This is a genomic window from Pseudomonas sp. G5001, from assembly GCF_013385475.1.
Classification (GTDB): Bacteria; Pseudomonadota; Gammaproteobacteria; order Pseudomonadales; family Pseudomonadaceae; genus Aquipseudomonas.
On the sequence record NZ_JACAPZ010000009.1, the window covers coordinates 241,434 to 344,278 of the forward strand.

General features: G+C 61.1%; 99 protein-coding genes, 4 tRNA genes, 1 pseudogene and 1 riboswitch. Of the genes and pseudogenes, 28 read left to right on the forward strand and 76 right to left on the reverse strand.

Annotation, left to right across the window (positions count from 1 at the left end):
• Positions 1 to 14: 14 nt before the first annotated feature.
• From HX805_RS09365 to HX805_RS09465, 21 genes are all read right to left on the reverse strand, one after another.
• Positions 15 to 743: a class I SAM-dependent methyltransferase gene (locus HX805_RS09365; RefSeq protein ID WP_177116814.1), complete on the reverse strand. Its 729-nt coding sequence runs from the start codon at positions 741 to 743 to the stop codon at positions 15 to 17.
• Between the two features lie 38 nt (positions 744 to 781).
• On the reverse strand, positions 782 to 1,702 hold the full coding sequence (locus tag HX805_RS09370; protein ID WP_177035141.1) for a PfkB family carbohydrate kinase: 921 nt from the start codon (positions 1,700 to 1,702) through the stop codon (positions 782 to 784).
• Positions 1,695 to 3,161, reverse strand: a complete 1,467-nt coding sequence (locus HX805_RS09375) for a cytosine permease (protein WP_008434943.1) — start codon at positions 3,159 to 3,161, stop codon at positions 1,695 to 1,697. The genes HX805_RS09370 and HX805_RS09375 overlap by 8 nt, the downstream gene beginning before the upstream one ends.
• 198 nt (positions 3,162 to 3,359) lie before the next feature.
• Positions 3,360 to 4,361, reverse strand: a complete 1,002-nt coding sequence (locus HX805_RS09380; RefSeq protein WP_177116815.1) for an ADP-ribosylglycohydrolase family protein — start codon at positions 4,359 to 4,361, stop codon at positions 3,360 to 3,362.
• Complete coding sequence (locus tag HX805_RS09385) at positions 4,358 to 5,071, reverse strand: GntR family transcriptional regulator (RefSeq protein ID WP_080673275.1); 714 nt, start codon at positions 5,069 to 5,071, stop codon at positions 4,358 to 4,360. The genes HX805_RS09380 and HX805_RS09385 overlap by 4 nt, the downstream gene beginning before the upstream one ends.
• Before the next feature lie 70 nt (positions 5,072 to 5,141).
• Positions 5,142 to 5,702 carry a DUF1285 domain-containing protein gene (locus HX805_RS09390; RefSeq protein WP_177116816.1) on the reverse strand — a complete coding sequence of 187 codons (561 nt, stop codon included), beginning with the start codon at positions 5,700 to 5,702 and terminating at the stop codon, positions 5,142 to 5,144.
• Positions 5,703 to 5,719: 17 nt separating this feature from the next.
• Positions 5,720 to 6,325 carry a DUF4823 domain-containing protein gene (locus HX805_RS09395; RefSeq protein WP_063027950.1) on the reverse strand — a complete coding sequence of 202 codons (606 nt, stop codon included), beginning with the start codon at positions 6,323 to 6,325 and terminating at the stop codon, positions 5,720 to 5,722.
• Between the two features lie 75 nt (positions 6,326 to 6,400).
• A complete protein-coding gene (locus HX805_RS09400) occupies positions 6,401 to 7,369 on the reverse strand; it encodes a GTP 3',8-cyclase MoaA (RefSeq protein WP_004371275.1) in 969 nt (322 codons plus the stop codon).
• Positions 7,370 to 7,508: 139 nt separating this feature from the next.
• Positions 7,509 to 8,162, reverse strand: coding sequence for a TetR/AcrR family transcriptional regulator (locus tag HX805_RS09405; RefSeq protein WP_004371278.1), 654 nt, complete (start codon positions 8,160 to 8,162; stop codon positions 7,509 to 7,511).
• Between the two features lie 438 nt (positions 8,163 to 8,600).
• Positions 8,601 to 9,386, reverse strand: coding sequence for a TatD family hydrolase (locus HX805_RS09410; protein ID WP_087692771.1), 786 nt, complete (start codon positions 9,384 to 9,386; stop codon positions 8,601 to 8,603).
• A gap of 63 nt (positions 9,387 to 9,449) precedes the next feature.
• Positions 9,450 to 10,439 (reverse strand): DNA polymerase III subunit delta', encoded by a 990-nt coding sequence (locus tag HX805_RS09415; RefSeq protein WP_004371282.1) that lies wholly within the window; start codon positions 10,437 to 10,439, stop codon positions 9,450 to 9,452.
• Positions 10,432 to 11,064, reverse strand: coding sequence for a dTMP kinase (gene tmk / locus HX805_RS09420; protein ID WP_008434959.1), 633 nt, complete (start codon positions 11,062 to 11,064; stop codon positions 10,432 to 10,434). Before tmk ends, HX805_RS09415 begins: the two co-directional genes overlap by 8 nt.
• 19 nt (positions 11,065 to 11,083) lie before the next feature.
• A complete protein-coding gene (gene mltG, locus HX805_RS09425; protein ID WP_177027693.1) occupies positions 11,084 to 12,202 on the reverse strand; it encodes an endolytic transglycosylase MltG in 1,119 nt (372 codons plus the stop codon).
• A gap of 1 nt (position 12,203) precedes the next feature.
• Complete coding sequence (gene pabC / locus HX805_RS09430; RefSeq protein WP_177116817.1) at positions 12,204 to 13,019, reverse strand: aminodeoxychorismate lyase; 816 nt, start codon at positions 13,017 to 13,019, stop codon at positions 12,204 to 12,206.
• A complete protein-coding gene (gene fabF, locus HX805_RS09435; protein WP_177116818.1) occupies positions 13,019 to 14,263 on the reverse strand; it encodes a beta-ketoacyl-ACP synthase II in 1,245 nt (414 codons plus the stop codon). Before fabF ends, pabC begins: the two co-directional genes overlap by 1 nt.
• 110 nt (positions 14,264 to 14,373) lie before the next feature.
• Positions 14,374 to 14,610 carry an acyl carrier protein gene (gene acpP / locus HX805_RS09440; RefSeq protein WP_004371293.1) on the reverse strand — a complete coding sequence of 79 codons (237 nt, stop codon included), beginning with the start codon at positions 14,608 to 14,610 and terminating at the stop codon, positions 14,374 to 14,376.
• Between the two features lie 192 nt (positions 14,611 to 14,802).
• On the reverse strand, positions 14,803 to 15,546 hold the full coding sequence (gene fabG, locus HX805_RS09445) for a 3-oxoacyl-ACP reductase FabG (RefSeq protein WP_004371297.1): 744 nt from the start codon (positions 15,544 to 15,546) through the stop codon (positions 14,803 to 14,805).
• Between the two features lie 30 nt (positions 15,547 to 15,576).
• Positions 15,577 to 16,515 carry an ACP S-malonyltransferase gene (gene fabD, locus HX805_RS09450; protein WP_023659248.1) on the reverse strand — a complete coding sequence of 313 codons (939 nt, stop codon included), beginning with the start codon at positions 16,513 to 16,515 and terminating at the stop codon, positions 15,577 to 15,579.
• 126 nt (positions 16,516 to 16,641) lie between these two features.
• Entirely contained in the window at positions 16,642 to 17,652 is a 1,011-nt protein-coding gene (gene plsX / locus HX805_RS09455) for a phosphate acyltransferase PlsX (protein ID WP_177116819.1), read from the reverse strand.
• A 4-nt stretch (positions 17,653 to 17,656) separates the two neighbouring features.
• Complete coding sequence (gene rpmF / locus HX805_RS09460) at positions 17,657 to 17,839, reverse strand: 50S ribosomal protein L32 (protein ID WP_004371305.1); 183 nt, start codon at positions 17,837 to 17,839, stop codon at positions 17,657 to 17,659.
• Positions 17,840 to 17,852: 13 nt separating this feature from the next.
• Positions 17,853 to 18,380: a YceD family protein gene (locus HX805_RS09465; protein ID WP_004371317.1), complete on the reverse strand. Its 528-nt coding sequence runs from the start codon at positions 18,378 to 18,380 to the stop codon at positions 17,853 to 17,855.
• Between the two features lie 105 nt (positions 18,381 to 18,485).
• Between HX805_RS09465 and HX805_RS09470 the strand changes: the two genes are divergently transcribed.
• The gene (locus HX805_RS09470) at positions 18,486 to 19,064 is read left to right on the forward strand and encodes a nucleoside triphosphate pyrophosphatase (protein WP_177116820.1); all 579 of its coding nucleotides are present in this window, start codon (positions 18,486 to 18,488) and stop codon (positions 19,062 to 19,064) included.
• 129 nt (positions 19,065 to 19,193) lie between these two features.
• Here HX805_RS09470 and HX805_RS09475 read toward each other — a convergent pair whose 3' ends face one another.
• From HX805_RS09475 to rluC, 3 genes are read right to left on the reverse strand one after another with little or no spacing between them, the layout of a single operon-like run.
• A complete protein-coding gene (locus HX805_RS09475) occupies positions 19,194 to 20,186 on the reverse strand; it encodes a S49 family peptidase (protein ID WP_177116821.1) in 993 nt (330 codons plus the stop codon).
• 21 nt (positions 20,187 to 20,207) lie between these two features.
• Entirely contained in the window at positions 20,208 to 20,870 is a 663-nt protein-coding gene (locus HX805_RS09480; protein WP_004371323.1) for an HAD-IA family hydrolase, read from the reverse strand.
• Positions 20,857 to 21,816, reverse strand: coding sequence for a 23S rRNA pseudouridine(955/2504/2580) synthase RluC (gene rluC / locus HX805_RS09485; protein WP_004371325.1), 960 nt, complete (start codon positions 21,814 to 21,816; stop codon positions 20,857 to 20,859). The genes HX805_RS09480 and rluC overlap by 14 nt, the downstream gene beginning before the upstream one ends.
• A 738-nt stretch (positions 21,817 to 22,554) precedes the next feature.
• On the opposite strand from rluC, the gene rne reads away from it, so the two are divergent.
• Positions 22,555 to 25,827, forward strand: coding sequence for a ribonuclease E (gene rne, locus HX805_RS09490; RefSeq protein WP_177116822.1), 3,273 nt, complete (start codon positions 22,555 to 22,557; stop codon positions 25,825 to 25,827).
• Positions 25,828 to 25,894: 67 nt separating this feature from the next.
• Here rne and HX805_RS09495 read toward each other — a convergent pair whose 3' ends face one another.
• The 10 genes from HX805_RS09495 to HX805_RS09540 all read right to left on the reverse strand — a co-directional run bounded on the left by HX805_RS09495 (position 25,895) and on the right by HX805_RS09540 (position 34,460).
• Positions 25,895 to 26,482 (reverse strand): nucleotidyltransferase family protein, encoded by a 588-nt coding sequence (locus HX805_RS09495; protein WP_177116823.1) that lies wholly within the window; start codon positions 26,480 to 26,482, stop codon positions 25,895 to 25,897.
• Positions 26,479 to 27,465 (reverse strand): XdhC family protein, encoded by a 987-nt coding sequence (locus tag HX805_RS09500; RefSeq protein WP_008434978.1) that lies wholly within the window; start codon positions 27,463 to 27,465, stop codon positions 26,479 to 26,481. Before HX805_RS09500 ends, HX805_RS09495 begins: the two co-directional genes overlap by 4 nt.
• A gap of 150 nt (positions 27,466 to 27,615) precedes the next feature.
• A complete protein-coding gene (gene murB, locus HX805_RS09505; RefSeq protein WP_004371335.1) occupies positions 27,616 to 28,635 on the reverse strand; it encodes a UDP-N-acetylmuramate dehydrogenase in 1,020 nt (339 codons plus the stop codon).
• Positions 28,632 to 29,096: a low molecular weight protein-tyrosine-phosphatase gene (locus HX805_RS09510; protein ID WP_004371338.1), complete on the reverse strand. Its 465-nt coding sequence runs from the start codon at positions 29,094 to 29,096 to the stop codon at positions 28,632 to 28,634. The genes murB and HX805_RS09510 overlap by 4 nt, the downstream gene beginning before the upstream one ends.
• Positions 29,096 to 29,860: a 3-deoxy-manno-octulosonate cytidylyltransferase gene (gene kdsB, locus HX805_RS09515; RefSeq protein WP_008434982.1), complete on the reverse strand. Its 765-nt coding sequence runs from the start codon at positions 29,858 to 29,860 to the stop codon at positions 29,096 to 29,098. Before kdsB ends, HX805_RS09510 begins: the two co-directional genes overlap by 1 nt.
• Positions 29,857 to 30,042: a Trm112 family protein gene (locus tag HX805_RS09520; protein ID WP_003174668.1), complete on the reverse strand. Its 186-nt coding sequence runs from the start codon at positions 30,040 to 30,042 to the stop codon at positions 29,857 to 29,859. The genes kdsB and HX805_RS09520 overlap by 4 nt, the downstream gene beginning before the upstream one ends.
• 24 nt (positions 30,043 to 30,066) lie before the next feature.
• A complete protein-coding gene (gene lpxK, locus HX805_RS09525) occupies positions 30,067 to 31,077 on the reverse strand; it encodes a tetraacyldisaccharide 4'-kinase (RefSeq protein ID WP_004371358.1) in 1,011 nt (336 codons plus the stop codon).
• Positions 31,077 to 31,505, reverse strand: a complete 429-nt coding sequence (locus tag HX805_RS09530) for a biopolymer transporter ExbD (protein ID WP_004371361.1) — start codon at positions 31,503 to 31,505, stop codon at positions 31,077 to 31,079. Before HX805_RS09530 ends, lpxK begins: the two co-directional genes overlap by 1 nt.
• Positions 31,502 to 32,137 (reverse strand): MotA/TolQ/ExbB proton channel family protein, encoded by a 636-nt coding sequence (locus tag HX805_RS09535; protein ID WP_004371363.1) that lies wholly within the window; start codon positions 32,135 to 32,137, stop codon positions 31,502 to 31,504. Before HX805_RS09535 ends, HX805_RS09530 begins: the two co-directional genes overlap by 4 nt.
• Before the next feature lie 31 nt (positions 32,138 to 32,168).
• Positions 32,169 to 34,460, reverse strand: a complete 2,292-nt coding sequence (locus HX805_RS09540) for a DNA internalization-related competence protein ComEC/Rec2 (RefSeq protein WP_177116830.1) — start codon at positions 34,458 to 34,460, stop codon at positions 32,169 to 32,171.
• Between the two features lie 147 nt (positions 34,461 to 34,607).
• On the opposite strand from HX805_RS09540, the gene HX805_RS09545 reads away from it, so the two are divergent.
• On the forward strand, positions 34,608 to 35,123 hold the full coding sequence (locus HX805_RS09545) for a DUF2062 domain-containing protein (protein ID WP_177116824.1): 516 nt from the start codon (positions 34,608 to 34,610) through the stop codon (positions 35,121 to 35,123).
• Positions 35,124 to 35,126: 3 nt separating this feature from the next.
• On the opposite strand, the gene HX805_RS09550 is transcribed toward HX805_RS09545, so the two are convergent.
• Together HX805_RS09550 and HX805_RS09555 are read right to left on the reverse strand one after the other, a co-directional pair.
• Positions 35,127 to 36,497, reverse strand: coding sequence for a sensor histidine kinase (locus HX805_RS09550; RefSeq protein WP_008434990.1), 1,371 nt, complete (start codon positions 36,495 to 36,497; stop codon positions 35,127 to 35,129).
• Complete coding sequence (locus HX805_RS09555; protein WP_004371371.1) at positions 36,484 to 37,212, reverse strand: response regulator transcription factor; 729 nt, start codon at positions 37,210 to 37,212, stop codon at positions 36,484 to 36,486. The genes HX805_RS09550 and HX805_RS09555 overlap by 14 nt, the downstream gene beginning before the upstream one ends.
• 205 nt (positions 37,213 to 37,417) lie before the next feature.
• On the opposite strand from HX805_RS09555, the gene HX805_RS09560 reads away from it, so the two are divergent.
• The 4 genes from HX805_RS09560 (at position 37,418) to HX805_RS09575 (ending at position 42,289) form a co-directional block, all read left to right on the forward strand.
• Entirely contained in the window at positions 37,418 to 40,171 is a 2,754-nt protein-coding gene (locus HX805_RS09560; RefSeq protein ID WP_008434994.1) for a response regulator, read from the forward strand.
• 215 nt (positions 40,172 to 40,386) lie between these two features.
• A complete protein-coding gene (locus HX805_RS09565; protein ID WP_008434996.1) occupies positions 40,387 to 41,376 on the forward strand; it encodes a 2-hydroxyacid dehydrogenase in 990 nt (329 codons plus the stop codon).
• Between the two features lie 71 nt (positions 41,377 to 41,447).
• A complete protein-coding gene (locus tag HX805_RS09570) occupies positions 41,448 to 41,888 on the forward strand; it encodes a hypothetical protein (protein ID WP_004371378.1) in 441 nt (146 codons plus the stop codon).
• Positions 41,885 to 42,289 (forward strand): META domain-containing protein, encoded by a 405-nt coding sequence (locus HX805_RS09575; protein ID WP_004371380.1) that lies wholly within the window; start codon positions 41,885 to 41,887, stop codon positions 42,287 to 42,289. The genes HX805_RS09570 and HX805_RS09575 overlap by 4 nt, the downstream gene beginning before the upstream one ends.
• Before the next feature lie 118 nt (positions 42,290 to 42,407).
• On the opposite strand, the gene HX805_RS09580 is transcribed toward HX805_RS09575, so the two are convergent.
• Positions 42,408 to 42,869, reverse strand: coding sequence for a TlpA disulfide reductase family protein (locus HX805_RS09580; RefSeq protein WP_177081051.1), 462 nt, complete (start codon positions 42,867 to 42,869; stop codon positions 42,408 to 42,410).
• A gap of 115 nt (positions 42,870 to 42,984) precedes the next feature.
• On the opposite strand from HX805_RS09580, the gene arsC reads away from it, so the two are divergent.
• The 3 genes from arsC to HX805_RS09595 are packed head-to-tail and all read left to right on the forward strand — an operon-like array spanning position 42,985 to position 44,352.
• Positions 42,985 to 43,338, forward strand: coding sequence for an arsenate reductase (glutaredoxin) (gene arsC / locus HX805_RS09585; protein ID WP_008435325.1), 354 nt, complete (start codon positions 42,985 to 42,987; stop codon positions 43,336 to 43,338).
• Positions 43,335 to 43,949, forward strand: coding sequence for an NAD(P)H:quinone oxidoreductase (wrbA, locus tag HX805_RS09590; protein ID WP_004371390.1), 615 nt, complete (start codon positions 43,335 to 43,337; stop codon positions 43,947 to 43,949). The genes arsC and wrbA overlap by 4 nt, the downstream gene beginning before the upstream one ends.
• Entirely contained in the window at positions 43,933 to 44,352 is a 420-nt protein-coding gene (locus tag HX805_RS09595) for a DUF2069 domain-containing protein (protein WP_177019556.1), read from the forward strand. The genes wrbA and HX805_RS09595 overlap by 17 nt, the downstream gene beginning before the upstream one ends.
• A 107-nt stretch (positions 44,353 to 44,459) precedes the next feature.
• On the opposite strand, the gene HX805_RS09600 is transcribed toward HX805_RS09595, so the two are convergent.
• Positions 44,460 to 45,131, reverse strand: coding sequence for a DNA-3-methyladenine glycosylase I (locus tag HX805_RS09600; protein ID WP_004371396.1), 672 nt, complete (start codon positions 45,129 to 45,131; stop codon positions 44,460 to 44,462).
• A 67-nt stretch (positions 45,132 to 45,198) separates the two neighbouring features.
• Positions 45,199 to 46,023 carry a tRNA 2-thiocytidine(32) synthetase TtcA gene (gene ttcA, locus HX805_RS09605; RefSeq protein WP_008435321.1) on the reverse strand — a complete coding sequence of 275 codons (825 nt, stop codon included), beginning with the start codon at positions 46,021 to 46,023 and terminating at the stop codon, positions 45,199 to 45,201.
• 362 nt (positions 46,024 to 46,385) lie between these two features.
• On the opposite strand from ttcA, the gene HX805_RS09610 reads away from it, so the two are divergent.
• The gene (locus tag HX805_RS09610; protein ID WP_004371402.1) at positions 46,386 to 46,988 is read left to right on the forward strand and encodes a Yip1 family protein; all 603 of its coding nucleotides are present in this window, start codon (positions 46,386 to 46,388) and stop codon (positions 46,986 to 46,988) included.
• 128 nt (positions 46,989 to 47,116) lie between these two features.
• The gene (locus HX805_RS09615; protein WP_004371405.1) at positions 47,117 to 47,611 is read left to right on the forward strand and encodes a SprT family zinc-dependent metalloprotease; all 495 of its coding nucleotides are present in this window, start codon (positions 47,117 to 47,119) and stop codon (positions 47,609 to 47,611) included.
• A 123-nt stretch (positions 47,612 to 47,734) separates the two neighbouring features.
• On the opposite strand, the gene HX805_RS09620 is transcribed toward HX805_RS09615, so the two are convergent.
• Entirely contained in the window at positions 47,735 to 48,916 is a 1,182-nt protein-coding gene (locus HX805_RS09620) for a CaiB/BaiF CoA-transferase family protein (protein ID WP_177116825.1), read from the reverse strand.
• Positions 48,917 to 49,065: 149 nt separating this feature from the next.
• Entirely contained in the window at positions 49,066 to 50,400 is a 1,335-nt protein-coding gene (locus HX805_RS09625) for a dicarboxylate/amino acid:cation symporter (RefSeq protein WP_008435307.1), read from the reverse strand.
• Positions 50,401 to 50,737: 337 nt separating this feature from the next.
• Between HX805_RS09625 and HX805_RS09630 the strand changes: the two genes are divergently transcribed.
• Complete coding sequence (locus HX805_RS09630; protein WP_003214223.1) at positions 50,738 to 51,736, forward strand: AraC family transcriptional regulator; 999 nt, start codon at positions 50,738 to 50,740, stop codon at positions 51,734 to 51,736.
• Between the two features lie 129 nt (positions 51,737 to 51,865).
• Here HX805_RS09630 and HX805_RS09635 read toward each other — a convergent pair whose 3' ends face one another.
• The 3 genes from HX805_RS09635 to HX805_RS09645 are packed head-to-tail and all read right to left on the reverse strand — an operon-like array spanning position 51,866 to position 54,213.
• Complete coding sequence (locus HX805_RS09635; protein WP_023659245.1) at positions 51,866 to 53,212, reverse strand: ATP-binding protein; 1,347 nt, start codon at positions 53,210 to 53,212, stop codon at positions 51,866 to 51,868.
• Positions 53,209 to 53,886 carry a response regulator transcription factor gene (locus HX805_RS09640; RefSeq protein WP_003214228.1) on the reverse strand — a complete coding sequence of 226 codons (678 nt, stop codon included), beginning with the start codon at positions 53,884 to 53,886 and terminating at the stop codon, positions 53,209 to 53,211. The genes HX805_RS09635 and HX805_RS09640 overlap by 4 nt, the downstream gene beginning before the upstream one ends.
• An 18-nt stretch (positions 53,887 to 53,904) precedes the next feature.
• A complete protein-coding gene (locus HX805_RS09645) occupies positions 53,905 to 54,213 on the reverse strand; it encodes a hypothetical protein (RefSeq protein ID WP_003214230.1) in 309 nt (102 codons plus the stop codon).
• Between the two features lie 180 nt (positions 54,214 to 54,393).
• On the opposite strand from HX805_RS09645, the gene HX805_RS09650 reads away from it, so the two are divergent.
• A complete protein-coding gene (locus HX805_RS09650; RefSeq protein WP_102369713.1) occupies positions 54,394 to 55,110 on the forward strand; it encodes a 4'-phosphopantetheinyl transferase in 717 nt (238 codons plus the stop codon).
• Here HX805_RS09650 and HX805_RS09655 read toward each other — a convergent pair.
• Together HX805_RS09655 and HX805_RS09660 are read right to left on the reverse strand one after the other, a co-directional pair.
• Positions 55,107 to 56,717, reverse strand: a complete 1,611-nt coding sequence (locus tag HX805_RS09655) for an ATP-binding protein (RefSeq protein ID WP_177081055.1) — start codon at positions 56,715 to 56,717, stop codon at positions 55,107 to 55,109. The two genes, HX805_RS09650 and HX805_RS09655, sit on opposite strands and share 4 nt — an antisense overlap.
• Positions 56,714 to 57,439 carry a response regulator gene (locus HX805_RS09660; protein WP_177022205.1) on the reverse strand — a complete coding sequence of 242 codons (726 nt, stop codon included), beginning with the start codon at positions 57,437 to 57,439 and terminating at the stop codon, positions 56,714 to 56,716. The genes HX805_RS09655 and HX805_RS09660 overlap by 4 nt, the downstream gene beginning before the upstream one ends.
• Before the next feature lie 804 nt (positions 57,440 to 58,243).
• On the opposite strand from HX805_RS09660, the gene HX805_RS09665 reads away from it, so the two are divergent.
• Positions 58,244 to 61,141, forward strand: coding sequence for a ribonucleoside-diphosphate reductase subunit alpha (locus tag HX805_RS09665; RefSeq protein WP_008435294.1), 2,898 nt, complete (start codon positions 58,244 to 58,246; stop codon positions 61,139 to 61,141).
• A 364-nt stretch (positions 61,142 to 61,505) separates the two neighbouring features.
• Here HX805_RS09665 and flgE read toward each other — a convergent pair whose 3' ends face one another.
• From flgE to HX805_RS09695, 6 genes are all read right to left on the reverse strand, one after another.
• Positions 61,506 to 62,828, reverse strand: coding sequence for a flagellar hook protein FlgE (gene flgE / locus HX805_RS09670; protein WP_177081056.1), 1,323 nt, complete (start codon positions 62,826 to 62,828; stop codon positions 61,506 to 61,508).
• 31 nt (positions 62,829 to 62,859) lie between these two features.
• Entirely contained in the window at positions 62,860 to 63,588 is a 729-nt protein-coding gene (gene flgD, locus HX805_RS09675; RefSeq protein WP_003214242.1) for a flagellar hook assembly protein FlgD, read from the reverse strand.
• A gap of 16 nt (positions 63,589 to 63,604) precedes the next feature.
• Positions 63,605 to 64,057, reverse strand: a complete 453-nt coding sequence (flgC, locus tag HX805_RS09680) for a flagellar basal body rod protein FlgC (protein WP_003214244.1) — start codon at positions 64,055 to 64,057, stop codon at positions 63,605 to 63,607.
• Positions 64,058 to 64,060: 3 nt separating this feature from the next.
• Complete coding sequence (gene flgB / locus HX805_RS09685; RefSeq protein ID WP_003214246.1) at positions 64,061 to 64,468, reverse strand: flagellar basal body rod protein FlgB; 408 nt, start codon at positions 64,466 to 64,468, stop codon at positions 64,061 to 64,063.
• Positions 64,469 to 64,702: 234 nt separating this feature from the next.
• Positions 64,703 to 65,530: a protein-glutamate O-methyltransferase CheR gene (cheR, locus tag HX805_RS09690; RefSeq protein ID WP_003214248.1), complete on the reverse strand. Its 828-nt coding sequence runs from the start codon at positions 65,528 to 65,530 to the stop codon at positions 64,703 to 64,705.
• 43 nt (positions 65,531 to 65,573) lie between these two features.
• On the reverse strand, positions 65,574 to 66,506 hold the full coding sequence (locus tag HX805_RS09695) for a chemotaxis protein CheV (protein ID WP_003214250.1): 933 nt from the start codon (positions 66,504 to 66,506) through the stop codon (positions 65,574 to 65,576).
• 80 nt (positions 66,507 to 66,586) lie between these two features.
• On the opposite strand from HX805_RS09695, the gene flgA reads away from it, so the two are divergent.
• The 4 genes from flgA to HX805_RS09715 all read left to right on the forward strand — a co-directional run bounded on the left by flgA (position 66,587) and on the right by HX805_RS09715 (position 69,178).
• Positions 66,587 to 67,351 (forward strand): flagellar basal body P-ring formation chaperone FlgA, encoded by a 765-nt coding sequence (gene flgA, locus HX805_RS09700; protein ID WP_032899382.1) that lies wholly within the window; start codon positions 66,587 to 66,589, stop codon positions 67,349 to 67,351.
• Between the two features lie 142 nt (positions 67,352 to 67,493).
• Entirely contained in the window at positions 67,494 to 67,817 is a 324-nt protein-coding gene (gene flgM / locus HX805_RS09705) for a flagellar biosynthesis anti-sigma factor FlgM (protein WP_003214254.1), read from the forward strand.
• A gap of 48 nt (positions 67,818 to 67,865) precedes the next feature.
• Positions 67,866 to 68,333: a flagellar protein FlgN gene (gene flgN / locus HX805_RS09710; protein ID WP_003214256.1), complete on the forward strand. Its 468-nt coding sequence runs from the start codon at positions 67,866 to 67,868 to the stop codon at positions 68,331 to 68,333.
• Between the two features lie 95 nt (positions 68,334 to 68,428).
• Positions 68,429 to 69,178, forward strand: coding sequence for a flagellar brake protein (locus HX805_RS09715; protein WP_003214258.1), 750 nt, complete (start codon positions 68,429 to 68,431; stop codon positions 69,176 to 69,178).
• Between the two features lie 60 nt (positions 69,179 to 69,238).
• On the opposite strand, the gene HX805_RS09720 is transcribed toward HX805_RS09715, so the two are convergent.
• Entirely contained in the window at positions 69,239 to 70,621 is a 1,383-nt protein-coding gene (locus HX805_RS09720; RefSeq protein ID WP_102369716.1) for an MFS transporter, read from the reverse strand.
• Between the two features lie 342 nt (positions 70,622 to 70,963).
• Positions 70,964 to 71,040 (reverse strand) — tRNA-Arg (locus HX805_RS09725).
• A 336-nt stretch (positions 71,041 to 71,376) separates the two neighbouring features.
• Between HX805_RS09725 and HX805_RS09730 the strand changes: the two genes are divergently transcribed.
• The 3 genes from HX805_RS09730 (at position 71,377) to HX805_RS09740 (ending at position 72,566) form a co-directional block, all read left to right on the forward strand.
• Positions 71,377 to 71,604, forward strand: coding sequence for a hypothetical protein (locus HX805_RS09730; RefSeq protein WP_102604982.1), 228 nt, complete (start codon positions 71,377 to 71,379; stop codon positions 71,602 to 71,604).
• 20 nt (positions 71,605 to 71,624) lie between these two features.
• Positions 71,625 to 71,804, forward strand: coding sequence for a PA3371 family protein (locus HX805_RS09735; protein ID WP_003214263.1), 180 nt, complete (start codon positions 71,625 to 71,627; stop codon positions 71,802 to 71,804).
• 435 nt (positions 71,805 to 72,239) lie between these two features.
• The gene (locus tag HX805_RS09740) at positions 72,240 to 72,566 is read left to right on the forward strand and encodes an Arc family DNA-binding protein (RefSeq protein ID WP_003175643.1); all 327 of its coding nucleotides are present in this window, start codon (positions 72,240 to 72,242) and stop codon (positions 72,564 to 72,566) included.
• Between the two features lie 103 nt (positions 72,567 to 72,669).
• Here HX805_RS09740 and mgtE read toward each other — a convergent pair whose 3' ends face one another.
• The 8 genes from mgtE to ltaE form a co-directional block, all read right to left on the reverse strand.
• Positions 72,670 to 74,112 carry a magnesium transporter gene (mgtE, locus tag HX805_RS09745; protein WP_003214265.1) on the reverse strand — a complete coding sequence of 481 codons (1,443 nt, stop codon included), beginning with the start codon at positions 74,110 to 74,112 and terminating at the stop codon, positions 72,670 to 72,672.
• Between the two features lie 339 nt (positions 74,113 to 74,451).
• A tRNA-Arg gene (locus tag HX805_RS09750) sits at positions 74,452 to 74,528 on the reverse strand.
• Between the two features lie 72 nt (positions 74,529 to 74,600).
• Positions 74,601 to 74,677: transfer RNA gene (locus HX805_RS09755), tRNA-Arg, on the reverse strand.
• A 108-nt stretch (positions 74,678 to 74,785) separates the two neighbouring features.
• Positions 74,786 to 74,876 (reverse strand) — tRNA-Ser (locus tag HX805_RS09760).
• Between the two features lie 62 nt (positions 74,877 to 74,938).
• Positions 74,939 to 75,127: a carbon storage regulator CsrA gene (gene csrA / locus HX805_RS09765; protein WP_002554426.1), complete on the reverse strand. Its 189-nt coding sequence runs from the start codon at positions 75,125 to 75,127 to the stop codon at positions 74,939 to 74,941.
• Between the two features lie 186 nt (positions 75,128 to 75,313).
• Positions 75,314 to 76,555, reverse strand: coding sequence for an aspartate kinase (locus tag HX805_RS09770; protein ID WP_003214308.1), 1,242 nt, complete (start codon positions 76,553 to 76,555; stop codon positions 75,314 to 75,316).
• 95 nt (positions 76,556 to 76,650) lie between these two features.
• Complete coding sequence (gene alaS / locus HX805_RS09775) at positions 76,651 to 79,269, reverse strand: alanine--tRNA ligase (RefSeq protein WP_177081058.1); 2,619 nt, start codon at positions 79,267 to 79,269, stop codon at positions 76,651 to 76,653.
• A 146-nt stretch (positions 79,270 to 79,415) separates the two neighbouring features.
• The gene (gene ltaE, locus HX805_RS09780) at positions 79,416 to 80,420 is read right to left on the reverse strand and encodes a low-specificity L-threonine aldolase (protein WP_032899380.1); all 1,005 of its coding nucleotides are present in this window, start codon (positions 80,418 to 80,420) and stop codon (positions 79,416 to 79,418) included.
• 190 nt (positions 80,421 to 80,610) lie between these two features.
• Positions 80,611 to 80,780: riboswitch (FMN riboswitch) on the forward strand.
• A 111-nt stretch (positions 80,781 to 80,891) separates the two neighbouring features.
• On the opposite strand from ltaE, the gene HX805_RS09785 reads away from it, so the two are divergent.
• Entirely contained in the window at positions 80,892 to 81,401 is a 510-nt protein-coding gene (locus tag HX805_RS09785) for a 6,7-dimethyl-8-ribityllumazine synthase (RefSeq protein ID WP_003214313.1), read from the forward strand.
• A 130-nt stretch (positions 81,402 to 81,531) separates the two neighbouring features.
• Here HX805_RS09785 and astE read toward each other — a convergent pair whose 3' ends face one another.
• From astE to acs, 14 genes are all read right to left on the reverse strand, one after another.
• Positions 81,532 to 82,536: a succinylglutamate desuccinylase gene (astE, locus tag HX805_RS09790; RefSeq protein WP_003214315.1), complete on the reverse strand. Its 1,005-nt coding sequence runs from the start codon at positions 82,534 to 82,536 to the stop codon at positions 81,532 to 81,534.
• A gap of 11 nt (positions 82,537 to 82,547) precedes the next feature.
• Positions 82,548 to 82,838 (reverse strand): hypothetical protein, encoded by a 291-nt coding sequence (locus HX805_RS09795; RefSeq protein ID WP_003214319.1) that lies wholly within the window; start codon positions 82,836 to 82,838, stop codon positions 82,548 to 82,550.
• A gap of 23 nt (positions 82,839 to 82,861) precedes the next feature.
• The gene (gene astB / locus HX805_RS09800) at positions 82,862 to 84,208 is read right to left on the reverse strand and encodes an N-succinylarginine dihydrolase (protein WP_102369720.1); all 1,347 of its coding nucleotides are present in this window, start codon (positions 84,206 to 84,208) and stop codon (positions 82,862 to 82,864) included.
• Positions 84,209 to 84,366: 158 nt separating this feature from the next.
• A complete protein-coding gene (astD, locus tag HX805_RS09805) occupies positions 84,367 to 85,836 on the reverse strand; it encodes a succinylglutamate-semialdehyde dehydrogenase (protein WP_168197533.1) in 1,470 nt (489 codons plus the stop codon).
• On the reverse strand, positions 85,833 to 86,858 hold the full coding sequence (astA, locus tag HX805_RS09810) for an arginine N-succinyltransferase (protein ID WP_003214325.1): 1,026 nt from the start codon (positions 86,856 to 86,858) through the stop codon (positions 85,833 to 85,835). The genes astD and astA overlap by 4 nt, the downstream gene beginning before the upstream one ends.
• Before the next feature lie 49 nt (positions 86,859 to 86,907).
• Complete coding sequence (gene aruF / locus HX805_RS09815) at positions 86,908 to 87,927, reverse strand: arginine/ornithine succinyltransferase subunit alpha (protein WP_003214328.1); 1,020 nt, start codon at positions 87,925 to 87,927, stop codon at positions 86,908 to 86,910.
• 245 nt (positions 87,928 to 88,172) lie between these two features.
• Entirely contained in the window at positions 88,173 to 89,393 is a 1,221-nt protein-coding gene (locus HX805_RS09820) for an aspartate aminotransferase family protein (protein WP_177081060.1), read from the reverse strand.
• A gap of 309 nt (positions 89,394 to 89,702) precedes the next feature.
• Entirely contained in the window at positions 89,703 to 90,683 is a 981-nt protein-coding gene (locus tag HX805_RS09825; protein ID WP_003214334.1) for a GlxA family transcriptional regulator, read from the reverse strand.
• A 247-nt stretch (positions 90,684 to 90,930) separates the two neighbouring features.
• Positions 90,931 to 91,695, reverse strand: coding sequence for an ABC transporter ATP-binding protein (locus tag HX805_RS09830; protein WP_003214336.1), 765 nt, complete (start codon positions 91,693 to 91,695; stop codon positions 90,931 to 90,933).
• Between the two features lie 27 nt (positions 91,696 to 91,722).
• Positions 91,723 to 92,835, reverse strand: a complete 1,113-nt coding sequence (locus HX805_RS09835; protein WP_177081061.1) for a succinylglutamate desuccinylase/aspartoacylase family protein — start codon at positions 92,833 to 92,835, stop codon at positions 91,723 to 91,725.
• Between the two features lies 1 nt (position 92,836).
• Complete coding sequence (locus HX805_RS09840; RefSeq protein WP_177116826.1) at positions 92,837 to 93,535, reverse strand: ABC transporter permease; 699 nt, start codon at positions 93,533 to 93,535, stop codon at positions 92,837 to 92,839.
• Positions 93,532 to 94,221 carry an ABC transporter permease gene (locus HX805_RS09845; RefSeq protein WP_003214341.1) on the reverse strand — a complete coding sequence of 230 codons (690 nt, stop codon included), beginning with the start codon at positions 94,219 to 94,221 and terminating at the stop codon, positions 93,532 to 93,534. Before HX805_RS09845 ends, HX805_RS09840 begins: the two co-directional genes overlap by 4 nt.
• Positions 94,222 to 94,312: 91 nt before the next feature.
• Positions 94,313 to 95,098, reverse strand: coding sequence for an ABC transporter substrate-binding protein (locus HX805_RS09850; protein WP_003214343.1), 786 nt, complete (start codon positions 95,096 to 95,098; stop codon positions 94,313 to 94,315).
• A gap of 684 nt (positions 95,099 to 95,782) precedes the next feature.
• The gene (gene acs / locus HX805_RS09855; protein ID WP_003214346.1) at positions 95,783 to 97,738 is read right to left on the reverse strand and encodes an acetate--CoA ligase; all 1,956 of its coding nucleotides are present in this window, start codon (positions 97,736 to 97,738) and stop codon (positions 95,783 to 95,785) included.
• A gap of 394 nt (positions 97,739 to 98,132) precedes the next feature.
• Here acs and HX805_RS09860 point away from each other — a divergent pair, with 394 nt between their 5' ends.
• From HX805_RS09860 to HX805_RS09880, 5 genes and pseudogenes are all read left to right on the forward strand, one after another.
• Complete coding sequence (locus HX805_RS09860) at positions 98,133 to 98,402, forward strand: DUF2790 domain-containing protein (protein WP_008435250.1); 270 nt, start codon at positions 98,133 to 98,135, stop codon at positions 98,400 to 98,402.
• Positions 98,403 to 98,535: 133 nt separating this feature from the next.
• Positions 98,536 to 99,399 carry an AraC family transcriptional regulator gene (locus HX805_RS09865; protein WP_177116827.1) on the forward strand — a complete coding sequence of 288 codons (864 nt, stop codon included), beginning with the start codon at positions 98,536 to 98,538 and terminating at the stop codon, positions 99,397 to 99,399.
• 130 nt (positions 99,400 to 99,529) lie between these two features.
• A complete protein-coding gene (locus HX805_RS09870) occupies positions 99,530 to 100,786 on the forward strand; it encodes a DUF1479 domain-containing protein (protein ID WP_177116828.1) in 1,257 nt (418 codons plus the stop codon).
• A 37-nt stretch (positions 100,787 to 100,823) separates the two neighbouring features.
• Positions 100,824 to 102,107, forward strand: a complete 1,284-nt coding sequence (locus HX805_RS09875) for an ABC transporter substrate-binding protein (protein ID WP_134327172.1) — start codon at positions 100,824 to 100,826, stop codon at positions 102,105 to 102,107.
• A 470-nt stretch (positions 102,108 to 102,577) separates the two neighbouring features.
• Positions 102,578 to 102,845, forward strand: a pseudogene (locus HX805_RS09880) (ribonucleotide-diphosphate reductase subunit beta); the annotation flags it as partial.

Here is a 102,845-nt window from a genome sequence, read left to right on the forward strand (position 1 = left end):
TTGCAGCCACGGAATCAGCGGTGGGCGGCCACCAGTAGCATCATTGGGCGCTCAAGCTCTTCTGCCAGTGCCGGACGGGCCTTCAGGTCCGCTTCGCTCGGGCCCCACTCGTCGACATGAGTCAGGGTAAACCCCGCCTGGATCAACAGCGTCAGCAACGTGCCCACGGTGCGATGTTGCTTGATCACACCCTCCGCCAGCCAGTTTGTCACCCGTGGTCCTTGCAACTGGTAGCTGTCCACCGGCCAGCTCTTGCGCCCTTGCTCATCAATCAGCCAGCCCGGCTGCCGGGGCGCCATGAAGATCGGATGCTCGATGGAAAATACCAACCGCCCGCCCGGGACCAACGCTTGATGGATACGCGCGAACAGGCCCTTAAGATCGACGATGTAATGGAACGCCAATGAGCTATAGGCCAGGTCGAAAGTGGCATCCGGAAGCTCGAGTTTTTCCAGATCGGCAATGGCGTAGGTGATGGCCGAAGAGGACGTCATCTCCTTTGCCCGCGCCAGCATCTTTTGCGAGACATCCAGCCCCAGCACCTGTTCGGCGCCCTGCTCCTGCGCCCAGCGACTGAACCAGCCGTAGCCGCAACCCAGGTCCACCACTTTCAACCCTGGCATCGGCGGCAGCATGGATTGCAACGCCGGCCACTCCGGCGCGCCGGCGAGGCCTTCTACCGAGCGGCCCATTTTGCTGTAGCCCTCGAAGAAAACCTCGGTGTCGTAGATGTTCTGAGTCATGACGCTGCTCCGTGCTGAATGGCGACTATTCTGCCGAATCAGCCCTCGCTCAACAACGCATCCACTTCAGCCGTGCCCGGTGAGGTGGCCGGCCCCCAGCGCGTGACCGCCAAGGCCGCCGCCGCGTTCGCGCGACGTGCCGCGACAGCTGGCGCCAAACCATTGGCCAGGCCGGCGATAAACACCCCGGCGTGAGCATCGCCGGCACCGTTGCTGTCCACCGCCTTGACCTTGAATCCCGGCACATGCTCGCCCTGGCCATTACGGCTGATCCAGCAGCCATTCGGCCCATCGCGCACCACCAGCAAGGTGTCGGCGGGCAAGTGCTCGTTGAGCTTGAGCAATGCCCCCGCCAGATCGCTCGCGCCGGTAAAGGCCAGCGCTTCCGGACCGTTGCTGGTCCAGATATCGATACGCGGCAACAGGGCGACCATCAAGGCCGAGTCCGGTGCCTTCACCAGCGGGCCCGGATCGAACACCACCGTGATCTGGCGCGGCAATGCCAATAGCCAATCGAGCAACGCCTGGGCCTTGCCTTCCAGCAGCAGGCTGTAGCCACTGACGTACACGTAGTCGTCGTCGCGTGGTACCGCATTGGCCAGGTCTTGCGCCAGCAAGTCACCCTCAGCGCCAATATGGGAAATGAAGGTGCGCTCGGTAGTGGCTTCGGTCAGGGACACACACAGGCCTGTGTCCTTGTCGTCGCTGGCGGCCAGGGCCATTTCAATGCCTTCGGCTTGCATTGCCGCACGTGCCAGGTCGCCGAAGCGGCCGGTGCCATGGCGGCCCAGGTAGACCACCGGCAAGCCGTTGCGTCGGGCCGCGGCCATCACGTTGAAGCCACCGCCGGCTTCGAAGCTGGCGGAGTTGGCCAATACATCGCCACCGGTGGCAGGCAATGTGTCGAGGGACATGACCAGGTCAACGATGACCTGGCCGCTGTGCAGCAATCTAGACATTAGCGCTCTCTACCAAAGCCGGGCGACGATCAGCCGCGCCACCCAGTACCGCATAAATCCCGCCGGCCACCAGGAAGGTGACGATCCAGCCCAGGCCGTTGTGGCCCAGCCACGAATCGGACAGCGGACCGGCGAACCAGATGTTCTCGGCCGTGGTGCCGATGGTGGTGAAGCTGAAGCCCAGCACGATCGCAATCGCCCAGGCGCCGAACGCACGCCATTCAACTCCGCCACGGTACCAGTAGGCGCTGCTTGGCGTTACGTCCAGCAGGTCTTTGGGGCTGTAGTAGTGGCGATGAATCAGGTCGACGACAAAGATCCCGACCCAGGCGGTGATCGGTACCGCCAGCAACGAGATGAAGGTGATGAACGGGCCGTAGAAGCTGTCGGCGATCAGCATGAAGTAGATCGAACCGGCGAAGATCGCAACGATGTCGACGATCACCGCGTGCACGCGCTTGACCTTCAAACCGAGGGTCAAGGTGGTGAGCCCCGCCGAGTACACCGACAGGTTATTCGACAGCAACAGCCCGCCAAACGCGGTGATCAGGTACGGCACCGCCATCCAGGTCGGCAGCATGTCGCGAATCGCGATGATCGGGTCAGTGGCCGACGCCAGGTCGTTGTTGCCCACCGACAGCAAACCGCCGAGGGTGATCAACAGCACCAGCGGAATCCCCGCACCGAATGCCGCGGAGGCCACCAGGCGCACGGCCTTGACGCTGCGGTGCTGGTAGCGCGACATGTCGGCACCGGCGTTGGCCCAGCCGATACCCGTACCGGCGGCCATGGTGCCGACGCCGATGATCATCGCGCTCAACGGCGCAGGCGTGGCGTTGAATACCGCGCTCCAGTCGATGGTGGCGCAGAGGAAGCCGCCCACCAGGATATTCAGTGCGCCGAACACGTAGGTGGCCCACTTCTGGATCACCAGCAAGGTGGCATGGCCCAGGCCCGACACGGCGAGGGTCAGCAGCACGAAGATGCCGATGAACAGCAGGGTCAGTACCGGAGCGCTTTTGGCGGCAACCGGCGAATTGAACAGGATCGAGCACAACGACAACAGCACGAACGCAGCCGTAGTGGTGTTGACGGTTTCCCAGCCGAGGCGCGACATCAGCGACACCAGCGTCGGGCCGATATTGCCGCGTACGCCAAAGATCGCCCGGGACAGGGTCAGGCTCGGTGCACGGCCACGACGGCCGGCGATGGAGATGATGCCCACCACCGCAAACGAACCGGCAGCGCCGAGGATTGCGACGATGATCGCCTGCCAGATCGCCAGGCCGCGAAACGCCACGAGGGTCGCGCCCAGGGGCAAGCCGAGGATGCTGATGTTGGCCGCAAACCAGACCCAGAACAGTTGCAGCGGATGGCCGTTGCACTCGCCTTCCGGGACCGGCTCGATGCCGCGTGTTTCCAATTGCCCGGCGCTTTGGCCGGAAGAGGACGTACTCATGGTGGGGTGCTCCTGATGCCTGTTTTTTTGTGGTTGTGGCAGGTTGGCAAGTTGAATCTGTGTTCCGGTCTTCCTGACTCGACTGGATCAATGTGGGAGCTGGCTTGCCTGCGATAGCGTGGTGTCAGTCGATGATTCATCAACTGATCGACCGCTATCGCAGGCAAGCCAGCTCCCACATTTTTCGATCTGCGGTGCTCAGCGCAGCTCGAGCAGGCCTTGGACCAAGGGTTCCAGGTCCAAGCGGTTAACCTGCTTGACCTGTTCGATCATCGCCTCAGGCCAGCACTGCATCCCCAGGCACGCACCGAGCATCGCGCCGAGAATCGCCGCGATGGTGTCGGTGTCGCCGCCGAGGCTGGCGGCCATGCACAGGGCTTCGATGGCGTTCATTTCACCCACCGCGACTTGCTGCGCGAGGGCAAACGACACCACCACCGATTCCTGGGATGCCACGGAGGTGCCGATCAATTCGTAAAGCAGGTCGGTAATCAGCGCCTTGTCGCCGCTGTCGACACTCAAGGTGCGCGCCCAACTGATGCGGGTGGCGATGCGCCCGCCGGCAATCCAGTGGCCGTGGTTTTCCGCCTGCTGGGCGATCTGCGTGCCGATGTTCAGCGCTTCGCCCAGATCGACGCCGTTGATCCCGGCGGAAACCACCGCCGCCACCGCCGCCGCGCTGGAGATGCCCAGGTTGGTGTTATGGGTGACCTGGCACGCCTGGATCACCGCCTGGATAAACTGCGCCGGGTCGTTGACGTCCGCCGCGATGCCCACCGGGGTGATGCGCATGGCGGCGCCGTTGGTGGTGCCGTAGCGCCCGGACTCTTCCGGGGTATGGCCCGCCAGGATCATGTCGATCGCCCGTTTGGTCGAGGGGCCCAGCAAATCCTGGGAACCCTTGGCGCGCATCACCGCTTCCCAGTCGATCAAACGTTGGGCGAGTTCGGTGGGTTCAATCCTGCCCTGCCCGTCCACCAGCAACTGGCCGACGAGGATGGCCTGTTCGGTGTCATCGGTGATCGAGCCCTTGGGCATGTTCGGCGCGATCGGCTGATCGGCGTCGGCATCTTCCAGGCCGGTGATCGCGCCGAAACGCGCCTTGACCTGCTCGCGGCTCAGGGACTGGGTGGGCATGCCCAACGCATCGCCCAGGGCCAGGCCGTAGAAGGCGCCGAGGGCGCGGGTGGTGGCGGTCATGTCGGTGTTCCAAATTGAAGGTGCAAGCGGAAATGCAGAGGGTCGAGCAGGCTTTCGACGGATTCCATGAAGCGGTCCTGGCGGTCGTAGGTGGTGCGCAGGGCCTTGAGGAACACCGTGCCCACCGGGCGCCCCAGGAGCTGGGCGTCTTCTTCGTTCAGAGGCTCGGCACCGATCCATTGATTGCCGGTGGCGCCGACATAGCCATAGGCCGCCAGGGTGATGGTCAGGGAATTATCGATCAGGCCGACTTGCGGCAGGCTTTCGAGGCCACCCGAGGCCGGCATCAGCGAGCGCTCCAGGGACACGAACGTGCCGTCGGCAGCGCGACGGCGGCGGTCGAGGGCGATGAATTGGTCGCTGCCGTGACGGCTGAGCAGGTCCGGGCGGGTGACCGCTTCCAGGCGCAGGATTTCGGAGGTCACCACCGCGCCGGTGTCGGCCAGGGCTTGGGCCCAGCCGCTGCGCTGGTCGAGCACCATGCCGTCGAAGGTGACGATGGAGCCGACACCGCTTTGGGTGGCGATGTAGCTGCGGCGCTTGAGTTCGGCCAGGGCTTCACGCAGGGTGCCGCGGCTGACGGAAAACTCTTCGGCCAGTTGGTGCTCGCCCGGCAGCAGGACACCGTCAGCCATCACTCCACCCTCGATACGGCGGATCAGTTCGTCGACGACGCGTTTTTTCTTATCAAATCGGACATGTCTAATCATGTACAAATTGATAACCGAAAGCGCCCGGCTACAGCAAGCGATTTATTTCAGGGAGAGCGAGAAATCAGCCTCAGGGCTCCAGGCCGATGGGGAAAAATACCCCGCCGCTCCAGACGCCAAGCCAGTTCTTACCGTTGATCGGACGGGCCACCGCCAACTCCACCAACTGATAGAACGCATTGCGATGGACCAAGGCTTCGAGGTTGGTGCGCACCCGCAGGTACGGCGAGGGTTCCTGGGTTTCCGGGTCAATCATCACCCGCAGCGGATGTTCGATACCGGCTTCGACCTGTTCATCGACATTGGTGGTAAAGCGCAGGACTTGGCTCTCGCCCTGCCCTTCGACTTCCAGGGTCACGGCGACGAAGGGCGCGTCATCGACCTTGATCCCGACCTTTTCCACCGGGGTGATCAGGAAATAATCATCGCCATCGCGGCGGATGATATTGGAGAACAGCTTGACCATCGGCTTGCGGCCAATCGGCGTGCCCATGTAGAACCAGGTGCCGTCGCGGGCGATGCGCATGTCGATATCGCCGCAAAACGCCGGGTTCCACAGATGCACCGGTGCGGGCCCCTTGCCCTTGGGCAATTGCGCCAACAGGTCATTGGCCTTGGCCGGATCGGTCATGCTGCTCTCCTTGTGTCTTACTGATCGCTCATGCCCAACAGGCTGCGCGCGTAGTGCGCCAGGGGCTTGCCGATCAGGTCATCAGGCTTGTTGTCGTGGAACGTCAGTAAACCGCCACGGCTATGAATCCGCACAGTATCAATCAAATACTGGGTGCTGGTCTCGATCAACATGACCTGAATGGTGCCGGTGTCGATGCCCAGGCGATCCACCGCCTCCTGGTCAGACCATTCATCGGCGTTGCCGATACGGTCATCCGCCTGGGCGAAGCGGCAGTACAGCAGGTAATGCGCACCCGCCGCGCGGGCTTCCGACATCGCCTGCTCGAGGCCTTCCGGCTTGCGGGCGCGGCGGACCATCGGGAAATATTCGACAAATCCGTTGAAGGCTTCCTCGGCCACCACGTTAGGCCGTGGATAAGCACTGCCCGGCGGGGTGAAGGCGCCCTGGGCGATGAAGACGAAGGAGTCCGGCTGTATGCGGACCGAATTGACGCGGCGAGTATCGCTGTGGTCCAGCAGCCCGGCATCGCTCATCTGATAGCGCGTGCCTTCGGCCATATCACTGACGGTCATGCAGCCACCCAGCGCGAGTGACGCCAGCACCAAAACCAGACTACGCATCCTAATTCTCCAAAGGCCGGTGACGGAAAACCGGCGAATGGGCACGAGATGCAGATTTTGCGCCAGCTTGCGAGACTAGCCGCCGATGATCTTCATGATGGTGGCGCCGCCGGAGAAGGCCACTTCCTGCTTGTCACCCAAGGCCTTGACCAACAAGCGCTGCAAGGCCGGCAGGGCCTGGTGGCGGGGTTTGTCCAGCAGGTCGCCGACGTAGTGGCGGTTGCTCGACGACAGACAGCCATGCAGCCAGCCGGTGGACGACAGGCGCAAACGCGAACAGGTCCGGCAGAACGGCACGCTTTCGTTGGCAATGACACCGAAGAAACCTTTGCCGGGCACTTCGTAGCGCACGGCAGTGGCGTCCACCGGGGCGTTGGCTTGCAGGTATTCGTACTGTTCGCCGATCAGGCTGAGCAATTGCTGAAGGCTGACGAATTGCTGCAGGAACGCGTTGGAATCGTTGGCCAGGTGGCCCATGCGCATCAATTCGATAAAGCGCAACTCGTAGCCACGCTCCAGGCAGTAGTCGAGCAGCGGCATCACCTGGTCGAGGTTCTGGCCGCGCAGCGGCACCATGTTGACCTTGATCTTGATTCCGGCGGCGCTCGCCTGGTCCATGCCATCGAGCACGGTGGCCAGGTCGCCACCGCGAGCGATGCTGCGGAAGGCGTCGGCGTCCAGGGTGTCGAGGGACACGTTGATCCGGCGAATCCCGGCGTCCACCAGCAGCGGCAGTTTGCGCGCCAGCAGTTGGCCGTTGGTGGTCAGGCTGATATCACTAAGCCCCATCTGCCCCACCGCGCCCATGAAGGCTTCCAGCTTGGGGCTGACCAACGGTTCACCGCCGGTAATCCGCAGGCGCTCGATGCCGGCGGCCTCGATCAGGTACTCGACACCCCGCGCCATCGCCTCGGCCGACAGTTCGTCCTGCGCAGCCACCAGCCGCTTGCCGTTGGGCACGCAGTAGGTACAGGCGTAATTGCAGGCTGAGGTCAGGCTGATCCGCAAATTGCGGAATCGCCTGCCTTGACGATCAACGATCATGGATCACTCCGGCAGAGGATAATTCGGGCGCACTAAAACCTGACTGAAAAATCAAGTTTTAGCAAGGTCCTTGCCTGAGTATATTCCTGGGTTACTGCGCTGGGCAGGAAATCATATCGCCATCACGCTGGCGAATGATTCAAGTGGCCGGCGTTTCGGCGTTCGGCAAATCAGTGCTGTGCTTGCGCTTGTTGCCCATGCGCACGCCGATGTCCATCAGGAACTGGAAGAAACCTTCCTGGTCTTCCAGCACATTGCTCCAGAACGGCGAGTGGTACAACGCCACGGCGCCGTGCACCAACGCCCAGGCGGCGCAGTAGTGGAAATACGGTGGCACGTCTTCGAGCTTGCCTTCGCTGATACGGCCCTTGATCAGCAGGGTCAGGCGTTCGAAGTTCGAGGCACGGATCTTGTGCAGCTCCTCGACCATTTCCGGCACCTGATGGCCCTTCACCACTTTTTCTTCCAGGCGATCAAACAAGCGGTAGCGCTGCGGGTCACGCATGCGGAACTCGAAGTAGGCGCGGGACAGCGCTTCCTTGTCCTTGTCGACATCGGCCGAGTGCAGCAGCTCGTTCAGGTCGCGCTCGTAGTCGAGCATCAGGCGCAGGTAGATCTCGGCCTTGGACTTGAAGTGCTTGTAGATGGTGCCTTTGCCGATACCCACGGCATCCGCAATCATCTCGACGGTGACGCTGTCTTCACCCTGGTCGAGGAACAGCTTGAGTGCGGTGTCGAGAATTTCCTGCTCGCGGCGGCGAAACTCACGGACCTTGCGGGGTTCTTTGTGCATAAGAAAAAGGTCTGCAGAGATGGATATTGGAAGGGCGTTCGCTCCCCAAGCCGTGCTTGTCGGAACGTTTTACCCGGTGCGCGGGATTATCCCGACTGAACGGTCGTTGGGCAACGCCTATATGAACAACCTTTGCACTTAACTTACAACACGCCAACGAATGTGCCGATTCGAGTCAGAAATAAAACAGGTGATTGGCGCGTGTGCATCGCATCCAATGAGAACTCAACCGAAGCGGGCGTATTCCAAATCTGTTTAAAAAACGATCAGATGTGGCTGGACTGAATCGGATACTGATCAATACTTGAAATGTCGGCGTGGCATCTCCCCCAAGTGACGCGTCGACCTGGGTACCGACGGACTGCGTACCCTTGTTTTACTCCTAATGGTCTTAGCCCGGATTCACCCCCCAGAACCCGGGTTTTTTTTGCCTGCGATTCAGTGGCCGACGTGGGCCAGCGGGAACAGGCGCTTGAAGTTTTCGGTGGTCTGTTCGGCAAAGCGCTCGTAGGACTCGCCCCGCAGCATCGCCAGGTAATCCGCCACATCCCGTACGTATTCCGGCAGGTTGGGTTTGCCGCGATGGGGAATTGGCGCCAGGTACGGCGAATCGGTTTCCACCAGCAGGCGGTCTGCCGGGACCTGGCGCGCGACATCGCGCAGGGCATCGGCGTTGCGGAAGGTCACGATGCCCGACAAGGAAATGTAGAAACCAAGGTCCAGCGCGGCCTTGGCCATGTCCCAGTCTTCAGTGAAGCAATGCAGCACACCAGCCTGGGGCAGCGCGGCTTCGCGCAGCAGGGTCAGGGTGTCGGCACGGGCGCCACGGGTGTGGACGATCACCGGCTTGCCAGTCTGCTGGGCGGCTTGCAGGTGCAGACGGAACGACGCCTGCTGCAACTCGGCGGCTTCCGGTTCGTAGTGGTAATCCAGGCCGGTCTCACCGATGGCCACCACGCGCGGGTGATTGAGTTCACCGAGCAGCCAGTCGAGGGCCGGGGCTTCGCCGGGCTTGAGGTCCAGCGGGTGAATGCCCACCGAGCAGTCGACATCGGCATAACGATCGGCCAGGGCTTTGACGTCGGCGGCGTTTTCCGCGCTGACGCCGATGCACAGGAAGTGCCCTACCCCGCGCTGGCGCGCAGCTTCAAGGGCGGCGTCGAGGGAGCCGTTGTGCTGGGCCAGGTCGAGGCGATCAAGGTGGCAATGGGAATCTACGAGCATAGGGATCTACAACTTGAGTCACGGAAAGTGTCTGGCCAACGATACACCCGTCGGCCACTGAAATTAACGGCGGCCGAGCAAACCGACCCACTGCACCAGCAAGGCCTCAAGCAACAGCACGCGATTGAGGTTGGCCTTGCCGAGGACCTTCTGGCGTTGGGCGAGGATCCAGTCCTGGATGTTCAGCACCTTGTCCTGGGCGCTCTTCTGCGCCAGGTATTGCACGACTTTGCGCATGTCCGGCAGCCCAAGGCCGTTTTCGTCCTGGGTCAGCTGGTAGCGCAGGATCAGGCTCGACCAGTCGCAAAACCAGTCGAACAGCAGCAGCAAGGGAATGTCTTTCCAGGCGCTTTCGGCCAGTTGCGTGGCCGACACTTCCTGCTTGAGCAGTTTCTTCACCCCGTCCACCACCAGCGCACGCTGTTCACGCACGCCCTGGGCCTGGAGCTTGACCGCCGCCAGGGGCGAACCGGCCGCCAGGGTCAGCAACTCGACGCGCTCCGCCTCGCCGCAGTCCGGCAACGCCTGGGCCAGCCACTGCAAGCTCATGGCTTCGCTCGGCAACGGGCAGGCCTGCTGCACGCAGCGGCTGCGAATGGTCGGCAGCAGGCGGCTGGACTGGTGGCTGACCAGCAGCAGCACGGTATCGCCGGACGGTTCTTCCAGGCTCTTGAGCAAGGCGTTGGCGGCGTTGATGTTCATCGACTCCACCGGTTCGATCAGCACCACCTTGCGCCCGCCCATCTGCGCGGTCTGCACCACGAAGCTGACCAGATCACGCACCTGGTCGACCTTGATCGCCTTGTCGGCCTCTTCCGGTTCCAGCAGATAGTTGTCCGGGTGGCTGCCGGCCTTGAGCAGCATGCAGGATTTACATTCGCCGCAGGCTTCCAGGCCGTTGGGCCGCTGGCACAACAAGCTGGCCATCAGCCGCTCGGCCAGGGCGCGCTTGCCGATGCCCACCGGGCCGTGGAGCAGGTAGGCGTGGGCGTGCTGGGCACGGCCCGCCAGTTGCTGCCAGAGGCTGTCCTGCCACGGGTAGGCTTCAGCCACGGACACGCTCCACAAGCTTCGGCAACAGGGCGTCAATGCACTGCTGAACCTGAGTCAACGGTTGTGCGGCGTCCAACAGGTAGTAACGAGCGGGGTCGGCTTCGGCGCGCTTGAGAAACGCGCCGCGCACAGCTTCAAAAAAGACTCGGGTTTCCAGTTCGAAACGATCGAGGCGACCCCGGGCGGTGGCACGGGCCATGCCGACTTCCACCGGGAGATCGAACACCAGGGTCAGGTCGGGCCGCAAATCGCCCTGGACGAAGGTCTCCAAGGCCGCAATGCGCTCCAGGGACAAGCCACGACCGCCGCCCTGATAGGCATAGGTGGAATCGGTAAACCGGTCACAAATCACCACGGCGCCCCGGGCCAGTGCCGGGCGAATGACTTCGGCCAGGTGCTGGGCGCGGGCGGCGAACACCAGCAACAGCTCGGTGTCGGGGTTCATCTGTTCGTCGCCCGGGGTCAGCAGCACTTCACGGATACGCTCGGCCAGTGGCGTGCCGCCAGGCTCACGGGTCAGCAGCACCTCGATACCTTCGGCGCGCAGGCGCTCGGCCAGGTATTCACGGTTGGTGCTCTTGCCGGCGCCTTCCGGGCCTTCCAGGGTAATAAACAAGCCAGTCACAGGCAGTCCTTAGTCAGAGTCATTGCGGGCTTTGTGGTGCGGCGTCATCGGGTGCCGGAGCCGGCTCGGCGGGCGTATCCACCGGCGCGTCCGCAGGCTTTGCCGCCGGCGCCGGGCTGGAACGGTAATCGGCGCGGCGCTTCATCTGGAACTCACGCACTGCTGCGTTATGCGCATCCAGGTTATCCGAGAAAATATGGCTGCCATCGCCGCGGGCAACGAAATACAGGCTGCTGCCCGCCACCGGGTTCAGCGCAGCATGAATCGCCTCCCGCCCGACCATGGCGATCGGCGTCGGCGGCAGGCCGGCGATCACGTAGGTGTTGTAGGGCGTGGCTTCCTTGAGGTGTGCGCGGGTCAGCTTGCCGGTGTAGCGCTCGCCGAGGCCGTAGATCACCGTCGGGTCGGTTTGCAGCAGCATGCCGATCTGCATGCGCCGCACGAATACCCCGGCGATCTGGCCGCGCTCTTCCGGCACGCCGGTTTCTTTCTCCACCAGCGAGGCCATGATCAGCGCTTGATAGGGGTCGGTGTACGGCGCATCGGCCGCGCGCTTGCTCCACTCCTGGGCGAGGACATCGTCCAGACGGTTGTAGGATTTTTTCAGCAGTTCGACGTCGCTCATGCCGCGCACGAAGCGGTAGGTGTCCGGGAAGAAGCGCCCTTCAGGAAATACGCCCGGGTGGCCGAGTTTTTCCATCACCTCGCTGTCACTCAGGCCGGACAGGGTCTGCTCGATCTTTTCATGCTTGGCCAGGGCCGCGCGCACCTGGCGGAAGTTCCAGCCTTCCACCAGCGTAATGCTGTACTGCACCACTTCGCCACGCTGCCACAAGCCGATCAGGCCCTCGGCGGTGAGGCCCGGGGTCATGCGGTATTCGCCGCTGTGCAGCGGCTGGCCGTCGAGGTTGAAGCGCCAGTAGAGACGCAACCAGAACGCATCCTTGAGCACGCCGTCATTTTCCAGGCGATTGAAGGTGCCGGTGGGCGTCGCGCCAGCCGGTACGTCCAGCAATTGCTCCTGGGTCAGATTCAAGGGCTGCTCAAGGGCCGAGTTCAGCTTCCAGGCCGAAGCGCCCAGCAGCAAACCCGCCAGGACCAGACCGATCTCCAGCAACAATACAAATTTACGTCTCAAATCAAATATCCAATAGTGCGCGAACAATGCCCTGCAGTTTACGGGTGAGCGGCCCAACCGGCCAGCTCATCGCAGCACATCCGCGCACCGGCCAAATGCCATATACGCTGTTGCACACCAAGACTTCATCGGCCTGTTGCAGCTGCTCAAGGCTGATATCGGCCACGCTCGTCGGAATGCCCAACGCCTGCGCCTGGGCCAACACCTCGGCCCGCATGACGCCGGCGACGCCGCAGCGTTTCAGATCAGCGGTCAGCAACACGCCGTTACGCACCAGAAACAGGTTGCTGAAGACGCCTTCGATGACTCGACCGGACATATCCAGCATCAAACCTTCGGCGTGCTCGGCATCCTGCCATTCGGCGCGGGCGAACACCTGTTCCAGTCGATTGAGGTGCTTGAGGCCGGCGAGCAACGGTTGCTCGGACAAACGCGTGGTACACGCAAACAGGCGGATGCCTGACGCTGCATGTTCCGGGGGATAAGTGGCAGGTGGACTGCCTTGCAGAATGCGCCGCGCCGGAGCGCCAGCACTGATGCCATAACCGCGCTGGCTGTCGCCACGGGTCAGGATCAACTTGAGTACACCGTCATCGAGGGCGGCGGCGTAGGCCAGCAATTCGCTGCGGATCAGGGGTTGATCCGCAACAATCGCCAACCGCCTGCAACCTTCTTCAAGGCGCTGCAGGTGGCGGTCAAGCAGCACGGGCTGCCCGGCCTTGACGGCAATGGTCTCGAACAGCCCATCACCGTATGCCAGGCCACGGTCTTTCAGGGGCACTGCGCCCGCCGGCTGACCGTCGACCCAGCTCTCCATCACTCGGCGAACCGGCGGAACACCAGGGAACCGTTGGTACCACCAAAACCGAACGAGTTGGACAGCACCACGTCGATCGGCATCTTCTGCGGCTCGTGAGGCACGAAGTTCAGGTCGCAGCCCTCATCCGGTTCATCGAGGTTGATGGTCGGCGGAGCGACCTGATCGTTGATGGCCAGCACGCTGAAGATTGCCTCGACCGCGCCCGCCGCACCCAACAGGTGACCGGTCATGGACTTGGTGGAACTGACCGCCAGCTTGTAGGCATGCTCGCCGAATACCGACTTGATGGCCTCGGCTTCCGCCAGGTCGCCGGTCGGGGTCGAAGTGCCATGGGCATTGATGTACTGCACCTGGTCAACGTTGACCTTGGCATCACGCAACGCATTGGTGATGCAGCGTGCAGCACCCGCGCCGTCCGACGGAGGCGAGGTCATGTGGTACGCATCACCGCTCATGCCGAAACCAATCAGCTCGGCGTAGATGGTGGCGCCACGGGCCTTCGCGTGCTCCAGCTCTTCGAGTACCAGCGCACCGGCACCGTCGGCCAGAACAAAACCGTCGCGGCCCTTGTCCCACGGACGGCTGGCACGGGTCGGCTCGTCATTGCGGGTCGACAACGCACGGGACGCGCCGAAGCCGCCCATGCCCAAACCGCAGGCGGCCATCTCGGCACCGCCGGCGATCATCACGTCGGCCTCGTCATAGGCGATATTACGCGCCGCCATGCCGATGCAGTGAGTGCCCGTGGTGCACGCCGTGGAAATGGCGTAGTTGGGCCCCTGAGCACCCAAGTGGATGGACAGGAAACCGGAAATCATGTTGATGATCGAGCCAGGCACGAAGAACGGTGAAATTCTGCGAGGGCCGGACTCATGCAGGGTGCGGCTGGTTTCTTCGATATTGGTCAGACCGCCAATACCCGAACCCATGGCCACGCCGATGCGCTCACGGTTGGCGTCGGTGACTTCCAGGCCGGCATTATGCACCGCCTGAAAACCGGCTGCCAGGCCGTATTGAATGAACAGGTCGAGTTTGCGGGACTCTTTGACCGAGAGATATTCCTCGACATTGAAGTCCTTTACCGAGCCGCCAAAACGGGTGGAATAGGCAGAAAGGTCCGTGTGTTCGATCAGACCAATACCACTGCGGCCAGCCAGAATGCCCTGCCAACTGCTCGGCACATCCGTACCCAGTGGCGACAACATACCCATACCGGTGACTACGACGCGTCTACGCGACACAGCACTCTCCTTTTTCTAATGACGACACTTTGCATCAGGCTTAAAGGAAAAAACCGCACGCCATAGGGCAGTGCGGTTTTTCCATCACAGCAAGCGACGATTACAAACTATTACGCCTGGTGGCTAGTAACGTAGTCGATAGCAGCTTGAACGGTAGTGATTTTTTCAGCTTCTTCGTCCGGGATTTCGGTCTCGAATTCCTCTTCCAGAGCCATCACCAGCTCAACGGTGTCAAGGGAGTCGGCACCCAGGTCTTCAACGAAGGAAGCGCTGTTGGTCACTTCTTCTTCTTTAACGCCCAGTTGCTCGGCAACGATTTTCTTGACGCGCTCTTCGATGGTGCTCATACCTTGTTTTCACTCCTAATGGACAAATTCAGGCAGCTGGCCAGTGGGTAAGTGTATAGAAAGACTTTTCAGCTTTTCAACTGAAAGCTTCACCCTCGTACCCTATTGGCCATCTGCCTATAAATAGATTGCAGCTTTATAACGGATTTTAGACAGCTCGTATGACATTTTTTTGAAGCGATCCGTCACAATTTAACTCATGTACATCCCGCCGTTCACCGGGATTGTAGCCCCAGTCACGTATGCCGCACCGTCGGATGCCAGGAAAGCGACCACATTCGCGATCTCTTGAGCCTGGCCCAGACGGCCCAGCGGAATCTGCGTCAGCAACGCTTCACGCTGCGCTTCAGGCAATTCGCGGGTCATATCGGTGTCGATGAACCCTGGGGCCACCGAGTTGACCGTAATCGACCGCGAGCCTACTTCACGCGCCAATGCACGGCTGAAACCTTCCAGACCGGCCTTGGCGGCTGCGTAGTTTACTTGGCCTGCGTTGCCCATGGCACCCACAACAGAGCCAATATTGATAATTCGACCCCAACGAGCCTTGGTCATGCCGCGCAAAACACCCTTGGACAGGCGAAACAGACTGTTCAGGTTGGTATCAACGACGTCATGCCACTCGTCGTCTTTCATACGCATCATCAGGTTATCGCGGGTAATACCGGCATTGTTCACCAGAATAGCCGGTGCACCGAATTGCGCCGTGATTTCAGCCAATACGGCCGCCACGGACTCATCGCTGGTCACGTTAAGCTCAAGACCGGTGCCCTGGACGCCGTTTTCCTTCAGCGTCGCGGCAATACGTTCAGCGCCGGCGGCGGAGGTTGCGGTACCGATGACCACAGCGCCCAGACGGCCCAGCTCCAGGGCGATCGCCTGGCCAATGCCACGGCTTGCGCCGGTGACCAGTGCAACTTTACCTTGCAGACTCATGCAGGCTTCTCCTAGGTTCGGAAATTAACGTCAGGCCAGGGCTGCGCGAGCGGCAGCGAAGGCATCCGGGGTATTGAGGTTGGAAGTCGACACGCCTTCGGCGCAACGCTTGTTCAAGCCGGCGAGGACTTTGCCCGGGCCGCACTCTACCAATTGGGTGGCGCCGTTGGCGGCCAGGGTCTGCACCGACTCAACCCAGCGAACCGGCTTGTACAGCTGCTCCAGCAGATCGCGCTTGAGGGTTTCCAGGTCAGAGGCCACGGCGGCACTGACGTTCTGCACCAACGGAATCTGCGGCGCCTGCCAGTTGATCGCAGCGATCGACTCGGCGAAACGCTCGGCAGCCGGGCGCATCAGTTCGCAATGGGACGGCACGCTGACCGGCAACGGCAACGCACGCTTGGCGCCACGAGCCTTGCAGCCTTCGATGGCGCGCTCTACCGCCGCCTTGGCGCCGGCGATCACCACCTGGCCAGGGGAGTTGAAGTTCACGGCGCTGACCACTTCGCCCTGGGCCGCTTCGGCGCAGGCGGCAATCACGTCAGCATCTTCCAGGCCGAGAATGGCAGCCATGCCGCCCTGCCCGGCAGGAACCGCTTCCTGCATCAACTGGCCACGACGCTCCACCAGCTTGACCGCTTCACCGAGGGTCAGGCTGCCGGCAGCCACCAGGGCGCTGTATTCGCCCAGGCTATGACCGGCAACGTAGGCCGGACGTGCACCACCTTCAGCCAACCACAGGCGCCACAGGGCGATGGAGGCGGTGAGGATGGCGGGTTGGGTCTTGTCGGTTTGATTGAGCAGCTCTTCCGGCCCTTGCTGGGTCAGTGCCCACAGGTCGTAACCCAAGGCATCGGAGGCTTCCTTGAAAGTGTCCAGGACCAACTGATGTTCCGCGCCCAGCTCGGCCAACATGCCGAGGGACTGCGAACCCTGCCCTGGAAAGACGAATGCGAGGGATGTAGACATGTAACAAGCCCCTAATGATCTGGTCGTCGGAAATTGGCGCCCCACACGTGGGAGCGCAAGAAACTGACAGATTGGATGGTCAATTGAACTGGCCGGTCACATTTAAGCATTTCCGGCCCGATTCGCCTAAGGCAACAGATCCTCAAGGCGGCCGTGCAAGCGTTGCGGCAGGTTTTCCTGGATCTCGATCAAGGCGCGCTGGATGGCACTTTGAAAACCCTGCACCCCCGCCGAACCATGACTTTTCACCACGATGCCCTGCAACCCGAGGAAACTCGCACCATTGTGCCGCGCCGGAGCCAGGTCAGCCTGCAAGCGCCGCATCAAGGGCAGCGCCAGGGCGCCCACCAGGCGTGACGCCAGGTTGCGCTTGAACAAGGCCTCAATGCGCGCAGCAATCATCGTCGCCAGGCCCTCGCTGGACTTGAGCAGGATATTGCCGACAAAACCGTCGCATACCACCACGTCGGCTTCGCCGCGGTACAGACCGTCACCCTCGACAAAGCCGATGTAGTTCAGGCCTCGCGCGCTTTGCAACAGCGTCGCCGCCAGCTTGACCTGCTGGTTGCCCTTGATGTCTTCGGTGCCGATATTCAGCAGCGCCACCCGAGGCCGGGCCACGCCCAGCGCTTCGGCCGCCACCGAGCCCATCAGGGCAAAGTGCAGCAGATGCTCGGCACTGCAATCGACGTTCGCCCCCAGGTCCAGCAACTGGCAATAGCCCTGCTGGGTCGGAATAGCCGCAACCATCGCCGGCCGGTCAATGCCCGGCAGGGTTTTCAGCACATGCCGGGACAACGCCATCAACGCCCCGGTATTGCCGGCACTGACACAGGCCTGGGCCTTGCCGTCGCGTACCAGCTCAAGCGCCACCCGCATCGAAGAATCAGGCTTGCCGCGCAAGGCCTGCGCAGGCTTTTCATCCATGGTGATGGTTTCGCTGGCCGGTGTAATAGTCAGGCGCGCGCGATCCACCACCGGATGGCTGGCAATCAGTTCTTCAAGTAAGGAGGGTTGACCGACGAGGGTCAGGTGCAGCGAGGGCGTGGCAGACAGGCAAGCAATGCAGGCCTGAACAATGCTGCGGGGACCGAAGTCCCCGCCCATTGCGTCAATCGCGATGACTTGAGCAGACAAGTGATTACTCGTCAGCGCCCTTGTCGATCACTTTACGGCCACGGTATACGCCTTCTGGCGATACGTGGTGACGCAGGTGAACTTCACCGGTGGTTTTTTCTACAGACAGAGTGCTTGCCGTCAGGGCGTCGTGCGAACGACGCATGTCACGGGCAGAGCGGGATTTTTTGTTCTGCTGAACAGCCATAATTGATTAACTCCTAAACGTTTGGGTCACGCTTTAACTGCGCCAATACACTGAACGGGTTGGACCGCGTTACCTCGTCCTCGCTCGGTTCGGGCTCATCGAGACCCGCCGGCTGCTGGCATTCTTCCGGATGATGAGCAGGCACAATGGGCAAGGCGAGCAAAAGCTCCTCCTCGATCAGTGACTGCAGATCCAAAGGATCTTCGCCCAGTTCCAGCACGTCATAACCTTTCGGCAACGACTGGGTATTCGCACCCTCTTTCACCACAGCATAACTGCATTCGCTGTGGATCGGCAGGGTGACCAGCTCAAGACAACGCTGGCAAACCATTTTGACTTCGGTGTCGATAAAGCTGTGGATTACCACAGACTTACGTTCATCTCGTTCAAAAACGAATTTAGCCTGCACCGTACCGACAGTGTCGGAAAGCGGGTCGCAGAGTCTCTCCAAATCGGCCAGGAGCAGCTCACCTTGAAGGGTGGTGCCACGATCAGCCAATTTGCGCGGGTCAACGTGAGGTGGAATCGGGTCATTCAACATAGGCGCAGCATTATAGGGATGCACCCGGCCATGTCAAAGGAAATTCAGCCCTGTCCGTCACCGGGCCTCCCCGCTAGAATCCGCGACTGCCTTGAGGAGACGCCCATGCTGCCTTTATTACTCGCTTCCAGCTCGGTATATCGCCGGGAATTGCTGAACCGCCTGCACCTGCCGTTCATCTGCAGTTCGCCGGATATCGACGAAAGCCACCGTCCGGACGAGTCTGCCGTGGAACTGGTGAAGCGCCTCGCCGAAGAAAAGGCTCGCGCCCTCGCCGGCAGTCATCCAGGGCATCTGATTATCGGCTCGGACCAGGTCGCCGCGCTCGACGGCCAGATCATCGGCAAGCCCCACACCTTCGAGAAAGCCCGTGAGCAACTGCTGGCGGCCAGCGGCAAGCGCGTCAGCTTCCTGACCGGCCTGACTGTACTGAACAGCGCCACCGGCCATTGCCAGGTCGACTGCATCCCCTTCACCGTACACATGCGCACGCTGGACGCCGCACGCATCGAACGCTACCTGCGCATCGAGCAGCCCTACGACTGCGCTGGCAGCTTCAAGGCCGAAGGCCTGGGGGTGAGCCTGTTTCAAAGCACCGAAGGGCCAGACGCCACCAGCCTGGTCGGACTGCCGCTGATCCGACTGGTGGACATGCTACTGGCCGAAGGCGTACAGATTCCCTGAGAACATCACAAACAAATGTGGGAGCTGGCTTGCCTGCGATGCAGACACCTCGGTACATCAGTTGCACCGAGGTGATGCTATCGCAGGCAAGCAAGCTCCCACATTTCGAGCCATGTCGCGCTCAAGCTCTCAGCGCAGGGTCGGACCCTGGAAGCCCATGTATAGCGCCAGCTTCTCAGCCACGCTGGCACCCAGCTTCTTGGAGAAACGGTCAAACGGCGATTCCTGAACAGTGAAGTCCACCAGTTCTTTCTCGCCAATCACGTCCCGCGCCACCGAACTGGCACTGCCCATGCCATCGATCAAGCCCAATGGCAGCGCTTGCTCGCCAGACCAGACCAGACCGGAAAACAGCTCCGGATGTTCCTTATCCTTGAGCCGGTCACCGCGCCCCTGCTTCACACTGGCGATGAACTGCCGATGAGTGGTATCCAGCACACCCTGCCAGAACTGGGTTTCATCCGCCTTTTGCGGCTGGAACGGGTCCAGGAACGACTTATGCTCACCTGACGTGTAGGTACGACGCTCAACCCCGAGCTTCTCCATGGTGCCGACAAAGCCATAACCGGCCGCCGTCACACCAATCGAACCCACCAGACTGGCCTTGTCGGCATAGATCTGGTCGGCAGCACTGGCGATGTAGTAGGCACCCGAGGCACCCAGGTCGGAAATCACTGCATACAGCTTGATGTCCGGGTGCAAGGCGCGCAGGCGACGAATCTCGTCGTACACGTAACCCGACTGCACCGGACTGCCGCCCGGGCTGTTGATGCGCAGGATCACAGCCTTGACCTTGGAGTCCTCGAAGGCCGCCCGCAGGCTGCTGACGATGTTGTCTGCACTGGCAGACTCCTTGTCGGCAATCACTCCGCGCACTTCGATCAACGCCGTGTAATTACCGCTTCGGGTGGCGCTCTTCTCCATGTCCATCAGCGGACTGAACAGCGCCAGCATGCCCAACAGATAAATAAAGGTCAGAAGCTTGAAAAAGATCCCCCAACGCCGGGAGCGACGCTGCTCCTGGACACTGGCCAGCAGCGTCTTCTCCAGCAACTTCCAGCTTCTGTCATCGCCATTGTTATCGGCATTGGCCTTCTCAGGCGCTTTCCACTCATCGGTCATGCCATCTACCCCAGCAAAGACTTAATGGGCCCGGCTGAGCCAGGCCTGCAATTCAGAAAAACGGTCAATTGTCAGGCGCGGCTCGTAGGCCTGCAACGCCTGGGCAGATTGGGCGCCGTAGCTGACCGCCACGGAGTCCATGCCAGCATTACGCGCCATCATCAGGTCGAACGACGCATCACCCACCATCAACGCCTGCCGAGGCGACACGCCACATTGAGCGAGGATCTGCTCGAGCATCAGAGGGTGGGGCTTGCTGGCGGTTTCATCCGCCGCACGGGTGGCGTCGAAATAATCTTCCCAGCCATGGGCCTTGAGCACCCGGTCCAGGCCGCGACGGGCCTTGCCGGTCGCGACCGCAAGGTGATAACCGTCGGCGCGAAATGCTTCCATGGCCTGCGCCACGCCTTCAAACAGCGGCGAAGGCTGGGCGTCGAGCGCCATGTAGTGATCGGCGTAGTGCTGACGAAACGCTATCAGCTCGTCATCACCAATCTCCGGGTACAGGGTGCGGATCGCTTCCGGCAGGCCCAGGCCAATAATGCCCTTGACCGCCAGGTCGTCGCACAATGCATAACCGGAACGGGTCGACGCCGCGTGCATCGACTCGACAATCCGACCAATGGAATTACACAGCGTGCCATCCCAGTCAAAGATCAACAGCTTGTAGTCAGGGTGCGACACTCAGGCGCTCCACGGTCTTGGCCCACATTTCATCGACAGGCGCTTGCAGCTTCAATTCGCCACCATCGGGCAGCGGCACGGTCAGCATGTAGGCGTGCAGGAACAGGCGTTTGCCACCCAGGTCGCGGATTTCCTTGGAGAAATCTTCATCGCCGTATTTGGTATCGCCGGCAATGCAGTGCCCCGCATGCAGGGTGTGCACACGAATCTGGTGGGTACGGCCAGTGACCGGCTTGGCCTCGACCATGGTGGCAAAGTCACCAAAGCGGCGCAGCACCTTGAACAGGGTCAGCGCCTCCTTGCCCTCCTCGTCCACCTCGACCATGCGCTCACCGGAACGCAGGTTGCTCTTCTGCAACGGCGCGCGCACGCTCTTGATCGAGGTGGCCCAGTTGCCACGCACCAGCGCCATGTAGCGCTTGTCCACGCCATCACCGCGCAGGGCGGCATGCAGGTGGCGCAACATGCTGCGTTTCTTGGCGATCATCAACAGGCCGGAGGTGTCACGGTCCAGACGGTGGACCAGCTCCAGCTCCTTGGCATCCGGGCGCAACTGACGAAAGGCTTCGATCACCCCGTAGTTGAGGCCGCTGCCACCGTGAACCGCGATGCCACACGGTTTGTTGATCACGATCAGTGCCTTGTCTTCGAAGACAATCGACGCTTCAAGGCGCTGCAACAGGCCCTGGGCCAGTGGGACCGGTTCGTCACGCTCAGGCACCCGCACCGGCGGCACGCGGACGATGTCGCCCGCCTGCAGCTTGTACTCGGGCTTGATCCGGCCCTTGTTCACGCGCACTTCGCCTTTACGCAAAATGCGGTAAATCAAGGTCTTGGGCACGCCTTTGAGCCTGGCAAGAAGAAAGTTGTCGATGCGTTGGCCGGCATATTCCGGCGAGACCTCGAGCAGCTGGACGCTGGGGGTCTGGGGGGCGGTAGTCGTCATGGCGGCGATGATAACAATTTTTTATGGAATTGAAGCACTTAATCATTGCTGCTATAGTCGCGAACGCCGCCAAAAGCGGCCTGGACAGAGGACTAGCGGCAAACTGCCGGCCCTGACCATCGCAATTCATCAGGACGCGAGGCCGTCCTACGGGGCTTTCGCCACCCTGGAAGGCTCGAGATTGTAACAAGCGCAGGTGACATGAGGCCTGAAGCGAGTGCAAAAAGCAGAGTGATTACTCGCCTTTTGCGCCGATATTTACGGCCAGTTCACAAAGTGCAGTCAGTCTGGAGCCAGACCACGGCGAATGCTTCGGAAACAACGCCTGTTACGAGCTGAGTGAGAGCACAATCGCCCACACCCGGTCTTGTTTAGCCATGAGCGTGGACTCCCCATTGGAGAACACGGTAAATGCCAACCCGCTGCGGATTCTGCGCGCGGCAGCACCCGAATTATCAGGGATACGTGTAGGGTGGAGATGCACAACCGTCGGACTGTGTAGCACTAGGCTTATATTTAGACGCTTCATCTCGTCCACAGTCGCCGGTTGATTCCTCCTCCTGACTGAGTGCTTAAGTCACCACAGCAAGCAGGAAGCGTACGTCGCGATACCGCCCATTTTGGCGGGTATTGCTGGACACTGGAGTGGCCAACCACTCTTGACGCACCTGACACCGACCGTGAGAAGTCGTGTGTGCCGAACGCCGTTTCCGGCAGCCCGGAAACCGACGGTACAACATGAAAAGAATGCTGATTAACGCAACTCAACCCGAAGAGTTGCGTGTTGCACTGGTAGACGGCCAACGCCTCTACGACCTGGACATCGAGTCCGGTGCACGCGAGCAAAAGAAGGCCAACATCTATAAAGGCCGGATTACTCGCATCGAACCAAGCCTTGAGGCTGCCTTTGTCGATTTCGGCTCCGAGCGCCATGGCTTCCTGCCCCTCAAAGAAATCTCCCGCGAATACTTCAAGAAATCCCCTGAAGGCCGCGTGAACATCAAGGACGTCCTGAGCGAAGGCCAGGAAGTCATCGTTCAGGTAGAAAAAGAAGAACGTGGCAACAAGGGCGCCGCCCTGACCACCTTCATCAGCCTGGCTGGCCGCTATCTGGTCCTGATGCCGAACAACCCGCGTGCCGGCGGTATCTCCCGTCGCATCGAAGGCGAAGAGCGCAACGAACTGCGTGAAGCGCTGAACGGCTTGATCGCTCCAGCAGACATGGGCCTGATCGTGCGCACTGCCGGCCTGGGCCGCAGCAGCGAAGAAATGCAGTGGGACCTCGACTACCTGCTGCAGCTGTGGACCGCTATCAAGGAAGCGTCCCTGGATCGTTCCGCGCCGTTCCTGATCTACCAGGAAAGCAACGTGATCATCCGCGCCATCCGCGATTACCTGCGCCAGGACATCGGCGAAGTGCTGATCGACAGCGTCGAAGCCCAGGACGAAGCCCTGACCTTCATCCGCCAGGTGATGCCGCAGTACGCCAGCAAGATCAAGCTGTACGAAGACAGCGTTCCGCTGTTCAACCGTTTCCAGATCGAAAGCCAGATCGAAACCGCTTTCCAGCGCGTCGTCGAACTGCCTTCCGGCGGCTCCATCGTGATCGACCCGACCGAAGCCCTGGTGTCCATCGACATCAACTCGGCGCGTGCCACCAAGGGTAGCGACATCGAAGAAACCGCCCTGCAGACCAACCTGGAAGCGGCTGAAGAAATCGCCCGCCAGCTGCGCCTGCGTGACATCGGCGGCCTGATCGTGATCGACTTCATCGACATGACCCCGGCCAAGAACCAGCGCGCCGTGGAAGAGAAAGTCCGCGAATGCCTGGAAGCTGACCGTGCCCGCGTACAGGTCGGCCGCATCTCGCGCTTCGGCCTGCTGGAAATGTCCCGTCAGCGCCTGCGTCCATCCTTGGGTGAAAGCAGCGGCATCGTCTGCCCGCGTTGCAACGGCACCGGCATCATCCGTGACGTTGAATCGCTGTCGCTGGCGATCCTGCGCCTGATCGAAGAAGAAGCCCTGAAAGACCGCACTGCCGAAGTGCGCGCCCAGGTGCCGATCCCGGTCGCTGCGTTCCTGCTCAACGAAAAACGCAACTCGATCACCAAGATCGAACTGCGCACCCGTGCCCGTATCGTCATCCTGCCGAACGATCACCTCGAGACGCCGCACTTCGAAGTGCAGCGCCTGCGTGATGACAGCCCGGAAGCCCACGTCAACCAGTCCAGCTACGAAATCGCTGCTGCCGCTGCCGAAGTGGAAGAAGTCCAGCCAGCCGCTGCGACCCGCACCCTGGTTCGCCAGGAAGCCGCCGTGAAGACCGCGCCAGCCCGTGCCAACGCACCGGTTCCGGTCGAGGCTGCCGCGCCGGTTGCCGCACCAGCTGCCCTGCCTGAGCCAAGCCTGTTCAAAGGCCTGGTGAAGTCGCTGGTCAGCCTGTTCGCCACCAAGGAAGAGCCAGTGGCTCCAGTTGTGGTCGAGAAGCCTGTGACTGAACGCCCTGCACGCAATGAAGAGCGTCGCAACGGTCGCCAGCAGAGCCGCAATCGCAACGGTCGCCGTGACGAAGAGCGCAAGCCTCGTGAAGAACGTGCACCCCGCGAAGAACGCGCTCCACGTGAAGAACGCCAACCGCGCGAAGCCCGTGAAGAAACACCAACCGTAGCCCGTGAAGAGCGTGCACCACGCGAAGAACGTGCACCGCGTGCTCCACGCGCTCCACGTGAAGACCGCAAGCCACGTGGCGAGCGTGAAGAACGCGTGCGTGAATTGCGCGAGCCGTTGGATGCCGCTCCAGCCGTAGCCGCTGCTGCTGCCACCGCTGCCACTGCTGAAGAGCGTCCAGCTCGTCAGCCGCGTGAAGAACGTGCGCCACGCCCTCCTCGTGAAGAGCGTCAACCACGTGCCGAGCAAGCGGCTCCCGCCAGTGAAGAAGAAGAGCTGCTGTCCAACGAAGACCAGCAACAGGAAGACGGCCAGGACAACGCCGAAGGCGATCGTCCACGCCGCCGCTCCCGTGGCCAGCGTCGTCGCAGCAACCGTCGTGAGCGTCAACGTGATGCCAACGGCAACGAAATCGAAGGTTCGGAAGAGACCGGCGAAGCCAACGCAGCCGCTACCGGCGAACCGACTGGCGCCGAACTGGCTGCCGGCCTGGCCGTTACCGCGGCTGTCGCCAGCTCGGTCATCAGCGCACCTGCTGAAGCCCAGGCCAACGAGCAAGCTGAAGCAGCCACCGCTGCCATCCAGGAAAACACTGTTGTAGAGACGCCAGCCGTCGAAGCGCCAGTGGTTGAAGCAACGACCCCGGTCGAAGCCCCGGTTGTTCCGGAAGTGGAAGTAGCGCCGGCTCGTCACGTTCGTGAAGTTCGCGAAGTTCGCGAAGTTCGCGAGCCTCAGCCTGAAATCGACGTGGTTGCCGAGCCTGCCGTGGTTGTTGAACAACCGCCCGTGGTTGAAGCTGCCGTTGAAGCACCGGTAGCCGAGCCAACCCCTGAAGTGCGTGAAGTTCGCGAAGAACAGACCGCCTTCCAGTGGGCTGCCGAACCTGCCCCGGTGGTTGAAGCGGTCGAAGCTCCAGCGCCTGCGCCAGTGGTCGAAGAAGCTCCAGCGCCAGTCGCTGAAGTGGTGGTCGCTGCTGAACCTGTTGCCGTTGTTGCCGAGCCTGCGCCAGTGGTTGAAGCGCCAGTGGTTGCCGAAGTGGCAGCCCCGGTGGTTGAAGCCGCTCCGGCCAGCGCCCTGACCGAAAATGGCCGTGCGCCGAACGACCCACGCGAAGTGCGTCGTCGTCGCAAGGAAGCTGAAGCGGCCGCCGCTGCTGCCAAAGCCGCTGCCGAAGCTGCTCCAGCCGTCGCTGAAGTTGCCCACGCAACCCCTGCTCCGGTCACCGAAGCCGTGGTTGAGCACACTGCCCCTGCCATCGACGAGAACGTACGTTCCGTTGAAGAAGTGGTAGAGCACCACCCTAAGGCCCAGGAAGAAGAGCACGAGCCTAAACCCCTCGTCTGATTCCATCGGCCACTAAAAAGCCCCGCCTGAGTGATCAGGCGGGGCTTTTTTATGCCCATTACATCAGTTAGCGGTAGTCCAACAACCCTGGCACATCGACGTCCCACAACACACCGGGATCATCGACTACGACTTCCTGCACCGAAGCCTTGGCAAATAACGGTTTTGCCCCGCGGTCTCCGGTCAGCGCGATCAAGGCCGGGCCGAATGAACGGCCAAACCCCACGGGGTGCCCGTACTGACCTGCATGCACCGGGGCGCTGATACCGTCGTCCTCCAGGCCTGCCATCACTTGCTCGATACTTGCAGGCAGGATAAACGGCATATCCCCCAACACCACCAGCCAACCAGCCGACGGCCCACTGGCCGCCACCGCTGCTGCGATGCTGTCACCCATGCCCGGCGAGCGCAAAAGCAATACTTCGCAACCGTGCACCTTAGCCAACCGAATCACTTCGGTGCGATCCGGTGACGTCACCAGCCAACGTCTCGTAGCCACAGGCGGCAAATTCACCAATACCTGCTCGATCACCGGCCGCGTGATGCCATCCCGGCCCACGCAGGGCGCCAGCAACTTGTCCTGATCGGCACCCGCCTCGGCCCGAAAACGACTGCCCTGCCCCGCCGCCAGGATGATTACGGCGATGCCCGTCAACTGACCGCTGCCTGCAACGGCTTTTTCTGCAGCAGATCGATCCCGTTCTTGATGGCGACGATTTCCGCCATCAACGACAAGGCGATTTCCGCCGGCGTATGGCTGCCGATATGCAGGCCAATCGGCCCATGCAGCCGCGCAATGGCGTCCGCACTGAGCCCCAGTGCCGCGAGGTTTTCCCGGCGCTTCTGGCTGTTGACCCGCGAACCCAGCGCGCCTATGTAGAACGCCCGGGAATTGAGGGCCGTCAGCAACGCCATGTCATCCAGGCGCGGGTCATGGGTGAGCGCGACAATGGCAGTGCGTTCATCGGTCTGGATATTCAACACCGCTTCATCCGGCATACCCGGCACAAAGCGCCCGTGCTGCTCCTCCCAGCCATAAACAAACTCCTGGCGCGGGTCGCAGATCAGCACTTCGAAATCCAGCAACCGAGCCATTTCCGCCACATAACGTGACAGCTGGCCCGCGCCGATCAGCAGCAGGCGCCAGCGCGGACCGTAGATCGCGCGCAAACGCTCGCCGTTGAAGCTGACCACATCGGTCTTGCTCGCACCGCTCAACACCACCTCGCCGGTGGCCAGGTCCAACTCACGGGCGACAATCTCGTGGGCCTCACAGCGCGCCAGCAGTTCAGCTACCCAACCCGGATCACTCACCCGCTCTTCGGTGAGACGTAGGGTGCCGCCACACGGCAGGCCAAAACGCGCCGCTTCGTCCCGGGTGACACCGTAGGTGACAAGCTGCACCGGCGGCCCGTCGTCAGGCAGCCGACCGTCCTGCAACCGGGCGATCAAGTCGTCCTCGATGCAGCCGCCGGACACCGAGCCAATCACCACCCCGTCGCCGCGCAAGGCCAGCATCGCCCCCGGCGGACGCGGGGCGCTGCCCCAGGTCTGGACCACGCTGTACAGCACCACTCGCTGCCCGGCGAGGCGCCATTCCAGCACGCTGCGTAATACATTCAGATCAACACTGTCCATCAGGCTTTCGCCTCCCGCCAACCTTGCAACTGATTTTGATAAACAGCATCTATGGGTTGATCAAAAATATCGGTAGTCAGCTAAGTTAACTCACCGGCAATAAAAAAGCCCTGCAATGCAGGGCTTGGTGCGTCAAAAAACAAGCTTAGTTCAATAGCGATTCGGCTCCATTTCCAGCACCACCTTGAAGCGCTTTTCGATGTCCTGCTGGATACGCAGCGCGAGCCCGGCAATGTCCTGGCCGCTGGCCGCGCCGTAGTTCACCAATACCAGTGCCTGCAAGCGATGCACGCCGGCATCGCCATCGCGAAAGCCTTTCCAGCCGGCCTTGTCGATCAGCCAGCCGGCGGCCAGTTTCATCTGCCCGTCGGCCTGGGGGTAAGCCACCAGGTCCGGGTATTGACGCTGCAACTCGGCAGCCAGTGCCTGGGACACCAGCGGGTTCTTGAAGAAACTCCCCGCATTGCCGAGCACCGCCGGGTCGGGCAGTTTCTCGCTACGAATGCTGCAAATCGCGCGGCTGACATCGCTGGGCGTGGCCTGCGCGATGCCTTGCTCGGTCAGGCGCTGTCGCACCGGCCCGTATTCAAGTTTCAGATGCACGGCGCGGCTCAGGGCAAAACGCACCCGCAGGATCAGCCAGCGCCCCACTTCGTGCTTGAACAGGCTGTCGCGGTAGGCAAAGTTGCACTCGGCCAGGCTGAAATCCCGCAGTTCGCCGGTCTGGCGATCAAGGGCGGTCAGGCCGCTGAATACATCCTTGATCTCTACACCGTAGGCGCCGATGTTCTGCATCGGTGCGGCGCCGACCGTGCCGGGAATCAGGCTGAGGTTTTCCAGGCCGGAAAAGCCCTGGGCCAGGGTCCACAGCACAAACGGATGCCACGCTTCGCCCGCTTCGGCCTCAACCACGACCTGCACGCCATCGTCGTGCAACACCCGGATGCCCTGGCTGGCCATGCGCAGCACCAGTGCGTCAATATCCTGGGTCAACAGCAAGTTGCTGCCACCGCCAATCACCAGCAACGGCAGTTGTTGCTCGGCGGCACAGGCCAGGGCCTCACGCACGTCGGCGTCATTGTGGGCCTCGGCAAACAGCCGGGCACGCACGTCGATGCCAAAGCTGTTGAACGGCTTGAGCGAAACCTGTGCCCGTACCTGCAAAGTCATAACCGGCCCTTCAATTCAATCACCAACAGGTCACAGGCGCGCTCGATCAGGTCGAGGACAGTTTCAAAGCCCTGGTCACCTTCGTAGTACGGGTCCGGCACTTCATCCACCACCGAGTCGTAGCGGCGCAGGAACAGGTCCAGGTCCGCCTTGCCCTGAGCCGGCTGCATGGCCTTGAGGTTGCGCAGGTTGCTCTGGTCCATGGCGAGGATCAGGTCGTAGCGGGAAAAGTCGGCACGCGACACCTGTTGTGCACGCTGGGCCGACAGGTCGTAGCCGCGTTGCAGCGCGGCACGCTGGCTGCGCTTGTCCGGTGGATTGCCGACGTGCCAATCACCGGTACCGGCAGAGGCCACTTCAACCTGATCGGCCAGGCCGGCTTCGCGCAATTTGTGGCGCAGAACGCCTTCGGCCGTGGGCGAACGGCAGATGTTGCCCAGGCAGACGAACAGAACCTGCATCAGGCCCCCAGAAGGCGACGGACGCGCTCGAGGTCTTCAGGGGTGTCGACGCCCGCCGGCGGCGCTTCCAGGGCATCGCCCACATGAATGCGCACGCCGTGCCACAGGGCACGCAGTTGTTCCAGGGATTCGGTATTTTCCAGCCAGCACGGGCCCCAGCTCACGAAGTCGTGCAGGAAACCGGCGCGGTAGGCGTAGATGCCGATGTGGCGACGGTAAGGCACGCCAGCCGGCAGCACGTCAGGCTGTTTGGCGAACGCATCCCGCGCCCACGGCAAGGTGGAGCGGCTGAAGGTCAGCGCCAGGCCATTGATGTCGCTGACCACTTTCACCACGTTGGGGTTGAACAGGGTCTCGATGTCTTCAATCGGCTCGGCCAGGGTCGCCATGCGCGCTTCGCCATGGGCTGCCAGGTTGGCCGCCACCTGATCGATCACGCTGGGCGGAATCAACGGCTCGTCGCCTTGCACGTTGACCACGATGGCGTCCGCCGCCAGGCCCAGCTTGGTGGCCACTTCGGCCAGGCGGTCGGTACCGGAATTGTGGTCTTCACGGGTCAGCACCGCTTCGGCACCAAAGCCTTTGCAGGCCTCGATGATGCGCGGATCGTCGGTGGCCACCACTACCCTTTCGGCGCTGCTTTTGCAGGCCTGTTCCCACACCAGCTGGATCATCGGCTTGTTGCCGATCAGTTGCAGCGGCTTGCCGGGCAGGCGGGTGGAGGCGTAGCGGGACGGGATGACAACGGTGAAGGCGGTGGTCATTTATCCAGGCGCTCGTCGGTGGTCAGGGTGCGGGCTTCGCTTTCGAGCATTACCGGAATGCCATCACGAATCGGGTACGCCAGGCCGGCGCCCTTGCTGATCAGCTCGGTTTTGTCGGCGCTGAGCTTGAGCGGCCCCTTGCAGATCGGGCAAGCGAGGATATCGAGCAGTTTGGTGTCCATGAGTATGTCCTGGAGAGCAGCGTTTTAAGGCAAAAGGCGAGCGGGCAGCAAGCGCATCAACTGCGTGTCGAACCAGGCGATAAACGCCGGTGACGGTGCCGCGTCCACCGCAAGGTACCACCAGTCGGGCCTGGCAAAGGCGCGGCACTTCACCGCGTCCTTTTCAGTCATGACCAACGGCAGTGCCGGTGTGAAATTCAAGACCTCGGCGCTGTACGGCGCGTGGTCGGCAAAAGCATGGGGTATTGGGCGCCAGTGTAGCGTTTCAAGGGTGTTGAAGAAACGTTGCGGGTTGCCGATGCCGGCCACCGCATGTACCTGCTGCCCCACCGGGAAGTGTTCGACGGGTTTACGCTCGCCGGTATGCAGGTTGACCAGCGCGGCAGGCAACAGACGGAAGGCATAGCCGTCGTCACGGTCAGAACCTGCGCCGTTGTAAAGCAGCGCATCGACGCTCTGCAAACGCTCGACCGGCTCACGCAACGGCCCCGCCGGCAGGCAGCGACGGTTACCCAGCCCGCGGGCGGCGTCAATCAACACCAGTTCCAGGTCACGGGCCAGGCGGTAATGTTGCAGGCCGTCGTCGGAGAGGATCAGGTCGAGGGTTTCGCTGGCCAACAGCGCCTTCACGGCGCGGCTGCGGTCGGGGTCGATCATCAGCGGCACGCCGCTGCGCTGCACGATCAGCAAGGGTTCGTCCCCCGCCACCGCTGCGGTTTGATCGGCCTCTACGCGCCATGGAAACTGTGGCGGCTTGGCGCCATAACCGCGGCTGACCACACCGACGCGCAAACCACTGCGCTGGCAATGGTCGATCAGCCAGAGAATCATGGGCGTCTTGCCGGTGCCACCCACCGTGATATTGCCTACCACCACGACCGGCACCGGCGACTGATAGATCTCGCCCTCGCCCGCCAGGAACCGTGCGCGCTTGCGCTGCACCACCCGGCGATAGAGGGATTCCAGCGGCTGCAATAACGTAAGTGCAGGATGGCCTTCGTACCAGGCCTTGAGCAAACGATCAGTCATGGCCATCAGGGTTGGCTCGCCGCCTCGACGGTGGTCATGCGCAAATGGCTGAAGCCGAGCTTGCCGGCAGCGTCCATCGCCGTGATCACGGCCTGGTGCTTGGTGTTGCCATCGGCGCTGATGGACAGTGGCAAGTTAGTGTCCCCACCAGACTCTTTTTGCAGCGCTTCCATCAGGCTGGCCAGGTCGTTTTTCTCCAGCAACTGGTTGTTCACCGAGAACACGCCATCGGCGCTGATGGCGATGTCCAGCTGCTTGGCCTGCTGGTCTTCCGCCGGCGAACCGCTGACGGCTTCCGGCAGGTCGACGCGCAGCTGGGTTTCCCGGGTAAAGGTGGTGGTGACGACAAAAAACAGCAGCAGGATAAACACCACGTCGATCAACGACGCCAGGTTGATATCGACGTTTTCCCGTTGCTTGCGACGAAATTTCACGCGTTGCCCTCAACCAGGTCCACGTCACGGTCGCCCTGTACCACTTCCACCAGCTTGATGGCTTCCTGCTCCATGCCCACCACCAGTTCGTCGATGCGCCGTTGCAGGAAACGGTGGAAGAACACCGAAGGAATACCGACCATCAGGCCCGCCGCCGTGGTGATCAATGCCTTGGAAATACCACCGGCCAGCACTGCGGCGTTGGTGGTCATGCCCGACCCCATGAATGAGCTGAAAATATCGATCATGCCCAGCACCGTACCGAGCAGGCCGAGCAACGGTGCCATGGCGGCGATGGTGCCCAGGGCATTGATGTAGCGCTCCAGCTCATGGATGACCCGGGCGGCGGCCTCTTCGATGCACTCCTTCATGATCTCGCGACCGTGCTTGGAGTTGGCGAGGCCGGCGGCGAGGATTTCACCCAGGGGCGAGTTGGCGCGCAGTTCCTTGAGCTTTGTCTTGTCGAGCTGCTTGTTCTTGATCCAGCCCCAGACCTGGCCCAGCAGGTGGTCAGGCGTTACACGGCTGGCACGCAGGGTCCATAGGCGTTCGGCGATGATGCCGAGTGCGGCGATGGAACTCAAAATGATCGGCAACATCATCCAGCCGCCGGATTTGACCAATTCCCACACAGTGAATGTCCCCTCGAAAAAGTGCGCCACTTTACCATAAGGGTCCGGTGGAAGGGCTGGCCTGCCCCAGAGCATCCTGACGCAGGGGCCGGTCTTTGGTAACGCTGTTTTGCGACGGGCGCTCGCGCCAGAAACGCCGCTGGCTGCGCGCGGCCAGCGGCGGCTGGAAGGTGCCCAGTTGCAGGCGGAGTGCGCCTTGCTCGGCACTGTCATAAATCGCGCTGCCCATGGCCTGGTAACGCTCCAGCACCTGTGGATGCGGGTGGCCAAATCCATTGCTGCGCCCCCGGGAAATCAACACGGCCTTGGGTGCCAGGCGCTGTAGAAAGGCCCATGACGACGAGCTGCGGCTGCCGTGGTGCGGCGCTTGCAGCCAATCGACAGGAGCGCCCATGGGAGTGGCCAGCAATGCCCGCTCGGCGTCATGGTCAATATCCCCGGTCAGCAACAAGCGCTCGCCATTGGCCTGCACCCGTAACACGCAGGACATCTGGTTACCGTCCGTCGCATCAGGCCATTGCCATAGCTCGAACCTCACGCCATCCCACTCCCACTGCTCGCCGCTGACACACGCCTGGGTACCGAGCGAGGCCGGCAGCCGTGCCGTCTCACCGCCCACCACACGCTTGACCGGCAACCCTTGGGCGACGGCCAGCGCGCCGCCGGCATGATCGGCATCGGCATGACTGAGCAGCATCACGTCCAGCCCTGCGACCCCCAGCTTGCGCAACGCAGGCAATACGACACGCGCGCCAAGATCGAACTCACCGGAGCGCGGCCCGGCGTCATACAGCAGTACATGGTTGCGGGTACGCAGGATGATCGCCAACCCCTGGCCGACATCCAGTTGCACCACCTCGACCAGCCCATGAGGTATCGACTCCCGCGGCGGGAACACTGCCAGCAGCAACATCGGCCAGCCCAGCAGCCGAAACGGGACGCCCTTGGGCAGCAATAACAGCACCGCCCCCAGCAGGCTCACCAGCCAATAGCCAATGGGCACTTGCGCCGGTATCCAGGCCGGCAAGTACTGCGCCAGCAGCGCCAAGGCCTTGAACAGCCCGTCCAGTGTGCCGCCCGCCAGCCATAACAACCCCTCACCTATATAAGGCAGCGGCAATAACACCGTACCCAGCAAGGCCAGGGGCAGCACCACCAGACTGATCCACGGCACCGCAACCAGGTTGGCCAGCGGCCCGCTCAGGCTGATGGGCAGGCCGAGCACCAGCAGCAGCGGAAACAGGCCGATGGCAATCAACCATTGGGCGCGGGTCCAGGCTTGCCACAAGGGCCAGGGGCCCAATCGGCCACTGAACGCCAAAATCAGCACCGCAACAGCCGCAAAAGACAACCAGAACCCCGGCTGCAGGCTGGCCAGCGGTTCGAGGATCAGCACCGCGTCCAGCGCCAGCAACAGCGGCCACCAGATTCCCAGGTGACGAAACCGCAGACGCCACAGCAACACCAGGCCCACCATCACGCAGGCCCGTTGCACCGGCACCTCGAAACCTGCCAGCAGGCCGTAGCCCAGCGCTGCAGCAAACGCCAGGCCGCAGGCCCAGGGCAGCCACGGCAAAGGTTTCGGCCAACCCCCGTAGCGCGCAAGACCGGCGACCAGGCCATAGATCAACCCCGCCAGCAGGCCGATGTGCTGCCCGGATATCACCAGTAAATGCACGGTGCCAGTGACTTGCAGGACCCGCCAATCCTCGGCGGCCAACCCGGAACCATCGCCGAGCACCAGCGCCGCCAGGCCCGCCTCTCGCCCCTGGGCATCCACTGCCAGGAGCCGCTGGCGAATCCCGTCGCGCCAGGCATGTCGTGCCGGTGCCAGCAGTTGGCCGTCCTTGACCGAGCCGGTGGCGCCAATCCGCTGGGCCAGCAGCCAGGCTTCATAGTCAAAGCCATCGGCATTGAGCAATCCGGAGGGACGCTTGAGAGTCACCGCCAGTCGCCAGCGCTCACCGCTCTTAACCGGTGGGCCGCCGCGCCAGGACACGCGAATGCGCTTGGGAAGCAGGTCCTTGCGTGACCGGCTGTCGGTCAGTTCGAAGCGCACACCGTCGTTCATCTGCTGCGGTAACCCGCTGACACGCCCCTCCACCCAGCGGGTCTGGCCATCCAGATGCGGGGCCAACCGGTCATCCAGCGCCCACTGCGCGCTGAGGCATGCCCAGCCCAGGCCAAGCAGGAAAAACCCCAGCGGATAGGTACGAAAAGGCAACAACATCAGGGCCAGCACCGGCATCAGCAACAGCCAGCCGCCGGACGGCAACGCGGGTAAAAAACGCAAGGCGAGCAGCCCCAGCGCGAGTGCGAACATCCCTGTTCTCATGGATCTTTCCTTGAAAGCGACCCATTGAGTCTTAGCCGGGCCAGCGGTGTGGCCTATTATTATTTGTCACAAAGTCTGAATTTCACGTTCGTGGAATGCGGGCATACTTGCCCCTCGAACTGACCTGGACCCCTTATGCCACGGCGCTTATTCAAACGGTACATGCCCGATCCGACCAGCATTCGGGAACACAAGTCCTTACGCTTTCTCGGCAAGTTGCTGCATGACCCGAATCTCTGGCACCTCAATCGGCACTCGGTCGCGCGGGCCATGGCCGTTGGCCTGTTCGCGGCATTCATCCCCATTCCCTTGCAGATGCTGCTGGCAGCGATCCTCGCCATCAGCGTGCGCGGCAACATGCCGATTGCCGTGAGCCTGGTCTGGCTGACCAACCCGATTACCATGCCGCCGGTGTTTTTCTGCACCTACATGACCGGGGCCTGGCTGATGAATGTGCCACCCCGCAGCATGCCCGACGAGCTGACCTGGGAATGGATCAGCGGGCAGTTGTCGACGCTGTGGCAACCGTTCCTGCTGGGCTCGGTAGTACTGGGGCTGGTGATGGCGGTGCTGGGTTATTGCCTGACCATGGGCTATTGGCGCTGGTGGGTGGCCCGACAGTGGAAAAAACGCAAACAGCGCAGGTTGTAACCGTTAGCGCGCCAGCAAGCGCATGTGCACACGTAAACCCTGGCCGGTATTTTCCGCCCACAGGCTGCCGTCCTGACGCTGCACAGCGTTGCGCGCAATGCTCAAGCCCAGGCCAAAGCCGCCGTCGCCGGGCCGTGAACCGTCCAGCCGGGTGAATGGCGCAAAGATTCGCTCCAACTCCACCTCATCGATCCCGCCGCCCTGGTCTTCCAGCCACAAGTGCCAGTGATCCCCCTCACGCTGCCCGCCCAATTGCACCGTTCCGTCTTGCGCAGAGTGCCGGATGGCATTGCGCAGGATGTTCTCCAATGCCTGGGCCAGCAGGTTCAGATGACCGCGCACCCAGCAGTCGGCCCCCAGCTCGCACTGCAAGCGTGAAGCCGGCCAGCCACTTTCAAAACAGGCGTTTTCCCGGAGCATGTCCCACAGCGCCTGCACCTGGATGTCTTCCTTGGGCAACGGCGCGCGTTCGGTGTCGAGCCAGGCCAGTTGCAGGGTGTCGTCCACCAGGCGCTGCATGCCGTCGATTTCCCTCCCCAGGCGCTCGCGCAGCTGGGTCAGATCCTGCTCGCTGTCACTGGCCACGCGCAGGCGGCTCAACGGTGTGCGCAACTCATGGGACAAATCCCGCAGCAGTTGCTGTTGCAGGGCCACGGTGCCTTGCAGGCGTTCAGACATCTGGTCAAACGCGCGGCCCAACTCCCCCAGTTCATCCTGGCGGCTGGTGGTGTCGCGGGAAAGCCGGGTGCCCAGTTGATCGGCACGCCAGGCGTTGGCCTGCTCTCGCAGGTGGTTGAGGGGCATGATCAACAGCCGGTAGAGGCCGATGCACAGCAGCAGGGTGAACAGGCCGGGAATCACGCCATTGGTGACGATCCGCCAGAACAGCTGGTTTTGCCCGGGCATGAAACGCCGCGGCAATTCGATCACCAGGGAGCCCGCACCGGGGTCGAGCGGGAACGGGATTTTCAACCACGGCAGGCCCTTGGCATGCCGGCTGACGGGCCAGTCCAGGCCGCGCAGGAAGGTCAGGCGCTGGCTCTCCTTGTCCGTCAGTGGGTAGCTGCTCAGGGATTGCAGGTCGTTGCCGATGACCCCCACCCAGGTGCGCTCGCGCTGGCCCAGGGTGTGCAACCATTCGTCCACACCGGCGTTGCCGCCCTTGTTCCAGGCCAGTTCCGCGCCAGCGGCATAACCGCTCAGGGTGGCGCGGGCCTCGCTGGACAGAAAGGCATTCTGCTCTTCCATATACCGGCCCCATGACCAACTGAGCCAGATCATCAGCAAGCAGAACGCGATCAGCAGACAGGCCAGTTTCCAGAATAACGAATGCTTGCCCGGCAGCCGTTTGAACGCGGCTTTAAAGCCCGTCATCGTGACCGCTCAACACATAGCCCTTGCCCCACACCGTGCGCACTTCCCGCTCGCTGTAGCCGACAGCCTTGAGCTTGCGACGAATCTGGCTGATGTGCATGTCCAGGCTGCGGTCATGGGGCGCATAGCCGCGCTGGAACACATGCTGGTAGAGGAAGGCTTTGCTGAGGACTTCTTCGGCGTTGCGGTGCAGTGTTTCCAACAGGCGATATTCGCTGCGGGTCAGGCCGGCCCACTGCTCCCGGTGAAACACATCACACAGCTCGTCATCGAAACGCAGGCTGCGGGCATCGCCGCGCACCGCCGCCAGGGCCGGCAACGGCCGCCGGTCCAGGGCGACCCGGCGCAGGATCGCTTCGATGCGCACCCGCAACTCGGCCATGCTGAACGGCTTGGGCAGGTAATCGTCGGCCCCCAGGCGAAAACCGCTGATGCGATCGGCTTCGGCCCCCAGGGCCGACATCAGGATCACCGGCATCGAATGGCTCTGGCGCAAATGCGTGAGCACCGACAAACCGTCCATGCCCGGCAGCAGGATGTCCATCAACACCACGTCGAAGCGCTGATCGCGGGCCATTTGCAGGCCCTGCTGGCCATTCTGGCACCAGGTCACCTGGAAGCCACAGAGGCCCAATTGCTCATGGACATAGGCGCCAAGCACAGGATCGTCTTCAATCGCCAGGATACTGGGTAAGCCAAGTGCTGCGGGATTCATTAGCGTCTGCAAGTCATTCTCAATGACTGATTATTCAAGATTGCCCCCCCATGAGCAACCGCCGCCGGGCGTCCGGCGGCCCAAGGTTTGCCTCAGGTCATTAATTTTGCAAGATTCCCCGCCGCGCAAATGGCTACACTGCGCAGGTGGCGCGGGCCGGATGCCTGCGTGGAATTCGACAACAGTGTGGTAGCAGGAGAGTGGCGTGCTTAAAAGAATGGGGATAAAAGGCCGCGTACTGTTGCTGACCTTATTGCCTACCAGCCTGATGGCGTTGCTGCTGGGCGGGTACTTCACCTGGATGCAGCTTTCGGAGTTGCAGTCGCAGTTGCTGCAACGCGGCGAGATGATCGCCGAGCAACTGGCACCGCTGGTGGCTCCGGCCCTCGGCACCAGGAACACCGACCTGCTGGAACGCATCGCCACCCAGTCCCTGGAACAAACCGATGTGCGCGCCGTGTCGTTCCTCGGGCCCGACCGCACGCCCCTGGCCCACGCCGGGCCGACCATGCTCAACCAGCCGCCCATCGGCAACAGTTCGCACCTGTTGCAGCGCACCGGCAATGACGCCACCCGTTATCTGCTGCCGGTGTTCGGCCGCCATCGCAACCTCGCCGGTGAACTGATCCCGGATGAATCCGACCGCCTGCTCGGCTGGGTCGAGCTGGAACTGTCCCACAACGGCATGTTGCTGCGTGGCTACCGCAGCCTGTTCGCCAGCCTGTTGCTGATCGCCATCGGCCTGATCTGTACCGCTGCCCTCGCCTTGCGCATCAGCCGTACGATCAACTCACCGATCGGCCTGATCAAACAGGCCGTCGCGCAACTCAAGGACGGCAATCTGGAAACCCGCTTGCCACCCCTGGGTAGCCAGGAGCTGGATCACCTGGCCTCGGGCATCAACCGCATGGCCGAGACCCTGCAAAACGCCCAGGAAGAATTGCAACACAGCATCGACCAGGCCACCGAAGACGTGCGGCAAAACCTCGAAACCATCGAGATCCAGAACATCGAGTTGGACCTGGCCCGCAAGGAAGCCCTGGAAGCCAGCCGCATCAAGTCGGAGTTTCTGGCCAACATGAGCCATGAGATCCGCACGCCGTTGAACGGCATCCTTGGTTTCACCCATTTGTTGCAGAAAAGCGAACTGTCACCGCGCCAGCTGGATTACCTGGGCACCATCGAAAAATCCGCCGACAACCTGCTGGGCATCATCAACGAAATCCTCGACTTCTCGAAAATCGAGGCCGGCAAGCTGGTGCTCGACAGCATCCCGTTCAACCTGCGGGACTTGCTGCAAGACACCCTGACCATCCTCGCCCCGGCCGCCCACGCCAAACAGCTGGAGCTGGTGAGCCTGGTCTACCGCGACACGCCGCTCGCCTTGGTGGGTGACCCGCTGCGGCTCAAGCAGATCCTCACGAACCTGGTGAGCAACGCGATCAAGTTCACCCGCGAAGGCACCATCGTTGCCCGCGCCATGATTGAAGACGAACAGGAAGACAGCGTACAACTGCGCATCAGCGTGCAGGACACCGGCATCGGCCTGTCGAACCAGGATGTGCGGGCGCTGTTCCAGGCGTTCAGCCAGGCGGACAATTCGCTGTCACGCCAACCCGGCGGGACCGGCCTTGGCCTGGTGATTTCCAAGCGCCTGATCGAACAGATGGGCGGTGAGATCGGCGTCGACAGCACGCCGGGAGAAGGCTCGGAATTCTGGATCAGCCTGAACCTGCCGAAAACCCGTGACGATATCGAAGACCTGCCCTCCGCGCCGCTGCTGGGCCGGCGCGTGGCGGTGCTGGAAAACCACGAGCTGGCGCGCCAGGCCCTGCAACATCAGCTGGAAGACTGCGGCCTGGAAGTCACCCCGTTCAACAGCCTGGAAAGCCTGACCAACGGCATCACCAGCGCCCACCAGACCGAACAGGCGATTGACCTGGCCGTGCTGGGCATCACCGCCAACGACATTCCGCCGGAGCGTTTGAACCAGCACCTGTGGGACCTCGAACACCTGGGCTGCAAGGTACTGGTGCTGTGCCCGACCACCGAACAGCTGCTGTTCAACCCCTCGGTGCCCAACCCCAACAGCCAGTTGCAGGCCAAGCCCGCGTGCACCCGCAAACTGCGTCGCGCCCTGGCCGACCTGATCAGCCCGCGCCCGCTGCGCAGCGAACCCGGCGAGCCCCTGTCCAGCCGCGCGCCGCGGGTGCTGTGTGTCGACGACAACCCGGCCAACCTGCTGCTGGTGCAAACCCTGCTGGAAGATATGGGCGCCAAGGTCCAGGCGGTGGAAAGCGGTTACTCGGCCATCGAGGCAGTGAAGCAGGAAGCCTTCGACCTGGTGCTGATGGACGTGCAGATGCCGGGGATGGACGGTCGCCAGAGCACCGAGGCAATCCGCACGTGGGAAAGCGAACGCCATGGCACACCGCTGCCCATCGTCGCGCTGACGGCCCATGCGATGGCCAACGAAAAACGCGCCCTGCTGCAAAGCGGCATGGATGATTACCTGACCAAACCCATCAGCGAACGGCAACTGGCCCAGGTGGTGTTGAAATGGACCGGGCTGGCCCTGCGCAACCAGGGCCCGGACCGTGGCACCGAAAGTTTCGGGCATGCCACGCAATTGCCGGTGCTGGACCATGAAGAAGGTTTGCGCCTGGCGGCCGGCAAGGCGGATCTGGCGGCAGACATGCTCGCGATGCTGCTGGCCTCGCTGGAAGCGGACCGTGAAGCGATTCGCGTCGCCCGTGACGCCAATGACCGCAACGCCCTGATCGAACGGGTGCACCGCCTGCACGGCGCCACCCGGTATTGCGGCGTGCCGCAACTGCGTGCGGCCTGCCAACGGGCCGAGACCCTGCTCAAGCAGGACGACGCCAAGGCCATGCCGGCCCTGGATGAACTGGACATGGCGATTGCCCGGCTGGCCAGCGAGGCGCGGGTCAGCGCGTAAACTTTCGGGGCAATGTGGACAGGGAGGCTTGCTGTGGCGAGGGAGCTTGCTCCCGCTGGGCTGCGCAGCGGCCCCAAAATCCTGGGAGCGCTTCGCACTCCAGCGGGAGCAAGCTCCCTCGCCACAGTAAGCTTCCTCACCACAGCAGGCTCACTCACCACAGACAAGCCCCCTCGCCACAAAATCAGCTTTCCATCATCAAGAAGGAATATTTGATGCGCATCATCCTCTTCAGCAGCCAGACCTACGACCGCGACAGCTTTCTCGCCCAACCGCTGCCCGAAGGCATGCAGCTGCAATTCCAGCCGGCCCGGCTGAACCTCGACACCGTGGCCCTGGCCGAACACCACGAAGTGGTCTGCGCCTTTATCAACGATGACCTCAGCGCTCCGGTGCTGGAGCAGTTGGCCAGCGGCGGCACCCGCCTGATCGCCCTGCGTTCCGCCGGTTACAACCATGTCGACCTGCCCGCCGCCAAGCGCCTGGGCCTGACCATCGTGCGGGTGCCGGCCTACTCGCCCCATGCGGTGGCCGAACATGCGGTCGCGTTGATCCTGGCCCTCAATCGCCGCCTGCACCGCGCCTACAACCGTACCCGCGACGGTGACTTCAGCCTGCACGGCCTGACCGGGTTCGACCTGGTGGGCAAGACCGTCGGCGTGGTCGGCACCGGGCAGATCGGCGCCACATTCGCCAAGATCATGGCCGGGTTCGGCTGCCAGTTGCTGGCGTACGATCCCTATCCCAACCCGCAGGTCGAAGCCCTCGGCGCCCGGTATGTGAGCCTGCCGCAGTTGCTGGGCGAGTCACAGGTCATCAGCCTGCATTGCCCGCTGACGGCGGACAGCAAACACCTGATCAACGCCCAAAGCCTCGCCCATATGCAGCCCGGCGCGATGCTCATCAACACCGGGCGCGGCGGCCTGGTGGACACCCCGGCGCTGATCGACGCACTCAAGGACGGCCAGCTCGGCTATCTGGGGCTGGATGTGTATGAAGAAGAGGCCCAGCTGTTTTTCGAAGACCGCTCGGACCTGCCCCTGCAAGACGACGTATTGGCGCGCCTGCTGACCTTCCCCAATGTGATCATCACCGCGCACCAGGCCTTCCTGACCCGCGAGGCGCTGGGGGCGATTGCCGGCACCACCCTGGCCAACATCGCGGCGTGGGCTGGCGGGCAGGCGCAAAACCTCGTCGAAGGATGATCAGCGGTCACATAGCCGCGCCATGATGGGTAGCGGCGCATGATAGGATGCCGCGCCTATTTGGAGGATCCATGGCCGAACACGATTTCCGCTTCAGCTTGCTGAGCCCGCAACACACCCTGATCGAATGCCGGGCCCTGGTGCCGGGCCGTTATCAAGTCACCGGCAACGGTGGCTCGATCAAGAACGGCGACGTTCTGATCGTCACCCTGCGCGGCAGCAAAACCCTGTCGATGCGCCTGACCGTCGAAGGCGATGCGCGCTACTCCATCCGCCCGGCGGGCCAGTGGGTCGCCATGGCCCAGGGGCCGAAATTCGGCGAACTGGAGATTCACACCTGGAAGGTCAACTGCGACAGCTGCGACAACGTGCTGGAGTTTGAATTTGCGGTGGAAACCAAGCTGACCAAGGAACCGCTGCAACCGGCCGCCACTGCACGGGTTACCGAGTTGGGCTGGGCCACCCTGGGTGACAAGCACCGCTGCCCGAAATGCCAGCAGGCCGCGCAATGAAAGCCTTGCTGATGCTGGCCGTGCTGGGTGCAGGCCTTGCGGGCTGCGCCAGCGACGAGGTCAAGCTCAAGCAGGATCACAGCTACGTGGTGGAATGGATCGGTGAGCGGCCGCTGATGGATTACGCCCACCTGACCGTGACCCTCGGCGCCGATGGCCGGGCCTATGGCAATGGTGGCTGCAACCATTGGTTTGCGCCCTACACCCTGGACGGCGACAAGCTGAGCTTCGGCAAGGTCGGCAGCACCCGCAAACTCTGCGCCGAAGCGCTGATGGAGCAGGAGCACCGCTTCTTCCAGGCCCTGCAGGGCGTGCAGCGCTGGGACATTTCGCCGATCGAACAGACCCGCTTCTGGCCGGCGGATGGCAAGCCGTTGCGGTTGTGGCTGGAAGAAGGCTGATCTGTAAGGCGCAGCAGGTCTAAATGTGGGAGCGGGCTTGCTCGCGAAAGCGGTGGATCAGTCGATGTATCCGGTGACTGTCACACCGCATTCGCGAGCAAGCCCGCTCCCACATTTTTTATCCGCGCAACGCCTTGAGCTTGGCCAACACCCCTTCCGCCGTCTGCTCACCCATCAGTTGCTCGCGCACCTTGCCCTTGTCATCGATGATGTAGGTCACCGGCAGGGCTTCACTGCGGGGAATGTCGAAGATCCCGTCCGGGTTCTGCGCCAGTACGGTGAACTTGATGCCCAGCTTCTCGCTGGCGCTCTTGAGCTCTTCACCCTGGACGTTGTCGAAATTTACCCCGAACACCCCCACCGACTGGCCCTTGAGCTGTTCGGCCAAAGCGTTGAGTTCCGGGATTTCGGTACGGCACGGGCCACACCATTCGGCCCAGTAGTTAACCACCAGCCATTGCTTGTCCAGGCGTTCGGCGGCCACTTTCTGACCATATTGGTCAACGCCATAATCATTGCCACAGCCGCTGATCAGCAGTGTGCCGATGATTGCCAATGCGCCTAACAGTCGCCTCGTCATGGGGTAATCCTTCGTAAAAATGAACGTTGGCTGCGGCCTATCGCCTCTCATGGTTTAAGGACGCGGCGCAGCGCGGGTAGAATACCCGCCACCTTACGCAAGATGCGACCCGCACATGACCGATCTGACGCTTTATCACAACCCGCGCTGCTCGAAATCCCGCGGTGCGCTTGAACTGCTGGAAGCCCGTGGCCTCACACCGACGGTGGTGCGCTACCTGGAAACCCCGCTCGACGCCGCGCAATTGCAGGCCCTGCTGGGCAAGCTGAACATCAGCGCGCGGCAACTGCTGCGTACCGGCGAGGACGAATATAAAACCCTCAACCTGGGTGACACCAGCCTCAGCGAAGCACAGTTGATCGCTGCCATCGCCGCTCATCCGAAACTGATGGAGCGCCCGATCCTCGCCACCGCCGACAAGGCCGTGATCGGCCGCCCACCGGAGAACATCCTGGAGCTGGTTTCGTGAGTGCGCCGTATGTGCTGGTGTTGTATTACAGCCGCAACGGTTCAGTCAGCGAAATGGCCCGGCAGATTGCCCGGGGCATCGAGCAAGCCGGGCTTGAGGCGCGGCTGCGCACCGTGCCGGCCATCTCCAGTGAATGCGAGGCCGTGGCGCCGGACATTCCGGTCGACGGCCCGCTGTACTGCAGCCTCGACGACCTGAAGAACTGCGCAGGCCTGGCGCTGGGCAGCCCGACCCGTTTCGGCAACATGGCCGCGCCGCTCAAGTACTTTCTCGACGGCACCAGCAACCTGTGGCTGACCGGCGCCCTGGTCGGCAAGCCGGCGGGTGTGTTCACCTCCACCGCCAGCCTGCACGGCGGCCAGGAGACCACGCTGATGTCGATGCTGCTGCCGCTGCTGCACCACGGCATGCTGATCACCGGACTGCCCTACAGTGAACAGGCGCTGCTCGACACCAAGGGCGGCGGTACGCCTTATGGCGCCAGCCACCATTCCGGTGCCGACGGCAAGCGTGCGCTGGATCAACACGAGATCGCCCTGTGCCGCGCCCTCGGCCTGCGCCTGGCGAAGACCGCTGCGCTACTGGAGAACGGCCGTGGCCAGGAAGCCTAAGCTACTGCCGCCCCAGGCCTGGCTGGAGCCACGGGTCAAGGCGATGCGGGCGTTGAGCCTGCTGGCGTTCCTGGGATTGGTGGGGCTGCTGTGTGCCTACTACCTGGCGTTCGCCGATCTGCATGGCGCGCGGCCGTGGGTGATTCTGCTGATCGAGTTGGTGCCGCTGCTGTTGCTGGCGCCGGGGATGATCCTGGGCAGCGCGCGCGGGCATTCATGGATGTGCTTTGTGGTGAACCTGTATTTCATCAAGGGCGCGCTGGCGGCCTATGACCCGAACCGGCAGTGGTTTGGTGTGCTCGAGATGCTGGCGAGCCTGGCGGTGTTCTGCACGGCGTTGATGTATGTGCGGTACCGGCATCAGCTGAATCGGCGGTTGGCGGGGGAAGGATTGCCTGCCTGATGCTTTTGTAGTGCCTGACCTGCCGCTATCGCAGGCAAGCCAGCTCCCACAGAGGAATGCATTCCAAGTGTGGGAGCTGGCTTGCTTGCGATGGCATCAACCCGGTATCAATGATTCACGGTGTAAGCCAGCATCATCGACAACTGGCACATCGGCCGCCCGCTCTCGGCATGCCACTGGTTGAACGCGCCCTGCACCGTGGCCAGGTCCCGCAGGCTGGTGGGCACCTTGTCGACGATCTTCTGCGCATTCAGCGCCGCCACCACGTCATAGCTCGGCACGAACGTGTCCTTGCCCACCATCCGTAAAAAGCGTGGCGCCGACAGCCCGCCCAACTGGTGGCCGTGCTTGCTCAGGTACTTCCACAGGCCGACGATATCGGTCACCGGCCAGTCGGCAATAAACCCGCCGAAGCTGCCTTTTTCCTTCTCGATATCCAGAATCATCTGCGCATTGCGCGGCACGCTCTTGAGCTTGCCCAGGTGACGGATGATGCGCGTGTCCTGCATCAGCCGCTCCAGGTGCTCGGCGCCCATGAGTACGACTTTTTCCGGGTCAAACCCAAAGAACACCTGCTCGAAGGCCGGCCACTTGGCGTCCACCACGCTGTGCTTCAGGCCGGCACGAAACACCCGCAGCGACAGGGTCGACAGGTAGCGGTCATCGCTGATCTTGCGCAGTTTCGCCGGGGTCAGGGGCACAGGCAGGTGGGCTTCCAGCTCGGCCGCCGAACCAAACCGGTTCAGACAATATTCGTGCAGCCACTTGTAATCGCGCATGCCCTCTCCTAAGGATTGAAATGAAAACGGCGCCCAGGAGCGCCGTCTGTCAGAGCGGTGAAAACACTCAGAGGTTCACTACGTTGACGAAGCGCGACGCCGCACTTTCGTCGATACGCAGGCTGGTGAAGTCGAACAGGTTACGGTCAGCCAACTGCGACGGCTGCACGTTCTGCAAGCTGCGGAAGATGCTGTCGACGCGGCCCGGGGTCTTGCGGTCCCAATCCTGGAGCATGTCCTTGACCACCTGGCGCTGCAGGTTTTCCTGGGAGCCGCAGAGGTTGCACGGGATGATCGGGAATTGCTTGAGGTCGGAGTAGGCCTGGATGTCCTTCTCATGGCAGTACGCCAGTGGGCGGATCACCACGTTGCGCCCGTCATCGGCCCGCAGCTTGGGCGGCATGGCCTTGAGGCTGCCGTTGAAGAACATGTTGAGGAAGAAGGTTTCGACGATGTCATCGCGGTGATGACCGAGGGCCATCTTGGTCGCGCCGATTTCGTCGGCAAACGTATAGAGCGTGCCACGGCGCAGGCGCGAGCACAGCGAGCAGGTGGTCTTGCCTTCCGGGACCAGCTCCTTGACCACCGAATAGGTGTCTTTCTCGACGATGTGGTACTCGATCCCCAATTCCTTGAGGTAGGCCGGCAGTACATGCTCGGGAAAACCCGGCTGCTTCTGGTCCATGTTCACGGCAACGATGTCGAACTTGATCGGCGCGACCTTTTGCAGGTGCATCAGCACGTCGAGCATGGTGTAGCTGTCCTTGCCGCCGGACAGGCAGACCATGACCTTGTCGCCCTCTTCGATCATATTGAAATCGGCGACTGCCTCGCCGGCCAGGCGACGCAGGCGTTTTTGCAGTTTGTTCTGGTTGACCGTAAGAGTGCCCATGGCGCTTGGATCCGCGAAAGGTGTGTGACGAAAAGCCGGGTATTTTACCGGGATGGACGACCGAGTTCCAATGTGGGAGCGGGCTTGCTCGCGAACGCGAAGTGTCATTCGCCAGGTGTTTAGCTGACCCACCGCATTCGCGAGCAAGCCCGCTCCCACAGTTGACCGCATTCCAATCAACAGACCCCGCCGCGATTAAGCCCAATGTTTACAGCGCAATTTGCTCTAAAGCCCCACACTTTTTCCGGTCATCACTTCCTATACTGCGACATAAGGTCGCACATATATCCAGACCTTTCAGGCCAATTGGCCCGTGGGCGCTCCGCTGGGGGGCGATGGTAATAACGACAGGAGTGACTGGCATGATCCATCACGTCGTGGGACTTTTCACCCACCCCGATCAGGAATGGCGGGAAATTCGTGGCGATAAAGAAGAAAGCATCGGCCACATGTACCTCACCCACACGCTGATTCTCGCGGCCATCCCCGCTGTCTCAGCCTTTATCGGTACCACTCAGGTGGGTTGGGTCATCGGCAGCCGCGCCCCGGTGATGCTGACGGTGGAAAGCGCGTTGTGGATGACCCTCATGTCCTACGCGGCGATGCTCGGCGGCGTGGCGGTGATGGGCGCGTTCATTCACTGGATGGCCCGCACCTATGACGCCAACCCCAGCATGGCGCGCTGCGTGGCGTTTGCCACCTACACCGCGACACCGCTGTTTATCGGCGGGCTGGCGGCGCTGTACCCGCATATGTGGCTGGGCATGGTGGTGGGCACGGCGGCCATTTGCTACACGGTGTATCTGCTGTACGTGGGGCTGCCGACCTTTATGAACATCCACCCGGACGAGGGCTTCCTGTTTTCCAGCTCGGTACTGGCGGTAGGCCTGGTGGTGCTGGTGGCGATCATGGCCTTTACCGTGATCGTCTGGGGGCTGGGCGTAGGCCCGATCTACACCAACTGACGCGGTTTACCCGCAGGAAAAGCCACCGCAAGGTGGCTTTGTGCGTTATGCATGACCATTCGGCGCCTGACAGATTCGGATACACCCTTGTTTGCGGCATACTGGACATCTCTGGAGATATGTACAGCATGCCCGAGCAACTCAATACCCGCGTCGAAGATTGTTTCCTGCAAGCCGAATCCTTTTTCAAACGAAGCTTCAAACGCCCCCAGGTCAGCCTCAAGCTGCGGGGCCAGAAGGCCGGTGTCGCGCATTTGCACGAGAACCTGCTGCGCTTCAACCCGCAGCTGTACCGTGAAAACAGCCAACACTTCCTTAAACAGACAGTCGCCCATGAAGTGGCCCACCTGATTGCCCACCAATTGTTCGGCGAGCGCATCCAGCCCCATGGCGAGGAATGGCAGTTGATCATGCGTGGGGTTTACGAACTGCCGCCGGACCGCTGCCACACCTATGAAATCCAGCGGCGGCGCGTCACGCGGTATATCTACCGCTGTCCGTGTGCCGACAGTGACTTCCCGTTTTCGCCCCAGCGTCACGGGTTGGTGGGCCAGGGGCGGCGGTATTTGTGCCGCAGGTGCCGGCAGACTTTGGTGTTTACCGGGGAAACCCGCGTCGAGTGAGGTTTGTGGTGCTTGTAAGGCCCTCTTCGCGAGCAAGCCCGCTCCCACATTTGATCGCATTCCAACGATGGAACTCGGTTGAATGTGGGAGCGGGCTTGCTCGCGAAGGGGCCGGCCCAGGCGCTACTGAATCACCTTGGCACGCCGCAGATCATCTATCTGCTGAGCACTGAAGCCCAACTCCGCCAACACCTCATCGCTGTGAGCGCCCACCGCCGCGCCTATGTGCCTGGCCGCCGGCAAGCCCTCGGAAAACTTCATCGGGCAGGCGATTTGCGCCTGGCTGGAACCATCGCCCCGCGGCACCTGGCTGACCAGCTCCCGGGCTTTCAACTGCGGGTGTTCAACGGCCTCGCTCAGATTCAGCACCGGCTCGACACACGCATCAATCCCGGCAAACAGCTCACACAGCTCATCAAAGCTACGTTTCTCGAACTCGACCTGCAGCGCCAGCTTGAGGGCTTTCTGCTGCTCGGGTTTGGGCGATAGGCCCATTGCCGCCAATTCAGGGCGGCCAAGGGCCGTACACAACTGCTGCATAAACGCCGGCTCCAGACTGCCCACCGACAACCAGCGTCCTTCCCGCGATCGGTAATAGTCATAGAAACTGCCGCCATTGAGCACCTGGTTCTCCCATGCCGGCTCCACGCCGCACGCCAGGTAACCGGCACCGGCCATGGCATTCAGGCTGAAGGCGCAATCGGTCATGCTCACGTCCAGGTATTGCCCCACCCCACTGTGCTGCCGGGCAATCACCGCCGCCAGCAAACCGATCACCGCGTGCAACGAGCCGCCCCCCACATCCGCCAACTGCACACCCAAGGGCAACGGCCCGCTGTCCTGGCGCCCGGTGTAACTGGCAATGCCTGCCAGGGCCAGATAATTGATGTCATGGCCGGCGCGATCCTTGTAGGGGCCGGTCTGGCCGTAGCCGGTGATGGAGACGTAGATCAGCTTTGGGTTGATCGCCTTCAACGCCTCGTAACCCAGGCCCAGGCGCTCCATGACCCCGGGGCGGAACTGCTCGAGGACGATGTCGTAGTCCGCCACCAGTTGCCGCACGATCGCCACCGCCTCGGCCTGCTTGAGGTCCAGGGCCAGGCTGCGTTTGTTGCGGTTCAGATAGGCATGGCTGGCCGACACGCCCTGGTCATGGGGCGGCAGTACTCGCAGCAGGTCCATGCGCGTGGGGGATTCGATGCGCAACACCTCGGCGCCCATGTCGGCCAGCAGCAACGAGGCGAACGGCCCCGGCAGCAAGGTGGAGAAATCCAGTACTTTGAGGGACGCCAAGGGACCTGACATGCGGACTCCGATTCCGATTCGATTGGCCACAGAGTAGGCAAACCCGGCGGTCGGCGGCAATCACATAAACCATCATCCGAAGTGACTGATGCTTCCCGAAGGCATAAAAAAACCCATCCGAAGATGGGTTTTTCACAAACGCTGCAGCCTTACTTGACGGCGGTTGGAGCCGGGCCTTCGGCCACGCCCAGGTCGTCTTCTTCACGGGTGTCGGAGATACCGCGACCACCGGAAGCCAGTTCGACTTTCAGCTTGTCTTCGTCCAGTTCCTTGACCCACTTGGCCACAACCAGGGTTGCAACAGCGTTGCCAACCAGGTTGGTCAGTGCGCGGGCTTCGGACATGAAGCGGTCGATACCCAGGATCAGCGCCAGGCCGGCAACCGGCAGGTGGCCAACAGCCGATAGGGTAGCGGCCAGTACGATGAAACCACTACCCGTCACGCCAGCAGCGCCCTTGGACGACAGCAGCAGTACCAGCAACAGGGTGATCTGGTGGGTGATGTCCATGTGGGTGTCAGTCGCCTGGGCGATGAACACGGCAGCCATGGTCAGGTAGATCGAAGTACCGTCCAGGTTGAAGGAGTAGCCAGTCGGGATAACCAGGCCGACTACCGACTTCTTGGCGCCCAGGCGTTCCATCTTGATCAGCATGCGTGGCAGTGCGGATTCGGACGAGGAAGTACCCAGTACGATCAGCAGTTCTTCACGGATGTAGCGGATCAGTTTCAGGACGCTGAAGCCGTGTGCGCGGCAGATGGCGCCCAATACCAGCACCACGAACAGGATGCAGGTGATGTAGAAGCAGATCATCAGCTGACCGAGCTGCACCAGCGAACCTACGCCGTAGGCACCGATGGTGAACGCCATGGCGCCCAGGGCACCGAGTGGCGCGAGCTTCATGATCATGTTGATGATGTTGAACATCACGTGGGCGAAACGATCGATGAAGTCCAGCACCGGCTTGCCGTAGGCACCCAGGCGGTGCAGGGCGAAACCGAAGATCACCGAGAACATCAGCACTTGCAGGATGTCACCGGTAGCGAACGCGCCAACGATGGTGTTCGGGATCACGTTCAGCAGGAAGCCAACGATGCTCTGGTCGGCACCGGCAGTCACGTAGGCCGCGACTTTGGAGGCGTCCAGGGTAGCCACGTCGATATGCATGCCGGCGCCCGGTTGCACGACGTTGACCACGACCAGGCCGATCAGCAGGGCGATGGTGGAGACAATTTCGAAGTACAGCAGCGCGTAGCCGCCGGTCTTGCCGACCGATTTCATGCTTTGCATGCCAGCGATGCCGCTGACAACGGTGCAGAAGATGATCGGGGCGATGACCATTTTGATCAGCTTGATAAAGCCGTCACCCAGTGGCTTGAGGGCCACGCCGGTCTGCGGGTAGAAGTGACCGAGCAAAATACCGATAACGATTGCAACGATCACCTGGAAATACAGGGATTTGTACAGTGGCTGACGAGTCGTCATTGCAAAGTTCCTCAATCGTCCCGTGTGGCAAATATCCGCCATTGCCCACGACACTTGAATTGCGAACCCTCCTGCACTGGAGGGATTTGTTGTTTGAGAGCCTGCTCGAGGCGGTCTCCCTGCGCTCTGTATCGCAAGCGTCGTGCCACTTCTGCTGAAACCCCCTGAAGGCCTTTAGACATCAGCGCTCGGGCGATTTCCAGCTTAAGGTTATGCCTACAGACAGTGGCGGATTTCCGCCTGCTCGCCTGATCTCGTCCTACAATTTGGCGGATATCCGCCTTGTTGCACCCGCCCGGGGTGGCTAACATCCGCCACTCAATGGACGAGGCCCCTCATGCGTGAACGAACCATCGCCAGTCACTACGCCCGAGCCGCCCTCGGCGGTGCTCGCCGGGCCGGCTACGATTATTCAGGCCTGCTGCAGCAGGTCGGCATCACTGCGGAACTGCTGAGCGAGCCCCGCGCCCGCATCGCCCCCGAGCAATTCACCCAGTTGTTGCAAATGCTGTGGCTGGCGCTGGATGACGAATACCTGGGCTTCGCCGAAGGCCCGAGCAAGCGCGGCACTTTCGCCATGATGTGCCACGCGCTGATTCACTGCCGCACCCTGGAGAAGGCTCTGGAACGCGGCTTATTATTTTATAGCCTATTCCCGCAGGGTCCGCGCTGGCGTCTGACACGTGAAGGAGAAATGGCCCGCCTGAGCCTGGACGATTCGCAGCTCTGGGACCCGGATCACTTCCTCAGCGAATGCCTGCTGGTGATCTGGCACCGCCTCGGCAGTTGGCTGATTGGCCAGCGCATCCGCCTGCATCAGGCCACCTTCAGCTACCCGACGCCGCCCCACGCCGGTGAGTACGACTTGCTGTTCCCCTGCCCGCAGGTATTCGCGGCGCCCACCAGCAGCCTGGTGTTCCCCAGCCGCTACCTGAGCCTGCCGTTGTTGCAGGACGAGCGCACCCTCAAGCATTTCCTCGAACGCTCCCCGGCCGACCTGCTGTCGCGGCCGGATGAAGGCGACAGCCTGAGCAGCCAGTTGCGCCGCCTATTGAGCCGCGACCGCACGCCCTGGCCTGACCTCGAAGCCGTCGCCCAGCACCTGCATATCAGCCCGCAGACCCTGCGTCGGCATTTGCGGGAGGAAGGCACCAGCTTTCAGGCGCTCAAGGATGAGTTGCGCCGGGACATTGCGATCTATCATTTGGGGCGGGCGGATTTGTCGTTGCAGGAGATCGCCGAGCAGCTGGGGTTTTCCGAACCGTCGGCGTTTCATCGGGCGTTCAAGAAGTGGACCGGGCTGACGCCGGGGGCCTATAGAGCACAAGAAACCTAGGTGTGTATTGATGCGACTGGCCTCTTCGCGAGCAAGCCCGCTCCCACATTTGACCGAGTTCCACCTTGGGAATGCCATAGAATGTGGGAGCGGGCTTGCTCGCGAAGAGGCCGGCACAGTCAATAAAGATCAAACAGCCGGGAAGTGGATCTTGAACGCAGCCCCACCCAGCGGTGAATCCCCAAGGGTCAGCCGGGCGCCATAGCTTTCAATGATGTCCTTGACCACCGCCAGGCCAATCCCCTGCCCCGGATGCTGGCGGTCGAGCCGCTCGCCCCGCTGCAGGATGCGCGCACGCTGGTCCGGCGGCACGCCGGGGCCATCGTCTTCGATGCACAACTCGGTGCCCTCCAGGCTTTCCTGCAAGGTGATGCGCACTTCGCTCAGGCACAGGCGATAGGCGTTCTCCAGCAGGTTGCCGAGCAGTTCCAGCAAGGCGCCCTTCTCGATCGGCACGTCGCATTCGTCCGGCAGTTCAAAGGCGACCTTCACGCCCTTATCGCGATAAACCTTGTCCAGCGTGTCGCACAGGCTTTGCAGCACCGGCTCCAGCCGCACCTGGTGGCGCACCAGGCCGCTTTTACGCAGGCTGGCGCGCTGCAATTGGTAGCTGATCTGCTGGCTCATGCGTTCGATCTGCGATTGCAGTACCCAGGCCTGGTCCCGATCTTCGGGGCGTTGGGCCATGTCTTCACTCACGCCTTGCAGCACCGCCAACGGGGTTTTCAGGCTGTGGGCCAGGTCATCCAGGGAATCGCGGTAACGGGTGCGTTGCTCCCGCTCGCTGTGGAGCAACCGGTTCAGGGAGCCGGTCAGGCGCAGCAGCTCGCGCGGGTGTTGCTCGCTGAGGCTTTCCCGGGTACCACCTTCGATTTCATCCAGTTCCTGGCTCAGCCGGCGCAGCGCCTGCAGGCCCCAGGTCAGGCCCAGCCACAACAGGGTCAGCAGCACCAGCAAGGCGGCGCCGAAGCCCAGGTAGAGGTTTTCCCGCAGGCCTTCGAGGGTCAGTTGGTATTCACGCACCGGTTGCAGGGCGACGATACTGAACGCCGCGCTCTTGCCGCCCAGCAGCTTGACCTCGACGTCATAGACAAAAAATTCCTGGCCGTTGGCCTCGCGGATCCGCGCAAACTCGTTGCCGCGCCCGTCATAGCGCGGCTTGTAGTTGATGTTTTCTTCCTGGGTGGCGCGCGACCGCCAGACCAAATGGCCTTCGCGGTCATAGATGTAGCCCAGCAGGCGGCTGTCGGTGAGGTTGAAACGCTCGTCCGGCAGCTGCGCGGGCATCAGCAGGCGATTGTTTTCAACCCGGGCAGCCGAAATCAGCGTCGTGACATCCGACGCCAGGCGCTGCTCGATGGAGTCCTGCAGGGCCAGGCTGAAGGCGCCCTGCATGGCCGGCAACAAGGCCAGCATAAACAGCACGGCCAGGATGGTGGCCGCGAGCATCAAACGTACACGTAGCGAGCGAATCAACGGCAGCGCTCATTGAACAGGTAGCCCAGGCCACGCACGGTGTCGATCGGCTTGAAACCCGCCGGGCCTTCCAGCTTGCGGCGCAGGCGGCCCACCAGCACTTCGATCACGTTCGGATCACGCTCGTCGTCATCGGGGTAGAGCTGTTCCATCAGGCGGTCCTTGGCGACCACTTGCTGGTGATGCCGCATCAGGTATTCGAGGATGCGGTATTCGTAGGCGGTCAGCGCCAGTGGCTGTTCGTCGAGGGACGCCTGCTTGCGATTGAGGTCCAGCAGCAACGGCCCGGCGACGATGGTGGATTGGGTGAAACCGCTGGAGCGGCGCAACAGTGCGTTCATCCGCGCTTCCAGCTCTTCGAACTGGAACGGCTTGACCACGTAGTCGTCGGCACCCGCTGCCAGGCCTTCAACCTTGTCCTGCCAGTTGCCACGGGCGGTCAGGATCAGGATCGGGAAGGTCTTGGCCTGGGCGCGCAATTGGCGGATCAGGTCCAGGCCGCCCATGCCGGGCAGGCCCAAATCGATGATCGCCAGGTCGTGGTTGAATTGCCCGGTCTGGTACAGCGCCTCTTCGGCATTGGCGACGGCCTCGACCACGTGACCGCTGTCGGTAAGGCGGGTCAACAGGTGATGGCGCAGCAACGCCTCATCTTCGACAACCAGCAATTTCATAAAGCTCTCCAAGGCAAATCAACTTTCCAACTGGGGTATATCATAGCGGCCCTGCAGGTCTTGCTGGCGCAATTTACTGCCGTTGAAGTGACCTGACAGGTTTTCATTGCCCACGCGGTAGTCTGACTGCGGGGTGTGCTGGCCCAGGGACTGGCCCCATGGAGCCGCCTGTTCACCAGCATCCTCGAAGCTCACCCGCTGGAGAAGGCTGTAGGGTTTTTTGCTCTTCTCCTTGGAGAAACCCGCGAAACTCGAATCAGAGGCCTGGACGCCAGCGGTGGCGCTGAGCATGGTTAAGGCCAACATCAGCTTCTTGATCGCAGTCATGGTTCTACCTCATACGCTTGGGCTTTGGGTACGGGGCCAGACTACGCAGACGCCCCTGAACTCCCCCTGAACACTCTCTGAACCTGGGCTGAACCGAGGCCGGCTACTGTGTAAAGAGTTATTTACGTATCCCCGGCCGCAGGCTATCCAGCGGCCCTGCAACTCGGCAAAATACCCGGCATGAATTCCCTACCCGCCTGCTGCACCCCACTTGACGCCCATTGGCCGTTGCCCGATGCCTTGCCCGGCACGGTCTTGCTGAGCACCCGTTTTGACCCGGCCCTGCTGGCCATCGGCGATTTCCAGCGCAGCGCCGTGCCGCCACCCGCGAGCATCCAGCGTTCGGTGGCCAAGCGGCAGGCGGAGTTCCTGGCCGGTCGCCTGTGCGCCCGCGCGGCCCTGCAACAGCTGGACGGGCTGGATTGCGTACCGGCGATCGGCGAGGACCGCGCGCCGGTCTGGCCCGCGCACATCAGTGGTTCGATCACCCACAGCACCGGCCATGCAGCGGCCATCGTCGCCCACAAGTCACAGTGGCGCGGGCTGGGGATGGACCTGGAGAACCTGCTGACCCTGGAGCGGGCGGAACGCCTGGCCGGGGAGATCCTCACACCGGATGAATTGCTGCGCATGGCCGCCGGGCCGCGGGAGCAGGTTGCGCAACTGGTGACGCTGACGTTTTCGGCGAAAGAGAGCCTGTTCAAGGCGCTCTACCCGATCGTGCAGAAGCGCTTTTATTTTGAGCATGCCGAGTTGCTGGAGTGGTCGGATACCGGCCATGCGCGGCTGCGGTTGCTGACGGACTTGTCCGCAGAATGGTGCCATGGCAAGGAACTGGAGGCGCAGTTTGCGGTGGATGAGGGGCAGTTGTTGAGCCTGGTGGCCGTCCAGGCCTAGACCTTCTCCTGATCCCGTGGCCAACTCAGGCTGAAACATGCGCCACCCAAATTGTTGCTCTTGCTGATCAACGCCCGGCCGCCGTGCCAATAGATGATCCGCCGCACAATGGATAACCCCAGGCCGTGCCCACCCGACGCGCGGGTCCGGCTGTCATCCAGGCGCAGGAACGGCGTGAAAATCCGCTCCCAGGCACTTTCCGGTACGCCCGGCCCGTCGTCTTCCACGTCGATGCGGCAACGCACCTGGCCCACCTGGTAACTGATCACCACCTGCCCCTGGGCGTGGCGCATGGCGTTGCTCACCAGGTTTTGCAGGGCACGGTGCAGGTAACGCGGCTCGGCCTCCACCCATGCATCGTCCCAATGTGCCGAGGACAGGCAGATGCCCCGCGCCACGTTGATTTCCGGGCGCAGCGGTGACAGTTCATCAATCACCTGATCCAGCAACGCATTGAGGTCGACCCGCTGGAAATTCAGTGCCGGCGCCCCCTGTTCCAGCCGCGCATAGGTGAGCATTTCGTCCACCAGGCCATCAAGGTCCTGGATGTCGCTGTCCATGCCCTCCATATACTTGCGCCGCGCTTCAGGCGTGGCCGCGTCGCCGATCATCTCCAGGCCGAACCGCAGGCGCGCCACCGGGGTGCGCAGTTCGTGGGACACCGCCCGCACCAGTTCGCGCTGAATTGCCAACAGGCGTTGCAGGTGCTCGGCCATGCCATTGAACGCTGCCGCCAGGCGCCCCACCGAATCGGCGCCGCGGGCCGGCACCCGCACTTCCAGGCTGCCTTTGGCGATGCGCGTGGCGGCGGCTTCCAGGCCACTCAAGCGCCGCTCCAGCTGGCGCACCAATAAATAGACGATCAAGCCGATCAAGGTCAGGCTGATCAGCGCAATCAGGATCAGCCATTGCGCCGGGTACGGATTCATCTGATACAGCGGGCCGATTTCCAGGACCCACGGCGTGCCGACCATGCCGGCAAATACCCGGATCGAATCCCCACCCTTGCCCAGGGCCATCACGGTATCGCCTTCGGACACGCGGCGGCGCTGGTCTTCGTCCATATCAGCCTGATTGAGCATCACCAGGTGCATCTCGAAACCAAAGCCCTTGGCTTCCTTCAGGTCTGCGAGTTTCTGCGGTTGCTCCGCCACCGGGAAACGCACCAGCTCATCGGCCAGCAGGTAAATCGTCGCGCGCGCCAGTTGTTCGCTGATTTGCTGCACTTCACCGGTCAGCAACAGTTGCTCCTGGTCACTGACCAAGCGCAGCACCCTGGCCGCATGAGGCCCGGTTTGCTCCACCAACACCTGGCCGCGTTGCAGACGGCTACGCTGGGTCAGGTCCAGGTGCGCCTCCGCCACGGTCTGCAATTGCAGCGGGATACCCAGCAAGCGCTCCCACACTGCCAGGGCGCGGCGGCGCTCGATGGCACTCATGGGTTGCAGGTTGTCGCCCATCAGCGCGAAGGTGCCGTGGGCCAGGCGCTCGCGGTACTGGCCGCTGCGCACTTCATTGAGCAGGTGCAAGGCCAGTACGCCGAGCAACGCCACCAGAATCAGCGCCGCGCACATGCCGCCGTAGATGCGCAGGAAGATTGAGTTCACGGCGTCAGGTCAGCCGCGGCTTCGGGGACGAACAGATAGCCTTTGCTGCGAATGGTCTTGATCAGGCGTGGGTGGATCGGATCGTCGCCGATTTTCGGGCGGATGCGCGAGATTCGCACGTCAATAGAGCGGTCCTGGCCGTCATAGCCAATGCCGCGCAAGGCAGTGAAGATTTCTTCCCGGGACAGGATCCGCCCGGCATTCGCCACCAGCAGCCACAGCAGGTCGAATTCGGCGCTGGTCAGTTCGATGCCGCCTTCGTGCAGCCAGGCTTCACGCAGGGCGTTGTCCACCACCAGCGGGCCGAATTGCAGGCGCCGCTGTTTTTCGGGGAGTGCCGGCTCGACGCTTTCGCTGCGCCGCAGCAGGGCCTGGATGCGTGCCAGCAACAGGCGAGGACGCACGGGTTTGCACACGTAATCGTCGGCGCCCATGTCCAGGCCCAGGACCTGGTCCATGTCGTCGGTGCGCGCGGTGAGCATCAGGATCACCCCGTCGTAGTGCTCGCGCACCTTGCGGCAAATGCTCAGGCCGTCTTCACCGGGCAACATCAGGTCGAGGATCACCAGGTCCGGCTGCTCGGCGATGATCCGCGCCGCCGCGAGGGCGCCATTGCCTTCCACCGACACCCGCAAGCCGTTGCTCTCCAGGTAGTCACGGGTCAACTCGGCCAGTCGCTCGTCGTCCTCGACAATCAATACCTGCCAGGCTTCTTGCTCCATGCGTTACCTCGGTTCTAATTATTGTAGGGGCGGGTTTGCCCGAGAAAACTCGAGGGCGCCGCGCTTATTCAGGTTTCCAGCGTCATCGTTGACGTCCTTCGCGGGCAAGCCCGCTCCTACAGTTGTCATGTAGGCGAGGCATAAACTGTATGGATAACCGCCGATTGTAGCAACGGGCCGGCCCTCTGCCACAAGCGCGCAAATGCGTTCGGACATCGTGTTTTTTTGTGATAGGGTTCGCGCCCGCAAAAATCCAACCGGTTGTTTTTACCTCGGAATATTCGGTGACAAACGGCGCAATGCAGCAGTACTGCGGCCTACACGGCCATTCCACGTTTCATACACATTTTACCCACAGCGTTATCCACAGGTAGTCCGTTGCTAAGCCCCCCAAAACGCATTATCTTGTAGGTCGTCGCCAAAAAAACCCTACATGTAGGGTTTTCAGCGAAAAGACCAAACACAAATCAGACAAGAAACTCAAGCTCTTTTTTGCCCCTGTTTGGTGAACTTAAGCCTTTTTCAGAAGACCAAACCGCGCACGCGGATGGCAGCCGTTTTCTGCCCCGATCAGGCGAAAACGGTACGGGTGTTGCAGTACGAAACTGTCACCCACCAGGAATACGGTAAAGAGCCCCAAGGCTTGTAACCGAAGACTTCGGCATGGAAGCGGCGCGAACAGCTCCCTTCCTCCTGTCCCGAAGTTGTTATGCCAGGCCCCTGGCCTGTTGTAAGTGCTTCAGGACGGAACGGTGGGCACCGTGATGGTGCCCAAATAAATATAGAATGTGGAGACAACCCCCCATGCAAACCGACACAACTCGCGAGAACCCGCAGGGCTCCGTGCCGCAGGCCGCTGATTCGAACCTGGATCTGTCCGCCACCGCGCCCGGCCAATTGCGCGTGATCAAGCGTAACGGCACTGTCGTTCCTTACACCGATGACAAAATCACCGTCGCGATCACCAAAGCGTTTCTTGCAGTTGAAGGCGGCACCGCTGCTGCCTCGTCGCGCATCCACGACACCGTTGCCCGCCTGACCGAACAGGTCACCGCAACCTTCAAGCGTCGCATGCCATCGGGCGGCACCATTCACATCGAAGAAATCCAGGACCAGGTCGAACTGGCCCTGATGCGTGCCGGCGAGCAGAAAGTCGCCCGCGACTACGTGATCTACCGTGACTCCCGCGCCAAGGAACGTGCCGTACGTTCCCCGGCCGAAGAAGCTGCCGTACAAGCTCACCCGTCGATCCGCATCACCCTGGCCGACGGTACGTTTGCACCGCTGGACCTGGGCCGCCTGAACACCATCATCACCGAGGCCTGCGAAGGCCTGGAAGAAGTCGATGGCGACCTGATCCAGCGCGAAACCCTGAAGAACCTGTACGACGGCGTGGCCCTGACCGACGTCAACACCGCACTGGTGATGACCGCCCGTACCCTGGTCGAGCGTGAGCCGAACTACTCGTTCGTCACCGCGCGTCTGCTGATGGACACCCTGCGTGCCGAAGGCCTGGGCTTCCTGAAAGTCGCCGACAGCGCCACCCACCACGAGATGGCCGACCTGTACGCCAAGGCCCTGCCGGCCTACATCGCCAAGGGTATCGAATTCGAATTGCTGAACCCGATCCTGGCCACCTTCGACCTGGAAAAACTCGGCAAGGCGATCAACCACGAGCGCGACCAGCAGTTCACTTACCTGGGCCTGCAAACCCTGTACGACCGTTACTTCATCCACAAGGACGGGATCCGCTTCGAACTGCCGCAAGTGTTCTTCATGCGCGTGGCCATGGGCCTGGCGATCGAAGAGAAGCAGAAAGAAGACCGTGCCATCGAGTTCTACAACCTGTTGTCGTCCTTCGACTACATGTCGTCGACCCCGACCCTGTTCAACGCCGGTACCCTGCGTCCACAGCTGTCCAGCTGCTACCTGACCACCGTGCCGGATGACCTGTCGGGCATCTACCACGCGATCCACGACAACGCCATGCTGTCCAAATTCGCTGGCGGCCTGGGTAACGACTGGACCCCGGTGCGTGCATTGGGTTCGTACATCAAGGGCACCAACGGCAAGTCCCAGGGCGTTGTACCGTTCCTCAAAGTAGTGAACGACACCGCCGTAGCCGTGAACCAGGGTGGCAAGCGCAAGGGCGCTGTATGTGCCTACCTGGAAACCTGGCACATGGACATCGAAGAGTTCATCGAGCTGCGCAAGAACACCGGTGATGACCGTCGTCGTACCCACGACATGAACACCGCCAACTGGATCCCTGACCTGTTCATGAAGCGCGTCTTCGATGACGGCAAGTGGACCCTGTTCTCGCCATCCGAAGTACCGGACCTGCACGACCTGACCGGCAAGGCTTTCGAAGAGCGCTACGAGTACTACGAAGCCCTCACCGAATACCCGGGCAAGGTCAAGCTGTTCAAGACCATCCAGGCCAAAGACCTGTGGCGCAAAATGCTCTCCATGCTGTTTGAAACCGGCCACCCATGGCTGACCTTCAAAGACCCGTGCAACCTGCGCAGCCCGCAGCAGCACGTGGGCGTGGTCCACAGCTCGAACCTGTGCACCGAGATCACCTTGAACACCAACAAGGACGAGATCGCCGTTTGCAACCTGGGCTCGATCAACCTGCCGAACCACATCGTCAACGGCAAGCTGGACACCGCCAAGCTGGAACGCACCGTGAACACCGCCGTTCGCATGCTCGATAACGTTATCGACATCAACTACTACTCGGTACCCCAGGCGCAGAACTCCAACTTCAAGCACCGTCCGGTCGGCCTGGGCATCATGGGCTTCCAGGACGCGCTGTACCTGCAGCACATTCCTTACGGTTCGGACGCTGCAGTCGAGTTCGCCGACAAGTCCATGGAAGCGGTCAGCTACTACGCGATCCAGGCTTCCTGCGACCTGGCCGACGAGCGTGGCGCCTACGAGACGTTCCAGGGTTCGCTGTGGTCCAAAGGCATCTTGCCGCTGGATTCGCAACAGATCCTGATCGAGCAACGTGGCCAGAAGTACATCGACGTTGACCTGAACGAATCCCTGGACTGGGCGCCGGTACGTGCCCGTGTGCAGAAAGGCATTCGTAACTCCAACATCATGGCCATCGCACCGACCGCCACCATCGCCAACATCACTGGCGTGTCGCAGTCGATCGAACCGACCTACCAGAACCTGTATGTGAAATCGAACCTGTCGGGCGAATTCACCGTGATCAACCCGTACCTGGTTCGCGACCTGAAAGCCCGTGGCCTGTGGGACTCGGTCATGATCAACGACCTGAAGTACTACGACGGTTCGGTGCAGCAGATCGAGCGCATCCCGCAAGAACTCAAAGAGCTCTACGCGACTGCCTTCGAAGTGGACACCAAGTGGATCGTCGACGCCGCCAGCCGTCGCCAGAAGTGGATCGACCAGGCTCAGTCGCTGAACCTGTACATCGCCGGCGCATCGGGCAAGAAGCTCGACGTGACCTACCGCATGGCCTGGTACCGTGGCCTGAAAACCACTTACTACCTCCGTGCCCTGGCTGCCACCAGCACCGAGAAGTCGACCATCAACACCGGCAAGCTGAACGCTGTTTCCAGCGGCGGCAACCACGGTGATGATTCGGTTCTCGCCGCACCTGCCGGCCCGGCGCCAGTGCCTAAAGCCTGCGCGATCGACGAGCCGGATTGCGAAGCTTGCCAATAAGCTGAGCACACCCTGGGTCTAACCACCCAAGGTTGAAAAACCCCCGATAGGCCTACGGCGTATCGGGGGTTTTCTTTTGCCTGGAACAACACCGTCGCGATTCGCGCACGTATTTCACCTCCTTGAAAACATCGGTGGGCTTCTGGCCGACGTGCATCATGGCGGCTTTTATCGCTGAAACAGTGATGCAGTTGCCGCCAGGGCCCTGACTGAATCCGCTCCAGATATCGCCCGGCTGGCCTTGTACCGTTCCGACAGCCGTGTATCCGCCTGTGACGCCCCCGCCTATAGGCGTTATCTGAACGTCCAAAAAAAAGCCCCTCACGCGAGGGGCTTTTCGGTAAAGCGAGTTAAAGCGACAACATCAGGTCATCTGAATGATGGTCTGCATGATGGTGCTTTGGGTGGAGATGGTCTTGGCGTTCGCCTGATAGTTGCTCTGGGCCTTGATCAGGTCCACCAGCTCGTTGGTCAGGTTGACGTTGGAGTTCTCCAGGGAGTTGGCCACGATCGAACCCAGGGTACCGACTTGCGGGGTATCAAAACCCGGCTGGCCCGACGCGAAGGTTTCTTTCCAGGTGGTGCCGCCGGCTGGCTGCAGGCCCTGCTCGTTGTTGAAGCTGGCCAGGGAGATCTGGCCGATGGCCTTGCTCTGCTGGTTGCTGAACGTGGCGAACAGTACGCCGCTGCCGTCGATTTTCAGCCCGGTGATTTGCCCGGTGGCGTAGCCATCGGTGGTCGGCGGGTTGCGGTAGGTGGCCGAGTTGTACTGGGTGATGTTCCCCATGTTGACGGCCACGCCGTCTGCGTTGGCGGCCGCACCATTAGGCGTCCAGACACCATTGACCAGGCCGCCCGGCTTCCAGTCGGAAATGGTCAGGGTGGTATTGGAAGCGGTGGCTGGCGGGGTAACGATCCCGGTCAGCTTGCCGGAGGTGTCAAACGACAGCGTCGAGGCGACTGGCGCCTTCACGTCAGCACCGGTGCCGCTGATCGGCGAGCCGTCAGGGTTGCGCCCATCGATCAGGGTGTAGGACTTCCAGGTGTTGGAGTCGGTCTTCACCAGGTACTGCACCATCGGATGCGCGTTGCCCTGCGTATCGTAGAGCGTGGTGGAATATTGAGTGGTGAAGCTGTCCGATTTGGTCGGATCAAACGGGTGCGCCGTCTGGTCGATCGCCGTCTCGGAGGAGTTCAGGTTACTGGTGGAATCCACCTTGCTCGAAGCCTTCGGCGGCAGGTACGACAGGTTGAGCTGCAGGTCGGTCAAGCCGCCCTTCTGGATGTTGCCATCGGCATCCGCTGCGTAGCCTTGCAGGCGCGAGGTGCCGGTGTTGTTGGTGATGTAGCCGTCCTTGTCGGCCCGGAACGCACCGTTGCGGGTGTATTCCAGCGAACCGTCGCTGCCCTTCTGCACGAAGAAGCCGCCGCCCTGGATCGCCATGTCGAGCGTGCCGCCGCTGTTGTTGACGTCACCCTGGGTGAACTGCTGGGACACGGCCGCCAGGTTCACGCCATTGCCGATGCTGTTCTGGCCGGTACCCAGCTTGGAAGCCGCGTAGATATCCGCGAATTCCGCACGGGACGACTTGAAGCCGGTGGTCGCGACGTTGGCGATGTTGTTACCCGTCACGTCCAGTTGTTTGTTGGCCGCATAGAGGCCGCTAAGGCCGATATTAAAAGACATTGTTCTCTCCTTTTGCCGTATTTAGCCGGCTCTATGTACCGATAGTCTGAATTTGCGACAGCTTGATACTGCCCAGGCCGCCCGCCAGGTTCAGCACCATTTCAGCGCCGTTCGTGCCCAGGGTTACGCTGGTCACCGTTGCCGGCAGCGAGGTGGCGAGGGCCACCGAGTCACCCTTGTCATTCTTGGTGGTGGCATTGAAGGTGTAGGTGCCGGGTGGCGCCGTCTCACCCGCATCGGTCTTGCCGTCCCAGACGAAGCTGGAGTTGCCGGCGCTCTGGGCGCCCATGTCGATGGTGCGAACGACGTTGCCATCCTTGTCGGTGATCTTGACGGAGACGTTGCCCGTCGCCGCCGTCACCGCCACGGAACCGGTCATGCTCTTGCTGGTATCCACCATCGCCTTGTCGGTCTGGGTGATGACCGAACGCCCCACCAGCGACGAAGCCTGCAGCGCCTGGGAGGAGCTGAAGTTGCTGGAAATCGCATTCACCGAGTCATTCAGGTTGTTGATGCCTTCCAGACTGCTGAACTGCGCCAACTGTGCGACGAACGCGCCATTGTCCTGGGGCGACAGCGGGTCCTGGTTTTTCAGCTGGGTCACCAGCAATTGCAGGAACGCGTCCTTGCCCATCGCCTGGTTGCCCGTCGCCGACTTGGCGGCGTCACCGACGCTGGTGTTATCTGTCGCCGTCTTGACCTTGGAGTTAAAAAGGTCCTGGACTGCCGTGTTCGTCGAACTGTTATCAACAATGGCCATTATTTGGCGCCCCTTATCACTGACCCAGGGTCAGGACCTTCTGCATCATGGTTTTGGCGGTGTTCATCATTTCCGCGTTGGTCTGGAACGAGCGGCTGGCGGAAATCATGTCGGCCATTTCCTCGACCACGTTGACGTTGGGGTAGTACACGTACCCTTTTTCGTTCGCGGCAGGGTGGTTCGGCTCGTAGCGGGCTTCGAGGTTGCTCTGGTCTTCGACCACACCGAGCACCTGCACGCCCTGGCCTGCGGCATCCTGGTTCTGGAACAGCGAATCGCCGCTGCCACTCTGGCCGCCCTGGCCGCCCTGGAACATGGTGGCGAACACCGGGTGCCGGGCACGGTAGGTCTGGTCGATGCTCGAAGACACGGTCTCGGCGTTGGCGATGTTACTGGCGACGGTGTTGAGGCGCGTGGTCTGCGCACTCATGCCACTACCGGCAATATTGAAAACACTGGCGAGGGACATGGCTTATTCTCCACGCAGGGCTGACATCAGCCCTTTGAATTTGCTGTTGAGCAGGGTAAAGCTGGCCTGGAAGTTCACTGAGTTCTCGGCGTAGGCCGATTGCTCCAACTGGGCGTCCACGGTGTTCTGGTCGATCGACGGTTGCATCGGCGTGCGATACAGCAGCGACTCGTCACCATTGCCCAGGCCTTGCGCCTCGATATGACGGCTGTTGGTCATGTTCAGGGCGAAGGTGCCGTTCTTGGTCTTGTCTTGCTGGGCGGCGAGCACGGCAGAGAAGTCCAGGTCCCGAGCCTTGTAGTTCGGGGTGTCGGCGTTGGCGATGTTGTTGGCCAGGACTTCGGCACGCTGGGCGCGAAAGCCCAGTGCTTGTTCGTGGATACCGAGCGCTTTATCGAAGCTGATGCTCATGGCGGAAACCTTTAGGGGCTGACCTGCTTTTCGTAACAAGAATTTAGCAAGGGCCATGCCAAGTTGCTTGAGCCCCGTAAATCAAGGGTTTGCGAGGGAATTGCCGGCGGCAATGCCAGAAAAGCGGCAAAGGGTTTCCGCGAAACGCCAGTAAAGCGGCAATGAGGGCTTGCCGCTTTGCGGCCATAAAAAAAGGGAGGCCTGTGCAGGCCTCCCTTTTTGTCCAAGCACTCATCACTTGGCCTGGTAAATGATTCCAGGACTGCACTGCACCATCTGGTAATGATCCGGCAAACCGTTCAGCGCCTCGGAAGCCCCCAGGAACAGATAACCGCCACGCTTGAGGGTGCCGTGGATGCGCAACAGAATGTCTTTCTTCACCTCGGCCGAGAAGTAGATCAGCACGTTGCGGCAAAACACCATGTCGAACTTGCCCAGGCTGGCATAACTGTCCAGCAGGTTGAACGAACGAAACTCCACCCGGCTCTTGATCGGCGCCTTGACCGCCCAACGCCCTGCTCCCTTGGGATCGAAGAAACGCTGCAAGCGCTCCTGGGACAACCCGCGCCCCAGCGCCAGGCTGTCGTACTCGCCGGTCTTGCAGTTGGTGAGCATGGTGCCGGACAAATCCGTGGCCACGATTTGCGCCCCGGCCTTCAACTGGCCCATGTTGGTCCGCTCGAACTCATCGATAGCCATCGAAATCGAATACGGTTCCTGTCCCGACGAACAGGCGGCCGACCAGATGCGCAGGCGCTGGCCGGGAGCGGCCTTGATCGCCTCGGGCAGCACCTTGTTCTTGAGCACTTCAAACGGATAGGTATCGCGAAACCACAAGGTTTCGTTGGTGGTCATGGCGTCGACCACCATCTCCTTGAGCCCGCTGCGTGGCTGGCCCTGGATCCGTTGCACCAACTCCCCGAGGGACTTGATGCCTTGCTGCTCCATCAGTTTGTTGAGACGGCTGGATACCAGGTACTGCTTGTTTTCACCGAGCAATATGCCACAGGCCTTTTCCAGGAAGACCCGGAACTGTTCGAAATCCAAATTACCCGTAGACAATGATACCGCCTCTTAAATCGTGTGACCGCCAGGGAAAAGGCCCCTAGCCGTGATCTGCTGCCTTGATCCGGTCGACTACCCGGGATGCGAGGTCATCAGGGCGGAATTTGGCCAGGAAGTCATCGGCACCGACCTTCTTGACCATCGCCTGATTGAATACACCCGACAACGAAGTATGCAGGATGATATGTAGTTTTTGCATGCGTGGGTCGTTGCGTATCTCGGCCGTGAGGGTGTAGCCGTCCATTTCCGGCATCTCGATGTCGGAGATCATCATCAGGAATTCTTCTTCCGGCTTCTTGCCCTCATCCACCAGCTTGCGCAGGTAATCCAGGGCCTGGCGACCGTCATTGAGTGCTACCACTTCGACCCCAACGGTCTGCAGGCAACGGGACACCTGCTTGCGCGCAACCGAAGAGTCGTCCACCGTCAGCACCCGCAGCGAGATCGCCTTGTGCGCGGTTTCGGCGTCTACCACACCCACCGATATCGCCTCGGAGGTCGGGGCCACTTCGGCGAGGATTTTCTCCACGTCGATGATTTCCACCAACTGGTTGTCGACCCGCGTCACCGCCGTGAGGTAGTGATCGCGACCGGTGCCCTTGGGCGGCGGATGGATCTCTTCCCAGTTCATGTTGACGATGCGCTCCACCGAGCGCACCAGGAAACCCTGGGTCTTGGTGTTGTACTCGGTAATGATCACGAACGGGCTCTCGCGGTCCTGCAACCCCGCCGAACCGGTGGCCATTGCCAGGTCAAGAATCGGGATGGTCGCGCCACGAATGTTCGCCACACCGCAAACCACCGGGCTGGACTTGGGCATTATTGTCAGCTTGGGACACTGCAACACTTCGCGAACCTTGAAGACATTAATCCCGTACAGCTGCTTGCCGTCCAGACGGAACAACAGCAACTCCAGGCGATTCTGCCCCACCAGCTGTGTGCGCTGGTTCACTGAATCCATTACACCGGCCATGCCCAGACTCCTACGCTAAAACTTAGGGGTACGACGCGTACCCAACACTAAACGGCACGAGCTTTGCTTTTTTATTGGCCATGGACATCAAAACGACAGTTTCCCGACGCCTCCGATCCCCACAGTACCGCAGATTGCTCTGCGTCTCGATGGCGTTGCTTGCCTTGGCTACGGGCCAGCCGGCCCGCGCCGATAACGTCACCTTGCCTGATCTGCTTATCGGCGTCACTCAAGGCTTTCTTGAGTTCACTGTAGAAGATTATCTGGCCACGACGCAGACACCGGGCCGCTACGAAATCCAGGTCAACCAGCTGGATCCGCGCCTGCGCATGCCCATGTGCGACAGAGAATTGACAGCTTCCCTGGAAAGCCCCGCCCAGCCCATCGGGCGCGTGACCGTGAAAGTGCGCTGCGAAGGCGCCTCGCCCTGGACGGTGTTCGTGCCGGCCCAGGTCAAACTGTTTCGCGAAGTGGTGGTGGTGACGCGCCCGCTGAAACGTACCGGAATCATTGGTTATGATGACGTCGCGATGCGCGAGCGCGACATCAGCATGATCACCCAGAGCTACCTCACGTCCCTTGACCAGGCACTCGGGCAGAAACTTACCCGACCAATGGTCGCCGACCAGGTGATTACCCTGGTCCATCTCGAGCAGGCCGAAGTCGTGCGCAAAGGTGACCAGGTGGTGATTTCCGCCAGCAGCGGTGGCCTGAATGTAAAAATGCCGGGGGAAGCCCTGTCCAACGGCGGCATGAGTGAACAGATTCGCGTCAAGAACCTGAATTCCAACCGCGTGATCAAGGCCCGGGTGACTGCGCCGGGGCAGGTTGAGGTGGCTTTATAGATCACTGGCATCGGACGCCAGCTTTTCCTACACTGTGCGCAAAGCGGCATCGCGCATAGGTTTATTGTCAATCGAGCCTAAAGTTTGTCCGGGTATGGCCGAAAACATGGCAAGCGTCCAAATACCCAGAGGTTTTTTTAACATGGTCATCGATTTCAGTCGTTTGAATAACGCCCTGCCAACGCCCGGTTCTTCGCGCACCAACGGTGCCAAAGACAGCGTTGAAGCCAAGTCCCAGCCTCTGCCTGCCAAGACAGAACAGGCCGGTGCGAGCCAAAGCGGGGAATCGGTACACCTGAGCAATGAGGCTCAACAGTTGCAGAAGGTCACTGACTCGCTGAGCGATCAGCCAGTTGTCAATAAAGCCCGTGTGGCCGAATTGAAACAGGCGATTGCCGATGGCAGCTATAAGGTCGACAGCAACCGTGTAGCCAGCAAACTGCTTAACTTCGAAGCCGAGCGCTAGGCAAAGGCCTGCGCCAGGCTTTTGGACGCTTAAACCCCAAGGCCAGCCATGCACGACGAAAACTTGCTACAACTGATCATTGAAGACCTGCCTCCCGCACAGCAGCTGCTGGAGCTCCTTCGAGAAGAATCACTGGCCCTGTACGGCCGGGACATGCGCATGCTGGAAGAAATCCTGGCGCGCAAGCAATCGCTGATCGTCCTGCTGGAACAGCACGGCAAGAAGCGCAGCCAGATTCTGATCAGCCTGGGCCTCACGGCCGACCACAAGGGCCTGGAACAACTCGCCAGCCACTCCACGGTGGGCGACCAGTTGCTGGCCCAGAGCAAAGAACTCAACCAGTTGCTGACCCTGTGCCAGGAAACCAACCTCCTCAACGGCCAGGCCATCCAGCTTCAGCAAGCCACGACCGCCAATCAGTTGCGTATCCTCCACGGCGGCGAGCCTCCGGCTCTCTACAACGCTCAAGGCTCCACCTCACGCCTGGCCAAGCCAAGCACCCGCAGCCAAGCCTGAAACCAGTTTGAGCGCGCCCTATCCAAGTCGCGCCACATACTGGCAAAATGACAGCACTTGCGTGTAGTCGTATTTTGTCTGGAGATGGAAGAACCGTGTTCAACACCCTTAACGCGGAAGATGCTCCGCAGCCACCCAAGGTACTCACCACGCCGCTGGAAATCGCTGGCACCTTGCGGATGCTGCAAGAAAGCCATGATCCGCTGATCATCACCTTCCATGAACGCAACCAGCGGTTTCAAAGCTACCTGGTGGAAATCGACCGGGACAGCAAGACACTGGCCTTGGACGAAATGGTCCCGCGCGACGGCGAACGCTACCTCGAGAATGGCGAAGCTTTCCGGATCGAAGGTTTTCACGAGGGGGTGCGGGTAGCCTGGGAAAGCAACGGCACCCTGACCCTCGATGAAGCCGGCGGCCACCGCATTTACCGCGGCAGCATGCCTGGCGAGGTGATTTACCATCAGCGTCGCAACGCCTTCCGCGCGGCGCTGAAGCTGGCGCAACTGGTGAGCGTCGAACTGGGCGGCGACAAACTCAAGGCCCCCATCAGCGGCAAGTTGCTGGATATTTCCGCCACCGGCTGCAAATTGCGCTTCGAAGGGGATATTTCCGAGCGCCTGCAACTGGGCCAGGTCTACGACCGATTTATCGCCGCGCTACCCTTTGGCAGCATGACCACCTCGGTAGAACTGCGTTACCTGCACTTCGAAGAAAGGATCAACACCACCTTCGCCGGCCTACGTTTTCATAACATGAGCGGGCTGGTGCAGCGTCAGGTCGAGCGGTTTGTGTATCAACTGCAGCGTGAAGCGCGCCGGTTTGACAAGGACGACGACCTTTAAACAATAAAGGTCGCGACAAAAAAACGGGCAGTCCCTCAAGGGGGCTGCCCGTTTTTGCTTTCAGGGGCGCGCCCTGCTCAAGTCGTGGGGGTGATCATCCGGGTCCGGATGCTCTGGTGGCTCGGTGACAGGCTCCGGCTGATCCAGCTCGGGATCGACTACTGGCTCGGGATCCACAACGGCGGTCTGCATCTGGTCCTGCACCACCTGTTCGTCCACTCGCGGATCGAGGCATGCTACCAGGGGCGAGCTGGACATGCTGTCGGGCATCGCCACGTGATGCAGCGGTGCGTCGTCCACCTGATGCAGGTTGGTGACCGCCTTGGGCCGGATGCGCCACACCAGGATCAATGCGCACACGCTGAAAAACGCATACAGCATATGGCTGCCGAACAGCTTCATCACCACACCGGCCAACAGCGGGCCGACGCTGGCGCCGATGCCGTAGGTCACCAGCAACATCGCAGTGAGCGACACCCGGCGATCGCCCTCGACGTGGTCGTTGGAAAACGCCACGGCCAGCGGGTACAGGCAGAACTGCACCAGGGAACAGAGAAAGCCCGCGACGAACAGCACTTCCAGTGGTACCTGGGTCATGATCGCCAACGGCAACGCGGCCACCGCCAGGCACAAGGCGAAACAGCGAATCAACAGCGCGCGGTCATATCGATCGGACAGCCAGCCCAATGGCCACTGCACCAGCAGCCCGGCGAAAATGCAGCTACCCATGAACAGGCCGACCTGCTCGGTGGTCAGCCCTTGCTGAGACGCGTACAGCGGCGCCAAACCGTAGAACGAGCCGACGATCAGCCCGGCCCCCAACACCGTACTGAGGGACTGCGGCACCCGCTTGATAAAGAAGCGCGGCTCCATCGGCGCCGGATGCAGCGGCGCCGGGTGAATACGGCGAGTCATGGCCACCGGCACCAGGCACAGCGCAAAACACAGCGCGACCAGCATCAGCAACTCAAGCCCCAACTGCGGGTGCATCACAAGGATCAACTGGCCCAGCACTAGGCCCAGGTACGAGGCGATCATATAGCCGCTGAACACCGCACCGCGTTGCTTGGCCTCAGCTTGTTCGTTAAGCCAGCTCTCGATGACCATGTACTGGCACATCATGCCCAGGCCGACAATCATCCGCAGCACAATCCAGGCTGGCAGCCAGTTGATCAGCCCGTGGCCCAACACCGCCGCGCCGACGATCCCGGCACAGGTGGCGTAGGCCCGGATATGCCCGACGCGGCCAATCAGGCGGTGACCGATCTTGCCCCCCAACACCAGGCCAAAATAGTTGGCGGCCATCAAAGCACCGACCCACAGGCTGTCGACGTGATCTGCCGCCAGGCGCAAGGCCAGGTAAGTACTGAGCAGGCCAGAGCCGATCAGCATCATCAGGGAAGCAAAATAAAGGGCTCGAAAAGGTTTCCAGATCTGGCGCATCGGCGTTCCGAGCGGCTCCTTGCTGTGGGTGTCAGGACTACCGGAATGATAGTCCCGGGTCGTCGGGTCCGGACAGCCAAAACATGCGGTTGCCGGGGAATATTTTGCTCATGCCAATTGGCTACGTGTCAGACGCTCGCCAGTCACCCGCGAGGTACAGGATGCAGACGAATACTTGCGCCGCCCCGCTCTTGCCTCCCGTGTGAACCTCAAACGCGGGCAAGGTTCGGTTGGTGTTTGAAAAGACTGCCGCACTCAAACGCCCGGCCACAAAAAAGCCCCGCCAGATGAATCTGATCGGGGCTTGCGGACGTCGAGGCCGCTTGGGCAGCAACGGTGAAGTGGTGTCCCAGGGCCGGTTCGAACGGCCAACCTTCCCCTTAGGAGGGGGATGCTCTATCCAATTGAGCTACTGGGACTAATGACAGCCAACCGGCGATGGGCACGGCGACGGACGGCGTGCATGTTAACGGCGCAGGTGAATTTTGTCATGTCGTCCGTTGGCTTTTTGAGTGTAGGCCCATGCCAGTGACAGCCGGTGGTATTGCGCTCAACGATTACGGACGGTTCGGACCATCGTGCAAAATGCACTCCCCCAAAATGCCATCATTGCAAATTGCAACAGCATGACAATCTGAACACTATATAAATGTTTGATTTTAAAGGACTTATTGTCAATTAAAGACTGGCACGACACCTGCAATCCTTTATCCTACAAATACAGTCCGGCCCAGCCATCTGCGGAGAACATGCACATGAACAGCGCACTTCTACTAGCCCTCAATACCGTTGCACTGGCTGCGCTGGTGATGTTCCATTTTCAGTCCACCACTTCCGACGACGCCGCACAGGTCAGCCAGGCGATTCCCCACCACCTGCAGCAGCGTCCGCAACTGGCTGTCATGAAGCCGAACATGCAATCCCCACTGCAACTGACCCAGGGCACTCAAGCTGCTCCTGCCGCTGAACACTGGGTTTTCTGAACCGCTTACCGGAGCATTCCATGAACAAGTCCGCCTGGCTGTTTCTGACCCTGGCACTGGCCGCCGCCGGCCTCGGCCTGAACGTATTGTCGCAAGACGTACAGACAGTCTCCTTCGTCGCCGCCGGCGTGTTTGGCAGCCTGTGGGTATTGGCAGTCTTCATTGGTCGGCGCATCAAATTCGATCCCGTACTGCGCTGAATCCCTCCGCTCGTCGCCCTCGCTAAAATCGCTGCCACGCCTCGGCTCGTCCGTCCGGACAGCCGACCATATGTCGCTCCGCATTCGTAAATTGGCAATTTGCCACTAATCTTAAAGTTAAGGGCAAAAGGCCATATTGCTATAGGATGTGCGCCCGAAAAGCCTTTTGCGCCCAGGGTCTGCGGGCTCAACACTCATTTGGGTGCGTCCGCGGAAAGTTTTCCAACCAGTCCGCAAATTTTGAAATGAGTACTGGCATAAAGCCGGTAGCCGGTTCAATATTTGTCACAGAATTGACGCCAAGGAACTGGCAAATCTGAGGCATGATGCGGCCTCTTTGCAATTCAGGTTGAACATTTGGCAGCAAACCTTGTCCTAACATGCATCTTGCGGCCAATTCCAAAAACCGCTCCCCTGAACTAACCGGTTAAATATATGCGCCCATTGAAACAGGCAATTTATTCCAGCCGTACGGCTGACAAGTTCGTCGTACGTCTGCCAGACGGAATGCGGGAACGCATTGCCGAGGTGGCTCGCAATCATCACCGCAGCATGAACTCCGAAATCATCGCACGCCTGGAACAAAGCCTGATTCAGGAAGGTGCGCTGGGCGACGAGCTGAGCATGCGCCTGGACAGCCCCGAGCTGTCACTGCACGAACGCGAACTGCTGCAGCGTTTTCGTCAGCTCTCCCACCGCCAGCAAAATGCTCTCGTCTCGCTGATCGCCCACGACGTTGAGGCAGCTGCAGAAGCCAACTGATTGGCAACTGAAAGCTGAAAGCCAGCCATGCGCTGGCTTTTTTTTGCCCGGGATTTGGTCAGGAAAGGATCAAGGGGCAAATGCCCCCGATCCATGGAAAGGATCAAAGCAGGAAGATGGTTGCCAGGCCCAGGAAGATGAAGAAGCCACCACTGTCGGTCATGGCCGTGATCATCACACTGGCGCCCATCGCCGGGTCTCGTCCAAGGCGCACCAGGGTCATTGGAATCAGAACACCCATCAACGCTGCCAGCAGCAGGTTAAGCGTCATGGCCGCCGTCATGACCACGCCGAGCGACCAGCTGCCATACAGCAGGTACGCCACGATACCGATGACACCGCCCCACACCAGGCCGTTGATCAGCGCGACCGCAAGCTCCTTGCGCATCAAACGCTTGCCATGCCCGGTCCCCACCTGATCCAGCGCCATGGCGCGGACGATCATGGTGATGGTCTGGTTACCCGAGTTACCGCCAATACCCGCCACAATCGGCATCAGTGCAGCCAGGGCCACGAGCTTCTCGATGGAGCCTTCAAACAGGCCGATCACTCGTGAAGCAATAAACGCGGTAATCAAATTCACCGCCAGCCAGGCCCAGCGGTTACGCAGGGACTTCCAGACCGACGCAAAAATATCCTCTTCTTCCCGCAGACCGGCCATGTTGAGGACTTCGCTTTCGCTCTCCTCACGAATCAGGTCGACCATTTCATCGATGGTCAGACGGCCGATCAGCTTGCCGTTCTTGTCGACCACCGGGGCCGAGATCAAGTCATAACGCTCAAACGCCTGGGCCGCGTCGTAAGCGTCTTCGTCAGGATGGAAACTCACCGGGTCACTGGCCATGACGTCCGCGACTTTTTTGTCCGGATCATTGACCAGCAGGCGCTTGATCGGCAGTACGCCCTTGAGGATCCCTTCGTAGTCGACCACGAACAGCTTGTCGGTGTGGCCTGGCAGCTCTTTCAACCGGCGCAGGTAGCGCAGAACCACTTCCAGGCTGACGTCTTCGCGGATGGTGACCATCTCGAAGTCCATCAACGCACCGACCTGCTCCTCGTCGTAGGACAACGCCGAGCGCACACGCTCGCGCTGCTGGCCATCGAGGGTTTCCATCAGCTCATGGACGACGTCACGCGGCAGCTCGGAAGCCAAGTCAGCGAGTTCGTCGGCATCCATGTCCTTGGCGGCCGCCAGGAGCTCGTGATCGTCCATGTCGGCGATCAGGGTTTCACGGACCGAGTCGGATACTTCGAGGAGGATGTCGCCGTCGCGGTCAGCCTTGACCAACTGCCAAAGGGTCAGGCGGTCATTCAGCGGCAAGGCTTCGAGGATGTAGGCAACGTCGGCGGAGTGCAGGTCATCGAGCTTGCGTTGCAGCTCGACAAGGTTTTGCCGGTGGACCAGGTTCTCGACCCGGTCATTGTTCGCGCCTTCCTGGCGATGCGTCAGGTCTTCGACCACGCGCTGGCGCTGCAGCAGCTCGACGACTTGAGCCAGGCGATCCTGCAGGCTTTCTTGTGTTTTCTTTACTTCAACTTCGGTCATAGGCGAACTCCACTCCCAGCAGCGGGGCACGCCGGAAGGATCAATCAGTCAATTCATGATTGGTAAAACGGGGTACTGAGTAACTACTGGGTAAGTCCATGGAGGTGTTCCACAAGCCCCGGCGGGGCTGACGGGCGCAATGATACACCGGGCGGCCGCGTTTAACGTCAAAAAACTGGAAAGAACAAGCGCTTGCGACACAAAGCTGAGCATTGGCCACACATATGAACTGCGACGACGCAGCTTGAAAGGAAAACACATGGGCGGGAGAAAAAGGCGCCCCGGGAAATAAAAACCCCAGACGGCAAAAAGCCCGCACTAGGCGGGCTTTTTGTTGTTTGGTGCACTCGACAGGATTCGAACCTGTGACCGCTCGGTTCGTAGCCGAGTACTCTATCCAGCTGAGCTACGAGTGCAGATTGTGTTTTTAGACCAGATCACAACTGGTTGAAGCCAAGTTACCTGCATTGCTGCAACTAACTCTTAAATGGTGCACTCGACAGGATTCGAACCTGTGACCGCTCGGTTCGTAGCCGAGTACTCTATCCAGCTGAGCTACGAGTGCATTTGTTGCCGCGCATTATAGGCCGTTCAATCTCTATGTAAAGCTATTTTTTCGTTTAGTTTCAACAACTTAGCGAAAAAACCAGATTGCAACGTACTACGCAAATAATGGCGGAGAACGGGGGATTCGAACCCCCGACACCCTTTTGAGGTGTACTCCCTTAGCAGGGGAGCGCCTTCGGCCACTCGGCCAGCTCTCCGCAACACGGGGCGTATATTAACCAGCTTCATCCCCGTTTGCAAACATAAAAAACGATAAAAATTAATGGCTTGGTTCTTCGTCCTTCTCTTTCTTGATCCGCAGGTAGATTTCCTCGCGGTGGACAGCCACCTCTTTCGGAGCGTTAACCCCGATACGCACTTGATTGCCTTTGACGCCGAGCACGGTCACGGTGATTTCGCCATCACCAATAATCAGGCTTTCTGCGCATCGACGAGTCAGAATCAGCATACCTTTCTCCTCACGCATTTCATTTCGGGAACAACAGTCTGCAAAAAAAAGGCATTCGACCTACAACCAAATGGCCATAGCCCTACACGCCTAAGTATTGTCGAGCGCAGGTAAAAGAACAGGTCTTCACCACGCGCCCGACAAAAAAATGAAAGGCGCGGATAACCGCGCCTTCCTGGCAACGCATCACTCGCCCTGTCGGGCCGGAGCGTCCAGCTCAAAAGCGGTATGCAGTGCGCGTACAGCCAGTTCCAGGTACTTCTCTTCGATCACCACCGACACCTTGATTTCCGATGTGGAGATCATCTGGATGTTGATGCTTTCCTTGGCCAGGGCTTCGAACATGCGGCTGGCAACACCCGCATGGGAACGCATGCCCACACCCACGATCGACACCTTGGCAATCTTCGTATCGCCGACCACTTCACGGGCGCCGATTTCCTTCGCAGTGTTCTGCAGGATCCGCTCCGCCGCATCGTACTCGTTGCGGTGCACGGTGAAGGTGAAATCGGTGGTGTTATCGTGCGAGACGTTCTGCACGATCATGTCGACTTCGATGTTCGCGCCACTGATAGGGCCCAGGATCTTGAAAGCCACGCCCGGGGTGTCTGGCACGCCACGGATAGTCAGCTTGGCTTCATCACGGTTGAAAGCGATACCGGAAATGATCGGCTGTTCCATGGATTCCTCTTCATCAATAGTAATGAGGGTGCCCGGACCCTCCTTGAAGCTGTGCAGTACGCGCAGCGGAACGTTGTATTTGCCGGCGAACTCAACGGCACGGATCTGCAACACCTTGGAACCGAGGCTGGCCATTTCCAGCATCTCTTCGAAGGTGATCTTGTCCAGGCGCTGAGCCACGGACACGACCCGCGGGTCAGTGGTGTAGACGCCATCCACATCGGTGTAGATCTGGCATTCGTCAGCCTTCAGGGCTGCCGCCAGGGCCACGCCAGTGGTGTCGGAACCGCCACGACCGAGGGTGGTGATGTTGCCGTGCTCGTCGACGCCCTGGAAACCGGCGACAACTACCACACGACCGGCTTTCAGGTCAGCGCGAATCTTCTGGTCATCAATCTGCAGGATGCGGGCTTTAGTGTGCGCGCTATCCGTAAGAATGCGGACCTGGTTGCCAGTGTAGGACACCGCCGGCACACCACGCTTGTTCAGCGCCATGGCCAGCAATGCGATGGTCACCTGCTCACCGGTGGAAATGATCACGTCCAGTTCACGGGGAACCGGTTGCTGATCGCCACTGATTTGCTTGGCCAGATCGATCAGGCGATTGGTCTCGCCGCTCATGGCCGACAGCACCACCACCAGGTCATCGCCGGCATCGCGGAATTTCTTAACCTTGTCGGCGACCTGCTCGATTCTTTCGACAGAGCCGACCGAGGTGCCTCCAAATTTCTGTACGATCAAAGCCATTTCTAAGCCGCCTCAGCCCGTAAAGGGGCGCCTGTTATTCAATCAACCAGCACTGACTGAGCCCGCGACTAGACCACGGGCTCATTAACAGCGCCTTAAATACCTGCCTCGACAAACGGCACGGTCAGGGCCAGGGCCGCGTCCAGGGCGCCGGCGTCAACACCACCGCCTTGCGCCATGTCCGGACGACCACCGCCCTTCCCGCCCACTGCCGCGGCGGCTTGCTTCATCAAATCACCGGCCTTGAGTTGGCCAGTCAGGTCCTTGGTTACACCGGCAACCAGAACGACCTTTTCCTCATGGACACTGCCGAGCAGGATCACTGCGCGGCCGAGCTTGTTCTTCAACTGATCGACCAAGGCCAGCAGCGCCTTGCCGTCCTGACCGTCCAGGCGTACGGCCAGCACTTTCACACCCTTGACGTCCAGGGCGGAAGCCGACAGATCGTCGCCCGCCGCGCTGGCCGCCTTGGCCTGCAACTGCTCCAGCTGTTTCTCCAGCTGACGGTTGCGCTCCAGTACGCCGGAGAGCTTGTCGATCAGGTTGTCGCGGCTGCCCTTGACCAGGCCGGCCGCTTCCTTGAGTTGTTCTTCTGCCGCATTGAGGTAGGCCAGGGCCGCAGCACCGGTGATCGCTTCAATACGACGTACGCCGGAAGCCACGCCGCCTTCGCTGATGATTTTCAGCAGGCCGATGTCGCCGGTACGGCTGGCGTGGATACCGCCACACAGCTCCACCGAGAAGCTGCCGCCCATGCTCAGTACGCGCACTTCGTCGCCGTACTTCTCGCCAAACAGCGCCATGGCGCCTTTTTGCTTAGCGCTCTCGATATCGGTTTCTTCGGTTTCCACCGGGGTGTTCTTGCGAATCTCGGCGTTGACGATGTCTTCCAGGGCCTTCAACTGCTCAGGCTTGATCGCCTCGAAATGACTGAAGTCAAAACGCAGGCGCTGGCTATCGACCAACGAACCCTTCTGTTGCACATGCTCACCCAGCACCTGACGCAACGCAGCGTGCAGCAAGTGAGTGGCAGAATGGTTCAAGGCAGTTGCATGCCGTACGTCGGCATCTACCTGAGTGTCCACCGGCGCGCCGACGGTCAGGTTGCCCAGCACCAGCACGCCGTGATGCAGGAACGCACCGCCGGTCTTGGTGGTGTCGCGCACTTCAAAACGACCGGAGGTGGAGCTCAGGAAACCACAGTCGCCAACCTGGCCACCGGATTCAGCGTAGAACGGGGTCTGGTCGAGGACCACAACGCCCTCGTCACCTTCGTTCAGCACGTCAACCGACTTGCCGTCCTTATAGATAGCCACGATCTTGGCCGAGCCAACGGTGGCCTCGTAACCAATGAACGAAGTCGCCACATCAACCTTTACCAGGGTGTTGTAGTCCAGGCCAAAGGAGCTGGCGGAACGGGCACGGACGCGCTGGGCTTCCATCTCACGCTCAAACCCGGCCTCGTCGATGGTCAGCTCGCGTTCGCGGGCGATGTCGGCGGTCAGGTCCATCGGGAAACCGTAGGTGTCGTACAGCTTGAACACGACGTCGCCCGGCACCACGGTGCCCTTGAGCTCGACCAGGTCCTGCTCGAGGATCTTCAGGCCGTGCTCCAGGGTCTTGGAGAACTGCTCTTCTTCAGCCTTGAGCACGCGCTCGATGTTAGCTTGCTGCTGCTTGAGTTCCGGGAAGGCATCGCCCATCTCGGCCACCAGCGCGGCAACGATCTTGTAGAAGAAGCTGCCGGTGGCGCCCAGCTTGTTACCGTGACGGCAGGCGCGACGGATGATGCGGCGCAGCACATAGCCACGGCCTTCGTTCGACGGCAGCACGCCATCGGCGATCAGGAAGCCGCAGGAACGGATGTGATCCGACACCACCTTGAGCGACGACTGGTTGTCGTTGGCACAGCCAATGGCCGCGGCCGAAGCGCTCAGCAGGTTGGTGAACAGGTCGATCTCGTAGTTGGAGTGAACGTGCTGCATCACCGCACTGATCCGCTCCAGGCCCATGCCGGTGTCCACCGACGGCGCTGGCAACGGATGCAACACGCCATCGGCGGTGCGGTTGAACTGCATGAACACGTTGTTCCAGATTTCGATGTAGCGGTCGCCGTCTTCTTCCGGCGAGCCCGGTGGGCCACCCCAGATGTCGGCGCCGTGATCGTAGAAAATCTCGGTGCACGGGCCGCACGGGCCGGTATCGCCCATGGTCCAGAAGTTGTCGGACGCGTAAGGCGCGCCCTTGTTGTCGCCGATGCGAATCATGCGCTCGACCGGCACCCCGATTTGCTGGGTCCAGATGTCGTAGGCTTCGTCATCGGTGGCGTAGACGGTCACCCAGAGTTTTTCCTTCGGCAGCTTCAGCACGCCGGTCAGGAAGGTCCAGGCAAAGGTGATCGCGTCTTTCTTGAAATAGTCGCCGAAGCTGAAGTTACCCAGCATCTCGAAGAATGTGTGGTGGCGGGCGGTGTAGCCCACGTTTTCCAGGTCGCTGTTCTTGCCGCCGGCGCGTACGCACTTCTGGCTGCTGGTGGCGCGGGTGTAGGCGCGCTTTTCCTGGCCCAGGAAGCAGTCCTTGAACTGGTTCATCCCCGCGTTGGTGAACAGCAGGGTTGGGTCATTGCCTGGGATCAAGGAGCTGGAGGCGACACGGGTGTGACCTTGCTCTTCGAAGAAGCGAAGGAAGGCTTCACGGATTTCTGCGCTTTTCATTAGGTTCTTCCACGGAGGCTGCGGCCAAAGGCCAGTGCTAAACGTCATCAGACGGAGCGACGGCAAAGGGCCGCATTATATCGGCCCTTTGCCCGTGGTACAGCGTGTTTATGTGATAGAAACAGTCAATTAGACGGTCTGCACTGTCATTTCCGGGAAAACTCGACAAATGTCGCGAGCACTTGCTCGATCTGTGCCCGGCTGACGTCCAGGTGAGTGACCATGCGCAGGCGCGGCGCGGCGCTCAACTTGATCCCGCGCTCGGCAGCAAACGCCTTCAAGGCCTGGGCCCGATCACCGATATCCACGTAGACCATATTGGTCTGCACCGGCTCCACCGTATAACCCGCCTTGCGCAGTTCATCCCCCAGCCATTGGGCGTTGGCGTGGTCGTCGGCCAGGCGCTGCACCTGGTGATCCAGGGCGTACAGCCCCGCCGCCGCCAGCGAACCGGCCTGGCGCATGCCGCCACCGACCATCTTGCGCAAACGACGGGCCTTGGCGATCAACGCGGTGGAGCCGCACAGCACCGAGCCGATCGGCGCGCCCAGGCCCTTGGACAGGCACACCGACACCGAATCGAAGTGCCGGGCAATTTCCCGTGCATCCACACCCAGCTTGACCGCCGCGTTGTAGAGCCGCGCGCCGTCCAGGTGCAAGGCCAGGCCGTGTTCCCGGGTAAAGGCTCGCGCGGCCGCCAGGTATTCCAGCGGCAGGACCTTGCCCTGCATGGTGTTTTCCAGCGCCAACAAGCGGGTACGGGCGAAGTGGAAGTCGTCCGGCTTGATCGCGGCCAGCACGTGCTCCAGGTTCAGGGAACCGTCGGCCTGCACTTCCAGGGGTTGTGGCTGGATCGAGCCGAGAACCGCCGCGCCGCCGCCTTCGTATTTGTAGGTGTGGGCCTGCTGACCGACGATGTATTCCTCGCCACGCTCACAGTGCGCCATCAACGCCAGCAGGTTGCTCATGGTGCCGGTGGGCACGAACAACGCGGCGGCAAAACCCAGGCGCTTGGCCAGTTCGGCTTCCAGGCGATTGACGCTCGGGTCCTCGCCGTAGACGTCGTCGCCGCTGGCGGCAGTGGCCATCGCCTCGAGCATGCCAGGGGTCGGTTGGGTCACTGTGTCGCTGCGCAGGTCAATCACGTTCATCAAACTAGCCTCTAGCGGATTGGAGCGTTTCTTGTGTTAACGATTACTGCGGGCAAACCCGCGGAATATCAAGCCCCGTGCTTGCACAATCGAATACCAACCAAACAAACCGATATAGGTTATCGATAAACCAACCGTGCAGTTTCTGAAAAACCATGATAAAAACTCTCCGCCGCCAGGGTTCTGGCGGCAACGTTCTCAGGGCGGGGTGTAATTCCCCACCGGCGGTAATTGCACGCAACGTGCATAGCCCGCGAGCGCTTGGCGCCTCGAACTGCCTCGGCAGGACGGCGACAAGGTCAGCAGACCCGGTGTGATCCCGGGGCCGACGGTCATAGTCCGGATGAAGAGAGAACGGGATTGGCACCTAAGGGCCGCGCTGACGTCATGTTCACATGAGCCCGCTGTGCGTACCCTTAAATCCCATTCGATTCATAACGCCCTGTTTTTTTCTTAAACAGGAGTCAGAACATGCAACCCACCGCAATCGACAGCAAAAGCAAAAACCATCACGGCGAGCGCGTCGCGTTTATCCAGGCCTGCTGGCACAAGGATATTGTCGACCAATCCCGTAAAGGTTTCCTCGCCGAAATGATCGCCCAGGGCTACCAGGAATCGGACATCGATTTCTTCGAAGTCGGCGGCGCCTTTGAAATGCCCCTGCACGCCAAGCTGCTGGCCAAGTCCGGCCGTTATGCCGGTATCGTCGCGGCCGCCCTGGTGGTGGACGGCGGGATCTACCGTCACGAGTTCGTGGCCCAGTCCGTGGTCAGCGGCCTGATGCAGGTCCAGCTGGAAACCGAAGTGCCGGTGTTCTCGGTATCCCTGACCCCGCACCACTTCCACGCGGGCAGCGAGCACCATACGTTCTTCTATGAGCACTTCGTGCACAAGGGCCAGGAAGCGGCACGCACCTGCGCCGACACCCTGCACAAGGTTCGCGCACTGCGTCGCAATGAGCCACGGGCTCTCGCGGTTTAAGCAACACTGCAAAGCAAATGTGGGAGCGGGCTTGCTCGCGAAAGCGGAGTGTCAGTCAATACATGTCTGACTGATACACCGCCTTCGCGAGCAAGCCAGCTCCCACATTTGACCGAGTCGGTCTCGGGGTTCAGGCCAGGCCGGCATCCGTGGTCGGCACAATCAATATCCCTGCTCGCAAGCCATTCTTGACCTTCGGGTTCGGGAAGATGATGCGCGCGCCCTCCTCCTCGATTACCCAGCGGGTCTTGGCAATGTCCTCGGCCAGCAGATAACCCTTCTCCAACTCCGAAAAGTTTTCCACGTCCGCCGGCAAATGCAGGACGAAGGTATCGCTGTGCTTGATCACTTCCCGGGAGACGCTGAACAGCTGCAGGCCATCCAGGCTCTCGGTGGCCGGCTCGTTACCCTCGATGATCTGCGTGAGGCGGGTTTCCAGGCGCGATACGTCCACGCCCTGGTTCTGCCCGAACGGCCGGGCCTTGCCCAACTCCAGGGTGAAGGACTCGGCCTCCAGCTGCTCATAGGTAAACGCCGTGAAGGTGATCGACGTCTTGTTCTGCAACAGCACCGCCTCCAGGCCGGCGGCTCGCAGGCGCGCCAGTTCACGACGTGAATGCTGGCGACCGTCCTTCCACGGGTACAGTGCGAACTGCTCGATCTTCGAGCCACGGATGGCGGTGTGCAGGTCGTAGTGCAAACGGCTACGCCCAGGCACGCTGAAGAAGGTGCGGGCCAACTGTTCAAGCTCGGCGGCGCGCATGGCTTCAGGGCCGATGTTTTGTTCATGACGGCCATTGAACAGCCGGTTGACGTCCAGTTCGAGGTAACGCTCGCCGCGGCGCATGGCCTCAGGGTTGCCGAACAGGAACAGGATACGGGTGCGGGGCTTGATCTCCCCACGGGCAATGCCCTGCAGCAAGCGGTCGGCCAATTCGATTGGCGCGGTTTCGTTGCCATGGATGCCGGACGACAGCAGCACGTCGCTGCCGTTGTCCCGCGCCTCAGGAGGCCGCACTTCCAGCGCGCCCTCACTGAGCCAGCGCAGTTGCACGCCGTCGACAGTCAGTTGAATTTTTTGCGCCGGTTCGCGACCGGCGAGGGTCAGTTCAAGCAGTTTGCCGAGGGCGAGCATACGCAGCTTCCTTAGTGGTTGCAGCCAGGACCGTGGACGTGATCGTCGTCATCACCTTCAACGTCGGCCGGTTCCATTTCCAGTTGCAGGCTCATCAGGTTGGTGGCCAATGGGCGCATCAGCAGGTTGGCGTATTCCGCGTCGCCTTCTTCCACGTCCACGCCGATCAGCAGTTGGCCACGGCCGTCGTGCTGGATCCAGATCTCCTTGCCCTGCCACACCACGGCGACGCGGGTGCAGGAGGTTTCCAGCTGGGTGCCGTCGGTGTCTTCAAGGATCAGTTTCAGGGTGTCGGTGGTCATAAATAGTTCTCAGCCGTGCGGCGTTAATTGATCTGGAAAGGATAAACCGAGCCCAGTTTAAGGATTTGCGTCAGTTCATCCAGTGCCGTCCGGCACTCAAGCAGCAATTGCGGGTCAGCCAGGTCGGTTTCCCGCAAGCTGTCGCGGTAGTGCTTGTCGACCCATTGGGTCAGCGTGTCGTACAACGGCGCCGTCATGATAACCCCTGGGTTGACCGCCGCCAGTTCGGTTTCATTCAAGGCTACACGCAAGCGCAGGCACGCCGGGCCACCGCCGTTCTGCATGCTTTGCTTGAGATCGAAGACTTTGACTTCGCGGATCAGCCCGCCGGAGGACGTCAGGCCTTGCAGGTACTGCCAGACACGCTCGTTGGCGCGGCATTCTTCCGGCACGATCAGCAGCATCGAACCGTCGGCGCGGGTCAGCAGCTGGCTGTTGAACAGGTAGGAACGCACCGCGTCTTCAACACCCACCTGGGCCCGCGGCACGCAGATCGACTGGAAATTGCCGCCGAGCTTGCCGAGCTTGCCCTGCAATTCACCGAGCATCTGATCGGTATTGAGGAACGCATCCTCGTGATAGAACAGCACCTCGCCATTGCCCACCGCGATCACATCGTTGTGGAACACACCGGCATCGATCACCGCCGGGTTCTGCTGGGCGTAGACCACGCCGTCATCCCGCAGGCCGTGCAGGCGCGCGACCGCCTGGGAAGCTTCAAGGGTCTGGCGTGCCGGGTACTTTTGCGGCGCCGGGTAGCGGGTGTCGAACGCGCTGCGGCCGAACACGAAAAACTCTACGCCCGCCTCGCCATAGTCCCGGCAGAAACGCGTGTGGTTGGCCGCGCCTTCGTCACCGAACTGCGCCACCGCCGGCAGCGCGGCGTGGTGGGCGAAGTGCTTCTGGTCAGCGAACATCGCCCCCAGCACGCGGCTGGTGGTCGGGTGTTCGATGCTGCGGTGGTATTTGCAGTTGAGGTTGGCGGCGGTGAAATGCACGCGGCCGTCAAAGGTGTCGGCGCTCGGGCTGACGGTCGCGGCATTGGCCACCCACATGCTCGACGCCGAGCAACTGGCAACCAGCAGCGGCATGGCTTGCTTGGCGGCCTGCTGGATGACTTGTGCGTCGGTGCCGGCAAAACCGAGGTTGCGCAAGGCGGCCACATCCGGACGTTCCTGGGGCGCCAGCACACCTTGCACAAAGCCCATTTCCATCAGGGCCTTCATCTTCGCCAAGCCTTGCAGCGCAGCTTCCTTCGGGTTGGAGGACTGCTGGCTGTTGCTTTGGGACGCGACGTTGCCGTAGGACAAGCCGCCGTAGTTATGGGTCGGCCCCACTAGACCGTCAAAATTGACTTCACAGGATTTCATCGGCGAGGCTCCACGAACATCTGTATTTTTATAGGCATCAAATTACTTGAACACACCACAAATCAAGTGTGGGAGCGGGCTTGCTCGCGAAAGCGGTGGTTCAGTCGCCTGAAATGTTGAATGACACACCGCCTTCGCGAGCAAGCCCGCTCCCACATTTAGATCAGCGTCACACCCGGGGTTAACGTCGCCGGTAGCACCAGGCTCGGGGTCTCAAGGGAGGCCACCGGGTACGCGCAATAGTCCGCCGCGTAATAGGCGCTGGCGCGATGATTGCCCGAAGCCCCTACCCCGCCAAATGGCGCGCTGCTCGCAGCACCCGTCAGCTGTTTGTTCCAGTTGACGATCCCGGCGCGGCTTTCCAGCCAGAACTGCTGGTAACGCGCCTCGGAATCCGACAGCAACCCGGCCGCCAAGCCGTATTGAGTGTTGTTGGCCTCGGCAATCGCCGCCTCGAAATCAGCGTAGCGGATCACTTGCAGCAGTGGGCCGAACAGCTCTTCGTCAGCGCGTTCCGTAACCTCGGTCACATCGATAATCCCCGGCGTCAGCAACGCAGCCTGGGCCTGGGGTTGAGTCATTTCCAACAGCGCCACGGCGCCATTGGCCAACAGCAATTCCTGGGCATCCATCAACGCCTTGGCAGCACCGAGGGAAATCACCGAGCCCATGAACGGCGCCGGCGTTTGGTCAAATGCGCCGACTTCGATGGTCGAGCTCACCGCCACCAGGCGTGCGAGCAACGCATCGCCCCAGGCGCCTTCCGGCACCAGCAGGCGACGGGCACAGGTGCAACGCTGGCCAGCGGAGATAAACGCCGACTGGATAATGGTGTACACGGCCGCATCCACATCGGCCACTTCGTCCACCACCAGCGGGTTGTTGCCGCCCATTTCCAGCGCGAGGATCTTGTCCGGGCGCCCGGCGAATTGCTGGTGCAGATGGTTGCCGGTGCGGCTGGAGCCGGTGAAGAACAGACCGTCGATGCCCGGATTCGCCGCCAGGGCGATCCCGGTTTCCCGTGCGCCTTGCAGCAGGTTCAACACGCCCGCCGGCAGGCCGGCGTCGATCCAGCATTGCACGGTCAACTCGGCGACTTTCGGGGTCAGTTCGCTCGGTTTGAACAGTACGGTGTTACCCGCCAGCAAGGCCGGTACGATGTGGCCGTTAGGCAGATGACCGGGGAAGTTGTAAGGGCCAAACACCGCCACCACACCGTGGGGCTTGTGGCGCAATACGGCAGTGGCGTCGCCCAACGGGCCGCTCTTTTCGCCGGTACGTTCGCGGTAGCTTTGCACCGAGATCGCGACCTTGTTGACCATGCTGGTGACTTCAGTCGCCGATTCCCACAAAGGCTTGCCGGTTTCCTCACCGATGCAGCGGGCGAGTTCGTCAGCACGACTCTTCAGGTTGGCGGCGAAGGCTTCCAGCACGCTCAGGCGCTCTTCCAACGAACGCTTGGCCCAGGCCGGAAACGCCTGGCGTGCGGCCTGGACGGCGGACTCGACCTGCTCGGCGGTGGCGCCATTACCCGACCACACCACCTGCTGGGTCACCGGGTTCAGCGACTCAAACACTTCACCCTGGCCAGCCAGCCATTCACCTGCGATGTATAGCGAATTCATTATTTCGACTCCCGGGCAGCGGACAACGGTACGGCACGCACTTGATCACCGGCGATCAGTTGCAGGCGCTTGGCGGTCTGTTGATCGACCACCAGGGTGCCCGCAGCCAACCGCGCCGGCGCGGCGGTGATACGGCAATCTTCACGTTTGCGGTTATGGATCAGGAACGGCGTGGCGTCGTCGCCCGGCGTACCAATCGCCAGCACCAGCGCTTCGCTGTCGCGCACGGCGCGGATCTTGGTGGTTTCACACTCCACCGCCGGGCCCGCGTCGAAGATGTCGACGTAGCCCTGGTAGCTGAAACCTTCGCTCTTGAGCATGCTCAGGGCCGGCTCGGTGTCGGTGTGGACCTTGCCGATCACGTTGCGCGCGTCTTCAGACAGGAAGCAGGTGTACAGCGGAAACTTCGGCATCAGCTCGGCGATAAACGCCTTGTTGCCCACGCCGGTGAGGTAGTCGGCCTGGCTGAATTCCATCTTGAAGAAGTGCCGGCCCAGGCTTTCCCAGAACGGCGAGCGCCCGGCTTCGTCGGACATGCCGCGCATCTCGGCGATGATCTTGTTGCCAAACAGCTGCGGGAATTCCGCGATAAACAGCATGCGCGCCTTGGCCAGCATGCGGCCGTTAAGGCCGTTGCGGTAATCGGCGTGCAGGAACAACGAGCACAGCTCGGAGTTGCCGGTCAGGTCGTTGGCCAGAAACAGCGTCGGGATTTCACGGTAGATGTTCAGCTCCTGGGAGGCGCTGACCGTCAGGCCGACCCGGAAGTTGTACCAGGGCTCGCGCAGGCCGACTGCACCGGCGATGGCGGAAATCCCCACCACGCGACCTTCGTCGTTTTCCAGCACGAACAGGTAGTCCGCATCACCGCGCCCGGCTTCGCCGCGAAAGGTCTTTTCAGCCCAGCCGACCCGATGGGTCAGGCGCTCTTCGTTGGCCGGCAAGGTGGTGAGGCCGGTGCCGGTGCTGCGCGCCAGATCAATCAGGGCCGGTAAATCGCTGCTGCGTACGGGACGAACGATCATGCTATCTCCTCAAACGGGCCGCCTTGCAAGCCACCCGCGAAACTCATTCTTAAACCGCTACCAGTCGAACGCTGGCACCTTCGCCGACGCCCAGGGCTTCGGCGGTTTCCAGGTCCAGGGTCACTGGCTTGCCCGGCGCGTAGTCCAGCTCCAGCATCACCGCGCGGTAATCCTGCAACTGGCCGTTGCTCACCAGGTACTGGCGGCCGACACCCTTGACCATCTCACCGATCTTCACCGGCACCACACGGCTCTGGGCGATCGAGCGAATGCCCGAGACGCGCGCATGCAGGGTTGGGCCGCCGTCGAAGATGTCGATGTAATGGTCGGTCTCGAAGCCTTCGCGCATCAGGATGTCGAAGGTGATCTGCGCCCGCGGGTGCACCTGGCCCATGGCTTCCTGGGCTTCGTCGGGCAACAGCGGCACGTAGATCGGATAGTGCGGCATCAGCTCGGCGAGGAAGGTCCGGCTCTTCAACCCGCACAGGCGCTCGGCAGCGGCGTAGTTGAGGTCGAAGAAGTTGCGGCCGATGGCGTCCCAGAACGGCGAATCACCGTTCTCGTCGCTGTAGCCCACAATCTCGGTGACCACCGAATCGGCGAAGCGCTCCGGGTGGCCGGCCACGAACAGCAGGCGGCCACGGGAGTTGAGCTCCGACCACGGCGAACCCACCAGCTCCGGCACCACGTAGAAGCTGGTCAGCAGGCTGTTGCCGGTGAGGTCATGGCACTGCGAGAGCACGTGGATCTTGTTGTGGATCTTCAGCTCGCGGGAAGCGTGCACGAAGGTTTCGTTACGGAAGCTGTAGAACGGTTCCGAGTAGCCGGCCGAGGCAACGATGGCCGAACAGCCCACCAGCTTGCCGGCGTCGGTGTCTTCCAGGACGAAGAAATAGCTTTCTTCACCGTTGAAGCTGACCTCGGCGGCGAAGGACGCTTCGCTCGCAGCGATCTTGTCGCTCAGGCGTTCGACATCATCCGGCAAGGAGGTGACACCAATCGGGCTGTCCGCAGCCAGACGCTGTACCTCGCCCAGATCAGCCATTTGCGCGGGGCGCATCACCAGCATGGTGTCACTCCTTAACTCGAAAAACTCACAGGAAAAAATGCCGGACACGATCTTGAAATCAGTGAGGTCAAGTGTGGGAGCGGGCTTGCTCGCGAAAGCGGTGTGTCATTCAACATTTCAGGTGACTGAGCCACTGCATTCGCGAGCAAGCCCGCTCCCACATTTGATCTTCACAGCTTCAACTAAAGAGTCCGGCATACAAAATTTGTGTTGGGCGCCCGACTCGCCGGGCACCCAACGGTCCATCAGGCTTGCGTCAGCTTTTTCACCGCACGTTCGAAGCGGTCCAGACCTTCCTGGATATCGGCATCTTCCACCACCAGGCTCGGGGCGAAGCGCACCACATCCGGGCCGGCTTGCAGGATCATCAAGCCTTCGCGCTCGGCGGCGTTGAAGATGTCCTTGGCCTTGCCTTTCCAGGCATCGCTCAGCACGCAACCGAGCAACAGGCCCAGGCCACGCACTTCGGTGAAGATGCCGTATTGCTGGCCAATCTTCTCCAGACGGGAAACGAACAAGTCGTGCTTGGCGTTAACGCCGGCCAGCACTTCTGGCGTGTTGATCACGTCGATCACCGCTTCCGCCACCGCGCACGCCAGCGGGTTGCCGCCGTAGGTGGTGCCGTGGGTGCCGACCACCAGGTGCTTGGCCAGGTCTTCGCGAGTCAGCATGGCCGCGATCGGGAAACCGCCGCCCAGGCTCTTGGCGCTGGTGAGGATGTCCGGCACGACGCCGTAATGCTGATAGGCGAACAACTCGCCGCTGCGGCCCATGCCGGTTTGCACTTCGTCGAACACCAGCAGCGCGTTGTTCGCGTCGCACAGGTCGCGGGCACCTTGCAGGTACGACAGTTCTGCCGGCAGCACGCCGCCTTCGCCCTGGATCGGCTCCAGCACCACGGCGCAGGTCTTGTCCGAGACGGCGGCTTTCAGCGCATCCAGATCGTTGTAAGGCACGTGGGTGATGCCGACGATCTTCGGACCGAAGCCGTCGGAGTACTTCGACTGGCCACCCACGTTCACGGTGAACAGGGTACGGCCGTGGAAGCTGTTCAGCGCGGCGATGATTTCGTATTTCTCGGTGCCGAAGCGGTCGAACGCGACACGACGGGCCAACTTGAAGGCGGCCTCGTTGGCTTCGGCGCCGGAGTTGCAGAAGAACACACGCTCGGCAAACGTGGCGTCGATCAGCTTATGGGCCAGGCGCAGGGCCGGCTCATTGGTGAAGACGTTGGACACGTGCCACAGCTTGTTGGCCTGTTCGGTCAGTGCACCGACCAGCGCCGGGTGGGCGTGGCCCAATACGTTGACCGCGATGCCGCCGGCAAAGTCGATCAGCTCTCGGCCCGCCTGGTCCCATACGCGCGAACCTGCGCCACGCACGGGGATGAAAGCGGCAGGTGCGTAGTTGGGAACCATGACCTGGTCGAAATCGGCACGTTGCACCGGGGCTTGCTCAACGGACATCGGAGTCTCCTGAAGAGGAACGCCTGCCTGAAACTGGCGGGCGATGCAGGGATTGTAAGGACAGTTTTCAGCGCGGCCTTGCCGCCAAGCGACAACTTCTTATAGCGCCAACCCGCGATTTTCGCGGGTTTACGCCAATGCGACAAATAGCATCGCAATGGCGCAGTTTAAACCGCCCGGGCCGGTTTTGGGCGGTCGGTGAGGCACAACTATCCAATGCCGTCGCCGATGGCCGTTTTGGTCTGCTGTTGATCTCATCCGCGCACAGGAACAGCGTCATGCCTGGAGATGCCGGCCGAGCACTGATGCCTAGCCCCGCTCGGACGGCACCGACGACAATTCGAACGGGCTGCTGCTGCGGCGCTGGTTGCGGTCTTCACGAGGGGTGGCGCCGAAGAAGTTGCGGTAGGCGCTGGAGAAGTGCGGCCCCGAGGAGAAGCCGCAGGACAGGCCGATCTGGATGATCGACTTGCTGGTTTGCATGAGCATCTGGCGGGCCTTGTTCAGGCGCAGTTCCAGGTAGTACTGGCTGGGGACGCGATTGAGGTATTGCTTGAAGATCCGCTCGAGCTGTCGTCGGGATACGCACACGTGCTGGGCGATTTCGTCGGTGGTCAGCGGTTCTTCGATGTTGGCTTCCATCAGCAACACGGCCTGGGTCAGCTTTGGATGGCTGGAACCCAGGCGGTTCTGCAGCGGGATGCGCTGGCGCTCGCCGCCTTCGCGGATGCGCTCTACCACCAGTTCTTCCGAGACGGCACCGGCCAATTCGGCACCGTGGTCACGGGCCAGCACCGCCAGCAGCAGGTCGAGTACCGACATGCCACCGCAGGCGGTCAGGCGGTCACGGTCCCAGTCGAACAGATGGCTGGTGGCGATCACCTTGGGGAAACGCTCGGCGAAATCGTCCTGCCAGCGCCAGTGCACAGCGGCGCGGTAACCGTCGAGCAGACCGAGCTGGGCCAACGGATACACACCGGCCGACAGGCCGCCGATCACACACCCGGCACGCACCAGTTGCTTGAGGGCGGTGCTGAGCTGGGAGGCGATGACGGTCGGTGGTTCATCCGCCAGCAGGAACAGCTTTTGAAAGCCTTCCAGCTTGCCGGCCCAGGGTTCACCCGGCAGTTGCCAGGCCCCGTCGATTGGCGGTTCGGCCTGCAAAAACGAGAGTTCGTACACCACGTCCGGATGCACCCGCTGAGCAACGCGCAAGGCCTCCTCAGCCAGCGCAAGCGTCAGTGCTTTAGTGCTGGGCCAAATCAGGAAACCAATTCGATGGGCAGTCATGGAGTGCTATCCGAAGCGAGTAACAGTAATGAAGACAAAGGCCAATGCTAGCCCGTAAACCAACACAAATCTCTAAAGCGGGTGAAGATCCAAATGTGGGAGCGGGCTTGCTCGCGAATGCGGTGGATCAGTCACCGGATGTATCAACTGATACACCGCTTTCGCGAGCAAGCCCGCTCCCACAGGGGATTGGGCAACCTCAGGATTGTGAAGCTTGCACTAATTCAGTGCATAAAAGCAGTTCTGTTTACTTCAAGCTGCCGGAAAGAAACTGCTGCAAACGCTCGGACTGTGGGTTGACCAGCACTTCGCGCGGGTTGCCACGTTCTTCAACGATGCCTTTGTGCAGGAATACCAACTGGTTGGAGACTTCACGGGCAAAGCCCATTTCGTGGGTCACCACCACCATGGTCCGGCCTTCCTGGGCCAGGTCCTGCATCACCTTGAGCACTTCGCCCACCAGCTCCGGGTCGAGGGCCGAAGTGGGTTCGTCGAACAGCATCACCTCAGGCTCCATCGCCAGCGCACGGGCAATCGCCACGCGTTGCTGTTCACCGCCGGACATGTGGCCAGGGAACGCATCCTTACGATGGCCCACACCGACTTTAGCCAGGTAGTGCTCGGCCTTTTCCCGGGCGTCTTTTTTCGACATGCCCAGAACGTGCACCGGTGCTTCCATGACGTTTTCCAGCGCGGTCATATGGGACCACAGGTTGAAATGCTGGAACACCATCGACAGTCGCGAACGCATACGTTGCAGCTGTTTCGGGTCTGCAGCCTTCATGGCGCCGTCTTTGTTGGCCACCAGTTTCAGCTCTTCGTTATTGAGCAGAATCTTGCCGGCGTGAGGTTGCTCCAGCAGGTTGATGCAGCGCAAAAAGGTACTTTTGCCCGAGCCACTGGACCCGATGATGCTGATCACATCACCGGCCGCGGCGGCCAGGGAAACACCTTTGAGCACTTCATGACTGCCATAGCGTTTATGCAGGTCTTGGACTTCAAGTTTGTACATGCGGTCGGTTCTCACAAAAACAGTTGGTCAGTCGTTGAGCAAGCGCCCGTGCCGCAGCGCTTCGCGCCCCGCCACCTTGGCCAGCCAGAAACCCGCTTGGGCATAACGTAGCCGTTCAACGGCAAACAGCACCCCAGGCGTGCCCGCGCAAACAATGCTCACGCGGTCGGACAAGGGATCGATCACTTCAAATATCGGGTCGCCGGCTTCGACTACGTCACCGGCTTTACGCAGGTAGCTGATCACGCCGGCGTGGGGCGCGAACAACAACTCGGTGCCTTCGAAGGGCAGGCCTTCGCAGGGCTCGTGCTGCGGCGCGGGCCATTCACCACGGATCAGGCCTTGCTCGGCGAGGAACGCCAGGATGCCTTCAGCGTGGAAAATCGCTTCGTCACGGCCAGTATCGGCCTGGCCACCCAGCTCCAGAGTCGTCGCCAGGCACGCTAGGGGAATCTGCGCCTCGGGGAACGCCCGGGACAGCCGCAGCCACGGCAGCGAGCAGGCTTCGTCAAACGAACTGCCGCCGGAATCTTCCGCCAGCAGGCCGACCTTCACATTCAGGTGCGCCGACAGCGAACGCCACTGCGGCCAGTGTTGCGGCAGCGCGTACATGTGCAACGCGGCTTCGGCGTCGCAATGCAGGTCGAGGACCACGTCGGCGGTGCAGGCATGGCTCAGCAACACCCGCTGCATGCCTTGCAACTGGCTGCTCGGCGCCGGCAACGCATTGAGCGCATCGCTCATGGCCTGGCGGATCAAGCGCACATTGGCGTGAGGATCATCCCCCAGCTTGCCTTTGAGCAACTCGGTAACCGGCTCGCTCAACTCAACGAAGTCGCGGTTGAAATTCTTGCCGCTGCCGATCTCGAAACGGCCCTGGTGACTGCCTTGCAGCAGTTGCCCCAGGCCCATCGGATTGGCGACGGGAACCAGCTCGATCACGCCGTTGAGGGCGCCTTGATGTTCCAGTTCCGTCAGGCGCTTTTTCAGCTCCCAGGCGGCGCGCATGCCGGGCAATTCATCCGCGTGCAGGCTGGCCTGGATATAAGCCTTGCGCTCGCCGCTACCGAAACGAAACACCGTCAGCTGGCGTTCGCAGCCCAGGTGACCCCAGGGCAACAGGTGATCGATACGTTCCATATCAATGCTTCCGTGGAGCCAGGTAGCTCAGCCAGCGGCCTTCGGCCAACTTGAACAGGCGCACCAGGATAAAGGTCAGGCACAGGTAGAACGCACCCGCCGTGATATAGGCTTCGAACGGCAAGTAGTACTGGGCGTTCACCGTGCGCGCGGCACCGGTGATGTCGATCAGGGTGACGATGGAGGCCAGGCTCGTGGTCTGGAGCATCATGATCACTTCGTTGCTGTATTGCGGCAGCGCCCGGCGCAGGGCCGATGGCAGCAGGATCCGGCGGTACAGCTTGTAGCGCGACATGCCCATGGCCTTGGCTGCCTCGATCTCGCCGTGGGGCGTGGCCTTGAGGCTGCCGGCGATGATCTCGGCGGTATAGGCGCTGGTGTTCACGGCAAACGCCAGGCAGGCGCAGAAGGTCGCGCTGGACAGCAGTGGCCACATGAAGCTTTCGCGCACCGCTTCGAACTGGGCCAGGCCGTAGTAGATCAAGAACAGCTGCACCAGCATCGGCGTGCCGCGAATCACATAGGTGTAGAGCCAGGCAACACCGTTGACGATCGGCTGCTTGGACACGCGCATCAGGCCCAGGGGCAAGGCCGCGAGCAAACCGAAGAACAGCGAAATGGCCAGCAGTTTCAGGGTGATCAGCAAGCCGCCGAGGTACAGCGGCATGGCCTCCCAGATGACGTTGTAGTCGAAGATCATAGATCAGCCGCCTTTACGCCTACCGAGTAGCGCTTCTCAAGATGACGCAGGGCCAGCAACGACACGCTGGTGATCACCAGGTACATCGCCGCCACTGCGAGGAAGAAGGTAAAAGGTTCGCGGGTGGCGTCTGCCGCCTGCTTGGCCTTGAACATCATGTCTTGCAGGCCCACCACCGAAATCAATGCGGTGGCCTTGGTCAGTACCAGCCAGTTGTTGGTAAACCCGGGGATCGCCAGCCGAATCATCTGCGGCACCATCACCCGGAAAAACACCTGGAACGGGCTCATGCCATACGCCAGGCCGGCTTCGGCCTGGCCCTTGGGAATGGCCATGAAGGCGCCACGGAAGGTTTCCGAAAGGTAGGCGCCAAAGATGAAACCCAGGGTGCCGATACCGGCGGCCAAGGGGTTCAAGTCAATGTAGTCGTTGTAGCCGAGCAACGGCGCAACACGATTAAGCAGGTCCTGACCACCGTAGAAAATCAGCAGGATCAGCACCAGGTCGGGGATCCCGCGGATCACCGTGGAGTACAGGTCGCCCAGCCAGGCCAACCAGCGCACCGGCGAGAGGCGCAACGCGACCCCGATCAGACCCAGAACAATGGCCAGGGCCATGGACGACAAGGCGAGCTGAAGCGTCAACCAAGCGCCATCGAGGATGACAGCCCCGTAGCCTTTCAACATGATTCAGGTCCTCGAAAAGGGGGATGAAAAAATGGCGCAAACTTCAGAGATCCTGGTGCTTGCGCCATTCTGGACAGACAGCTGCGACGGTTTACTTGGCTTCTGGGCCGTAAATGTCGAAGTTGAAGTACTTGTCCTGGATTGCCTTGTACTTGCCGTTGGCACGGATCGCAGCGATTGCAGCGTTGATGCGGTCCAGGTTTTCCTTGTCGCCTTTACGTACCGCGATGCCGATACCGTCGCCGAAGTACTTGGCGTCGGTGAAGGCCGGGCCGGTGAACGCGTAGCCTTTACCGGCTGGCGTGTCGAGGAAGCCTTCCTGCAACAGGGTGGCGTCGGCCACGGTGCCATCAAGGCGACCGGCTTCTACGTCCAGGTAGATTTCGTTCTGCGAGCTGTAAGGAACAATGGTGGCGCCTTTGGGAGCCAGCACTTCCTTGGCGAAACGGTCGTGGATCGAACCGCGCTGCACGCCGATTTTCTTGCCTTTCAATTCATCCAGGCTGTCGCTGACGGCAGTGCCTTCCTTCAATACCAGGCGAGCTGGGGTCAGGTAGTAGCGGTTGGTGAAGTCCACGGACTTCTTGCGATCGTCGGTGATGGACATCGAGGACAGGATGGCGTCGATCTTGCGCACTTTCAGCGCCGGGATCAGGCCGTCGAATTCCTGCTCGACCCAGGTGCACTTGACCTGCATCTGCTCACACAGGGCGTTGCCGATGTCGTAGTCAAAACCGACGATGCTGCCGTCCGGTGCCTTGGAGGCAAACGGAGGGTAAGCCGCTTCAATACCAATCTTCAGTGGCTTGCCTTCGGCGAAAGCCTGCATGGACAGCACGGACAGCGCCAGGGCGCCCAACAGCACGAGTTTCTTCATCTTGGGACTCCATCGGTATAGGGCAAAACAGCAGTATGAGCCAGGGCCCACGATGCGAATGAGTGAAACCGAATAGCGGTGCTGCGTCCTGCGCCAGTTCAGCATCGGCGACGACGAGCGAGTGATCGGCATTCTAACGACAGGCCGGAAGCCGATATTTCCTCAATGCGACAACAATTTACAGAAGCACCGAGAAAGCGGTTCCAGCACATTGACAGCCTCTTGATTTTATGCAGAGGCAAAAGATATTAAACCTGTTAACGCTGCAAGTTGCGGGCCTATTATTCGCAAACCCTTCTAGCACGGCAAGTGTAGCGTTGGATCTAATTTTTCAGGGCGTCTAAGACGCGGGTTTTCGGGGCAACGGCGTAGCACTTTGCCTCATGTTTGGGCGTGGGGTTACACATTTGCTAGGTTCGGTAACATTCAGAAACTTCCTACAACACAATCCGATATTTATTGGCCTTGTGTAAGTCGCGCCACTGAATGACCAATCTTGGAATGCAATCAAAATGTGGGAGCGGGCTTGCTCGCGAAGGCGGTGTGTCAGTGGGTGATGTGCTGGCTGACACGCCGCCTTCGCGAGCAAGCCCGCTCCCACAGGGGTTATAGGTCGCCTGTCCGATCGCACAAAAAAGCCCCACCCGGCCTACGCCGAATGGGGCTTCGTCCCACAAACCCGCCTTACGCGACGTTCATGGTCTTGTGCGTCTCGATCAAATGCGCCACCACACTCGGATCCGCCAGGGTGGAGATATCCCCCAACCCGTCGTATTCAGCGGTGGCAATCTTGCGCAGGATCCGGCGCATGATTTTCCCCGAACGGGTCTTCGGCAAGCCCGGCGCCCACTGGATCACATCCGGTGAAGCAATCGGCCCGATCTCTTTACGCACCCAGTTTTTCAACTCCAGGCGCAACGCTTCATTCGGCTCTTCGCCGTTTTTCAGCGTGACATACACATAGATGCCCTGGCCCTTGATGTCATGAGGCACCCCCACCACCGCCGCTTCCGCGACTTTCGGGTGGGCAACCATGGCGCTTTCAATCTCGGCGGTGCCCATGCGATGGCCGGACACGTTCAGCACGTCATCCACCCGCCCGGTGATCCAATAGTAGCCATCCTCGTCACGACGCGCACCGTCACCGGTGAAGTACATGCCACGGAAGGTCTTGAAGTAGGTGTCCACAAACCGGTCATGGTCGCCATACAGCGTACGTGCCTGGCCCGGCCACGAATCCAGGATCACCAGGTTACCCTCGGCCACGCCTTCAATCAGGTTGCCGAGGTTGTCCACCAGCGCCGGTACCACGCCAAAGAACGGACGTGCCGCCGAACCCGGCTTGAGCGCATGGGCGCCCGGCAGCGGGCTCATCATGTTGCCGCCGGTCTCGGTCTGCCACCAAGTGTCCACGATCGGGCAACGGGATTGGCCGACGTTCTTGTAGTACCAGTCCCACGCTTCCGGGTTAATCGGCTCACCCACCGAACCCAGCAGGCGCAAGCTGCTGCCATCGGCGCCTTCGCAGGCGGCGGTGCCGGAAGCCATCATGGCGCGGATCGCGGTCGGTGCGGTGTAGAGGATGTTCACTTTGTGCTTGTCGACGATCTTCGCCACCCGGGTGATGTCCGGATAGTTCGGCACGCCTTCGAACATCAGCGTGGTCGCGCCGTTGGCCAGTGGGCCATAGACGATATAGGTGTGGCCGGTGACCCAGCCGACGTCGGCGGTGCACCAGTAGATTTCGCCCGGGCGGTAGTCAAACACGCGCTCGTGGGTCAGGGCTGCGTACAACAGGTAGCCGCCGGTGGTGTGCTGCACGCCCTTCGGCTTGCCGGTGGAGCCAGAGGTGTAAAGGATGAACAGCGCTTCTTCGGCGCCCATCTCTTTCGGCGCACACACGGTGCCCGCCACTTTCATCAGGTCTTCGTACCAGATGTCGCGATGCTGGTTCCACTTGATGTTGCCACCGGTGCGCTTGCACACGATGACTTTCTGGATGCTGCTGGTTTCCGGGTTGGTCAGGGCGTCGTCGACGTTGGCCTTCAGGGAAATTTTCTTGCCAGCACGAATGCCTTCGTCGGCGGTGATCACCACCTTGGATTTGCAGTCGATGATCCGACCGGCCAGGGCCTCTGGCGAGAACCCGCCAAACACCACCGAGTGAATCGCACCGATCCGGGCACAGGCCAGCATGGCGACCGCGGCTTCGGGAATCATCGGCATATAGATAGTCACCACGTCGCCGCGGTGCACATCCTGGCCGCGCAGGGCGTTGGCGAACTTGCAGACTTCTTCATGCAGCTCGCGGTAGGTGATGGTGCGGCTTTCGGCAGGGTCGTCGCCCTCCCAGATGATTGCTGGCTGGTCGCCACGCTCGGCGAGGTGGCGGTCCAGGCAGTTGTAGGAAACGTTGAGGGTGCCGTCGGCAAACCATTTGATGTCGACATGGTGATCGTCGAAGGAGGTCTGCTTCACCGTGGTGAAAGGCTTGATCCAGTCAAGGCGCTTGGCTTGCTCGCGCCAGAAACCGTCGGGGTTGACCACCGACTGCTGGTACATGGCCTTGTAGGTCGCCTCATCGGTCAGCGTATTGGCTGCTACTTCGGGGCGAACGGGGTACAGAGAAGCCGCACTCATCTTTCTTACCTCGGTGACATAGTTGTTGTTGTATGGCCCTGTTGTAGCCGGGCCGGACCTATAGAACCATTCGACGATGGTAGTAACAAGCCCCTACAAATTGCCCACCTATCCCCTGGCAGCGCTCTGGCCCGCGGCCCGTGGCGCTTTGCAGGTTTCTGAAAAAACCTTCATTTCGCGATTGTTACAAAAACCACCAATAGTGTTTATCAAAAGCACGGGTATATGAATATAACTCGGACGCCTAAAATCAACCTCGCCATCAAGGCACTGTGATTAACAACGTAACAGCCCCCACGAAGGCAACGTTAATCCGAACTTCCCAATCAAGTTACACACGTGGCCTCACAAGGGCCCCGTGACCCCTTTCGACCGCCAAAAGGTAAATAGTCAAATGAAAGCGTTATTAGTTATGGCCCTTAGCAGCTTGTGCGCCACCGCCGCCCTGGCCGACGAAGCCCCGACTGACGTAGCCAGCCAGAGCACCCCGATTGTTGAGGATTACACTTACAGCACCCATCTGGACGTCGCCAAAGTAGTGTCCATGAGTGAAGTCCCGGATGTATGCAAAGTTGTACCGGTAAAAATGGAATATGAAGACTCACAAGGTCAGCGTCATATTCTTCAATATCAGGTCATGGGTAACGGTTGCTCTAACGGATAATAACTTCGTTAGTTTGAACTGAACCTGATCTTATTCGCCGCAAGAAATCGTTCTTGCGGCAAAGAGCGCCCCCCCTCGAATCGAATGCTACGATTGTGGCGCCGCCACCCCACCTGCAAGGCAGGATGCATTCATGCGAGCCAGTTTCGAAAAAATCCCAACCGAGGCGAACACCTCCTGGACCCTGCTGAACAGGCGTCTACCGGAGGCGATTCCGTTTGAATGGCACCACCATCCCGAATATGAGCTGACCCTGACCCTCAACAGTCGCGGGCACCGCTATATCAGCAATGATGTGGCGCTCTACGATGATGGCGACCTGGTGCTGGTGGGCCCGAACGTTCCCCATAGCTGGTCTTCAGCCGAGCTGATCGACCCCGCCAAACCGCACATTGCCCTGGTCATCTGGTTTTCCGAGGCCTGGGCGGAGTCGCTGGTACAACTGTTTCCGGAGATGGGGTCGACGCGCGCGCTATTGGCTGCTGCGCGACAGGCGTTGAGTTTCAGTGATGCTACGTCCCGGGCGCTGCGCCCGGTGATCGAAGCCATGGTCGAGCAAGACGCTTCCCAGCGACTGATCTCGTTGCTCACCGTGCTCAACACATTGTCCCGGGATATCGCCGCGCAGCGCATCGCGACGGAAAACGCCGCCCCTCACATCGTTGAAGACGCGCGCATCCGCCGCGTCCTGGACTACCTGCACGGCCACTATGCGCAACCTGTCGGCATTCCCGAGCTGGCGCAAATGGCCTGCGTCAGCGTTTCAGCCTTCCATCGCATGTTCCGCAAACACACACGCTGCACGGCGCTGGACTACATCGTCCGGCTACGCATCGGACATGCCTGCGCCTTATTGATGCAGGGCAAACTGGCGGTCAGCGCGATTTCCGAACAGGTCGGCTATGCCTCCCAGGCGTTGTTCAATCGGCAGTTCAAGGCGCACAAGGGCATGACGCCGTCACAGTTTCGGCTTCAACACGGGCATCACTTTCAATAAGCCGATTCTTCTATACGCCTTACAACAAACGCCACAATCGTACTGCTCAACGCGCCAAATCAGGCTGCCGCCCAGGCGGGCCGGGGTGATTCCATACCTGTATGCACACAACAACAAGACAGGTCACCCCATGAGCAACTACCACGCCTTCGAATGCGCCGAGCTGCCGGACGACTACAAGCGCAGCATCGTCGCGATGAAAAAGGCCCTGCGCGCGCAGATCGGCGATGTGCCTACGCTGTTCGCCGAGGTCAGCGAGTTCATCAGTACTGAAATCGCCTCGATCAAGGCACAGCAGTCCGCCTGGCCCGAGCTTGACTTTGAAACCATCGCCAACGGCCAGGTCACCGAAGCACAACGGGCAATCATCAAGCGCAGGGGCTGCCTGGTGATCCGCAACCACTTCCCCAGGGAACAGGTGCTGGCGTGGGACAAGAGCCTGCTGGACTACCTCGACCACAACCTTTTCGACGAGGTGTATCGCGGCCCGGCTGACAACTTCTTCGGCAACCTCGAAGCCTCACGCCCGGAGATATTCCCCATCTATTGGTCCGACGCCCAGATGCAAGTGCGCCAACACGAACGCATGGGCGCTGCACAGTCGTTCCTGAATCGCCTGTGGACCATCAATTCCCAAGGCCGGCAATGGTTCGACCCAGACATCAATGCGTTGTACCCCGACCGCGTCCGCCGCCGCCCACCCGGCACCACCTCCAAAGGGCTTGGCCCGCACACCGACTCGGGCGCCCTGGAACGCTGGCTGCACCCCGCCTACCTAAAGGTGTTCGACAAGATCTACCGCAACGACTTCAAGTCCTACGACCCCTGGGACGCCGCCCATCGTACCGAAGTCGATGAATACGCCTACAAGGACACAGTGAAATGTTCGGCCTTCCGCACCTTCCAGGGCTGGACCGCACTGTGCGACATGCAGGCCGACCAGGGCGTGCTGCATACCTTGCCGATCCCCAAAGCCATGGCATACATGCTGCTGCGCCCGTTGCTGGACGATGTCCCCGAGGATGAGCTGTGCGGCGTCGCGCCGGGCAAGGTGCTGCCAGTTTCAGAGAAATGGCACCCGCTGCTGGTCCAGGGCATGACCCCGATTCCGGACGTACAGGCCGGCGATTCGGTGTGGTGGCACTGCGACGTGATCCACAGCGTCGCCCCCGTCGAAAACCAACAGGGCTGGGGCAACGTGATGTACGTGCCCGCCGCGCCCATGTGCCCGAAAAACCTGCGGTACGCCAAGGATGTGCTCAGGGCGTTCGAGCAAGGGGTTTCGCCGGATGACTTTGCCCGGGAGGACTACGAGAAAGAGTGGAAAGACCGCTTCATGACGCCGCAACTGAACACCCTCGGCCGCAAAGGGCTGGGGCTGGAATAAGCACCGCTCCCCAAAACAACAAAAAGGGTTATCCCACATGAAAATCCCCCATCGCCTTGCCGTTGCCATCTCCCTCGCCAGCCTTTGCACGTTCGCCGCTCACGCAGCCGACAGCAAAGGCACTGTTGAAGTCGTCCACTACTGGACCTCGGGCGGGGAAGCCAAGTCTGTGCAGGTGCTGCAACAACTGATCGAGAAAGACGGCTTCACCTGGCAAAACAGTGCCGTGGCCGGCGGCGGTGGCGCTGCTGCCATGACCGTCCTCAAGAGCCGCGCCGTCTCCGGCAACCCGCCCTCTGCCGCGCAGATCAAAGCTCCGGACATTCAGGAGTGGGGCAAGCTGGGCCTGCTGACCAGCGTCGACGACGTCGCCAAGGCCAATCACTGGGACAGCCTGCTGCCCGAAAGCATTGCGCAACTGATGAAATTCGACGGCCACTACGTCGCCGTACCGCTCAACATCCACCGCATCAACTGGTTATGGATCAACCCCGAGGTGCTCAAGAAAGCCGGCGTGTCCAAAGCCCCGGCCACCCTGGAAGAACTCTACGCCGCCGGCGACAAACTCAAGGCCGCCGGCTATATCGCCATCGCCCACGGCGGCCAACCCTGGCAGGACACCACCGTATTTGAAGGCCTGGTGCTCAGCATCCTGGGCGCCGATGGCTTCCAGAAAGCCTTTATCGACAACGACGAAGCCACCTTCACCGGCCCCAAAATGACCGAAGTCTTTGTCGCGCTGCGCAAGTTGAAGACCTACATGGACCCCAATGGCGCAGGTCAGGACTGGAACATGGAAACCGCCAAAGTCATCAATGGCCAGGCCGGCATGCAAATCATGGGGGACTGGGCCAAGAGTGAGTGGACCGCGGCGGGTAAAAAAGCCGGGGCCGATTATGAATGCGTGCCCTTCCCCGGCTCACAAGGCATTTATAGCTACACCATCGACTCACTGGCCATGTTCAAACCGTCCAGTAAAAATGATACGCCGAGCAACAACGCGGCTCGCGACGACCTGGCCAAGATCGCCCTGGAGCCGCAATTCCAGAGCGTGTTCAACCAGAACAAAGGCTCCATCCCGGTGATCAAGGGCCTGGACATGAGCCAGTTCGACAGCTGTGCCCAGGCTTCCGCCAAGGACTTCGCCGAAGCCGAGAACGCCGGCACGCTGGAGCCGAGCATGGCCTTCAACATGTCCACGTCCCAGGCGGTGCAAGGGGCGGTGTTTGATGTGGTCAGCAACTTCATGAGCAATAAAGACGCGGACCCCGCCAAGGCTGGCAAGCAGATGTTTGCCAGCATCAAAGCCGCAGCCCAGTAACCCCCCGCGACCCGTTCTTGCGCCAAACGGCGCAAGAACTTCCAGACCGAATCTGCCCCAGTTCGGCGCGCTGAAACAAACGCCTACCGCCCGTCAAAAAAATCCAAGCCAGGCAAAGCCTTGTAAACCCGGACCTTGGCTGCAAACACCACCATTTTGGCCGCTCACCGAGACCATCCGCCGCAACACAAAGTCGAATTTTTCCCTATAATGCGCGGGTAAATCGGGCCTGCAATATCCCTTTACACTGGGACGAAGAGCCAGACCTGAGGCCCCCGCTGGAGCTCGCAAGCACTGCTCCGCCCCTCAAGCCTCAAGCAGAACACCCGTAACCCTGATTCCGTTTAATGCGTGCGCTAGCTGCAACAAACGATTCCTTAAGATCCACCGCGGCCTTTGGGCCGTGTGAACACCCCACCATCCGGTTTCACACGGGCACCTTAGAGCCCTCACGCAGGAGACGACACGTCATGCTGAGCTGGGACGAATTCGACAAAGAAGAAGACGGCGAAGTAGTTGCCAAAGGCGCCAACGCCGGCCACGCCACCGAAGCCAACATGGACCGCCTCGACGGTGCCGGCGCTGCTGCCGCCATCGAAGCCCGCGCCGTCACCGCCAATGACTCCGCCGCGATCATCCGGGCCAAGGCCGCCCTCGACAAACTCGACGTCGCCGAAGGCCTAGCCGAACTCGAAGGCTCCGCCGCCCGCGTCGCCGTTGACGAAAAGCGCATGATCA

Excerpts from the sequence above, each read along its gene's own strand:
- HX805_RS09365 (WP_177116814.1), bottom strand. The coding sequence starts at position 743 with ATGACTCAGAACATCTACGACACCGAGGTTTTCTTCGAGGGCTACAGC.
- HX805_RS09370 (WP_177035141.1), bottom strand. The coding sequence starts at position 1,702 with ATGTCTAGATTGCTGCACAGCGGCCAGGTCATCGTTGACCTGGTCATG.
- HX805_RS09375 (WP_008434943.1), bottom strand. The coding sequence starts at position 3,161 with ATGAGTACGTCCTCTTCCGGCCAAAGCGCCGGGCAATTGGAAACACGC.
- HX805_RS09380 (WP_177116815.1), bottom strand. The coding sequence starts at position 4,361 with ATGACCGCCACCACCCGCGCCCTCGGCGCCTTCTACGGCCTGGCCCTG.
- HX805_RS09385 (WP_080673275.1), bottom strand. The coding sequence starts at position 5,071 with ATGATTAGACATGTCCGATTTGATAAGAAAAAACGCGTCGTCGACGAA.
- HX805_RS09390 (WP_177116816.1), bottom strand. The coding sequence starts at position 5,702 with ATGACCGATCCGGCCAAGGCCAATGACCTGTTGGCGCAATTGCCCAAG.
- HX805_RS09395 (WP_063027950.1), bottom strand. The coding sequence starts at position 6,325 with ATGCGTAGTCTGGTTTTGGTGCTGGCGTCACTCGCGCTGGGTGGCTGC.
- HX805_RS09400 (WP_004371275.1), bottom strand. The coding sequence starts at position 7,369 with ATGATCGTTGATCGTCAAGGCAGGCGATTCCGCAATTTGCGGATCAGC.
- HX805_RS09405 (WP_004371278.1), bottom strand. The coding sequence starts at position 8,162 with ATGCACAAAGAACCCCGCAAGGTCCGTGAGTTTCGCCGCCGCGAGCAG.
- HX805_RS09410 (WP_087692771.1), bottom strand. The coding sequence starts at position 9,386 with ATGCTCGTAGATTCCCATTGCCACCTTGATCGCCTCGACCTGGCCCAG.
- pabC (WP_177116817.1), bottom strand. The coding sequence starts at position 13,019 with ATGGAGAGCTGGGTCGACGGTCAGCCGGCGGGCGCAGTGCCCCTGAAA.
- acpP (WP_004371293.1), bottom strand. The coding sequence starts at position 14,610 with ATGAGCACCATCGAAGAGCGCGTCAAGAAAATCGTTGCCGAGCAACTG.
- fabG (WP_004371297.1), bottom strand. The coding sequence starts at position 15,546 with ATGAGTCTGCAAGGTAAAGTTGCACTGGTCACCGGCGCAAGCCGTGGC.
- fabD (WP_023659248.1), bottom strand. The coding sequence starts at position 16,515 with ATGTCTACATCCCTCGCATTCGTCTTTCCAGGGCAGGGTTCGCAGTCC.
- rpmF (WP_004371305.1), bottom strand. The coding sequence starts at position 17,839 with ATGGCTGTTCAGCAGAACAAAAAATCCCGCTCTGCCCGTGACATGCGT.
- HX805_RS09465 (WP_004371317.1), bottom strand. The coding sequence starts at position 18,380 with ATGTTGAATGACCCGATTCCACCTCACGTTGACCCGCGCAAATTGGCT.
- HX805_RS09470 (WP_177116820.1), top strand. The coding sequence starts at position 18,486 with ATGCTGCCTTTATTACTCGCTTCCAGCTCGGTATATCGCCGGGAATTG.
- HX805_RS09475 (WP_177116821.1), bottom strand. The coding sequence starts at position 20,186 with ATGACCGATGAGTGGAAAGCGCCTGAGAAGGCCAATGCCGATAACAAT.
- rluC (WP_004371325.1), bottom strand. The coding sequence starts at position 21,816 with ATGACGACTACCGCCCCCCAGACCCCCAGCGTCCAGCTGCTCGAGGTC.
- rne (WP_177116822.1), top strand. The coding sequence starts at position 22,555 with ATGAAAAGAATGCTGATTAACGCAACTCAACCCGAAGAGTTGCGTGTT.
- HX805_RS09500 (WP_008434978.1), bottom strand. The coding sequence starts at position 27,465 with ATGGACAGTGTTGATCTGAATGTATTACGCAGCGTGCTGGAATGGCGC.
- murB (WP_004371335.1), bottom strand. The coding sequence starts at position 28,635 with ATGACTTTGCAGGTACGGGCACAGGTTTCGCTCAAGCCGTTCAACAGC.
- HX805_RS09510 (WP_004371338.1), bottom strand. The coding sequence starts at position 29,096 with ATGCAGGTTCTGTTCGTCTGCCTGGGCAACATCTGCCGTTCGCCCACG.
- kdsB (WP_008434982.1), bottom strand. The coding sequence starts at position 29,860 with ATGACCACCGCCTTCACCGTTGTCATCCCGTCCCGCTACGCCTCCACC.
- HX805_RS09520 (WP_003174668.1), bottom strand. The coding sequence starts at position 30,042 with ATGGACACCAAACTGCTCGATATCCTCGCTTGCCCGATCTGCAAGGGG.
- lpxK (WP_004371358.1), bottom strand. The coding sequence starts at position 31,077 with ATGGCCATGACTGATCGTTTGCTCAAGGCCTGGTACGAAGGCCATCCT.
- HX805_RS09540 (WP_177116830.1), bottom strand. The coding sequence starts at position 34,460 with ATGTTCGCACTCGCGCTGGGGCTGCTCGCCTTGCGTTTTTTACCCGCG.
- HX805_RS09545 (WP_177116824.1), top strand. The coding sequence starts at position 34,608 with ATGCCACGGCGCTTATTCAAACGGTACATGCCCGATCCGACCAGCATT.
- HX805_RS09550 (WP_008434990.1), bottom strand. The coding sequence starts at position 36,497 with ATGACGGGCTTTAAAGCCGCGTTCAAACGGCTGCCGGGCAAGCATTCG.
- HX805_RS09555 (WP_004371371.1), bottom strand. The coding sequence starts at position 37,212 with ATGAATCCCGCAGCACTTGGCTTACCCAGTATCCTGGCGATTGAAGAC.
- HX805_RS09565 (WP_008434996.1), top strand. The coding sequence starts at position 40,387 with ATGCGCATCATCCTCTTCAGCAGCCAGACCTACGACCGCGACAGCTTT.
- HX805_RS09570 (WP_004371378.1), top strand. The coding sequence starts at position 41,448 with ATGGCCGAACACGATTTCCGCTTCAGCTTGCTGAGCCCGCAACACACC.
- HX805_RS09575 (WP_004371380.1), top strand. The coding sequence starts at position 41,885 with ATGAAAGCCTTGCTGATGCTGGCCGTGCTGGGTGCAGGCCTTGCGGGC.
- HX805_RS09580 (WP_177081051.1), bottom strand. The coding sequence starts at position 42,869 with ATGACGAGGCGACTGTTAGGCGCATTGGCAATCATCGGCACACTGCTG.
- arsC (WP_008435325.1), top strand. The coding sequence starts at position 42,985 with ATGACCGATCTGACGCTTTATCACAACCCGCGCTGCTCGAAATCCCGC.
- HX805_RS09600 (WP_004371396.1), bottom strand. The coding sequence starts at position 45,131 with ATGCGCGATTACAAGTGGCTGCACGAATATTGTCTGAACCGGTTTGGT.
- ttcA (WP_008435321.1), bottom strand. The coding sequence starts at position 46,023 with ATGGGCACTCTTACGGTCAACCAGAACAAACTGCAAAAACGCCTGCGT.
- HX805_RS09610 (WP_004371402.1), top strand. The coding sequence starts at position 46,386 with ATGATCCATCACGTCGTGGGACTTTTCACCCACCCCGATCAGGAATGG.
- HX805_RS09615 (WP_004371405.1), top strand. The coding sequence starts at position 47,117 with ATGCCCGAGCAACTCAATACCCGCGTCGAAGATTGTTTCCTGCAAGCC.
- HX805_RS09620 (WP_177116825.1), bottom strand. The coding sequence starts at position 48,916 with ATGTCAGGTCCCTTGGCGTCCCTCAAAGTACTGGATTTCTCCACCTTG.
- HX805_RS09625 (WP_008435307.1), bottom strand. The coding sequence starts at position 50,400 with ATGACGACTCGTCAGCCACTGTACAAATCCCTGTATTTCCAGGTGATC.
- HX805_RS09630 (WP_003214223.1), top strand. The coding sequence starts at position 50,738 with ATGCGTGAACGAACCATCGCCAGTCACTACGCCCGAGCCGCCCTCGGC.
- HX805_RS09640 (WP_003214228.1), bottom strand. The coding sequence starts at position 53,886 with ATGAAATTGCTGGTTGTCGAAGATGAGGCGTTGCTGCGCCATCACCTG.
- HX805_RS09645 (WP_003214230.1), bottom strand. The coding sequence starts at position 54,213 with ATGACTGCGATCAAGAAGCTGATGTTGGCCTTAACCATGCTCAGCGCC.
- HX805_RS09650 (WP_102369713.1), top strand. The coding sequence starts at position 54,394 with ATGAATTCCCTACCCGCCTGCTGCACCCCACTTGACGCCCATTGGCCG.
- HX805_RS09660 (WP_177022205.1), bottom strand. The coding sequence starts at position 57,439 with ATGGAGCAAGAAGCCTGGCAGGTATTGATTGTCGAGGACGACGAGCGA.
- HX805_RS09665 (WP_008435294.1), top strand. The coding sequence starts at position 58,244 with ATGCAAACCGACACAACTCGCGAGAACCCGCAGGGCTCCGTGCCGCAG.
- flgE (WP_177081056.1), bottom strand. The coding sequence starts at position 62,828 with ATGTCTTTTAATATCGGCCTTAGCGGCCTCTATGCGGCCAACAAACAA.
- flgD (WP_003214242.1), bottom strand. The coding sequence starts at position 63,588 with ATGGCCATTGTTGATAACAGTTCGACGAACACGGCAGTCCAGGACCTT.
- flgC (WP_003214244.1), bottom strand. The coding sequence starts at position 64,057 with ATGTCCCTCGCCAGTGTTTTCAATATTGCCGGTAGTGGCATGAGTGCG.
- flgB (WP_003214246.1), bottom strand. The coding sequence starts at position 64,468 with ATGAGCATCAGCTTCGATAAAGCGCTCGGTATCCACGAACAAGCACTG.
- HX805_RS09695 (WP_003214250.1), bottom strand. The coding sequence starts at position 66,506 with ATGGCCGGTGTAATGGATTCAGTGAACCAGCGCACACAGCTGGTGGGG.
- flgA (WP_032899382.1), top strand. The coding sequence starts at position 66,587 with ATGGACATCAAAACGACAGTTTCCCGACGCCTCCGATCCCCACAGTAC.
- flgM (WP_003214254.1), top strand. The coding sequence starts at position 67,494 with ATGGTCATCGATTTCAGTCGTTTGAATAACGCCCTGCCAACGCCCGGT.
- flgN (WP_003214256.1), top strand. The coding sequence starts at position 67,866 with ATGCACGACGAAAACTTGCTACAACTGATCATTGAAGACCTGCCTCCC.
- HX805_RS09720 (WP_102369716.1), bottom strand. The coding sequence starts at position 70,621 with ATGCGCCAGATCTGGAAACCTTTTCGAGCCCTTTATTTTGCTTCCCTG.
- HX805_RS09730 (WP_102604982.1), top strand. The coding sequence starts at position 71,377 with ATGAACAGCGCACTTCTACTAGCCCTCAATACCGTTGCACTGGCTGCG.
- HX805_RS09735 (WP_003214263.1), top strand. The coding sequence starts at position 71,625 with ATGAACAAGTCCGCCTGGCTGTTTCTGACCCTGGCACTGGCCGCCGCC.
- HX805_RS09740 (WP_003175643.1), top strand. The coding sequence starts at position 72,240 with ATGCGCCCATTGAAACAGGCAATTTATTCCAGCCGTACGGCTGACAAG.
- mgtE (WP_003214265.1), bottom strand. The coding sequence starts at position 74,112 with ATGACCGAAGTTGAAGTAAAGAAAACACAAGAAAGCCTGCAGGATCGC.
- csrA (WP_002554426.1), bottom strand. The coding sequence starts at position 75,127 with ATGCTGATTCTGACTCGTCGATGCGCAGAAAGCCTGATTATTGGTGAT.
- HX805_RS09770 (WP_003214308.1), bottom strand. The coding sequence starts at position 76,555 with ATGGCTTTGATCGTACAGAAATTTGGAGGCACCTCGGTCGGCTCTGTC.
- alaS (WP_177081058.1), bottom strand. The coding sequence starts at position 79,269 with ATGAAAAGCGCAGAAATCCGTGAAGCCTTCCTTCGCTTCTTCGAAGAG.
- ltaE (WP_032899380.1), bottom strand. The coding sequence starts at position 80,420 with ATGAACGTGATTGACCTGCGCAGCGACACAGTGACCCAACCGACCCCT.
- HX805_RS09785 (WP_003214313.1), top strand. The coding sequence starts at position 80,892 with ATGCAACCCACCGCAATCGACAGCAAAAGCAAAAACCATCACGGCGAG.
- astE (WP_003214315.1), bottom strand. The coding sequence starts at position 82,536 with ATGCTCGCCCTCGGCAAACTGCTTGAACTGACCCTCGCCGGTCGCGAA.
- HX805_RS09795 (WP_003214319.1), bottom strand. The coding sequence starts at position 82,838 with ATGACCACCGACACCCTGAAACTGATCCTTGAAGACACCGACGGCACC.
- astB (WP_102369720.1), bottom strand. The coding sequence starts at position 84,208 with ATGAAATCCTGTGAAGTCAATTTTGACGGTCTAGTGGGGCCGACCCAT.
- astA (WP_003214325.1), bottom strand. The coding sequence starts at position 86,858 with ATGATCGTTCGTCCCGTACGCAGCAGCGATTTACCGGCCCTGATTGAT.
- aruF (WP_003214328.1), bottom strand. The coding sequence starts at position 87,927 with ATGCTGGTGATGCGCCCCGCGCAAATGGCTGATCTGGGCGAGGTACAG.
- HX805_RS09820 (WP_177081060.1), bottom strand. The coding sequence starts at position 89,393 with ATGTCCGTTGAGCAAGCCCCGGTGCAACGTGCCGATTTCGACCAGGTC.
- HX805_RS09825 (WP_003214334.1), bottom strand. The coding sequence starts at position 90,683 with ATGACTGCCCATCGAATTGGTTTCCTGATTTGGCCCAGCACTAAAGCA.
- HX805_RS09830 (WP_003214336.1), bottom strand. The coding sequence starts at position 91,695 with ATGTACAAACTTGAAGTCCAAGACCTGCATAAACGCTATGGCAGTCAT.
- HX805_RS09835 (WP_177081061.1), bottom strand. The coding sequence starts at position 92,835 with ATGGAACGTATCGATCACCTGTTGCCCTGGGGTCACCTGGGCTGCGAA.
- HX805_RS09840 (WP_177116826.1), bottom strand. The coding sequence starts at position 93,535 with ATGATCTTCGACTACAACGTCATCTGGGAGGCCATGCCGCTGTACCTC.
- HX805_RS09845 (WP_003214341.1), bottom strand. The coding sequence starts at position 94,221 with ATGTTGAAAGGCTACGGGGCTGTCATCCTCGATGGCGCTTGGTTGACG.
- HX805_RS09850 (WP_003214343.1), bottom strand. The coding sequence starts at position 95,098 with ATGAAGAAACTCGTGCTGTTGGGCGCCCTGGCGCTGTCCGTGCTGTCC.
- acs (WP_003214346.1), bottom strand. The coding sequence starts at position 97,738 with ATGAGTGCGGCTTCTCTGTACCCCGTTCGCCCCGAAGTAGCAGCCAAT.
- HX805_RS09860 (WP_008435250.1), top strand. The coding sequence starts at position 98,133 with ATGAAAGCGTTATTAGTTATGGCCCTTAGCAGCTTGTGCGCCACCGCC.
- HX805_RS09865 (WP_177116827.1), top strand. The coding sequence starts at position 98,536 with ATGCGAGCCAGTTTCGAAAAAATCCCAACCGAGGCGAACACCTCCTGG.
- HX805_RS09870 (WP_177116828.1), top strand. The coding sequence starts at position 99,530 with ATGAGCAACTACCACGCCTTCGAATGCGCCGAGCTGCCGGACGACTAC.
- HX805_RS09875 (WP_134327172.1), top strand. The coding sequence starts at position 100,824 with ATGAAAATCCCCCATCGCCTTGCCGTTGCCATCTCCCTCGCCAGCCTT.